Genomic DNA, 111,174 nt, shown 5'->3' on the forward strand with positions numbered 1-111,174 from the left:
CCTGTCGGACGACGAGCGCACCGCGATCCGGCGCAACGATATCGGCTTCGTCTACCAGTTCCACCATCTGCTGCCCGAGTTCTCGGCGCTCGAGAACATCATGATGCCGCAGTTGATCAAGGGGTTGTCGCCCAGGGAGGCTTCGGCGCGTGCAGCGCAGTTGCTCGACTACATGCAGATCGGCAAGCGCGCCCAGCATCGGCCTGCCGAGCTTTCCGGCGGCGAGCAGCAGCGCGTCGCCATCGCCCGCGCGGTGGCCAACGCGCCGCTGGTGCTCATGGCCGACGAGCCGACAGGCAACCTCGACCCGCACACTGCCTCCTACGTGTTCGATGCGCTTGAAGCGCTGGTGCGGCAGTCGGGGCTTGCGGCGCTGATCGCGACCCACAATCACGAACTCGCCGCGCGCATGGACCGCCGCGTGACCCTTTCCGAGGGAAAAGTCGTACCGCTCTGACGGGCATTCGCCCTGCGATGTGTTGCAGATGACGCTCGCACTCGATGTGGCCTACGGCGAAAAAAAGAAAGGAGCAGGGGAACTGCTCCTTTCTCGCTTGGATATCTCGATCTTTGCCGATCCGGGCGTAGGGCGATCAAAGCGAGTCTTTGATCTTTTCCTTCACGTCGCCGTAGGCTTTCTGGACCTTGCCAGCCACCTTGTCGGCCTTGCCTTCGGCCTGCGTCTTGCGGTCACCCGTCACCTTGCCGGCGGCGTCCTTGACGGAGCCTTTCACCTGCTTGGCAACGCCCGAAACCTGATCCTTGTTCACCATGTCGCATCTCCTGGTTGTGTGTCTGTTCGCGCATGAAAACGGACGGGCAGGATTTAGGCTCCGCCGGTTGGCCATCCTTTCTTCAAAGGCTGTTCCCGCTCTTCAACTCTGCCGGATCGAACCTACTTAGGGTCGGGGTGGCGCGAATTCCTGGAGCAAGATCATGACTTCTCATTCTTCCGGTCCCCTCGCGGGAAAAGTGGCGCTCGTGACTGGCGCATCGTCGGGCATCGGCGAGGCGACTGCGGCGGCGCTTGCTCAAGCCGGAGCGAAAGTGGCTGTTGCGGCGCGACGAACCGACAGGCTCAAGGCGCTCGCCGATCGCATCGGGGCGGCCGGCGGCGAGGTCCTCGTCATCGAGGCCGACGTCACGCACGATGCCGACATCAAGACGATGATCGACAGGACAGCCGCGCAATGGGGACAACTCGATATCCTCGTCAACAATGCCGGCCAGATGCTGCTGTCGCCTCTGGCCGAGGCGAGGGCGCAGGACCTTCGGCATATGGTCGATCTCAACCTGACGGCCCTCATGGAGATCACCCGCCAGGCCCTGCCGCACCTGAAAGCCGCCAAGGGGCACATCGTCAACGTCTCGTCGGTCGCCGGGCGGGTCGCCAATCCGGGTTCCAGCGGCTACGCGGCGACCAAGTTCGGCGTCGTCGGCTTTTCGGAAGCCGTGCGGCGCGAGGTCTATGCGGACAAGGTCAGGGTCACGCTGATCGAGCCGGGCCTGGTGTTGACGGAACTCGGCGATCACATTCCCAATGCCGGGATGAAGGCCGGACTGGAGAAGCGCAAGCAGGCGATGGAAGGTCTGGAATCCGAGGACATCGCCGCCGCCATCCTCTACGCCGTCAGCCAGCATCCGCGCGTCAACGTCAACGAGATCTTGATCAGGCCGACCGATCAGGAACGGTAGGAGGCACCGCTGATACCAATCTTAACGAAATCTTAACCATCGGGATTCAGGATCAAATCCAACTGTCGTATTGCCGTAACATTCTCTCGGTAGAAGGCAGGGTGTCGAACGAGAACCGACCGCGGATGAACCGGCGGTCTCGCGACAGACGAGGAAGCGGGGCCTTGGCTCCGCTTTTTTGTTGCCCTGGCCTCACTTCTTCCGCGCAAGAAAAAGCCCGCCGGCAGGAAAGCGGCGGGCTGGAAGGATACGGACTGTCCTGACCGTGTCACGCAGCGGCAAGCGCGGCCTTTGGCTCCGCCACCTCGTAACCGAGCGATTCAGCGACGGCACGGCTGGTGATCTTGCCTTTGTGGACGTTCAGGCCGTTGCGCAGGTGCTGGTCGTCGACGATCGCCTTGAGGCCTTTGTCCGCAAGCTGAAGGCCGTAGTGAAGCGTGGCGTTGTTGAGGGCGTGCGCCGAGGTCACCGGCACCGCGCCGGGCATGTTGGCGACGCAGTAATGGATGACGCCGTCGACCTCATAGGTCGGATCGGCATGGGTGGTGGCGTGCGAGGTTTCGAAACAGCCGCCCTGATCGATCGCGACGTCGACCAGAACGGATCTCTTCTTCATGCCCGACAGCATCTCGCGGGTAACCAGCTTCGGCGCCGCAGCGCCCGGGATGAGCACGGCGCCGACGACCACGTCCGCGGAAAAGCATTCGTCCTCGATCGCCTCGACCGTCGCATAACGGGTATGGACGCGACCGTTGAAGATGTCGTCGAGCTGCCGCAGGCGCGGGATCGAGCGATCGATGATGGTGACGTCGGCGCCGAGACCGGCTGCCATCTTGGCCGCTTGCAGGCCCACCACGCCGCCGCCCAGCACCGCGACCTTGCCGGGCAGGACGCCCGGCACGCCGCCCAGCAGCACGCCACGGCCGCCGTTGGCCTTTTGCAGAGCCGTCGCGCCAGCCTGGATGGCTAGACGGCCCGCCACCTCGGACATCGGCGCCAGCAGCGGCAGGCCGCCGCGGTCGTCGGTCACGGTCTCATAGGCCACCGCCGAGACTCCCGATGCGAGCAGGCCCTTGGTCTGCTCCGGATCGGGAGCGAGATGAAGATAGGTGTAGAGGATCTGGCCTTCGCGCAACTGCGCCCACTCGCCAGGTTGCGGCTCTTTGACCTTGACGATCATGTCCGACTTCGCGAACACGTCCGCCGCCGTCTTGGCGATCTGCGCACCCGCCGCGCGGTAGGCGTTGTCGTCGGCGCCGATGCCCGCGCCCGCGCCCGTCTCCACCAGGACCTCGTGGCCGTGCGCGACATATTCGCGGACTGAGCCGGGGGTCAGGCCGACCCGGTATTCATGGTTCTTGATTTCCCTGGGGCATCCGACGCGCATTTGGTGATCTCCTCTTCAGCCTTCGCGGCTTTCCCTGTGCCGATCATTGAACCATGAATCGGTGCGCAGGTCCTTGCGAATGCGCTTGCCTCTCGCGGGATTCATCGATAATTGTTGCGTAAAATTGCTCATTATTCGCAGGAAAGTCGAGAAATGGCCCTGGATAGGATCGATATCGCTATTCTGGAGGCATTGCAAAAAGACGGGCGCATGCCCAACGCGGCGCTAGCCGAAAAGGTCGGCCTTTCCCAATCGGCCTGTTCGCGGCGGCTGGACAATCTGGAGAAATCCGGCACGATCCGAGGCTATCATGCGCGGCTTTCCAGTGCAGCTCTCGGTCATCAGATGACTGCGATCGTGCACATCTCGCTGTCCGGTCAGTTCGAGAAGACGTTGTCGGATTTCGAAACGGCCATCAAGCGCTGTCCGAACGTGTTGTCGTGCCACCTGATGTCGGGGGAATACGATTATATCCTTCGTATAGCCGCCAGGGATCTTGCCGATTACGAGCGCATCCACAAGGAATGGCTGTCGGCCATGCCGCACGTCACCAAGATCAACTCGTCCTTCGCGCTGCGCGAGATCGTTGACCGCACGGCAATGGGGTTGAAGCCGGAGATGGTCTGAGGAGATGTCTTGATTTTCGCACCTGCGAAACCACCTTCGGCTTGAACGAGGTGAGTCATGAGCAGCCACCATCATATCGTCGTCGTCGGTGCGGGGTTTGGCGGTCTGGAATTCGTCCGGGCCATCGCCGGTTCCCCGGTCGAGGTGACGCTGATCGACCAGCGCAACCATCATCTCTTCCAGCCGTTGCTCTATCAGGTCGCGACCACCTCGCTGGCGACGTCCGAGATCGCATGGCCGATCCGCCATCTGGTGCGCCGCTACAGGAACGTCACGACCCTGCTGGGCACCGTCACGGGGGTTGATGCCGACGCCAGAAAAGTGCGGCTCGACGATGGCTGGGAGATCGGTTACGACACGCTCGTGCTGGCAACCGGCGCGCGCCACGCCTATTTCGGCCACGACGAATGGGAAGAGTTCGCTCCGGGGTTGAAGACGCTGGAGGACGCGACCGCCATTCGCCGCCGGTTGCTGCTCGCCTTCGAGCAGGCCGAGCGGGAGACCGATCCGGTGGCGCGCGCCGCGCTGCTGACCTTCGTCATCATCGGCGGCGGTCCGACCGGCGTCGAGCTTGCCGGAACCATCGCCGAGCTTGCCCATGTCACCTTGCGCGGCGAATTCCGCAACATTGACACCGCAAAGACGCGGGTGGTGCTGGTCGAGGCCGGCGAGCGGGTGCTGGCCGCCTTCAAGCCGGCCTTGTCAGACTACGCCAGATCGGCGCTGGAGCGTCTGGCCGTTACTGTCGAACTGGGCAATGCGGTTACCGCCTGCGACGCCGAGGGCGTGGTCTTCGGCGGCCGAAGGCTGCCGGCGCGCACGATCATCTGGGCGGCCGGCGTGGCGGCTTCGCCGGCGGCGCAATGGCTCGGGGCGGCGGCCGATCGGGCAGGGCGCCTCGTCGTCGAGCCCGATCTGACGGTGCCGGGGCACCCGGACATCTTCGTGATCGGCGACACTGCGCAGGTCGCGCGTCCAGAGGGCGGTTTCGTTCCCGGCATAGCGCCGGCCGCCAAGCAGGCCGGCAAATATGTCGCGGCGACGGTGAAGGCCAGGCTTGCCGGCGATAACCACTTGCGGCCTTTCCGCTACAAACATGCGGGCGACCTTGCCACCATCGGCAAGCGCGCCGCGGTCATCGATTTCGGACGCCTGCGCTTCACCGGATGGCTCGCCTGGTGGCTGTGGGGCATCAGCCACATCTTCTTCCTCATCGGCCTGCGTTACCGGCTGGCGGTGGCTCTGAGCTGGTTGTGGATCTACACGACAGGGCAGCGCAGCGCCCGATTGATCACCCAGGGCGACGCGGACCAGCCTCGGTGACCACCGCATCCATCGGGATATCGTGCGGCTGCGGGTAGATCGTCGCAATGCGCTGGAGCTCGTAGCCGATGCCGATGACCAGAGGCTTGCGCGGCATGGCCGCAATCGTGCGATCGAAGAAGCCGCCGCCATAGCCGAGCCGGTAACGATTCGGATCGATGCCCACGATCGGCGCGATGACCACGTCCGGAAACACCGGGTCGCCGGCGGCCGGGACAGGGATGTTCCAGACGCCTTTTTCCAGCGGTTCGCCCGCTTTCCAGGCCTTGAAAACCAAGGGATGGCCTTTTTCGATCACAATGGGGAGCGCGGTCTGGCCGCCACGGTCCACGACGGTCGCCATCCAGGGACGAAGGTCCGGTTCGCCGCGGAATGGCCAGTAGAGGCTGACCATCTTTCCGGCGACGTCGCCGATCAGTTCGTCGAGGCCGTCGGCGATGCGTGCTGCCATCGCGGTGCGGGCGTCGGCGGAGACCGCGAGCCTGGACTGGATCAGGCGCTCGCGCTCGGCCTTGCGCCAGCGGCGCACGTCACTCCAGTCGGCAACCGGCGCCTGGAAGGAAGGATCGAGCTCGTGCATGAAGCAGGGCGGTGACGCATACTGCGCCCCGCCTTCGTCGTCCGTATCAGTCATTGCTCATGTCTCGCTTGTCCACCTTTTCATCCTACGCCCGCCGAAGAACGAGGATTTCCCGCATGCGACCCCCGCGGTCGTTTGCCGGATCGTTCTCGCCCTGAAGGCGGGACGGCCGTCCGCCTGTCACTATATCGTTTGGAAAACGCATGATATGATCGGCCATGCGCTACGTCATCTTCTTCGCGGCATTGGGATTTTTCGCAGCGTGGGACATCATCTATAATCACGGGCAATATATCGACGAGGTTATGCGCTTCACGGCGCATCTCGTCCGCTCGGTCACCGGCTGACTGTCTCGGCAGCCTCGCGCCCGCGACAAGCTGCCGGTTGACGCGAGCATCCCGGGGAACCAAAACCACCCTCCGGAAAGGGGCAGGTCGCCGTCGGTGCGGCCGGATAGTCGATCCCGTTTCACAGGAGGCATCGTTGATCCGCCATATCGTATTCTTCAGCGCCCGCGACAAAAACGAAATGGAGCGCGTGCGCGTCGGATTGATGGAACTCGGCCGCATCCCTCATTCGACATTCTTCGAGGTGGCGTTGAACAGCAAGGTCGATCCCATGTCCGATGAGATCGATATCGTGGTCTATGCCGAGTTCACCGACCAGGCTGCGCTTTCCGCCTACAAGGCGCATCCGATCTATGCCGAGACCACCGCCAAGGTGCGGCCCATGCGCGAATTGCGGTACTCCGCCGATTTCCAATCGAAGAGCGCCGCAACCGTGTGACGGGGCGTCGTCCCTATCGAGGGGCGCGGCCGCAATGCCGTTCCATTCTTGAAATCATGCTGCCGCGACAGGAAGCCAAGTCAGGCGACCTCGCGTCCGGCGACATCTCTGCCTGCAACGTGTCCCGGTAGGTCCTCTCATTTTTCCCCGAAAGAAAAAGGGCGGTCGTTGCCGACCGCCCCTTTTTTGTGTGCCTGAAAGGCTGGATCAGAAGTCCATGCCACCCATTCCGCCCATGCCGCCGCCGGGCATGGCCGGGGCCGGAGCGTCCTTCTTCGGAGCTTCGGCGATCATGGCCTCGGTGGTGACCAGCAGGCCGGCGACCGAAGCGGCGTCCTGCAGCGCGGTGCGCACGACCTTGACCGGATCGACGATGCCGAGCGAGATCATGTCGCCATATTCGCCGGTCTGGGCGTTGTAGCCGAAGGTGGCCGACTTGTTCTCGAGGATCTTGCCGGCAACGATCGAGGCTTCAGCACCCGCGTTCGACGCGATCTGGCGGGCCGGAGCCTGCAGGGCGCGCTTGACGATGGCAATGCCGGCCGCCTGGTCGGCGTTGACGCCGGTCGCCTTGATGGCGGTCGACGCACGCAGCAGAGCAGTGCCGCCGCCGGAGACGATGCCTTCCTCTACCGCCGCGCGGGTGGCGTTCAGGGCGTCGTCGACGCGGTCCTTCTTCTCCTTGACCTCGATCTCGGTCGCACCGCCGACGCGGATGACGGCGACGCCACCGGCCAGCTTGGCGAGGCGCTCCTGCAGCTTCTCGCGATCGTAATCGGAGGTGGTCTCCTCGATCTGCTGCTTGATCTGGGCAACGCGGCCCTGGATCTCGGCCTTCTTGCCGGCGCCGTCGACGATCGTGGTGTTCTCCTTCTCGATGCGCACGCGCTTGGCGCGGCCGAGCATGTTGAGACCGACGTTCTCGAGCTTGATGCCGAGGTCTTCCGAGATCACCTGGCCGCCGGTCAGGATCGCGATGTCCTCAAGCATGGCCTTGCGGCGGTCGCCGAAGCCCGGAGCCTTGACGGCGGCGATCTTCAGGCCGCCACGCAGCTTGTTGACGACCAGCGTGGCAAGCGCCTCGCCTTCGACGTCCTCGGAGATGATGAGGAGCGGCTTGGAGGTCTGGACGACGGCTTCCAGAACCGGGAGCATCGCCTGCAGGTTGGAGAGCTTCTTCTCGTGCAGGAGGATGTAAGCGTCTTCCAACTCGGCGACCATCTTGTCGGGGTTGGTGACGAAGTAGGGCGACAGGTAGCCGCGGTCGAACTGCATGCCCTCGACCACTTCCAGCTCGGTCTCGGCGGTCTTGGCTTCCTCGACGGTGATGACGCCCTCGTTGCCGACCTTCTGCATCGCCTCGGCGATCATCTTGCCGACCGACTCATCGCCATTGGCCGAGATGGTGCCGACCTGAGCGACTTCGTCGGAGGTCTTGATCTTCTTGGCCGACTTGCCGAGAGCAGCGACCACTTCGCCGACGGCGAGATCGATGCCGCGCTTCAGGTCCATCGGGTTCATGCCGGCGGCAACCGCCTTGGCGCCTTCCTGAACGATCGACTGGGCGAGCACCGTGGCGGTCGTGGTGCCGTCGCCGGCGATGTCGTTGGTCTTGGAGGCCACTTCGCGCACCATCTGGGCGCCCATGTTCTCGAACTTGTCCTCCAGCTCGATCTCCTTGGCGACGGTGACGCCGTCCTTGGTGATGCGCGGAGCGCCGAACGACTTGTCGATGACGACGTTGCGGCCCTTGGGGCCGAGCGTGACCTTCACCGCATCGGCGAGGATGTTGACACCGCGCAGCATGCGCTCGCGGGCGTCACGGGAGAATTTTACTTCCTTGGCTGCCATTTCAATACTCCTGGATCTTCAGATCCGAAATTCAGTTTGGCTTGTGAAGAATGGGACGCCGGCCGATCAGCCGATGATGCCCATGATGTCGGATTCCTTCATGATCAGAAGGTCTTCGCCGTTGAGCTTGACTTCGGTGCCGGACCACTTGCCGAACAGCACACGGTCGCCGGCCTTGACGTCCAGCGGAACCAGCTTGCCGGCCTCGTCGCGGGCGCCGGAACCGACGGCGATGACTTCGCCTTCCTGCGGCTTTTCCTTCGCCGTGTCGGGGATGATGATGCCGCCAGCGGTCTTCTCTTCGGAATCAACACGCTTGACGACCACGCGGTCATGAAGCGGGCGGAACTTCGACTTTGCCATTTGCTTGCCTCAGTACGATGTGAGAAAGGATTCCTCCGTCCGGCTTGCGCCGAACACAATTAGCACTCCCCATTGGCGAGTGCTAACGTGCCGGTGAGATAGTTTTCCTCACTTCGTGAGTCAAGAAGCGCGAGCCCGCGCGACGTAAAAATAACGGAAGGCGCCGCTCTTTTGTCCGACCTGCCCCACGCAGGATCGCAAATATGGCATCGTTCGCGATAGATAGTTGACTCAGTCAAATAAAGTTCCGATGCTGCCGGTCGTTATCGGAGGTCGGCGGAAATGGAAATATCCGAGGAAGGCACGATCGCTGCGGTTCGACGGTTCAACCGCTTCTATACGCGGCAGATCGGTCTGCTCAGCGAGGGGTTGCTCGATAGCCGGTTTTCGCTGACCGAAGCGCGCGTGCTCTATGAACTCGCGCATCGCGAGGCATCCGTCGCCAGCGAACTCTGCCGCGGCCTGGGTCTCGACGCAGGTTATCTCAGCCGGATGCTCAAGCGCTTCGAGGAGAATGGATTGATCGCGCGCACGCCAAGCGATGCCGACGCGCGCCAGGCTTCGATAGTCCTGACCAAGACCGGCCGTGAGGCTTTCGGCCCGTTGGATGCTGCGTCGAGACACCAGGTGACGGCGTTGATCTCGCACCTGGATGAACCCAGCCGGGCGCGTCTGGTCGGCGCGATGGAAGATGTACGTGCATTGCTTGGCGCCGATGCTCCGCCGTCGTCTTATATCCTGAGACCGCTGCAGGTGGGCGACATCGGTTGGATCACACATCGGCAAGGGCTGCTCTATGCCCGTGAATACGGGTGGGACGAGACATACGAGGCGCTTGTGGCCGAAATCCTCGGTGCCTTCGTCAGGGATTTCGACCCTGAGCGCGAGGCATCGTGGGTCGCCGAACGGCGAGGCGAGGTGATCGGTTCGGTCTTTCTCGTGAAGAAATCCGATACGATCGCCAAGCTTCGGCTTCTCTATGTCGAGCCCTCGGCGCGCGGTCTCGGTCTCGGGTGCCGTCTGGTCGACGAATGTATCGCCTTCGCCCGCGCGAAGGGCTATCGCCGGCTGACCCTGTGGACGAACGATGTGCTGGTCTCGGCGCGCCGCATCTATCAGGCGGCGGGCTTCACGCTTGCCGACGAGGAGAAACACCACGCTTTCGGCAAGGATCTCGTCGGTCAGAACTGGAATCTGGACCTGTAGCGTTCCTGGCGCCGGTCGGTAACCGGTTCTTAGGGACGTCGTGATCCGGCATGGCTGCCATGCGTTTTTGTGCGATGCAGCGGATTGAATGATAAGCACGCTTATAATATATGCCGCTCATGGTTTCGAATGGCATAGAGAATTTGGGATTCCTGATCCACGACGTGCAGCGCCTTTTGCGCAAGCGTTTCGAGGCGCGCGCCAGTGAAACAGGACTTTCCGCCGCACAATGGCGATTGCTGGTACGTGTCGCCAAGGAAGAGGGCGTTGCGCAGGCACGGCTGGCCGAACTTCTCGAGATCGAGCCGATCAGCGTTTCGCGCCTGATCGACCGGATGGAGGAAGGCGGCTGGATCGAGCGGCGGCAGGATGTCAACGACCGTCGTGTCCGCACCATCCATCCGACGCCCAGGGCGCGTGAGGTTTATACGGAGGTCAAGGCGCTGGCTGCCGAAGTCTACGAGGAATCGCTCAGAGGCGTTTCCCTGGAGACCCGTCGCGGCCTGATTTCCACGCTCAAGGCGATGGCAGAAAACCTGTCCGATGGCGAACAGCCGCCCTGCGGCACGATCAAGACTTCAGAAGGCATGACAACAGCATGAACGCGGTGGCAAAAGTGGATGAGAACGTGACCAAGGTGGAGATGGAAGGTCCGGCACAACCGGCCCAACCGACTCCGGCTACGCCCGCGGACGAAGCGCTGAAGCAGGATGCGCCGAAGCAGGCGGAAGCCGCACATCCGGCGCCGGTGGCGCCGAGACGGAAAAGCCGCCGGACGGGCCGCTTTGCCCTGATGCTCGCCCTGCCGCTTCTGCTCCTGGTCGGTGGCGGCTACATATGGGTGACCGGCGGTCGCTACGAAGAGACGGAAAACGCGAATCTCCAGCAGGCGAGGGTTTCAATTGCCGCCGATGCCGCTGGTCGCATCGTGGACGTCGACGTCGCCGACAACAAGGCTGTCAAGAAAGGCGACGTGCTGTTCCGCATCGATCCGCAGCCATATGACATTGCACTGGCACAAGCCGATGCGGCCGTGGCCAATGCGCGCCTGAACGTCGAGCAGTTGCGCGCGGCCTATCATCAGGCGATTGCCCAGGAGAAGTCTGCGCAGAGCGAAGTCAACTACGCGCAGTCGCAGTACGATCGCTCGGCCGATCTCGCAAAGAAGGGCATCAGCGCGACGTCGTCGCTGGACGAGGCGCGCAACGATCTGGACAAGTCGAAGATGCAACTGGCCGTCGCGCAACAGGGCATCGAGAGCGCTAAAGCGGCTCTCGGCGGCGATCCCGATATCGAGACCGACAAGCATCCTGCGGTGCTGGCGGCCCTTGCGGCGCGCGCCAAGGCGGCCTACGACCTTGCCCAGACCACGGTGCATGCGCCGGCGGACGGCGTGGTTTACCAGGCCGCGTCTTTCCGGGTCGGTCAATATGTGACCACCGGCACGGCCCTGTTCACGCTGGTCGAAACGGGCGACACCTGGATCGACGCCAATTTCAAGGAAACGCAGCTGACGAACATGAAGCCCGGTCAGAAGGCCGAGGTCGTTCTCGACACCTATCCGGACAAGACGTTCGCGGCCACGGTCGAGGCCATCGGGGCCGGCACCGGCGCCGAGTTCTCGCTGCTTCCGGCGCAGAATGCCACCGGCAACTGGGTCAAGGTTACCCAGCGCATTCCGGTCCGGCTGAAACTCGACGACGCCGGCGGCAAGCTGGCGCTGCGCGCCGGCATGAGCGCCGACGTGTCCGTCGATACGGGCGTGGCGCGCGGCCTGCCGAGCTTCCTCGGCGGTCACGCCGTGGCCGCCCAGGACGAGTAAGGCGCCGGTCGCGGTTGAGTTCAGATCATGGCCCAGGCTGATCCGGTCAATCCCTATGACGTACCGCATCGCGGGCTGATCACGGTCGCCCTCATGTTGGCGACGATCATGCAGGCGCTCGACACCACGATCGCCAACGTGGCGCTGCCGACGATGATGGGCAATCTCGGCGCGTCGCCCGACAACATCAACTGGGTGCTGACCTCCTACATCGTCGCGGCCGCAATCATGACGCCGGTGACGGGCTGGCTGGCCGATCGGCTCGGCCGCAAGGAACTGTTTCTCACCTCGGTCGTCGGGTTCACCGTCTCCTCCATGCTGTGCGGCATCGCGTGGAGCCTGGAGACGATGGTGCTCTTCCGCCTCCTGCAAGGCGTCTTCGGAGCGGCCATCGTTCCGCTTTCCCAGACGTTCCTGCTCGACATCAACCCGAAGGAGCGCCACGGCCAGGCGATGGCGATATGGGGCGCCGGCATCATGCTCGGCCCGATCCTCGGGCCGATGCTGGGCGGCTGGATCACCGAGAACCTTACCTGGCGCTGGGTGTTCTTCATCAATCTGCCCATCGGCATCCTGGCTTTCGCGGGCATGTTGATTTTCCTGCCGAAGATTCCCCGGCGCGCGCGCGGCTTCGATTTCTTCGGCTTCGCCATGCTCTCGCTTGGCGTCGGCGCGCTGCAGATGCTGCTCGATCGCGGCGGCGAGGTGGACTGGTTTTCCTCGGTCGAGATATGGATCGAACTCGGCCTGTCGCTGTGCGGCTTCTGGGTCTTCATCATCCATATGATGAGCGCCGATCACCCCTTCATCGATCCACGCATATTTCTCGACCGCAATTTCGTCACCGGCCTCGCCTTCATCTTCGTCATGGGCGTGCTGATCCTGGCTTCCATGGCGCTACTGCCGCCGATGCTGTCGACCATCTTCGGCTACCCGAGCGTGACCACCGGTCTCGTGATGGGACCGCGCGGCGTCGGCACGATGATCTCCATGCTTGTCGTGGGGCGGCTCGTGGCAAAAGTCGATGCGCGGATTCTCGTCGTTATCGGCTTTCTGCTCACGGCCCAGTCGCTGTACACGATGGCGGGCTTCTCGCCGCAGATGGACGACAGGCTGATCCTGGTTTCCGGCGTCGTCCAGGGACTCGGCATGGGCATGGTGTTCGTGCCGCTGTCCACGATCACCTTCGCGACACTCGACGCGCGCTACCGCACCGACGCGACCGCCCTGTTCAGCCTCGTGCGAAATCTCGGCTCGTCGATCGGCGTGTCAGTGGTGTCGATGCTGCTGAGCCGTAATATCCAGGTGAACCACACCGAGCTGTCGGCCTTCGTCAATCCATACAATCCGAACCTGCAGGCGATGTCGCCTGCTGCCGTCAGCGGCGACCCGGTCGCGCTGTCCCAGATCGACGGACTGGTGAACATGCAGTCGCAGATGATTTCCTACAACAACGATTTCTGGCTGCTGATGCTGATGACGCTGGTGGCGGTGCCGTTCGTCATTCTGCTGCGCAAGCCCAAGGCGGCCCCGGCAGGAGCGCCTTCGGTGCATATGGACTGAGGCAATCGGCAGTCGACTCCCTGGAAACCTTTCCGATTGCGGATCTGCCGACTGCCGCTACTTTCCAAGCACCAGCGCCCAGTACCGCCAGTCGGCGTTCTTGCTGTCACGGACATAGGCCAGCCCGAAGCGCATGAAGCGGGCGTCGAGCATGTTGCGGCGGTGCGGCGGCGATTTCATCCACATGTCGAACAGCCGGGCGAGGTCCATGCGTCCTTCGGCGATGTTTTCCGCCGCCGCACCGGCAATGCCGTTGTCCTTGACGCGGGAAGCGAAATCCTTGCCCCAGCCGGTCGTGTGCTCCATGCGCCGGGCGCCGGCCATGTAGCCTGCCTGCTGCAGGGCCGCCTGTTCGAGCCGGCTGTCCGTTGCGAGAGCGGAGAGTCCGTTCGCGGTTCTGTAGCCGTTGATGATCGACGCGGCGGAGGCCGAGGCGCCGGCGCCCTGGCCGGTCGGCCGCAGCGTGCCGCAGGCGGCCAGCGCGGCGAGGGCGCCGAGACCGGTCAATCGGAGAAGCTGGCGCCGGTCGGGCATGAGAAGGGTCGGCTGCGCGACGGGGGAATGCGTTTTGGTCATGTCGTGCCGGGATAGCCGCAATCATGGCATTTGACAGGCAAACGCATGAAAAATCCGTCATCGGCGGGTTTCGCCTCCCGGACAACTGAACAGGACGGATACCAGGCAAGCGACAGCAGCGACAGAACCTGCTATGGTCTCCCCGTTCAATGTGGCAGCCACGGGCGGCCATCATGGCGGTGTCCGCCCGCGCAACGCACGGGAGGATGGTTATGGCCAATTTTCACGTCATGGCAGGCGCGAGCGGGAGTCTTGTCCAGCCCGCGATCAGGCAGATTTCCGTTGGTGACCTGATGGATGCGCTCAGGTCCGGTTTCGAGGATTTCTGGGCGAAACCCTCTCATTACGTGTTCCTGTGCTTGATCTATCCTATCGTCGGTCTGATCCTCACCCAGTGGTCGTCAGGTTCGAACGCTCTCCAGCTTGTCTATCCGCTGATGTCGGGCTTCGCGCTGGTCGGTCCCTTTGCAGCGATTGGATTGTACGAGATCAGCCGGCGGCGCGAACTGGGCGCGGATACCTCATGGCGCCACGCATTCGATGTCCGGCATTCGCCTGCGCTGCCCTCGATTGCGGCGGTCGGAATCATGCTTGTCGCCTTGTTCCTGCTTTGGCTGTATGTCGCGCAGTCGATCTATATCGGTATTTTCGGCGATCAGCCGCCGGCCTCGATCGGTAGCTTCCTCGACCAGATATTCGGGACCAGCCTGGGCTGGAAGCTCATTCTCCTCGGCAACGTCGCCGGCTTCCTGTTCGCGCTCGTTGCGCTTGCGACGACCGTCGTGGCGTTCCCGCTGCTGCTCGACCGCGACGCCGGCGCGGTAGCGGCGATCGAAACCTCGTTCCGGGCCTTGATCGCCAATCCGGTTCCAATGCTTTTATGGGGACTGATCGTCGCCGTACTGCTGGTGATCGGCTCGATCCCGCTGTTCGCCGGCCTGGCGGTTGTCGTGCCGGTGCTCGGTCATGCGACCTGGCATCTCTACCGCAAGGTGGTCGAGCCGAGCCGCCCCGCCGAGCGCCGTCCGATGTGACCGGCTTGCCGCTTCCGACCTCGCCGCGCTCCGGCCGCTGTCGTGAATGTCGACGCGGCCGGCGCTGGACAGTTCCCGGAGGACCGTCCATGCACACCCGGCCACGAAAGCTGGTGACAGGCCGGAGCGGTTCGGCTAATTGCGGGCATCCGGCGTTCCGCCGGCTTCATCCTCGCAATGTGCACGGGACACGGCATGGCCGATTTGCCGGAAACGATCGATTCGCTGGACATGCTCTTTCCCCGCTATGGCGCGCTGCTGTGCGACGTGTGGGGTGTAATCCACAACGGCGAGAAACATTTCCCCGCCGCCGCGGCGGCGCTCCAGCGGGCGCGCGAGTCGGGTCTTGCGGTGGTGCTCATCACCAATTCGCCGCGTCGTAGCAAGGACGTCGCTGATCAGCTTCGCATGATCGGCGTTCCGGAAGGTTCCTTCGATCGGATCGTCAGTTCGGGCGACGTCACGCGCGAGCTGATCGCCGAAGGGCCGCGCCGAATCTTCCATATCGGCCCGGACCGTGACTTCAATCTCTACGACGGGCTGGATGTCGAGCTTGTCGAGGAGTTCGAGGCCGATTCCGTCGTCTGCACCGGCCCGTATAATGACGATGTCGAGACGCCGGACGACTATCGCGACCTGCTGATGCGTCTTCGAGCCCGCAACCTGCCTTTCATATGCGCCAATCCCGACATCGTGGTGGAACGCGGCGAACGGCTGATCTGGTGCGCCGGTGCCATCGCCCGCGACTATGCCCAGCTTGGCGGGCGGACGCTGATCGCCGGCAAGCCACATGCTCCGATCTATCGCGCCGCGCTGAAGGCGGCCGGCGAAGTGGCGGGCCGCGACCTTTCTCTTTCCGACGCGCTGGCGGTCGGCGACGGCATGATGACCGACGTCAAGGGCGGGGCCGACAACGGTTTCGACGTGCTCTACGTCTCCGGCGGCATCCACGCGCGCGACTACGGCGAGCCGTTGGCGCCCGATCCGGCGCTTTTGGCCGCCTTCCTCGACAAGCATGGCTATCATCCGGTGGCGATGATGCCGAGGTTGCGCTAGGGCTCGCTCATGGCCGGGACGTTCGAGCGCCTTACCGGAGACAAGCCGCTGCCGCATCATCTGCGCGGCGGCGTGGTGGCGATCGGCAATTTCGACGGCGTGCATCGCGGCCATCAGGTCGTGCTCGGCCGCGCGCTTGCAGAGGCACGGCGGACCGGCGCGCCGGCGCTGGTGCTGACGTTCGAGCCGCACCCCCGCAAGGTTTTCCAGCTCGATGCGCCGCTCTTCATCCTGACGCCGCCGGCCATGAAGGCACGACTACTTTCATTTCTCGGCTTCGACGCCGTGGTGGAGCAGTGCTTCACCAGGGAGTTCGCGTCACAGTCGGCCGAAACTTTCGTCATCGACGTGCTCGAGAAGTGCCTCGGCATCAGCCATGCCGTGACCGGGTTCGACTTTCATTTCGGCAAGGATCGGCAAGGCGGTCCGGCCTTTCTGATGGACGCGGGCAAGCGCCACGGCTTCGGCGTGACGCCCGTCGACGCCTTTCGCGACGAGGGTGCCGAAGTCGTCTCCTCGAGCCGCATCCGCGCGCTGCTGGAGGAGGGCGACGTGGCACAGGCGGCCGGGCTGCTTGGCTATCGATTCACCGTGGAAGCCGAGATCGGCGGCGGACAGAAGCTCGGCCGCACGCTCGGCTTTCCGACCGCCAACATGACGCTTCCGCCAGATACGGCGCTGCGGCACGGCATCTATGCGGTGCGTTTTCGCCGCGCCGACGGATCGCTCCACGACGGCGTCGCATCCTTCGGCCGCCGGCCAACCGTCGACGACAATGGCGCGCCGCTGCTCGAAACCTTCCTGTTCGACTTTGACGGTGATCTCTATGGCGAGACCTGTGCGGTGTCGTTCTTCGGCTGGCTGCGCGGCGAGGAGAAATTCGACGGACTGGATGCGCTCGTCGCGCAGATGAAGCGCGACGAAGCGGAGGCGAGGGCGCTGCTTTCAGGCGTGCGGCCGCTTTCCGAACTGGACGGAAAAGTCGCGTTCTGACCCTATCGCTTCAGCGCGAGCCCGAACGCGATGAAGCTCCAGCCCTGGAAAACCAGGTCGATGGCAAGGAAAAGGCCCAGCACCCACAGGCTGTTGACCGGCCAGTGCATGGCGATGACGAGACCGGCGAGCGCGGTCACGATGCCGGCCGTGACGATCCAGCCCGAGCCTTTTTCCGACCAGTGCTGATAGGCGACCCACACCCTGAGCAACCCTGAGGCGATCAGGGCGATTGCCAGAAGGAAGGTCAGCACCGCCGAGGCGAGCAGGGGGTTGTAGAAGGCGAAGAAGCCGGCGAAGGCGTAAAGCAGGCCGGACAGCAGCCAGTAGAAGAAACGGCCCCATGTCTTGACGCCGAAGGCGTGGATGATCTCGACAGCGCCGGCCATCAGCATGAGCCAGCCGATCAGATAGACGGACGCCACCGTCGCGATGAAAAGATTGCCGAAGGCAATGCCGCCGAAGATCAGCAGCAGCACGCCGAGCGCGACGAACCAGCCCCATTTGTCGCGTGTTGCGCCGATTGCGTCTTTCAAGGTGTCGTTGTGCAGGGTCATGGCTTGGTCTCCACCGCCGCAGGTTGGACTCCGGCGGAGGTTAGCGCCGCACGGGTTTTGCGTCTACTGGCTCGTATGCTTGCTTCTGATGGCATTGCCGCAACGGATTTAAATCAAATTTTACCGGATTCCGGACAAGGGTTCCGATAAACCTCAAGTTGTGCGTAGGGTGTCCGAATGACTCGCTTTTCCAAGACAGCAATCGCGTCGATCTTGCTGGCGCTGGCGCTGGCGCCGGCGGCCGCGCAGGCGGGCGAGGGGCCGATGGGCTGGCTCTCCGGCGATTGGTATCTGACGGTCGGCGCGACCGGCCTGGTGGCGCCGGATTTCGAGGGAAGCAACAATTACCTGTTCAGCGCCCAGCCGCTGATCTCGCTCGGCAAGGCAGGCCCGCAGGCGCGATTCGTCTCCCGCAACGACAACATCTCCTTCAGCCTGTACGACAGCGGCGCCGTGCGCGCCGGCTTGACCGGCAAGATCATCTGGGGTCGCGACGGCGGCGATGCCGACGCCTTGAAGCACCTCGATCCCGTGCGCTTCGGCGGCGAGATAGGTGGCTTTGCCGAAATCTATCCGACAGACTGGCTGCGCGTGCGCGGCGAAGTCCGCCAAGGCATCCGCTCGCATCATGGCGTCGTCGCCGACGTCGCCGCGGATGCCTTCCAGGACGTGACGCCGGACATCCGCGTTTCCGGCGGCCCGCGCCTGTCCTTCGCCTCGTCGGACTATTTCGATGCCTATTATGGTGTCGACGCCGACGAGTCGGCGGCGTCGGGCCTGCGCGAATACCATCCCGGCGGCGGCCTGAAATCGGTCGGCGTCGGCGGCGCTGTGACGTGGAAGACCACGGACAGGGTCACCACCAGCCTGTTCGGCGAATATGCGCGGCTGATGGGGCCGGCCGCCGATTCCAGCCTTGTGAGGGAGCGCGGCGACCGCAACCAGTTCACGGTCGGCGTCTCGGCGAGCTATCGCTTCGATTTCACCATCCGCTGATCGAAGCGCTTTATTCGCGCTGCGCTTTCCGCTAGAAGCGCGCGCATGACGATGGTTGCGCCTCTTGTGGCGATACGAATTAGTGGCCCGGTGTTCCGGGCGGCCCGACGGTCGTAGACCGGAGGCCGCCGGAGCCGCCGGGATTTTTCGCGCGACGGACCCTCGCGCTTTTTCCGAAACATGATAGGTGAACGCCCGGGCTCTTTTGCAGCCGGGCAACGCATATGGCAGACCGATGACCGATACCCCCAGCACCGACAAAGAGACGATCGACTATTCCAAGACGCTCTACCTGCCGCGGACGGATTTTCCCATGCGCGCGGGCCTGCCTGAGAAGGAGCCGCTGCTGGTCAGGCGCTGGCAGGACATGGACCTCTACAGGCGCCTGCGCGAGACCTCCGCCGGTCGCCCGCTCTACGTCCTGCACGACGGCCCGCCCTACGCCAACGGTAACATCCACATCGGCCATGCGCTGAACAAGATCCTCAAGGACGTCATCACCCGCTCGTTCCAGATGCGCGGCTACAATTCCAACTACGTGCCGGGCTGGGACTGCCACGGCCTGCCGATCGAGTGGAAGATCGAGGAGGAAAACTACCGCTCGAAAGGCAAGTCGAAGCCGGACCTGTCGGACCCGGCGGCGATGATCGAGTTCCGCCGCGAGTGCCGCGCCTATGCCGAGCATTGGATCAAGGTGCAGGGCGCCGAGTTCCAGCGGCTTGGTGTCGTCGGCGACTTCAAGAACCCGTATCTGACGATGAGCTACCATGCCGAGGCGCGCATCGCCGGCGAGCTCTTGAAATTCGCGATGTCCGGCCAGCTCTATCGTGGCTCCAAGCCGGTGATGTGGTCGGTGGTGGAGCGCACCGCGCTCGCCGAGGCCGAGATCGAGTACCACGACTACGAGAGTGACACGATCTGGGTGAAGTTCCCGGTTTTGAATGTGAATACCGAACCAAGTTCAATCCTTGGCCATGACCTTGAACTGGCAGAACAATTGAAGAAGGCAGCAGTCGTTATCTGGACGACCACACCTTGGACTATCCCTGGCAACCGTGCTGTCGCTTACTCTCCGCGCATTCCCTATCGCCTTTATAAAGTCACGCAGGCCGAAAACGATTTCGGCCCGCAGCCGGGAGAGTTGCTCATTTTCGCGAAGGCATTGGCGGAAGAGGCATTTGCTAAGGCAAAGCTGCAATTCATAGAAGTAGACGAACTCGATGAGAATGAGCTTCGCCAACTTACGCTCTCACACCCCTTCAAGGGTCTCGGCGGCGGCTATGAATTCGCCGTTCCTATGCTCGCCGGCGACCACGTCACCGACGATGCCGGCACCGGCTTCGTCCACACCGCGCCCGGTCATGGCCGCGAGGACTTCGACGCCTGGATGGACGCCGCGCGCGACTTGCAGGGCAGGGGCATCGACACCGCGATCCCCTTTACCGTTGACGATGCCGGCTATTACACCAAGGACGCGCCGGGCTTCGGCCCGGATCGCGAGGGCGGGCCGGCGCGCGTCATCGACGACAACGGCAAGAAGGGCGACGCCAACAAGGCCGTCATCGACGAATTGATCGCGCGCAATGCGCTGTTCGCGCGCGGCCGGATGAAACACCAGTACCCGCATTCCTGGCGTTCCAAGAAGCCGATTATCTTCCGCAACACGCCGCAGTGGTTTGTCTATATGGACAAGGACCTCGGCGGGTATGGACTCTCCCCCCTTGAGGGGGAGATGGCCGGCAGGCCAGAGGGGGTGACTTCAGAAGGCACCGCCAATGAGGCGTCGATCAAGGCCGCGGCGACCCCCTCCGCCGCCTTCGGCGGCACCTCCCCCTCAAGGGGGGAGGATACGCTGCGCAACCGCGCCCTCGCCGCCATCGACGACACGCGCTTCGTGCCGGCGGCAGGCCAGACGCGGCTGCGCGCCATGATCGAGGAGCGGCCGGACTGGGTGCTGTCGCGCCAGCGCGCCTGGGGCGTGCCGATCTGCGTCTTCGTGGACGAGGACGGCACCGTGCTGAAGGACGAAGCGGTCAACCAGCGCATCACAGAGGCTTTCGAGGCCGAGGGCGCGGACGCCTGGTTCGCCGAAGGCGCGCGCGAGCGGTTCCTCGGGTCGAGAGCCAACGAACCCTGGGTCATGGTCAAGGATATCCTCGACGTCTGGTTCGATTCCGGCTCGACGCACACCTTCACGCTGGAGGACCGCCCGGACCTGAAATGGCCGGCGGACGTCTATCTGGAAGGGTCCGACCAGCATCGCGGCTGGTTCCATTCCTCGCTGCTGGAAAGCTGCGGCACACGCGGCCGCGCGCCCTACGACGCCGTCATCACCCACGGCTTCACCATGGACGAGGAGGGGCGCAAGATGTCGAAGTCCCTCGGCAACACGGTCGTGCCGCAGGACGTCATCAAGCAATCGGGCGCCGATATCCTGCGCCTGTGGGTCGTCACCACCGACTACTGGGAGGACCAGCGGCTCGGCAAGACGATCCTCCAGACCAATATCGACGCCTATCGCAAGTTCAGGAACACCGTCCGCTGGATGCTGGGCACGCTGGCGCACGACGAGGGCGAGACCGTTCCGCTCGCGGACATGCCTGAACTGGAACGGCTGATGCTCCACCGGCTGTCCGAGTTGGATGACCTTGTGCGCGCGGGCTACGACGCCTTCGAGTTCAAGCGTATCACCCGCGCTCTGCTCGACTTCATGGTGGTCGAACTGTCGGCCTTCTATTTCGACATCCGCAAGGACGCGCTCTACTGCGAAGGCCCGTCCAGCGTGAAACGCAAGGCGGCGCTGCAGGTGGTGCGCCATCTGTTCGACTGCCTGGTCAAATGGTGGGCGCCGATGCTGCCCTTCACCACCGAGGAGGCCTGGCTCGAGCGCAACCCGCAGGCTCAGTCGCTGCACCTTGAGCAGATGCCGGACGTGCCGGCCGAATGGCGCAATGATAGGCTGGCCGAAAAATGGAAGAAAGTCAGGCAGATGCGGCGCGTCGTTACCGGTGCGCTGGAGATCGCCCGCGCCAACAAGCTGATCGGCTCGTCGTTGGAGGCGGTGCCAACGGTCTATCTGGACGACCGCCAACTCGAGAAGGACATCGAGGGCGTCGACATGGCGGAGATCGTCATTACCAGCGGCCTTGCCTTCTCGTATGACCATGCTCCGGCCGATGCCTTCGCGCTGGATGACGTGAAGGGGATCGCCGTGATTGTCGGAAAGGCGGAAGACGAAGGCCTGCGCAAATGCGCGCGGTCATGGCGCTATACGGCCGATGTCGGGTCCGACCCGGCGTTTCCGGACGTGTCGGCGCGCGACGCCGCCGTGCTGCGGGAACTCAAGGCGCTCGGCCGGCTCTGAGCCGCGATGCACAAATGTCACGTCCGCCTTTCGTCGGCGGGCGTGCGTTGCCCTTGACGGGCCTTTCGGTTAGACAGGCCGAACTCGTTTCCCGGTCCGGCAGACAAACTATCGCCGGATTTGCGTTCAAGGAACGGTGACGGGCGGGCGCCGGGCTGGCCGGCAGCGGTTCAGAGGTTCGAGAGTGGGATTTTTCGGTATAGACGACAGGGTTTGCGCTCGTGCGCTCGTTCTGGTGCCGCTGGTTGCCGGCGTAGGCGTGCTGTCCGGCTGCGTCAGTTCCCCCACCTACGGCACCGACAAGACCGCCAACGAGCAGCTTTTGAGCGACCTGAACGGCGCGCTGACGCTGGCGCCGCCGAAGAAGCAGCATATCGACTATACGCCGCGTCCGGCGCTGGTGAAGCCGGCCCCCGGCGAAAAGGAAACGCTGCCGCCGCCGCAGGAAAGCATCACGGCCAGCGCCGAATGGCCGGAATCGCCCGAGCAGCGGCGGGACCGCATCAGGCAATACGCCACCGAGCATCGCGACGACCAGAACTTCGAGCCGCAGGTCATCAACGACGTTCCGGCCAGTCCAGCCGCCGATGAATCGCGCGACAAGCTGGCGTTGGATCACCCGCGGCCGACCGCTTTCTCGAACGGGATGAGCGCCAAGCAGCGCCGCGAAGAAATCAACCGCCGGCTGGTCGAGCGCAACCAGGGCGATCCGACGAGCCGCAAATACCTGAGCGAGCCGCCGATCGGCTATCGTCAGCCGGCCGCTACCGCGCCCCAGGACGATATCGGCGAGGACGAAGTCAAGAAGGAGCGGCGCCTCAAGAAGGAAGCCGCCGCCAGGAGCGGCAAGAAGAGCGGCATGTTCGACTGGTTGCCCTGGTAAGGCTGCCGGCGCTCTATCGCCGGTCCCGGAAGAACGATTTCAGCATTGCCGCCGCTTCGGTTTCGCGTATGCCGGCATAGACGTCCGGCGCATGATGGCATGTGGCCGACGCGAAGAACCGGGGGCCGCTGACGACGGCGCCGCCCTTGTCGTCCGCCGCGCCGAAATAGAGCCTGCGCAGCCGCGCGAACGAAATGGCCCCGGCGCACATGGCGCAGGGTTCCAGCGTCACATAGAGATCATGGTCGATGAGGCGCTCGCTGCCTGTGGCGCGGCAGGCCTCCCGGATCGCCAGCATTTCGGCGTGCGCGGTCGGGTCGGCCAGTTCCCGGGTACGGTTGCCTGCCGCGGCGACGATCGCGCCGTTCGCGGCGATCACGGCGCCGATCGGCACCTCGCCGCGCGTCGCAGCGGCCTGGGCCTGTTCCAGTGCGACAGCCATGAAGTCGGGTCGTGTCAAGCGATCCTGCCTTGTCGAAAACGCCTCGTCACCGGGGCATGATCCTGTTATCTAGCCGCGCAAAAGGGCAAAGGCCACATGAACGACGACAACAACAAGAAGCCGCCGCGCCGGAACGGTGGCAAACCGACGGGCGCACGCGGCGGTTTCGGCGCGGGCAAGGGCGGCAAGCCGGCGGGCGGCAAGGCGAAATTCGGCAAGCCGCGCGGCCCTGCGGCCGAGGGTGCGCGCCACGGCAAGCCGTTCGAGAAGCGTGGTTTCAAGCCGCGCGAGGAGACAGATGCCCGGCCGCGCCGCGACTTCCAGCGAAGCGACCGGCCGAGGGATAACCGTACCGGCGAACCGGGCGCGGACGGTGCCTCACGCGAAAAGCGGCCGTTCCGCAAGGAAGCCGCTGGCGACAGGCCCTTCCGCAAGAAGCCCGACAGCGGAACCTACCGGGCGCGGGACGACAGGCCGTCCGGCAAACGCGAATTCAAGCCGCGCGACAGGGGCGAATTCAAGCCGCGCGATCGCACCGAATTCAAGCCTCGTGACCAAGGCAACGGCAAGTCCTTCACTGAGGGTGAAGGCAAAGAGCGGACCTATCGTTCGGGCCGTGTCGAGCGATCTGCCAGCCACGATGGTGCCAGGACAACCGGCAGGCCGCGCTTCGAGAAGCATGATGGCGGGGCCCGGCCTGACCGCAAGCCTTTCGTCAAACGCGAACGGATGGACGCCGCGCCTTCGCAGGAGGGCAGGCGCTTCGACCGCCCAAAACGCGACTTTCCCGACCGCAAGCCGTTCGTCAGACGTGACCGCGAAGAGGCTTCCCCGGCAGGCACGAAGCGCTTCGATCGTCCCAAGAGCGATTTTTCCGACCGCAAGCCCTCGGGCGGTGGCTTCAAGCCGCGGCCACGCGCCGACGACGCGCCGCAGGAGGGCGAGCGCATCGCCAAGCGGCTCGCGCGCGCCGGCATCGCGTCGCGACGCGACGCCGAGGAACTGATCGCCGCCGGCCGCGTCAAGGTCAATGGCAAGGTTCTGGATACGCCCGCCTTCAACGTGTCGGCGTCGGACGTCATCCATCTCGACGACACCGAGATACCGGCGGCCGAGCGCACGCGGCTCTTCCTCTTCCACAAGCCGGCCGGAGTGGTGACCACCAACCGTGATCCGGAGGGACGCAAGACCGTCTTCGAGGTGCTTCCCGCCGAATTGCCGCGGCTGATGACGGTGGGGCGGCTGGATATCAATACCGAAGGCCTGCTGCTGTTGACCAATGACGGCGGCCTGTCGCGCGTGCTTGAACTGCCTTCGACTGGATGGCTGCGCCGCTACCGGGTGCGCGTCCACGGCAAGGTCGAGGAGAAAGCACTGGCGGACCTCGCCAACGGCATAGCGGTCGACGGCGTCTTCTACGGCGCGGTCGAAGCGAGCCTGGAGCGTACGCAGGGCACCAACGCCTGGCTGACCATCGGTCTGCGCGAAGGCAAGAACCGCGAAGTGAAGAACATCCTCGGCGCGCTCGGGCTGGAGGTGACGCGGTTGATCCGCATCTCCTACGGACCGTTCCAGCTCGGCGAACTGCCCGAGGGCCATGTGCTCGAGATCAAGGGCCGCACCTTGCGCGACCAGCTCGGCGAGCGGCTGATCGAGGAGGCGGGCGCCAATTTCGAGGCCGACATCGCCACGCCCTTCTCCAACAGGCCGGTCCGGCGCTTCGAACCGCGGACCGAGCAGGGCGACCGGCCGAAACCGCCCCGCAGGGAGCGCCAGCCGATCGGCGAAGGCGGGCTGATCAAGGCGCGCAAGCGCCGCGAGAACAGCCGCGACGAAGCGCTCGGCAAGCTTTCGACACGGCCGGACCGGGAGCGTTTTGGCGACAAGCCGGGTTTCGGCGGCAAATCCGGCTTTGGCGAAAAGCGTGAGGGCAGGGCTGGCCGGGAGTCGCGGCCGATCGATCCGCCCGGCCAGCGCCGGGCCAACGTCTGGATGGCGCCCGGCGCAAGGCCGCAAGGCGAAAAGGCGAAGGACAAGGAGAGCGGTTCAAACACCGATCGCTCGTCGCGGCCAAGGTCCGGCGGAGACAGGCCGCGTCCTCGGCCGGGCAAGCCGAAAAAGCCCTGATGCGGATCGTCGGAGGCGATTTGCGCGGCCGGCCGCTGGCCACACCACAGGACCAGTCGATCCGCCCGACGACGGATCGGGCGCGTGAAGCTGTTTTCAACGTGCTCGCGCATCGTTTCCCCGAGCATCTGCACGGCGCGCGCGTCCTCGACCTTTTCGCCGGTACCGGTGCACTCGGTCTGGAGGCGCTGTCGCGGGGAGCGAGCTATGCCGTCTTTATCGAGGAATCGGCGCAGGGCCGGGGTCTGATCCGAACCAATGTCGAGGCTTTCAGGCTGACCGGCAGGACCAAGATATTCCGCCGCGATGCGACGAAGCTCGGCGAGGCGGGCACGCTGGCGCCCTTCGATCTGGTCTTTGCCGACCCGCCTTATGGCAAGGGCCTCGGCGAGCGGGCGCTGCATTCGGCAAGGCAAGGCGGCTGGCTGACGCCCGGCGCGCTCTGCGTCATCGAAGAGGTTGCGTCCGCACCTTTCGATCCTGGCCCGGATTTCGTGGTCGCGGACGAGCGATCCTATGGCGAGACGGTCATCCGGTTTCTCGAAATCCGGTGAGATGCCCGACTTCGGCCGTCTTTGCCGGCCAATGACGAACAGTTCATTTTCCGCGTCCGGCGTGTCCCCCTATCGTCCGGCCGTCCATCACCGGAGATGCCGATGAGTCCCCTGGCCGGTCGCCCGCGACGCGTTCTTTTTGCGGTCCTGCTGGTTTCGGGTTTCGCGAATGGCGCGGCCGCTGCCGGCTCCTCGCCGGGAGACGACGGGAAAGTGACCGATTTCACCCTCGCCAACGGCATGGAAGTCGTGGTCATTCCCGACCATCGGGCGCCCATCGTCACGCATATGGTGTGGTACAAGGTCGGCAGCGCGGACGAGCCGCCCGGCAAGTCGGGCATCGCGCACTTCTTCGAGCACCTGATGTTCAAGGCCACGACCAACCACAAGGCCGGCGAATTCGACGCGGCGGTCTCGGCCATCGGTGGCAACAACAACGCCTTCACCTCCTACGACTACACCTGCTTCTACGAGACCGTGCCGGCGCAGGCGCTTCGGGAGATGATGGATTTCGAGGCCGACCGGATGCGCAATCTCGTGCTGGACGACAAGACGGTCGCCACCGAACGTGACGTCATCCTGGAGGAGCGACGCTCACGCATCGACAACAATCCCAATGCCGTGCTGGACGAGGAACTTGACGCGACGCTGTGGCAGAACCAGCCCTATCGCATCCCGGTGATCGGCTGGATGCAGGAAATGCAGCAATTGAACCGCACCGACGCTCGCGCCTTCTACGACCGCTACTATCGCCCCAACAACGCCGTCCTGGTGGTGGCCGGCGATGTCGAACCGGACGATGTGAAGGCATTGGCGCAAGACACGTTCGGTAAGCTGGCGCGCGGCCCGGACCTGCCGGCGCGTATCCGGCCGGTCGAGCCGGAGCAGAACACCAAGCGCACGGTGACGCTGTCGGACGCGCGTGTCGGGGTTCCGAGCTTCACCACGCAATGGGTGGTGCCGTCCTACCGCACGGCGAAGCCCGGCGAGGCCGAGGCGCTCGCGCTGCTGGCGGAGATCCTTGGCGGCGGATCGCGCAGCCGTCTCTACCAGGAACTGGTGGTGAAGAAGGGCATCGCCGCCAGCGCGGGCGCCAGCTACCAGGGCAACATGCTCGACGCCACCAATTTCGCCGTCTACGGCGCGCCGCGCGGCGCCGCGACGCTGGGCGAGGTGGAGACGGCCCTCGATGCCGAAGTGGCGCGCATCGGCCGCGACGGCGTTACCGCCGACGAACTGGAAAAGGCCAAGAACCGGCTGGTCCGTTCGATGATCTTCGCGCGCGACCAGCAGCAGGCGATGGGCAATATCTACGGCTCCACACTGGCCGTCGGCGGGACGGTGGCGGATGTCGAGGAATGGCCGGCGCGCATCCGCAAGGTGACGGCGGACGAGGTCAAGGCTGCTGCTGCGCGCTATCTGGTTTTCGACCGGTCCGCCACCGGCTATCTGATGCCCAAGACACAGGCTGGGAACTGAACATGGCCGGAAAGCCTATCCCGCAGCGTCTGGCCGGCCCCGCCGTTACGCTCGTCCTCTCCGTTCTTTTCCTGATATTGCCGGCGATCACGGCCCGCGCGGCCGTGGCCATCCAGGAGGTGAAATCCGAGTCTGGCGTCACCGCATGGCTGGTCGAGGACTACACGCTGCCGATCGTGGCGGTGCGCTTCGTGTTCGACGGCGGCTCCTCGCAGGATCCGGCCGGCAAGGAAGGGCTCGCCAACCTGATGACGGGCCTCTTCGATGAAGGCGCGGGCGACCTCGACAGCGATGCCTTCCAGACCCGCCTCGACGACGCCGGCGCCGAAATGAGCTTCAGCGAGACCCGCGACGGCATCTACGGGGCGATGCGGATGCTTTCGGAGCATGAGGATGAGGCATTCGACCTGCTCAGGCTGGCGGTGACCGCGCCGCGCTTCGATCAGGCGCCGATCGACCGCATCCGCTCGCAGATCGTGGCCGACATCATCTCCACCCGGAACGATCCCGATACGATCGCCGGCAACAAGTGGGCGGAGGCTCTCTATGGCAGCCACCCCTATGCCAGGCGCGACGAAGGCACGAAGGAAAGCCTGGCGACCGTCACGGCCGATGATCTGCGCGCCGCGCACCGCGCCATGTTCGCGCGCAGCGGTCTTCACGTCGCCGTCGTCGGCGCCATCGACGCCGAAACGCTGAAGCGCAAGCTGGATGCGGTTTTCGGCGGCCTGCCGGAAAGGCAGAAGCTGACGCCGGTGCCGGACGTCGCGCCGAAGTTCGGCAAGGAGTTGCAGGTCAATTACGACCGGCCGCAGACAAGCCTGCGACTGGCCTTTCCGGGCGTGCCGAGAGCCGCGCCGGATTTCTATGCGGCTGCCGTTATGAACGAGATACTCGGCGGCGGCACGTTCACTTCGCGCCTGTTCGAGGAAGTGCGGGAGAAGCGCGGACTGGCCTACAGCGTTGATTCCGGCCTCATGAACCGCCGCCATACGTCCGCGTTGCTGATTTCGACCGCCACGCGCTCCGACCGCGCCGCCGAAACGCTCCAGGTGATCCGCGACGTCGTCAAGCGCATGGCCGAACAGGGACCGACGGAGGCCGAGCTTGCGGCGGCCAAGGAATATCTGGTCGGCGCCTATGCCATCAACAACCTCAATTCGTCCGGCTCGATCGCGGCGACGCTGGTCGAACTCCAGCTCGATGATCTGGGCAGGGACTACATCGAGCGCCGCAGCGCCTATATAAATGGCGTGACGCTCGATGAGGTGAAGGCCGTGGCCAGGAAACTTCTGTCCGTTGATCCGGCGACCCTGATCGTCGGGCCGCCTTTGGCGACGGAGGAGGGCAAGGGGTGACCCCGCGTTTCGGCATTGCCTTCGGCGGCGGCGGCGCGCGAGGGCTGGCGCATATCCATGTGATCGAGGCGCTGGACGAACTCGGCGTCAGGCCGGTTGCGATCGCTGGCTCCTCCATCGGGGCGATCATGGGCGCCGGCATGGCGGCAGGCATGAGCGGCCGTGACATCCACGATCACGCCCGTTCAATCCTCGGTACCCGCGCGCAGGTAGCGACCCGCATGTGGCGGGCGCGACCCGGCACCTTCGCCGAGGCGATGGAAGGCGGATTGCGGGTGTCGCAGTTCAACGTCGAGCGCATCCTCAAGGCGTTCCTGCCCGAGGCGGTGCCGGAAACCTTCGAGGAACTCGAGATTCCGCTGAAGGTGACGGCGACGGATTTCTTCGGTCACAAGCTCGCGGTCTTCAGCGAAGGTGAGCTGCATTCCGCCTTGGCGGCTTCAGCCGCCATTCCTGCCGTCTTTCGGCCCGTCGCGCGCGGCGGGCGGATGCTGATCGACGGCGGCATCTACAATCCCGTGCCCTTCGACCTGATCGAGCACGACGCCGACATCACCATCGCCATCGACGTGGTCGGCGCGCCGACCGAGGAGGAACGCAAGCGGCCGACCTCGGTCGATCTCATGTTCGGTGCCACGCAGCTGATGATGCAGTCCATCATCGCCAACAAGCTCCAGCAATGCCGGCCCGACATCCTCATCCGCCCGCCGGTGTCGCGTTTCCGGGTCCTCGATTTCCTCAAGATCGACGCGGTGATGGCCGAGACCGCGGCGGTCAAGGACGAGGTGAAACGGGCCGTCGAGGCCGCGCTCGAAAGCCACTACCAGCCGAAGCGGCACTGACCCGCGACGCCTTCGGCATTGCACAACAACCGATGCGGCAATAGATGGAGCCGCAGGAGCGGCTCGCTCCACAAAAATGACAGGACTCCCTCATGAACGACAGTCTGGACGCCGCCAAGCTCACCGACCGCGTCGCGGCGCTGGTGGAGGCGGCCATGCGCGCCGGCGCCGATGCCGCCGACGCCGTCGTGGTGCGCGGCCGCTCGATCGGCGTTTCAGTGCGGCTCGGCAAAGTCGAGGACACCGGTGCCTCCGAGTCGGAGGACATGGCGCTGCGCGTCTTCGTCGGCAAGAAGGTGGCCAGTGTCTCGGCGACCGCCGCGTCCGAAGCCTCCATGCTGGCGGAACGGGCGGTGGCGATGGCCAAAGTGTCGCCGGAAGATCCTTTCCAGGGCCTCGCTGACCCGGCTCTTCTGGTGAAGACCGTCCGCGATCTCGATCTTCATGACTCGACCGAGATATCGGCTGAACGCCTGAAGGAGGACGCGTTCGCCGCGGAAGAGGCAGCACTTGCGGTCAAGGGGGTCACCAATTCCTCCGGCAGCAGCGCCGGCGCCGGCATGGGCGGCCTCGTGCTCGCGACGTCGGGCGGCTTTCTCGGCGAGTACGCGGCGACGCGGTTTTCCCGGTCCGTCAGCGTCATCGCCGGCGAGGGCACCGGCATGGAGCGCGATTACGAGTATTCGTCACGTCTCTATTTCTCCGATCTCGATACGCCGGAGCGGATCGGCAAGTCGGCGGCGGAGCGGGCGGTCCGGCGCATCGGCGCGCGCAAAGCGAAGACCGGCACCGTCTCCGTCATCTTCGATCCGCGCGTCGCCCGCGGCATCGCCGGTCATCTGGCCGGCGCCATCAACGGCGCCTCGGTGGCACGCAAGACGAGCTTCCTGCGCGACATGATGGGCAAGCCGGTCGCCTCGTCTGCCGTTACGGTGACGGATGATCCGTTGCGGATGCGTGGCCAGGCCTCACGGCCGTTCGACGGTGAAGGCGTCGAGGGCGAGCGGCTGGTGATGGTCGACAGGGGCGTTCTGAACCACTGGTTCCTCTCCACCTCGGCGGGGCGCGAACTTGGCCTGTCGACGAACGGCCGCGGTGCTCGCGGCGGCTCGCAGGTATCGCCGTCCTCCACCAACCTCGCCATCGAGCCGGGGCAGGTCGGCCCTGAAGACATGATCAAATCGCTGAAGTCGGGTTTCTATGTCACGGAAGTCTTCGGCCAGGGCGTCAACATGGTGACGGGCGAATACAGCCGCGGCGCTTCCGGTTTCTGGATCGAGAACGGCGAACTTGCCTATCCGGTGTCAGAAGTGACCATCGCCTCCAACCTGAAGACGATGTTCCTTGCCATGCAGCCGGCCAGCGATCTCGATCGCAATTTCGGCACCGCTGCGCCGACCTTGCTGATAGAGGGGATGACCCTTGCCGGAAGCTGATACGGCAGCGGCCGTCGCGTCGGCGGCGCAAGATCTCGACCTGCTGCTGACCTCTGCGCGCGAGGCGGGTCGCATCGCCATGCGCTATTTCGGCGGCAAGCCGGAAGTCTGGATGAAGGGCGGTACGTCGCCGGTCAGCGAGGCAGATTACGCCGCGGACAATTACCTGCGCGAAACCCTGACGGCCGCGCGGCCGGATCACGGCTGGCTGTCTGAAGAAACGGCCGACAGTCCGGATCGCCTCCGGGCGCGCCGCACCTTCGTCGTCGACCCGATCGACGGTACCCGTGCTTTTCTCGACGGACGCAAGACATGGTGCGTGAGCGTGGCGATCGTGGAAGCCGGGGAATCGATCGCTGGCGTGCTCGAATGTCCCGCCCTTGGCGAGACATACTGGGCGTTGCCGGGGCAGGGCGCCTTCCGCAACGGCGAGCGCATCCATGTGCGTGCGCCAAGCGCCGAATCGGAGGTGGCCGGTCCGAAAGCGCTGCTCGACCGGATACCCGATGCGTGGCAGCCGCGCATCAGGCGAGCGGCCTACGTTCCCTCGCTTGCCTACCGGCTGGCGATGATTGCCGGCGGTGTGCTCGACGGAACCTTCGTCAAACCGGACGCCCATGACTGGGATATTGCCGCAGCCGCGCTGATCCTGCGTGAGGCAGGTGGCACGCTGGTCGACGATCGCGGCCGGACGCCGCGTTTCGCCGGGGCCGAGGTCCGGCACGGCGCGCTCGCGGCCGGCAGCGGCGACCTGATCGACATGATGTCGGCCGTGCTCGCGTCGGGCAGGGCATGACGTCTCCAGGACGGTTTCCAATTCTCTCGCTTTGGTCTAGACCAAGCGCCGAACGCACAGGACATCGAGAACGGACATGACCGCAGAAGAGGATAAGAAGCAGCTCCTGCATCTGGTTTTCGGCGGCGAGCTCAAGAAACTCGGCGGCACGGAGTTCCGTGATCTCGACGCGCTCGACATCGTCGGCATCTATCCCGACTACCAGTCTGCGCAGACGGCGTGGAAGGCAAAGGCGCAGGCCAGCGTCGACAACGCGCATATGCGCTATTTCGTGGTCCACCTGCACAGGCTGCTCGACCCGGAAGCCAAGGCCGGCGCCTGAGGATGGAGCAAAGGGTGGCCACCCCGCCGCGCGAAGAGGGTGCGCGCAAGCGCCGCGCTGATCGACCCATGAGGGCGTTCTGGAAGCGCATTCGCAAACCCCTGGCCGAATCGCAATTCGCCAAGGGGCTGCTGGTGAACCTGCTTGTGCAGGCGATGTGGTTCATCCGCCTGACCAATCGGCAGGTCGCCGATTCGGTGCGTTTCGAAGGCAGCCGCTACGAGGCGCTGGAGCCGGGCATTATCGCGCTGTGGCATGGACAGCATATCCTCATGCCCGCCTTCTACCCGAGTTCCCGGCCCCTCGTGGCCATGGTATCGCGCAGCGCCGATGCAGAGATCAACGCCATGATGATCGAGAAGTTCGGCATCGAGGCTGTTCGCGGCTCGGGCGGACGCGATAGTGCGCGGCATCTCGACAAGGGCGGTGCGAAGGCGCTGATTGCCCTCAAGAAAGCCTTGGGCGCAGGCAAGAACGTCTGCATGATCGCCGATATTCCCCACGGCACGCCGCGGGACGCCGGCATGGGCGTCGTGCTTCTGGCCAAGCTCTCGGGACGACCGATCTTCCCGGCAGCGTTGGCGACGAGCCGTCGCAAGGTCCTGGAAAAAAGCTGGGACAAGACGACCATCAACCTACCGTTCGGCAGGGCCGCCATCGCCGCGGGCGAGCCGATCTTCGTGAATGCCGACGCGGACGATGCGGAGATGGAGCGTAAGCGCCGGGAACTGACCGTGCAGTTGAATGCAGCGACCGAGGAAGCCTATCGGCTCGTGGATGAAAAGCCATGAGCGGGCGCTGGGCGCGTGTGATGCTTTCCGCATACAGCTATGCAGGTGCTGCGGCCTATCCGCTGGCTCGGCCTTACGTCGCCTGGCGCGCCTCGAAGGGCAAGGAAGACAGCAAGCGCAGCCGTGAACGCTACGGCATCGCCGGCCATGCACGGCCCGACGGCCCGCTGATCTGGGTCCATGCGGCCAGCGTCGGCGAAACGATCGCGGTAGCCTCGCTCATCGACCGAATCCTGGGGCTCGGCGTGAGTATCGTGCTGACGACCGGCACCGTGACCTCCGCCAAGGTCGCGAAGGATCGCTTTGCCGACCGCGTCATCCACCAATATGTTCCGCTCGATCTGAAACCGGCCGTCAGCCGGTTCCTCGACCATTGGCGACCCGACTTGGCCGTCATCGCCGAATCCGAAATATGGCCGATGACCATCCTGGAACTCGGTGCGCGAGGCGTGCCGCAGGTCCTGGTGAACGGCCGCATGTCCGACCGTTCCTTTGCGTCATGGAAGAAGCGGTCTTCGCTCGCCGAGGCGCTGTTCGAGAATCTGGCCCATGTGGTCGCGCAGTCCGAGATCGACGGCGAACGCTTCCGCACGCTCGGTGCCCGTCCCGTCACGGTTTCGGGCAACCTCAAGGTCGATACGCCGCCGCCGCCTGCGAACGAGAAGGCACTTGCATCGTTGCAGAGGCAGATCGGCGAACGGCCGACCTGGGCTGCCGTTTCCACGCATGACGGTGAAGAGAAGATCGCCGCGGAAGTCCATGTCGCCCTGCGCCGACGTCATGCGGGATTGCTCACCATCATCGTGCCGCGTCATCCCGAACGGGCCGAGGCGCTTGCCGCCGAGATGACGGCGATGGGGCTGGCCGTGGCGAGGCGCAGCCAGGACGGCAGGATCACGGCCGACACCGACATCCTGCTTGGCGACACGATCGGCGAGATGGGGCTTTATCTCCGCCTCACCGAGATTGCGTTCGTCGGCCGCTCGCTGACGTCCGAAGGCGGTCAGAACCCGCTGGAACCGGCCATGCTGGACACGGCCGTCCTGTCCGGCCAGAACGTGCAGAATTTTCGCGAATCCTATCAGAAACTGCTCGGCGCCGGCGGCGCCAAGCTGGTGCGCGACCGCAACATGCTGGCGGGAGCGGTGAATTTCCTGCTGTCCAACGAGACCGCGCGCCATGAGATGATCGCGGCCGGCTCCGCGACCGTCGAGGAGATGCGTGGCGCGCTCGCCCGCACCCTCAAGGCGCTGGAGCCCTATGTCCAGCCGCTCGTCGTCAAGGCGCGGCTGGCGCGCTCGAACGGCAGGTAGGCGTGGCCAGCGAAGCGCCGCCCTTCTGGTGGGGAAAGCCGGACTGGCGCGCTTATGCGCTGTCGCCGCTGTCGCTCGCCTACGGAGCGGTCGCGAGGCGGCAGATGAAGCGGGCGAAACGCCGCAAGGTGGATGCACCGGTTCTGTGCATCGGCAACTTCACGGTCGGAGGCAGCGGCAAGACGCCGGTGGCGATAGCGCTGGCCGCGCGGGCGCGAGCAATGGGGCTGAAGCCCGGCATCCTGTCGCGCGGCCACGGTGGGAGTTTTTCGGCAGAGCCGCATCTCGTCGATGCCCGGCACGACGCCGCAAAACATGTCGGCGATGAGCCGCTTCTGCTGGCCGAACATGCGCCGGTCGCCGTGTCGCCGGACCGGGCCGCGGGGGCCGCGCTGCTCATGGAACGGCAGGGCTGCGATTTCCTCATCATGGACGACGGTTTCCAGAGCGCGCGCCTCCATATGGATTTCGCTCTGCTGGTGGTCGATGCGCGCTTCGGCCTCGGCAACGGCCACGTCATCCCCGGCGGACCCTTGAGGGCGTGCCTGCGCGACCAGTTGCTCTATACCGATGCGCTTCTGAAGATGGGCGAGGGAACCGCCGCCGATGCGCTGGTGCGCCGTGCCGCGCGGGCCGGCAAGCCGATCTTCGACGCGCGCGTGCGGCCGCGCGATGCCGAGATGTTCGCCGGCCGGCAATTCCTCGCCTTCGCCGGCATCGGCCATCCCGAAAAATTCTTCGACAGCGTGACGCAGGCAGGCGGCACGGTGGCCGTCAGTCGCCCGTTTCCCGATCATCACCTCTACGCGCAGGACGAGTTGGCCGACCTTCTGGCGCTGGCGCGCAAGTCTGGTCTTGATCTCGTCACCACGGCCAAGGATGCGGCAAGACTACGCCACGGGCCGCTGCCGCCGGGTTTTCAGGAAAGCTTGAAGGTGCTCGGGATCGAAACGGTCTTCGATCCGCCGCATGTCCCGGAACGGATCATCGAGGAAACGCTGGCGGCCTGGCGGCGGCGCCGGCTGGAGCGTTGAGAAACCTTACCCCCGGCTGCGCAGGCCGGGATTTTCCTCGATCTCGCGCCGCAGCGACGCTTCAGCGTTGAGATAGGGCTCCTGACGGGCAACGCTCCAGTATTTCAGCTCGTCGAGCGGAATGGATTCGTGAGTCACCGCGCAACGCACGAACGAGCCGGGACTGACGACCTGGAAATCGCCGTCGAGATAGCGGATGCGGGCCTCGCGGCTGCCGGGGCCTTCGAAACGGTTCATCATGCAGGCACAGTCTCGCTCATCGGCTTCATCCGCCATAAATGTCGCGACGGGTCAAGCTTTGCAAGCGCGGTATAAGGCGGCTTCCTTCACCTGTCTTCGCTGAGGAAGGTCTCGATGCGTTCCGGCGTGACACCGGCCAGCGCGCCGATGCGGCGCGCCAGTTCGGCAGCGGCGGCGCGCGGACGCGCCATCGGACGGTCCAGCCAATAGGAGACGGGATTGAGGGCTGTGCGCCGGTCCACCGCGACGATGCGGCCCGATGCGATCTGCCGTTCGGTCAGCGGCGGCCGGGCCAGCGCCACGCCCAGCCCGTAGGCGGCGGCGTCGAGCACCAGATTGTAGTCTTCGAAGCGCCGATCCTGCGGACGCGGTCGATAATCCATTCCCTGCGCCGCGAACCATGCGCGCCAGCCGGATGCGTCCGAATCGTGGATGAGCGGATATTTCAGGAGCCGCGCCGGATCGCCGGAGGCGATGGAAGCGGCCAGTTCCGCGGAGGCGATAGGGAAGACGTGTTCCTCGAACAGTTGCAGCGACACGCGGCCGGGCACGCCGCCGCGCCCGCAGCGGACCGACAGGTCCATGCCCTCGTCGGCGAGGTCCGCCTGCTTGATGTCGACGTCGAGGATGACGCGCAGCTTCGGATCTCCGCCTTCCAGGGACGACAGGCGCGGCATCAGCCACAGGCCGCTGATGGAGGGGATCGTCGTCAGGCGCACGACCGCCGTGCCGCGCGGTTCGACCCAGCGGTCGGAATGGCTGGCGATCAGCGCAAAGGCTTCGGACGTGCGCAGATGCAGGCGGTTGCCCTCCAACGTCAATTCGACACCGCGCGCGCCTCTGTCGAACAGCTTCAGCCCGAGCCAGCCCTCCAGCTTGGCGATCTGGCGGCTGACGGCGCCGTGGGTGAGGTTGAGTTGGCCGGCCGCTGCCGAGAAGCTGCCGGTGCGCGCTGCGGCGTCGAAGGCGCGCAGCGTTTCCAGCGGCAGCATCGGGTCCAAGCTGTGATCCATATTCACAGGTGATGCTCGATCCCTTCGTTTGTCAACCGCAAGGAACGGGTGTCTGGTTGCCCGACAGGGCGGTATAACGCCTCTCGGTTTCAGGAGGACGGCCCATGAGCGGGGCGACGACGACGATGGACGCCAGCCAGCGGCTGGACGCGCAGGCGGGGTTGGCGATCGCGGTCACGGTGGTCGGATGGGCGTCCGCCTTTCCGGCGATCCGCGCCGGGCTGCACGCCTTCAGCCCGCTCGAACTCGGCGCGCTCCGCTTCGCCATCGCGGCGATCCCGGCGGCGATCTATCTTGCTCTCAAGCGTCCCGCGCTGCCGAACCTCGGTGAATCCTGGCGGTTCGCTTTCGGCGGCGCCGTCTTCGTCGCCCTCTACACGGCCATGCTCAATTTCGGCGAGCAGACGGTGTCGGCGGGCGCGGCCGGCTTCATCATCAATGTCAGCCCGATCTTCACCGCGCTCATGGCGATGGTGCTGCTCGGCGAACGGTTCTCGCTGACGGCGTGGGCCGGCACGTTTATTTCCTTCGCCGGCATCGGCCTGATCGCGCTTGGCGAAGGCGGCGGCCTGCGCGTCGAGACCGGCGCGCTGCTGGTGCTCGGCTCGGCGCTGTGCAGCGCGGTCAACACCATCGTGCAGAAGCCGCTGTTCGCACGCCATCATCCGCTGACCGTGGCGGCGTCGAATATGTTGCTCGGCGCGCTCTGCCTGTCGCCGTTCCTGGCATCTGGGCTTGCCGAGGCGCGTGTCGCCGACATGGCCGGCATCGGCGCCGTCGTCTATCTGGGTATCGTGCCGAGCGCGATCGCCTACAGCGCCTGGGCCACCGCCCTGTCGCGCCTGCCGGCGGCGCGCGCCTCGAACTTCCTCTATCTGGTCTCGCCCGTCGCGACGCTGATCGGCTTCTTCTGGCTCGGCGAAGTGCCGACGCTGCTCGGCATCTTCGGCGGCGCGCTGGCGCTCGGCGGCGTGATGGTGGTGAATTTGAAGCGGTAGCAGAGGGTTATGCGAGAAAGTTGCAGCGGGGGAGGGTCGGTGAACGCCGGCCCCTTACTTCATCGCCGTCCGAACAATCTCTCGATGTCCGCGAGCTTGAGCTCGATATAGGTCGGCCGCCCGTGATTGCAGGTGCCGGAGCCCGGCGTCGCTTCCATCTGGCGCAGCAGCGCGTTCATTTCGTCGGCTTTCAGGATCCGCCCCGAACGCACCGAGCCGTGGCAGGCCATCGTCGCCGCGATATGATGGAGCCGCTCGACCAGCGTATCGACCGTGTCGTTGTCGGCGATCTCGTCGGCCAGGTCGCGCACGAGCTGCTGCACGTTGGTCTCGCCGAGCATCGCCGGCGTCTCGCGCACCGCAACCGCGCCCGGTCCGAACCGCTCCAGGGTGAGGCCGAAACGCGCCAGTGTTTCGGCATGCAGGGCAAGCCGCCCGGCGTCCTCTTCCGGCAGGTCGACGATCTCCGGCATCAGCAGCATCTGCGCCGACAGCGGGCGCGCGTGCAGCGCCGTCTTCAAGGCCTCGTAGACCAGTCGTTCATGCGCGGCGTGCTGGTCCACGATGACCAGGGAATCGCGCGTCTGGGCGACGATGTAGTTCTCGTGCACCTGCGCGCGGGCGGCGCCCAGTTCCCGGCTCATCAGCGCCTCGCTCGGCCTGTCCGAGCCGGCACGCGTATCGGCGCTGGCAAGCGGACCGGCGTCGAAAGCCGTCTGGCCCGGTTCGGCGAAACCGTCGAGTCCGTCCAACCCTCGGTTCCGCGGTTCGCCGTCGAGCGGCCTGTATGGCGAGCCGCCGGGATCGAACCCTGCCGCGCCGGACGCGCGAAAGCCGCTGCCGTGAGGATACGGGCTGGCCGCCCCTGCATGGGGTGCGGCTCCCTTCGACCGGAAAGCCGCCATCATCCCGGCCGTGCCGGTGGTGGCCGGGCGGATGCCCGCGCCGGCCAGCGCCTGCCGGATGGCGCCGACGATCAATCCGCGTACCAGCCCCGGATCGCGAAAACGCACGTCGGCCTTCGCCGGATGGACGTTGACGTCGACCAGTGCGGGGTCGAGCGAGAAGAACAGCACCGTGACGGGATGGCGGTCGCGCGGCAAAACGTCGGCATAGGCGCCCCGGATCGCGCCGGCGATCAGCTTGTCGCGCACCGGGCGGCCGTTGACATAGGCATATTGCTGCAGGCTGTTGGCGCGGGTGAAGGAGGGGATCGAGACGTGGCCGGAGAGATGTATGCCTTCGCGCTGGGCGTCGATCTCCAGCGCGTTCTCCGGAAACTCCCGGCCCATCACCTGCGCGATGCGCTCGAGCCTGCCCTGTGGATCGTCACCGGCGGCGGGAAGCTCCAGCACGGTTCGGTCGGTGCCGGCCAGCGTGAAGCGCACCGCGGGGAAGGCGATTGCCGTACGCTTGACGATGTCGCTGGTGGCCGAACTTTCCGCGCGCTCGCCTTTCATGAATTTCAGGCGGGCAGGCGTGGCGAAGAACAGGTCGCGCACTTCCACCGTCGTGCCGCGGTTGGCGGCGGCCGGTTTTGCAGGGAAGACGCGGCCGCCTTCGACGGCGATCTCGGCGGCGCTGTCGCCGCTTCCGGTGCGCGAGCGCAAGGTGAGCCGCGCGACCGAGCCGATCGACGGCAAAGCCTCGCCGCGGAAGCCGAGTGAATTAATGGCGTTGATGTCGTCGGACAGTTTCGAAGTGCAGTGCCGTGACACGGCCAGCGCCAGTTCGGGCTCGGCGATGCCGGCGCCGTCGTCGGTCACCCGGATCAGGTTCAGGCCGCCGCCCGAAGTGACGATCTCGATGCGCGACGCGCCTGCGTCCAGCGCGTTCTCGACCAGTTCCTTGACCACGCTGGCCGGACGCTCGATGACCTCGCCGGCGGCGATCTGGTTGATCATCGTTTCGGAAAGCTGGCGGATGGGCATGGCCGCTTATATCGGGATTCTGGCCGGGGAGGCCAGACCAGGGAGGGATAGTGCCGACTTATGCACTGTCGGCGCAGTATGCCGACAGGCTTTCGACCAGATGGTCGAAGGTCGCGCGGATGCGCGGCACCCGCATCAGGTCTTCATGCATGACCACCCATGTCGGCAAGTCCATCTCGAACTCTGCACCGAGCACTCGTTTCAGCTTCGGCTCGCGCCTGGCCAGCGGCGTCTGGCAAACCCCGACGCCGTAGCCGGCACGAATGGCCGCCAGTTGTCCGAGATGGCTGTCGGTGCGCAAGGCCAGCAACTGCGACGGCGGCAGCCTGAAGATATCCGTATAGGCGCGCAGTTCGTCACCCTTCCGGTCCGGGCCGATCAGCGCGAGGTCCGCGAGGGCGTCCAGCGTCTGTGGTTCGCCGTGAGCGGCGAGGTAGGCGGGGTGGGCGAACAGGCCGAGCTTCACCGCGCCGACATGCTTCATGACGAGCGCCGCCTGCGAGGGCCGCACCATGCGCACGGCGATGTCGGCTTCCTGCCGCAGCAGGTCCTGCGTCCGGTTGCTCAGATGAACCTCGAAGCGCAGCGCCGGATGCTTTTCCCGCAGGCCGGCCAGCATTGTCGGCAGCACCTCCGCGCCGACGATTTCGCTGGCCGTGATGCGCACCGTGCCGCCGATGACCGTGGGCGTGGCCGAGGCCGCGCGCTCGAAGGCTTCGGCGGCGGCGGCCATGACTTCGGCATGCACGCCGAGTTCCCTGGCTGCGTCCGTAGGCGACAGGCCCGAGGGAGATCGCGTGAACAGCGCACTGCCCATCGCCTTTTCCAGCGCTTCCAGCCGCCGGCGCACGGTCGGCTGGGCAATGCCGAGTTCGCGCGCGGCTGCCGAAAGGCTGCCGCCGCGCAATACGGCCAGGAAGGCACGCTGGTTTTCCCAGTCTCCGATCGACGGGCTCATACATTTTATACTACCCGATGGAACGGCTTTGACAATTCCATTCGAACGATCGGCAGTCCATCTTCTCCTCACAAGACAGGAGACGAACATGACTTCGACCGGCAAGACAGCTCTCATCCTCGGCGCCAATGGCGGCGTCGGCGGCGAAATCGCCTCGGCGCTTCTCAAGCGCGGCTGGACCGTGCGCGCCCTGGTGCGCGACGTGGAAAGCGCCGCAAGGCGTTGGCGCGACAAGGAAAACACGCCGCTATTCGTCAAAGGCGACGCCATGCGGCGCGACGAAGTGGCCGCGGCCACCGACGGCGTCGCCGTCATCGTCCATGCCGTCAATCCGCCCGGCTATCGCGACTGGGACAAGCTTGTCTTGCCGATGCTGGACAACACCATCGCTGTGGCGACGGCCATCGGCGCGCGCGTCGTGCTGCCGGGCACGGTCTACAATTTCGGACCGGACGCTTTCGCCAACCCGACGGAGGATACGCCGCAGACTCCGAGGACCCGCAAGGGCGCCATTCGGGTGAAGATGGAGAAACGGCTGCGCGATGCCGCGAAGGCCGGCGCGCCGGCGCTGATCCTGCGCTGCGGCGATTTTTTCGGCCCGCATGCCGCCAACAACTGGTTTTCGCAAGGACTGGTGAAGCCGGGCAGGCCCGTGACCTCGATCAGCTATCCGGGGCGCAGGGGCGTCGGCCATCAATGGGCCTATCTGCCCGACGTCGGCGAGACGGTGGCGCAGTTGCTCGAGCGCCGCGAGGCGCTGGAACCCTTCGCCGTCTTCCATATGGAAGGGCATTGGGACGCGGACGGCACGCGCATGATCGAGGCGATCCGCGGCGCTATAGGAAATCCAGGCCTGCCGGCGCGCGCCTTTCCGTGGTGGCTGGTCACGGCGGCGTCGCCCTTTTTCACGCTGTTTCGCGAGATGCAGGAAATGCGCTATTTGTGGCGGGTGCCTTTGCACATGACCAACCCCAAACTCGTCGCCTTTCTCGGCCGCGAGCCGCATACAGGCTGGCAGGAGGCCGTACGGGAAACGCTGAAAGGCATCGGTAGCCTGCCGGCCTGAGGCGCTTCAGCCCTGCGCCGCCAACCAGTCGCGCACTCTCTTGGCGGCATCGGGCAGTTCGCGGTTCTTGGGCCAAGCCACGTGAAAGCTGGCGTCGGGCAGCATGACATGGTCGGTGATACGCATCAGCAGGCCGCTGGCGACCAGCCGCTCGGTCAGATGCCGCCAGCCGAGCGCGATGCCTTGCCCTTCCATCACGGCCTGAATGACCAGCACATAGTCGTTGATGGTCAGGCCGCGCCGGGCCACCGCGCCGTTGATGCCGGCCGACCGGAACCAGTCCTTCCAGGTCGCCGCCGGCCGGTAAGGCTCCTCCAGGTGGATCAGGTGGTGGTTGGTGATCTCGGCCGGCGTTTTCGGCAGCCCGGCGCGCTGGACATAGCCGGGGCCGGCGACCGCATAGATTTCCTCCGGCGCGATGGGCAGCAATTCGTAGTCCGGCCAGTCCGCCGCCGTGCCGCCGCGGATGCCGAGAGGAATGTTCTCCGCCAGAAGGTCCACGTCCCGGTCCGCTGTCTGGATGCGCAGGTCGATCCCCGGCAGTTCGTCGCGGAACCGTTGCAGGCGCGACATCATCCAGAACGAGGCGAAGGCGGTGGAGGCCGAAAGCGTGACATGCGTTCCATAGGCGCGTCCGCGCAATTCCTCGGCCGACTTGCGGATATGGGACAGGCCGAGCGTGACGTCCGCCAGAAAGCGCTGGCCGGCGTCCGTCAGAAGAACCTGCTTGTGGCGGCGCTGGAAAAGCTGGACGCCGAGTTGGTCCTCCAGCCCGCGTATGGCGTAGGAGACCGCCGCCTGCGTAATTCCGAGTTCACGGCCGGCCGAGGTGAAGCTCGATAGCCGGCCGGCCGCCTCGAAGACGATCAGATTGCCGGCCGACGGCAGAAGGTGGCGAAGGTTCTGCATAAGCATAGCTTATACAGGCAATCAGGATTTTCCAGCATCACATCCAAATTTCGCTTCGCTAAGCTTGCCCGATACAGGGATGGAGAGTTGCATGGAAGCGCCAACCATCGAAACTGCCGAACACACGCATCGCCGCGGCGGTGGTCGCGTTGGCAGAAGGGCCATGCGGGCCGCCCCGATCGCCTCTTTCCCGACCCTGGTCAGGAATATTCCTGTCTACGAGATCGTGCCCGATGAAGCAGTCGAGCTGATCCATCAGGAATCGCTCGCGATCCTCGAGGAGGTCGGCTGCGAGTTTCGCGACGACGAGGCGATTTCGCTCTGGAAGGCGGCGGGCGCCGATGTTTCCGAAACGCGGGTGCGCATCGATCGGGCCTTGCTGATGGAGCTTGTCTCCAAGGTTCCGCCGGAGTTCACCCTTCACGCGCGCAACCCCGAGCGCACCGTCAAGGTCGGCGGCCAGAACTCCATCTTCGTGCCCATGTACGGCGCGCCCTATATCCGCGACCTCGACAACAACCGGCGTTACGGCACGCTGGAGGATCTGCAGAACTTCCACAAGCTCGCCTACATGTCACCGGCGCTGCATTCCTCCAGCTCCATCGTCTGCGAGCCGATGGAAATTCCGGTGCCGAAGCGCCACCTCCATATCGTCCATTCTGCGCTGAAGCATTCCGACAAGCCGTTCATGGGCATCGTCACCTCGAAGGAGCGGGCGGAAGACACGATGGCGATGGCCGGCATCGTCTTCGGCGAGGATTTCGTGAAGGACAATTCCGTCCTCGTCTCCGTCACCAACTGCAACTCGCCGCTGGTTTGGGACGCCACCATGCTGGACGCGATGAAGGTCTATGCGCGCCACAACCAGCCGCTGATCCTGGCGCCGTTCGCGCTTTGCGGCGCCTCGACGTCCGCCTCGGCTGTCGGCGCGGTCGCGCAGGTCAATGCGGAGGCGCTTGCCGGCGTGGCGTTCACCCAGCTTCTGCGCCCGGGCTCGCCGCAACTCTACGGTCAGTTCATGGTGACGGTAGACATGAAGACCGGCGCCCCGATGGGCGGCACGCCGGAGGCCGCGCAGATGATGTATCTGATGGGCGCGCTGGCAAGAAAATACAGGCTGCCGTGGCGCACCTCCGGCTTCCATGTCGGCTCCAAGCTGAACGATGCCCAGGCCGGCTACGAGGCGAACATGCTCATGCACGCCGCCATCCTGTCCGGCGCCAACTACATCTGGCACGCCGCCGGCTGGCTGGAGGCCGGCCTGACCTGCGGCTACTCGAAATTCGCCACCGACTGCGAGCAACTCGTCGGCTGGTACAAATATGCCGGCGGCCTGCCGTTCGACGACTTCAAGGAAGCGCTCGTCGCGATCCGCGAAGTCGGGCCACAAGGCCATTTCCTCGGAACCCAGCACACGCTCGACCATTTCGAATCTGCGTTCTTCATGCCGACCCTGATGGACTTCAACTCGTATGAACAGTGGAATGCCGAGGGCGCGAAGGATCACGATACCCGCGGCCGCGAGAAGGCGCGCAACATGCTCGCCGACTATCAGGAGCCGAAATTGGAGGATAGCGTAGCGGAAGGTCTCAAGGATTTCATCGCGCGCCGGGAGGAGAAACTTCCCGAAACCGTCAACTGAAACTGCGACCGCTTTTCGGGCGATCGTCTCAAAAGAACAGGAGGGAGAACGATATGGCATTTTTCAGGAACAATGGCGGCAAGGTGCCGCCGGCCGTGACGCAGATGGCGAAGGAGACCCGCGAAGGCCGGATGGACCGGCGCGAATTCCTGGCCATCGCCAGCGCGCTCGGGGCATCCACGGCGCTCGCTTACAGCCTGGCGGGACTGGCCGCGCCGACGCATGCGCTGGCCGAGGAGCCCAAGAAGGGCGGCACGCTGCGGGTGGCCATGCCGGTCAAGGCCCAGAAAGACCCGCGCACATACGACTGGGTCGAACTCGCCAACATCTCGCGCACCTGGCTGGAGCCGCTGGTCCGCTACACCCGCGACTTCACCTTCGAGCCGGTGCTGCTGGAAAGCTGGGACGTCAACGACGACGCCACCGAATACGTGCTGCATGTGCGCAAGGGCGCGACCTGGAACAATGGCGACGCTTTCAACGCCGATGATGTCGTCTACAATCTCACCCGCTGGTGCGAGAAGGAAACGGCCGGCAATTCGATGGCCGCGCGCGTCGGCGGATTGATCGACACCAAGACGGGCAAGGCGCGCGACGGTGCGATCACCAAGGTCGACGACAATACCGTCAAGCTGAAGCTGGCCGAGCCCGACATCGCACTCATTCCCAATTTCACCGACTACCCGGCGCTGATCGTGCACCGCAATTTCGATGCCGACGGAGCCGACCCGATCAAGAAGCCGATAGGTACGGGGCCGTTCGAACTGGTGTCCTATGCCGTGGGCTCGCGCGCGGTCGTCAAGCGGCGCGAGAACGGCAAATGGTGGGGTGGCGAGGCGCCGCTCGACGGCGTCGAGTTCACCGACTACGGCACCGACTTCTCGGCCACGGTCAACGCTTTTGACTCCGGGGAAATCGACCTCAACCTGGAGACGCCGGCCGACTTCATCGACATCCTGGACAATATGGATCTGGTGAAATCGGAGGTGGCGACCGCCACGACACTGGTCGCCCGCACCAATGTCACCAACAAGCCTTATGACGACCAGCGCGTGCGCAACGCGCTGCAGATGGCGGTGGACAACAATGTCGTCCTGAAGCTCGGCTACGAGGGCAGGGGAACGGTGGGCGAAAACCACCATGTCAGCCCGATCCAGCCCGAATACTATCCGTTGCCCAAGAAGACGCGGGACATGGAAGGCGCCAAGAAACTGATGGCCGAGGCTGGCCAGGCCGACTTCGAGCACGAGTTGATCACGATCGAGGACGACTGGCAGAAGAACACCGGCGATGCTATCGCCGCCCAGTTGCGCGAGGCCGGAATCAAGGTCAAGCGCACGGTGCTGCCGGGCTCGACCTTCTGGAACGACTGGACGAAGTATCCCTACTCGATGACGATCTGGTACATGCGGCCACTGGCCGTCCAGACGTTGGCGTTGGGCTACCGGACCGGAGAGGCATGGAATGAATCGGGCTATTCGAACCCCGAGTTCGACGCCAAGCTCAAGGAGGCGCTGTCGATCAACGATGTCGACAAGCGCAAGGAGGTGATGAAGGACCTCGAGCAGATCCTGCAGGACTCCGGCGTCATCATCCAGCCTTACTGGCAGAAACTATTCAGCCACATGAGCAGCAAGGTGAAGAACTACGGCGTCCATCAAACCTTCGAGATGGACCTCTACAACGTCTGGCTCGACGCTTGATCCCATCGGGAGCGGTGATAAGGCTGTGACGACTTCATCGGCCGCAAAAAAGCCGGGTTGGCGGGGGCGACTGACCAGTCGCGCCCGTCGATTCTCGAGAGGACCCTATGAGGCTGTCGCTTGCTTTCACCGTCCTGGCTTTCGCAACGCCGGCCTTCGCAGGACCGGCGTCGAACGCTGTGAAGTTCTTCTACACGCCGCAGGTGAAATTCGAGGCGGACGCGAAATACCGCGACCGCTTCACCGAGCCGGTGACGAAACTGTTCGAACTGAACGACCAGGCGCAGGCGAAGAACCCCGACATGGTCGCCTGCATCGATTTCGATCCCGGTCTGGACGCCCAGGATTTCGACCAGAAGACGCTCGACAGGACGCTCAGGCTGGTCGAGACCCTGAACGGCGGCGAGGGAACGGTGACCGCTACTTTCAGCCTTTTTCCGGATGCAGCCGAGGGCGCACAGCGCGAGATGGTTTGGTCTGTGCGCAAAGTGGACGGCAAGTGGAAGATCGCCGATATCGCCTCGAAGACCAACGGGTGGACGCTCAGCCTGTTGCAGTGCATGGCCGGGCAAAGCCTGGAATAGACCGACTTGGAAGGGCGGCGGTTCCTCGTTTGTTTGGTGACCGCTTCGGTCCTCCTTGCGGGCGCCGGTGCTCTGCGCGCGGACGGGCTTCTGGGGGCGCCGTCGCCGCAGCCCAGCCAGCCGGCGCCGACAGCCGGCGGCATCACGTCCCGCCCGGCGCCCGGCTCGCCCACGGCGCTGGTCCTGCCGTTCTACGAGAAACCGGGATCGGAACTCGCCCCCACCCGGCGGGGCGATTTCATCGATCCGGCGCGGAAGGTGCTGGACGACAACGAGGCGCTGCAGAAATCGGGGCAGGGGGATTGCCTCGATCCCGATATGGCGCTCGACAACGCGGCTTCCGACGAAGCGCAGATCGCGGCCAGCCTGAAGACGCTGGAGGCGGTGAACGGCGAGGCTGCCAAGGTGATCGTGGCCTTCGTCGAGGACGGGAAGCCGCATCGGCTGGAATGGAAACTCCGGAAGGTGGACGGCGTCTGGAAGATTTTCGACCTGTTGTCCGTGACCGGCGAGTGGGAACTCAGCCAGTACCAGTGCGAATAGGCTCAGCCGCGTCCCCTGTATGGTGGCACGCCGGTCTCCGGCAGCCAGGCGCCTTCGGGCGGCGCGCCGGTCTGCCAGAACACGTCTATCGGGATGCCGCCGCGCGGATACCAGTAGCCGGCGATGCGCAGCCACAGCGGTTCCGTCGCCTCCACAACGCGGCGGCCGATCATGACCGTGCAGTCCTCGTGGAAGGCGCCGTGGTTGCGGAACGCGGTCAGGAACAGCTTCAGCGACTTCGATTCCACCAGCGCGGAATCCGGCGCATAGTCGATGACGATGTGCGCGAAATCCGGCTGGCCGGTCACCGGGCAGAGCGACGTGAATTCCGGACAGGTGAAGCGCACGATCGCCGGCGCCCCGTCGCCGCGCGTGAACGGCACTATCTCCAGCACCGCCTCTTCGGGGCTTCGTGGAGTCTCGACGCGTGCGCCGAGTTGAGTCAGTTTTTCGGTCGTGGTCATCGGGTGGGCTCCTTTTCGGACGGCTCCTAGCATGTAATCGGAATGCCAGCATATGAACGCCAGCAACGATCCGCTTCTTCAGCCCTTTCAGCTAAAGCACCTGACGCTCAAGAACCGCGTCATGTCGACCAGCCATGAACCGGCCTATTCCGAGGACGGCATGCCGAAGCAGCGCTACCGGCTCTATCATGCCGAGAAGGCGAAAGGCGGCATGGCGCTGACCATGACAGCCGGCTCGGCGGTCGTATCGCGCGACAGTCCGGCAGCCTTCGGCAATCTGCACGTCTATGACGATGCCATCGTGCCGTGGCTGAAGGAACTGGCGGACGATTGTCACCAGTACGACTGCAAGGTGATGATCCAGATCACCCATCTTGGCCGCCGCACCGGCTGGAACAAGGCCGACTGGCTGCCGGTGCTCAGCGCTTCGCCGGCGCGCGAGCCGGCGCACCGTTCTTTCCCGAAGACGGCCGAGGACTGGGACATCGAGCGCATCGTCGCCGACTATGCAAGCGCCGCCCAGCGCTGCCAGGCCGCGGGCCTCGACGGCATCGAGTTCGAATCCTACGGCCATCTGATGGACGGTTTCTGGTCGCCTGCGACTAACCACCGCGACGACGACTTCAACGGCTCGCTCGACAACCGGCTGCGCTTTACCGACATGGTGCTCGACGCCGTGCGCAAGGCGGTAGGCGAAAAGTTCGTTGTCGGCATCCGCATGGTCGCCGACGAGGACTTTTCCGCCGGCCTCTCGAAGGAAGAAGGGGTGGAAATCGCCCGCCGGCTGGCGAATTCCGGCAAGGTCGATTTTCTCAACATCATTCGCGGGCATATCGAGACGGACGCGGCGCTGACCGATGTCATCCCGGTCACCGGCATGCGGTCGTCACCGCATCTCGACTTCGCCGGCGAGGTGAGGGCGGCGACGAAATTTCCGACCTTCCATGCCGCGCGCATTTCCGACGTCGCGACGGCGCGCCATGCCATCGCAACGGGCAAGCTCGACATGGTCGGTATGACGCGCGCCCACATCGCCGACCCGCATATCGTCAGGAAGGTGATGGAGGGCAGGGAACACGAGATCCGGCCCTGCGTCGGGGCCACCTACTGCCTCGACCGCATCTACGAGGGCGGCGAGGCGCTGTGCGTCCACAACGCAGCGACCGGCCGTGAGGCCTGGATTCCGCATGTCATCCGCAAGGCCGATGGGCCGGCCAAGAAGATCGTGGTCGTCGGCGCCGGTCCGGCCGGTCTGGAAGCCGCGCGCGTGGCCGCCGAGCGTGGTCATCGCGTAACGGTGCTCGAAGCATCTTCGCAGGCCGGCGGACAGGTGCGCCTCGCCACCCACAATCCGCGCCGCAAGGAGTTGATCGGCATCGTCGACTGGCGGTTGGCGGAACTGGAACGGCTCGGCGTCGAGATCCGCTACGACACCTGGGCGGAAAAGGACGACGTGCTGTCGCTGACACCCGACGTCGTGGTGATCGCCACCGGCGGCCTGCCACAGAACCCGCCGCTGGAGGCCGGCGACGATCTCGTCACCTCGAGCTGGGACATCATGGCCGGCACAGTGAAGTCGGCCGAGACGGTGCTGCTCTATGACGACAATGGCGGCCATCAGGGCATGGGCGCGGCGGAAGTGATCGCCAATGCCGGCTCGAAGCTGGAACTGGTCTCGCCCGAGCGCTTCTTCGCGCCGGAAATGGGCGGCATGAACCACGTTCCCTACATGCGCGCCTTCCATGAAAAGGGCGTCACGATCACCATCAACACGCGGCTGAAAGCGGTACGGCGCGAGGGAAATCAACTGGTTGCGACGCTTTCCTCGGATTTCGCCGAAGGCTGGTCGGCGGAGCGCCGCGTCGACCAGATCGTTGTCGAGCACGGCACGCTGCCGCTTGACGATCTCTATCTGGTGCTGAAGCCGTCGTCGCGAAATCTCGGTGCGGTGGACTACGAGCGGCTGGTGAAAGGCGGCGAGATATTCCCCGAAAAGAACCCGGACGGCAGCTTCATGGTCTTCCGCATCGGCGACGCCGTCGCCTCGCGCAACATCCACGCCGCCATCTATGACGGCATCAGGTACGGCATCAGGATTTAGTATCGATCGGCATCCGCGGCCCTGGCTAGAGGTCGAGACTGCGGTAGTTTGCAATGTCGGCGCGGATGCCGAGGCAGTCGATGGTCTCGCGGGGGTTGAAGCCGATCCTCTCGTGCATGCTGGCGACCTCCGCAGTAACGTGGTCGAGGACGTCCGGATCGGACCATTCGACCAGTGTGACGAAGTTGAATTCGCCCGGTCCTGACTGTTGCTCCAGGATAACGTCGCGGACGAAACCGTCCTGGGCTCTCAGGACGGCATGGGTCTGCGCAACGCGGCTGAGAAATTCCTCCCTTCCCGAAGCTGGAACGACGAACTTATCGACCCGGAAAAGGTGCCCTGTTTGGTCATCGATGCTTATATCGCTCATGGCGAGTTCCTTGATTTCGTCAGGATTGAGTTTGGGAAGGGGTGGTCAGAACATGCGGGCGATTGCCATGCAGAGCACGGTCAGCGCCAGGAGCCGCGCCGCGATGCGCTCGCCTCTGGCCATCCGTGCGCGCAGCAGGGTTTCCTTCTCCGGCGCAGCGCCGGCCAGTTGCGCGCGGGCCGGGCCAACCAGCGCACCAAGTACGCCGGCTGCCGCAAGGGCGGAGACAATGCCGAGCGCCAGCACCATTTCCATGTTACCGAAGAGGCCATTGTGGAAGAAATACCAGAGCAGGGCGCCGGTGATGACCGCAAGCGTTGCCGACCCCATCTGCGGGCCAAAGAAGCGTTCGGCCTTGATTTCGGGATCGCGGGCGATCGTAAATGTCGTGCCGGCCCAGAAGACGCCAGCCATGACATGAAGACCGAGAGCGACGATATAGACGTAGTACATCCTGACCCTTCTCCTCGTCACTGGGTATCTATGCGATAGTTAGATATCAAACTGTTTGATGTCAATGTGTAATGTGAGATGATCCTCCCGGAGCCTGTTGAATGAAGACGCCGATTAGACCGCCGATCGGAATGGAGCTGTTCCGTACGACCAAACTGGTGTCGCAGGCCTTCGACGCCGCGCTCGAGGAGGCGGGTGGCACGTTGCCGGTGTGGCTGACGCTGCTGTCGATCAAGTCGCGGGCCGCCGCCAACCAGCGCGAACTGGCGACGATGATTGGCATCCAGGGCGCGACGCTGACGCATCATCTCAACGGCATGGAGAAGCAGGGCCTGTTAACCCGGCGCCGCGACCCATCCAACCGGCGCGTGCATCAGGTCACGTTGACCGAAGCCGGGGAGGCGCTTTTCCTGCGGCTCAAAGATGCCGCGATGGCCTTCGACGAAAGGCTGCGGAACGGCATCGACGACGAGCGCATAGCCGGGCTTTCGGCCGACTTGGCAGCGCTGCGCGTCAATGTAGAGTGATGAAGGTGACGCTGCGGCCCTACATCCGCACCCGCTCGGACTTTGGGTCGTACAGCGGCCTGAGCGAAGCCTCGGCGGCAAAGCGCTCGCCGGCGATTTCGATCTCATAGGTCGAGCCGAGAACCTCGGCTTCGCTTTCGCCTGCGCAGGGCACGTAGCCCATGCCGATCGCACCGCCGAGGAAATGGCCGTAATTGCCGGAGGTGACGGTGCCGACGACCTCGCCGTCGCGCAGGATCGCCTCGTTATGAAGGACCAGGGGCTCCGGGTCCTTCAGCCGGAACTGCACCATGCGGCGTTCCAGCCCGGATTCCTTTTTGCGCAGCACCGCGTCGCGGCCAATGAAGTCGCCCTTGGCCGTCTTCACCGCAAAGCCGAGGCCGGCCTCAAGTACATGGTCCTCGTCGGTGATGTCGTGGCCGAAATGGCGGAAGGCCTTTTCGATGCGGCAGGAATCCAGCGTGTGCAGGCCGCACAGCTTCAGGCCGACATCCGCGCCGGCCGCTTCCAGCGTCTCGAAAACATGCGCGGTCTGGTCGGTCGGTATGTAAAGCTCCCAGCCGAGCTCGCCGACATAGGTGACGCGGTGGGCGCGGGCGAGGCCCATGCCGACCTCGACCTCCTGCGCGGTGCCGAACGGGAAAGCCTCGTTGGAGAAATCGTTCGGGCTGATCTTCTTCATCAAGTCGCGCGCCCGCGGCCCCATCACCGGCAGCACGCTTTCGGAGGCGGTGACATCGGTGATGACGGCGAATTCGTCGCCGAGATGCCGGCGCAGCCAGGCGAGGTCGCGCTGCAGGGTGGCGCCCGGCACGACGAGGAAGAAGGCCGTCTCGGAAAGCCGCGTGACGGTGAGGTCGCTTTCGATGCCGCCGCCCGCGTTCAGCATCTGTGTATAGACGATCTTGCCCGGCGCCACGTCCATGTCGTTGGCGCACAGCCTTTGCAGGAAGGCCAGCGCGTCGCGCCCCTCGACCCTGATCTTGCCGAAGGAGGTCATGTCGAACACGCCGACGTCGGTGCGCACGGCCATGTGCTCGTCGCGGGCATTGTCGAACCAGTTCTGCCGCTTCCAGCTATAGCGGTACTCGCGCTCCTGGCCTTCGCGGGCGAACCAGTTGGCGCGTTCCCAGCCGGCCGTCTCACCGAAGACGGCGCCGCGCGCCTTGAGATGCTCGTGCAGCGGCGAGCGCCGCACGCCGCGCGCCGTCGCCGGCTGGCGATAGGGGAAATGGTCGGCGTAGAGCAGGCCGAGCGTCTCGACCGAGCGGTTGTAGAGGTAGGTCCTGTTGCCCTGGAAGGGCTGGACGCGGCGAATGTCGACGTCCCAAAGGTCGAAAGGCGCCTCGCCGTCCTCCATCCATTGCGCCAGCGCCATGCCGGCGCCGCCGGAGGACTGGATGCCGATGGAGTTGAAGCCGCAGCAGACCCAGAAGTTTTTCAGGTTCTGCGCCTCGCCGAGGTAGTAGCGGTCGTCCGGAGTGAAGCTCTCCGGACCATTGAAGAAGGTGTGGATGCCGGCGGTGGCGAGCAGCGGCATGCGCTTCACCGCTTTCTCAAGAATCGGCTCGAAATGGTCGAAATCCTCCGGCAACTGGTCGAAGCAGAAATCCTCCGGGATGCCCGCCATGCCCCACGGCTTCGCCACCGGCTCGAAGGCGCCGAGCAGGATTTTCCCCGCGTCCTCCTTGTAGTAGGCGCACTCGTCCGGCACGCGCAGCACCGGCAGGCGGCCGAGGTCTGGAATGGCTTCCGTGACGATGTAGAAATGCTCGCAGGCATGCAGCGGCACCGTTACGCCGGCCATGCGGCCCACGCCATGCGCCCACATGCCGGCGCAATTGACGACGTGGTCACAGGCGATGCGGGTCGTCTCGCCTTCATGCTCGACGGTAACGCCGGTGACGCGACCGTTGTCCTTGTGGATCTCCAGCACCTTGGCCTGCTCGACGATGCGCGCCCCGTTCATGCGCGCGCCCTTGGCCAGCGCCTGGGTGATATTGGCCGGGTCGCCCTGGCCGTCCTTGGGGATGAACACGGCGCCGACCACGTCGGAGATTTCCAGGTGCGGGTATTTTTCCTTGGACTCGGCGGGCGAGATTTCCTCCACCTCGACGCCACGGGCACGGCCCATCGAGGCTTGCCGTAGAAGCTCTTCCTTGCGCTCCTCGGTCAGCGCGACCGAGATTGAACCGCACTGGCGCATGCCGGTGGCGACGCCGGTTTCTTCCTCCAGCCGGACATAGAGATCGGCCGTGTATTTGGCGAGCCGGGTCATGTTTGAGGAGGCGCGCAGCTGCCCGATCAGCCCCGCCGCATGCCAGGTCGTGCCGCTGGTGAGTTGCTTGCGCTCAAGCAGCAGGATGTCCGTCCAGCCGAGTTTGGCGAGATGATAGGCGACCGAGCAGCCGGCGACGCCGCCACCTATGATGACGACACGGGCTTTGGAGGGGAGCGAGGTCATGGTTGTGTGATCCGTATCGACGCACAGCGTTTGAGCGAGGCACCCCCACCCCTAACCCCTCCCCTCAAGGGGGAGGGGGATTCAGGGCGCGGCAGCTTCCCCTCCCCCTTGAGGGGAGGGGTTAGGGGTGGGGGTGAGATGAGAGGTGGAATCAAGCCGCCTTGCTCCGGTAGGTCGAAGCAAAACGGCGAAGCCGGTTGGCGGCCTCGCGCAGCACGTCTTCCGGCTGGCACAGGCTGATGCGGATGTGCCCCGCCGCCGCCTCGCCGAAGGAGGAGCCGGGCATGACCGCCACCTTTTCGGTATCGAGGAAGGCCCAGGCGAATTTCTCGTCGTCCGGCTCGACCGCCGAGATGTCGAGCATCACGTACATGCCGCCGTCCGAGCCGCGCACCGTCACATCGTTCATCCCGCGTACCGCGTCGAGGAAAACTGCACGGCGCGCCGCATAGAGCCCGGCGATTTCCTTCACGCCGAAGTCCCCGTTCAACGCCTCGATCGCCGCGCGGCTGATGAAGTCGTTCAGGCCGTAGGTGTTGACGAGGTTGAGGCTGACGAGGAGCGCGATGAATTCCGCCGGCCCGGTCAGCCAACCGAGGCGCCAGCCGGTCATGCCGTGGCTCTTCGACATGGAGTTGATGACCAGCGTGCGCTCGGCCATGCCGGGCAGGGAGCGCGGCGAGACATGCTCGCCGCCGCCCAGCGTCCAGTAGACCTCGTCGGACAGCAACCACAGGTCATGGCGCCGGCAGACGTCGGCGATACCCTCCAGCGACTGCCGCGTATAGACCGCGCCGGTCGGGTTGTTCGGCGTGTTGAGGAGAATGGCGCGTGTGTTCGGCTGCACGGCCTTTTCGATGGCGGCGGCATCCGGTTGGAAACCATCCTCTGGCCGCGCCTCGACCACGGTGAAACCGGCTTCCGCCGCGCGGAAGGTACCGGGATAGGTCGCGTAATAGGGCGCCACGACGATGGCGTGGTCGCCGCTGTCGATCACGCCCTGCACGGCTGCGTAGAGCGCCGACTGGCCACCCGGCGTGGCGATGACCTCATCGGGCCTCGTCGGGACTCCGGTGCAAAGCGTCGAGATGCGTGCCATCGCCTCACGCAGCGCCGGCAGGCCCGCCAGTTGCGTGTAGTGATGGTGACCGGCGCGCAGCGCCGTCACGCAGGCCTCGACTGTTTCGGTGGGCGTATCGAAGTCGTGATCGCCGACGGACAGCATGACGATGTCCTCACCCGCCTGGCTGCGGGTCATGGCGGCGAAATGCACCTCCCAGCCGTCCTTGCCGGAGGGGATGATGCCGGAAATCCGCTTCGATGGCTTCGGCATGTCAGGCCTCCGCCTTTTCGAGGAGCCGCACCTGCCGCGAAACCGTCAGCCATCCGTTTTGGTCAGGGAGACCACGCACATCGTCGTAGCCGGTCAACGTCGGGTGGCGGATTTCGGTGGGATGACGGTGTGTGGCCGTGATCACCGCCAGCGCGGTTCCGGCCGCTTCGGCGGCGGCGATGCCGGCGGGCGCGTCCTCGAAGACGAGGCAGTCGGCCGGATCGAGGCCGAGCCTGCTGGCCGCGAGCAGAAAGCAGTCTGGGGCCGGCTTTCCGTTTTCGACCTCCTCTCCGGTCACCATCATGGCCGGCACCGGCAGGCCGGCCGCTTCCAGCCGGCGCAGGGCCAGCTTGCGCGGTGCGGACGTGACGATCGCCCAGCGGTCACCCGGCAGGCCATTCAGGAATGAAGCAGCGCCTGAAATTGCGGTGATGCCCTCGACGTCGTCCATCTCGGCCTGCGTGAGCCACGCGGCCTCGGCCGCCAGATCGATGCCGGCGAGGTTCTGGCGGCGCATCGTCTCTGTCGCGCGCATTCCGTGGATGGTCGGCAGGAAGCTGGCGGCGTCGATGCCGTGCCTTGTCGCCCAGACGGACCAGACGCGCTCGGCGGCGGCGATGGAATCGAGGATCGTCCCGTCCATGTCGAACAGGAATGCGCCGAAGGAGCGGTCGAAAAGGGGCTCGGTCATGCACGCAGCCTTTCGTTCTTCGGGTCCCACAGGGGCTCGTCCTTCTGCACGACGGCCTTGAAGCGGTCGCCGAAGATCTCGACCTCGACGGTGGAACCGGGCTCGGCGAGGTCGGCCCGGATCATGCCGAGCGCGATCGACTTGTCCACCCTGTGGCCCCAGCCTCCTGACAGCGTTTCGCCAACAATCTTGCCGCCGCTCCACAGCGTCGACATGTAGGGTGCGTCGCATTCGCCGGGATTCTCCATCACCAATGTGACGAAGCGTTTGGCGACGCCCCGCTGCTTTTCATTGGCAAGCGCCGTTTTGCCCCGGAAATCTGGCTTCTCCCATTTGACGAAGCGCTCCAGTCCACCTTGCAGGACCGTGTAGTCGGTCGACAGGTCCTGCTTCCAGGCGCGGTAGCCTTTTTCGAGCCGGAGCGAATCCAGTGCGAACATGCCGAACGGCTTCAGCCCGTGCTTCTGCCCGGTATTCCAGACGGCGTCGAACACGGCGGCGGTGTCTTCCACCTTGGTATGCAGTTCCCAGCCGAGTTCGCCGGCGAAGGAAACGCGCACCAGTTGCAGCCAGCGCCCGCCGATCCGGCAGGACTGGTGCGTGAGCCAGGGGAGAGACAGGTCGGCGTCGCACGCTTCGGACAGGATTTTCCGCGCGTTCGGCCCGGTGAGGATATGGCAGGAGAACCGCTCGGTGACGTTTTCCAGCGTCATTGACGTGCCTTGCGGCAAATGACTTCGCAGCCATTCGAAGTCGTGCTGTTCCGCGACGGCGGCGGTGATGAGGAAGAACAGGTTCTCCTCGATCGCCATGATCGACATTTCGGTGACGATCCGGCCCTTGTCGTCGGCGAAGTAGCCGAGGCCGATGCGTCCCGGCTTGGGCACGATGCCGGTGATCTGGCTGGACAGCCAGTCGCGTGCGCCGTCGCCGGCAAGCCGGAAGCGTGCGAAGCCGGGCAGATCGAGGATGCCGGCGGCGTCGCGGACGGCCAGACATTCTTCGCGGATGCGCTTCTGCCAGGGGCCGTCGCGGCGGAAAGTCTGGGTCGATTCCTCGGACGTGTCGTCGCCGGGATGCGCATACCAGTTGGCGCGCTCCCAGCCGTTGGCGACGCCGAACTGCGCCCCCAACGCGGCGATGCGGTCGTGGATGGCCGAGAGCTTGCGACCGCGCGCGGCCGGCCAGGCATGGCGCGGGAAATGGATGGCGTATTCGTGGCCGTAGACCTCCATGCCCTTGGCCACGGCGTAGTCCGGTTCGGAAGCGAAGGCGGTGAAGCGGCGCGGATCGCAGGACCACATATCCCATTCGGTCGCGCCTTCGGTGATCCATTCGGCCAGAACCTTGCCGGCCCCGCCGGCCTGGGCGATGCCGAAGGTGAAGACGCAGGCCTCGAAGGCGTTCGGCACGCCCGGCATCGGCCCGATCAGCGGATTGCCGTCCGGCGCGTAGGGGATCGGACCGTTGATGACCTTCGACAGGCCGGCGGTGCCGAGGATCGGCACACGCCCGACGGCGTCGTTCAGATACCATTCCAGTCGTTCGAGATCGTCCGGAAAGAGCTGGAACGAAAAATCCGCCGGCATGGGATCGTCCGACGACGCCCAATGGGCACGGCAGTTGCGCTCGTAGGGGCCGAGGTTCATGCCGTTCTTTTCCTGGCGCAGATACCAGGACGTATCGACGTCACGCAGCAGCGGCAGCTTGTGCCCGGCTTCCTTCGACCATGCGGCCAGTTCGGGAATTTCCTCGAACAATATGTATTGATGGCTCATCACCATCATGGGGATATCGCGGCCGAACATCTTTCCTACTTCCGCCGCACGGTAGCCGGCCGCGTTGACGACGATCTCGCAGCGGATATCGCCCTTCTCGGTCCCGATCACCCATTCGTCGTTTTCGCGCCGTACGCCGGTGACCGGGCAGAAGCGCACGATCTTCGCGCCGAGGTCGCGAGCGCCCTTGGCGAGTGCCTGTGTCAATTGCGCGGGATCGATGTCGCCGTCGTTCGGATCGTACAGCGCACCCTTCAGCTCATGCGTGTCGATGAATGGGTAGCGCTTGACGATCTCGTCCGCGCCGATGACGTCGATGTCCATGCCCTGGTAGCGGCCCATGCCCTTGGCGCGCTGGAATTCGCGCATGCGCTCGTCCGTATGGGCGAGGCGCAGCGAGCCGGTGACGTGGTAGTTCATCGGATAGTCGACCGCCTGCGCCAGCCCGCGATAAAGCTCGGTCGAATAGCGCTGCATGTTCATCAGCGACCAGGAGGTCGAGAAGGTCGGCACGTTGCCGGCGGCGTGCCACGTCGAGCCGGAGGTCAGCTCGTTCTTTTCCAGCAGAACACAGTCGGTCCAGCCGGCCTTGGCGAGGTGATAGAGCGCAGAACAACCGACGGCGCCGCCGCCGATGATGACCACGCGCGCCCGTGCCGGTAGTTCCGCCATGTCGAACCTCCCAATTTCCTCAATACACCGGTGGCGAAACCACCCAGATGACGACCGCCGGTTCGGTGCCGGGATTGCGCCAGCGGTGGGTCTTCTTCTCGAAGCGGAAACTGTCGCCGGGCCCAAGCCTGTGCCAGACGCCGTCGATCTCGATCTCGAAGACGCCGGAAACGATATAGCCTGCTTCCTCGGTCTGCCTGAGTGACCGCGTCGGCAGTTCGGCGCCGGGCGCGAATTCCGAGCGCACCATCTCGAAGCTGCCGCCAAGGTCCGGCGACAGAAGTTCCTCGACCAGGCCGGTCTCGCGCGTGCCGAGGGTGCGGCGCCGGCCGGCGCGGACCACGGCGCCCCGCTCGCTCTCCTCGGGAACGTCGTGGCCGAAGAACAGGCTGATGGGGACGTCGAACAGGGTCGCGAAGGCTCGCATGTCCGCCAGCGAAGGCATCGACAGACCGCGTTCCACCTGGCTCACCCAGCCGACGGAACGGCCGAGCTCGAGCGCGATCTCCGTAAGCGTCAGGCCGCGTGCCTTGCGCAGCGCGCGAATGTCGCCCGCCAGAAGATGCTCATGGCCGGCGGCTTCAGGCTTCTGCGATTCCGATTTTGCGGCCGGTTGCGCCACGTTGGAACTTTCATGAAAATTTCCGTATGAATTTCATGAGAGCCTCGTGCTCTGAAAAAATCAAGCGGAATTTCACACCTGCCAAGATTTGCTTGCGGACAACCGGCGCTTGGGGCAAGGCAGGCCGGCGAATGCGAGAGGGGCTGCAGGCGCGATTCCTGGCGAGAGGGTGAGCATGCTGGCCCCTGACAAGACCATTGCCGACACGGATACCGTAGCGAGCGTTGACGCGGCGATCGTGTCGAGACGCTCGGTACGGGCATTTCTTCCCCGCCCGGTCGATGAGGCGACGATCCGCGACATACTCGAAGTGGCCGCCCGCGCGCCGTCCGGCACCAATATGCAGCCCTGGCGGGTGTATGTCGCCACGGGTGCAGTCAAGCAGCGCATCGGCGACGCGATCCTGAATTGCGGCATCCGCGCCGAAAAGGCCGAGTGGGACGAATACAAATACTATCCCGACCAGTTCTTCGAGCCGTATCTGACGCGCCGCCGCGCCAACGGCTTCGGCCTCTATAGCGTGCTGGGCATAGGCCGGCGCGAGGTCGACCGCATGCGCGCGCAGCACGACCGCAACTTTGTGTTCTTCGACGCACCGGTGGGCATGATCTTCACCATCGACCGGCGGCTCAACCAGGGCTCGTGGATCGATTACGGCATGTTCCTTCAGAACATCATGATCGCGGCACGGGCGCGGGGGCTGGACACCTGTCCGCAGGCGGCCTTCGCGCCCTATCACCGGCAGATCCGTCCGGTGCTCGGCATTACCGACGAAGAGGTCGTGGTCTGCGGCATGGCGCTCGGCTACGAGGACACGTCGAAGCCCGAAGCCACCTTCCGCACCGACCGCGCGCCGCTGGACGAGTGGGTGACGTTTGCGGAGTAAAGGCAGCCGGCAATCGGCAGTCGCCAATCGGGAATAGACAGCGAACGCAATCTTCCGACTGCCGATTGCCTACTCACTACCCACCACCACATTCCCGCTCACATGCGCACCGTCTTGCGGCGTGAGTTTCAGATAGGCGAACAGCGCGCTCAGCGTGACGAGCGCTTCGGCGATGAACAGAATGCGGAAATCGCCCGTCGCGGCATGGCCCTTCGCGGACGACAGCAGGGACAGCGCCGCCGCGGCGGTGCCGATACTGACGGCGACGGCGAGCTGCCACAGGATGTAATAGAGCGCGCTGAAGCGGGCGAGTTGTTCCGGCGCGATGTCCGAATAGGAAAGGTTGCCGGACGAGGCCCATTGCGCCGAGCGGAAGACGCCGAAGACGAAGATGTAGGCCAGAACGATCCATACCGGCGTCGTCGCCTGGAACAGCGCGAAGCCGGCGACCAGCGCCGCGCAGATCGGCGTGTTGATGACCAGCAGACGGCGAAAGCCCAGCCGGCGCAGCACCATCGGCATCACGAAGCGCGTCAGCAGCGAGCCGACCGCCGCTACGAAAGTCAGCGACCCGGCGCGCACCGCGCTCATGCCGAAGCCGAGCTGGAACATCAGCGGCAGCAGGAACATCACCGCGCTCATGCCGATCGTGTCCAGCCCGCCACCGGTCGCGAACGAAATCCGGAACGTGCGGATGCGCAGGAGTTTCAGGTCGAGGATGGGGTTCGGGCTGCGCAGGCAGTGGAACGACGCGACGGCCAGAACCGCCGTCGCCAGGGTGATCTGGAAAAGGATGGGACCGATGGCCAAATCCTTCTCCGCCATCGAATCCATGCCGAGCACCAGAAGCACCATGCCGACCCCGACCAGGCCGAATCCGGTCAGGTCGAGCGGCGTGCGGACCGACTTGCGCGCAGAGGGGAACAGGACGGCGCCGAACAGCGCCACCACCAGCGCGATCGGAATATTGATGAAGAAGATCCAGCGCCAGGAAACGTAGGTGGTGAGCGCGCCGCCGACCAGCGGTCCGACCAGCGGTCCGGTCTGTCCCGCCAGCGATATGTACATGTTGATCTTGAGCGTGCGGCTGCGCGGAAAGCTTTGCAGTACCGTCACCTGCCCCAGCGTGCCCATCAGCGCGCCGCCGAAGCCTTGCAGGGCGCGCGCGCCGACCAGCGTCCACAGGCCGCCGGCCATGCCACATAGGGCCGACGCCGCGCCGAAGATCAGCACGGCGACGCAATAGGCGTTCCTCAGGCCGAAGCGGTCCGCGGCCCAACTGCCGATGGGCATGGAGACGATCAGACTGGCGACATAGACGGTCACCAGCAGCCCGAGTTCGCTGGGCGGCCGGGCGAGGCTTTCGCCGATGCCGGGCAGGGCGGTGACGATCACGTTCTGGTCGAGGCTCGTCATGAAGACGCCGAAGGCGACGGTGACGGGAACCAGCAGCGACACCCCGCCCGACTGGTCGAGGCGGGCCGATTCTGTCGCCGTGATGTCTGCGCTCATGAAGGCGAACCGGATTGCCGTGCGGCGCGCGGATATGCGCTGAGTCCGGCGCCATTATCGGACAGGCGAACAGCCCCTCAAGCGACAGTGGCGCCGGCCGATGATGCCAGAAGAACAAACGCCGTCGAGCAGCCGGGTGTCAGGCGACCTCGTATCCGACTTCCGCCGCGCCGTGGCACAGCGCTTTCCAGAACGAGCGCGCGAAAGAGCGGAAGACGTAGATGTCGAACTGCTCGGGCGCGCTGCGCTGGATTTGCGCGAACACGTCGTGATGCATGGTCGAGCGCCCGGCTCCGACCGGGAAAACGGAAAGCGCGAAGTCGATCGCGAAGAACTTCGCCATGATCCATTCGGCTTCCGGCCCCTCGACGCGGATGACGGTGCGGCCGTGAGAGAGGTCGGTGACCGTGCCGATTGCCGGCGTGACGGCCTTGGCGAACGCGGCCGCCAAGTCGTTGTCGCTACTGGCGAGGAATTTTCCCGGTGCGATGCCGAAAGCCGCCTTCGCGCCGTCGGCGCTGCCGCTGCCCGGCTGTTCGGCGATCGTCAGCCCCATCACTGAGCCGATGATGTCGCGGAGCTTTCCCTCCTGGCCTGGCCATGCCGCAAGCTGAACGATCGAGGCCGGCGCGGTCTCGCTCAGCGCGACGCCGATGCCGCTTTCGAAATCGCCATGCGAACCGGGGCGGTAGACCGGGGCCAGCGGCGATTCACGCTCGACGAGGCTACGCGCCGCCGCGCCGGCCGGGACTAGTGCGCTTTTCCTAGCCATGCATGCGGCTCCCTTCGGGGTCGAAGAAATGATGGCTGACGATCTCGACCGGGCCGTAGCGGCCACGCAGCGGGTCCGAAGTGAAGGCGCGCGTGCCATGCAGCGCCTTGCCGCCCTCCACGAGAGCCAGTCCGATGTATTTGCTGAGCGAAGGCGAATAGCAGACGGCGGTGATATGGCCGATCGAGCCGTGCGGGTTCTCCTTGTCGATCTGCCGCACGACATGCGCGCCGCCGTTGAGCGGGCGGTTGTCGAGCGAGACGAGGCCGACCAGTTGCAGCCGGTCCCTCGCGACCAGTCCCTCGCGGTCCATCATGGCCGAGCCGATGAACGGCTTCTTCTTCGACAGCATCCAGTCGAGGTGAAGGTCTCGCGCCGTGGTGCGGCCATCGATCTCTGCGCCGGTGACGTGACCCTTTTCGATGCGCATCGTGCCCAGCGCTTCCATCCCGTAAGGAACGAGGCCGAACGGTTTGCCGGCCTCCATCAGCGCTTCCCATACATGCGTGCCCCAGCCGGCGCCGCAATAGACCTCGAAGGCCATTTCACCGGAAAAGGAAAGCCGGCAGATCATCACCGGGACCCCGGCGATCTCGCCATGCACCAGGCCCATGAAGGGCAGCGCCGCGTTATCGACGGCCGTACCCTTCACACATGCCGCCAGAATGGCGCGGGCGTTCGGGCCGCCGATCGCCGCGCCCGCCCATTCGTCGGTGACGGAGGTGACGGTGACCTTGAGGTCCGGCCAGATCACGTCGAGGAAATATTCCAGATGCTGCATGACCTTGCCGGCATTGGCGGTCGTCGTGGTCATGAGGAAGTCCTGCTCGCCCAGCCGCCAGGTGGTGCCATCGTCGAAGGCCAGTCCGTCCTCGCGCAGCATCAGGCCGTAGCGCGCCTTGCCGACTGCGAGCGTGGAGAACATGTTGGTATAGACGCGGTCGAGGAACTCGGCCGCATCCGGCCCCTGCACGGCGATCTTGCCAAGCGTCGACACGTCCACGATTCCGGCCGAACCGCGCGTGGATCTGGTCTCGCGGACATAGGCCTGCTCGACGGTTTCGCCGGCATGGCCGTAGATCTGCGGTCGCCACCACAGGCCGGCGGGCTGCATGGTCGCGCCGTTGGCGACGTGCCAGTCGTGCATCGGCGTCAGCCGCTCGGCCTTCAGGTCGCCATAGCGTTCGCCCGCCAGCGAACCGATCGAAACCGCCGCATAAGGCGGGCGGAAGCGGGTCGTGCCGACCTCCGGGATCGGCTTGCCGAGCGCCGCCGCCATGATGGCGAGGCCGGGCACGTTGGAGGTCTTGCCCTGGTCGGTCGCCATGCCGAGCGTGGTGTAGCGCTTCAGGTGCTCGACGGAGACGAAGCCCTCGCGATGGGCGAGGCGAACGTCGGCGGCGGTCACGTCGTGCTGGAAATCGACGAAGCTTTTTCCCGGTGCCTTGATTTCGAAAACCGGCGCGGGCTCGGCGTTGCCGGGCAGTGCATCGACCGCCGGCGGATCGAAACCCGCCGCCTTGCCGCCTGAAGCCGCCACGCCTGCCGCATGACCCTCGGCGATCGCGGCTGCGGTCTCCATCGTGCCGTTGAACGCGCCGGCGCCGGTCCATTTCTGCGTCGGCTGCGGCGGCAGGAAGGCCTGCAAGGCCTCGTTCCATTCGGCCTTGGCGCCGGCCTGGCTGGCGAGATGGATCGCCGGCGACCAGCCTCCCGAGACGATCAGGCAATCCGCGTGGAGGCTGCGCGCCTCGCCGGACAACGCGCCGGTCACCTGGTCGAACCGCTGGACCTTGATGCCCGACAGCGCCTTGCCGCCTTCGGTCGCGACCACGGCATGGCCGGCCAGCAGGTCGGTTTCCGCTTGCGTGGCCAAATCGCGCATTGCGGCCGATACGTCGGAACGGACATCCACGATCGTCACGATCGAAGCGCCGGCGTTCTTCAGAGCCAAGGCCGCGCCATAGGCGCTGTCGTTGTTGGTGAAGACGGCGACCTTCTCACCGACGAGCACGCCGAACGCGTTGGCGTAGCGCTTCGCCGCGTCCGCCAGCATCACGCCCGGCCGGTCGTTGCCGGGAAACACCAGCGGTCGTTCGAGCGCGCCGGTGGCGAGCACGACCTGGCCGGTGCGGATCGTCCATTGCCGGTGACGCGGCTCGCCCTTGGCGGGATGCTCCTTGTGGTCGCTGACCCGCTCGACGGCGGCCATCGTGTTGCCGTCGTAATAGCCCCAGACCGTCGTGCGCGGCTGCAGCCGCACGTTCGGCAAAGCCTTGAGCTCCTTGACGAGCGAGGCGGCCCAATCGGCGGCGGGCTGGCCGTCTATGGTCTCGCCCGACCAGTTCGCGGACCCGCCGAAATTCGCATCGATGTCCGCCAGGATCACGCGCTTGCCTTCGGCGGCCGCAGTCCTTGCCGCGGTCAGCCCCGCTGGGCCGGCGCCCGCCACCAGCACGTCGCAGAAGGCGTTCATGCGTTCGTAGCGCGCCGTATCGGCCTCGCGGCCGGCGCGACCCAGGCCGGCGGCACGGCGGATGAAGTGCTCGCAGAACATCCAGAACCGGGTGCCCTTGAGCGGCCCGATCACCGGCCCCATGAAGGTCTTGTAGTAAAAGCCGGCCGCCAACAGCTTGCCGCCGAGCTGGTTCACCGCGCCGACATCCCATGCGAGCGAAGGAGAGCAGTTCTGGCTCTCCGCGCGCAACCCGTCGTGGATTTCGATCATGGTGGCGGGAATGTTGGGGTCGCGCACCTGCTGCCCCGCCTGTTGTCCCACGGGGCCGCGCAACACCGTGACCAATGCGTTCGGCTCGTCGACGCCGGCGGTCATGACCCCGCGCGGGCGGTGGTACTTGAACGAGCGGCCGAACAGCGAGACGCCGTTGGCGAGCAGGGCGGACGCCAGCGTGTCGCCGGCATGGCCGGTGTAGGAAACGCCGTCGAAGGTGAAGCGGACGGTCTTCAGGCGATCGACGCGCCCGCCGCTGTCCGACCGGCGCGGGCTCACGAGCGCGCTCCCTTGCGTGCGGCGGCGCCGGCGGGTTCGCGCACCGGGACGGGGGACGACATCTCATGTGTCAGCGTATTGCGCACCACACGCAGATGGATGCGGCAGCCGCCGGAATGCTGCCAGATCTCGTTGTGGTCGCCTGCCGGGTTGAGCCGGCCGTAGACATAGTCGTTCCAGGCGTCGAGATCCTGCGACGCCGCTTCGGGGCGCCGGCGGTTGCCGTCTCCCTGATAGGTGAATTCGGACACGTCGCGCGGGCCGCAATAGGGACAGGTGATCAGCATGAGGCTTCTCTAATGCAGCCTGGGCGTGGCGCCCTGGCCCTTTTCGTCGATCAGGATGCCGCGATTGAAGCGGTCGAGCGTGAAGGCGGCGTTGAATTCGTGCGGTTCGTCGCGGGCGATGGTGTGGGCGAAGCAGAAGCCGGAGGCTGGAGTCGCCTTGAAGCCGCCGTAGCACCAGCCGCAATTCAGATACATGCCGGGCAGGGGGCCTTTGGTGATGACCGGAGAGCCGTCCATCGACATGTCGCACACGCCGCCCCAGGAGCGCAGCAGCCGCACCCCGCCGAGCGAGGGGAACATCGCCAGCATCTCGCTCATCACGTCCTCGACGATCGGCAGGTTGCCGCGCTGGGCGTAGGAATTGTAGCCGTCGATGTCGCCGCCGTAGACGAGCCCGCCCTTGTCGGACTGGTTGATGTAGCAATGGCCCATGCCGAAGGTCACGACCGTATCCAGGAACGGCTTGATCGATTCGGTGACGAAGGCTTGCAGGACGTGGCTCTCGATCGGCAGGCGATCGATGCCGGCCAGTTGCATCACGCGGCCGGTCGAGCCGGCCACGGCCACGCCCACCTTCTTCGCCCGGATCTCGCCGCGCGAGGTGGTGACGCCGACGATCCGGTCGCCGTCCCTGAGGAAGCCAGTGACCTCGCAGTTCTCGATGATGTCGACGCCGCGCCGATCCGCGCCGCGCGCATACCCCCAGGCGACCGCGTCATGACGGGCCGTGCCGGCGCGCGGCTGCATCAAGCCGCCGTGAATGGGAAAGCGGGCACTTGCCGAAATGTCCATGGCCGGGATCAGTTTCTTGATCTCGGCCGGCGTCATCAGTTCGGCGTCGACGCCCTGGTGGCGCATGGCATTGCCGCGTCGGGCGAAGTCGTCCAGTTGCGCCGGTGTATGGGCGAGGTTGAGAACGCCGCGCTGCGAGAACATGACGTTGTAGTTGAGGTCGTGGGAGAGGTTCTCCCACAGCTTCATCGAATGTTCGTAGAAGCGCGTGTTGGGCGGCAGCATGTAGTTGGAGCGTATCGTCACCGTGTTGCGGCCGACATTACCGGAGCCGAGATAGCCCTTCTCGAGCACCGCCACATTGGTGACGCCGTGTTCCTTGGCGAGGTAATAGGCGGTTGACAGGCCGTGGCCGCCGCCGCCGATGATGATGACGTCGTAGGAAGCCTTCGGCTGCGGCTTGCGCCACGCCGGCTTCCAGTCCTTGTTGCCGTTGAGGGCATTTTTCAGCAGCGCGAAGGCCGAATATTCCGCCATTGAGTCAGTTTTCCAGTTCGGGCGTCGGCAGACTATAGAGCAGGCGACACGGCCAAGGCCAATATTACGCCATCGCTTTTCGACAGGCCGACGTGCCTTGTTGCGGCCGCGCTTGCCGTATACGTCGCCGGCCACTATCAATTGCCGGCATTTCGAGAAGCCGAATCCGCCGAAGGTCACTGCCCTTGATTCGCCTTTCGCTCTCCCGATGGTTCCTCCGGCTGCTGATTGCGCTCATCGTGTGCGCTGGCGCCGTGCCGGCGCCGTTTGCCGCCGCTGTCGCGCAGGACATTGGCCAGACCACCCCGGCCAATCTCGTCGCCGACCAGCAGAAGGCGCTGAAGGATATCGCCGCGAAGGTCGACGATCTCGAAAAACAGATCGAACAGAACGGGCAGGATGACGACAAGCTCGTCGAGATCAAGCTGCAGCTCGAGGGCTTGGCGCCGCAGGTGCTGCAAAGCGCCGTCGCGTTCAGGCCGCGCCTGAACGACATCAACAAGCGGCTGGAGCAACTGGGGCCGGCGCCCGCCGAAGGCCAGCCGGCGGAGCCGGACATCGTCGCCACCGAACGCCAGGCGCTGGTGGCGGAGAAGGCCGATATCAATGCCGTCGTCGCCTCGGCCGAGGCATTGTCGGTCGGCATCGGTGGTCTCGTCAACGAGGTCGCGACGGCTCGCAGCGATCTGTTCCGCAGTTTTCTGACGAGGCGCTACGAACTGACCGACGCCTTCACCAGCAAGGTGGCCGCGGACGCCAAGGCGGAATTCGGAAATTTCGGCAGGACCATATCGTCCTGGCTCAACTTCGCTTTCAGGTTCAAGTTCCAGTCGGTGGTGGCGGCGACGTTCATGGCGCTCGCCGCCGCCTTCATTCTGCTGTTCGGTGGCCGCCGCCTTTTCAGCAGGCTCATAGACCCGACGATCCATGCCGACGGTCCGTCCTATCTCAGCCGGCTGTCGCGCGCCTTCTGGTCGACGCTGCTGCCGACGCTGGCCCTGGCCGTGTTTTTCACGGCCACCTATTTCTTCTACGACTATTACGGCGTTCTGCGCGGCGACATCGGCATATTCCTGCGCGCGGCCATGACGGTTATCGGCCTCGTCTTTTGCGTCAACCGGCTCACCAATGCCGCTCTGTCTCCGTCGCAGCCGCAATGGCGTCTGATCCCCGTCGAACCCCGCGCAGGGCGCTGGCTGGCGGCGCTGGCGACGGTGATGGCCGCCGTCCTCGGGTTCAACACCTTCCTGTCCATCGTCAATGACCAGATGGGCTCGCCGCTGTCGCTGACGGTCGCGCGCAGCTTCCTGGCCACGATCGTCGTCGGCATCCTGCTGATCCTGATGGGGTCGCTGAAGCCGTTCCGCTCGCAGTCCGGCGAGTGGCGGCGCTGGCCGATGTGGCTGCGATGCACGACCTTCTTGCTCGGCATCTTCACGATCGGGGCGGCCCTGCTCGGCTATATCGGCCTTGCGATCTTCGTGTCGCTTCAGGTCGTGGTTACGGGCACGATCCTGATCACCGCCTATATCGGGCTTCTGTCCGCGCGCGCCCTCGGCGCCGAGGGTGGGTTCGGAAATTCCTCGCTCGGACAATGGCTCGGCAGGAACTCGTCGCTCGAGGAAGGCACGCTCGATCAACTCGGGCTGGTCGTGAGCGTCGCGCTCAACATCCTCATCGTCGTCGTCTTCCTGCCGCTCATCCTTTTGATGTGGGGCTTCCGGTTCGGCGACATCGAAGCGTGGATCTACAGGCTGGCGACCGGCGTCACCATCGGATCGGTGACGATTTCGCTTGCCGACATTCTTTCGGGCATCGTCGTCTTCGTCATAGGCTACTTCCTGACACGGTGGTTCCAGGGCTGGCTCGACGGCTCGGTCATGGCGCGCGGCAAGGTCGACGCCGGCGTGCGCAATTCCATCAGACTGGTTGTCGGCTACGCCGGCATCGCGATCGCCGCGCTTGTCGGCATTTCCGCGGCGGGTATCGATCTTTCCAGCCTGGCGCTCGTCGCGGGCGGGCTCTCGCTCGGCATCGGTTTCGGCCTCCAGAACATCGTCCAGAATTTCGTATCCGGCCTGATCCTTCTGGCCGAGCGACCTTTCAAGGTGGGCGACTGGATTGTGGCCGGGACCACCAGCGGCACGGTGAAGAAGATCAGTGTCCGCGCGACCGAGATCGAGACGTTCCAGCGACAGTCTGTGATTATGCCGAACTCGGAGCTGATCAACGGGGCGGTCGGCAATTGGACCCATCGCAACAAGCTCGGACGGGTCGAGGTTCCGGTCGCGGTCGGATATGATTCGGATGCAAGGAAGGTTCATCAGATACTTCTCGACATCGCCACGTCCCATCCGATGGTGCTGAAGAACCCGGAACCGTTCGTGCTGTTCGCCGGCTTTGGCGACTCCGTGCTGAATTTCGAGATCCGCGTGTTTCTGGCCGATGTCGGCAACGGGTCGACCGTGCAGAACGATATTCGTTTCGCCGTACTGGAGGCCTTCCGCAACGAGGGTATCGGACTTCCGTTCCTGCAAAGGGACGTTCATATCAAGCGCGAGACGGCTGACGGAAAGCCGTGGCCGTCCGACGACGACAAGTCCGAGGTCGAATTGGCCGAACGCCATGCCAGACGCGCGGCAGCGCGGGCCACCAAACCCGCAGGGCGCCGAAGAAAACCCGATCCGGGCTGAGTTTCCATGCCGGCGTCGGTCCAATTGCGGCATGAACAAGGCATTCAGTTGCGGTTCAGCTTCAATCGCCTATAGATTGGCCTACAAGCGGAAGCAGGGGCGGTGGCGACACCGGGATTGATATGTTGAAATCGGCTATTGCCGTTCTGGTGGTTCTGGCCTCGGGTCAGGCCGCATTCGCGGCCACCGCCGTCAACAATGACAAGCAGCCCAGGACGCTGGTGGTGACGGAAGGCAGCAGCAAGTCCGAACTCTCGCTGGCTGCCGGCGAGACCGCGGAGTTCTGTCCCAACGGTTGCTTCGTCACCTTGCCGAACGGCGATCTCGAAGCCCTGAGCGGTTCCGAAACGGTGACCATCACCAACGGCGTCGGCACGGTCAAATAGCGGGGTCGTGACCAGCAGCGAAGGCCGGGCACTGCCCGGCCTTTTTGTTTGCGGCCGTCGTCGCGCCGCTGGCCTGCCGTGTCGCAAACAGGCGCTGGCGCCGGCGCCGCCCTCTGCATAGTGTGCGCCGAACGGGACGGTGGACGATGCCCTCCCGAAGGCATGAGAGCACTCGGAGCAGGCGCGATGGCAGAGTTTCCAAACAAGGCGAAGGTTGTCATCGTCGGCATGGGCGGCATCGTCGGCGCCTCCGTCGCCCATCATCTGATCGAGCGCGGCTGGGACGACATCGTCGGCATCGACAAGTCCGGCATCCCAACCGATATCGGCTCGACCGCGCACGCCTCGGACTTCTGCTACACGACCAGCCACGATTACATGTCGGTCTGGACGACCCAGTATTCGATCGATTTCTACGAGAAGATGGGCCATTACGCCCGTGTCGGCGGGCTCGAAATCGCCCGCGCCGGCGACGCGACCTGGATGGAGGAGATCAAGCGCAAGGTCAGCTCGGCCAAAGCCTTCGGCACGCGTGCCCGTCTCGTCACACCGGCTGAGATCAAGGCGCTCTTCCCGCTGATCGAGGAAGACAAGGTCATGGGCGGCATGTTCGATCCCGACGCCGGCCTCGTCGTTCCGCGTTCGCAGACGGTTGCCGGCAAGCTGGTCGACGCGGCCGAGAAGGCCGGCAAGCTCAGGGCCTTCGCCAACACGCCCGCGACCTCGCTGATCGTCGAGGACGGCCACATCAAGGGCGTCGTCACCCATCGCGGCACCATCATGGCTGACTATGTCGTCGTCTGCGCCGGCATCTGGGGCCGGCTGATCGCCGAAATGGTCGGCGAGGATCTGCCGGTAATGCCGGTCGACCATGCGCTGACTTTCTTCGGCCCGTTCGATGAATTCGCCGGCACCGGCAAGGAGATCGGCTATCCGCTGCTGCGCGACCAGGGCAACTCCGCCTATATGCGCGACACCGGCGACCCGAAGACCACCGAGGGCGGCCAGATCGAGTGGGGCTATTACGAGACCGACAAGCCGCGTCTCTGCCATCCGCGCGACATTCTCGAGAAGAACGAGGCACGGCTGTCGCCTTCGCAGCGCGACCTCGACATGGAACAGATCATGGAGCCGCTGGAGCGGGCCATGGAACTGACGCCGATCCTCGGTGAACTCGGCTACAACGAGAGCCATTCCTTCAACGGCCTGCTGCAGGTCTCCGCCGCCGGCGGTCCGTCCTGCGGCGAGAGCCAGAAGGTGAGGGGCCTGTGGTACTGCGTCGCCATCTGGGTCAAGGACGGCCCCGGCTACGGCAAGCTGATCGCCGACTGGATGACGGACGGGCGCACCGAGATCGACCACAACGGAATCGACTATTCGCGCTTCTACCCGCACCAGCTTGAAGAAAAATTCATCGAGGGGCGCACCTACGAGGCGGCGCAGAAGATCTATTTCCCCGCCATCCACCCGCGCGAACCCTACGCCACCGGTCGCAACGTCAAGCGCTCGCCCTTTTACGAGCGCGAGAAGGAACTCGGCGGCTATTTCATGGAACTCGGCGGCTGGGAGCGTGCGCATGGCTACAAGGCCAACGAGCACCTGCTGGAAAAATACGGCAACCGCGTCCCAGTGCGCGAGAACGAATGGGATAACCGCCATTTCTGGCGCGTCTCCAATGCCGAGCATCTGGCGATGAGCGAGGATTGCGGCATCGTCAACCTGTCGCACTTCCACATGGTGGACATCGCCGGACCGGACCATGTTGAACTGCTCGAATGGCTGTGCGCGGCCAAGATCGGCGGCGACAACAACATCGGCAAGGGCATCTACACCCACTTCCTCGACGACGAGGGCATGGTGCGCGCCGACTTCACCGTCTTCCGCATGGCCGACCGCTGCCGCCTCGTCAACGGCGCCGATGCCGGCCCTCGCGACTTCCACTACATGAAGCGCGTCGCCGAGGATCGTGGCCTCGACGTCACCGTCACCGATGTCTCGGAAAAATTCATCACCATCGGTGTCTGGGGACCGAACGCTCGCGCCACGCTGAAAAAGGTGGTGGCGGATCCGGCCGGGCTCGACCCCGAGAACTTTCCCTTCGCCGCTATCAAGCCGATCGAGATCGCCGGAAAGCCTGTCACCGCTTTCCGCATCTCCTACGTCGGCGAGCAGGGCTGGGAACTGCACATGAAATACGAGGACGGCCTCGCTGTCTGGGACGCGCTGCGCGCCACAGGCGTGATGGCCTTCGGCGTCGAGACCTACGCCAATTCACGCCGCATGGAAAAATCGCTGCGTCTCCAGAACGCCGATCTTCTGACGCAATACAACCTCATCGAGGCCGATCTCGCCCGCCCGAAGGTCAAGGAGGCCGATTTCCGCGGCAAGGCCAAGCACCTCGAATACAAGGCGCGTGACCACCAGCCGGCAATGCTGTGCACGCTGGTGATGACGGACAACCGCGACGCCGGCGGCGTGCCGCGTTATCCGGTCGGCTCCATGCCGGTCATCGATCCCGTGACGGGAGAGACGTTGGTCGACGAACTCGGCCGCCGCTCCTACACCACCTCGGTCGCCTACGGTCCGACCATCGGCAAGAACATCGCGCTGGCCTACCTGCCGTGGGCTTACTGCCAGGAGGGCAGGAAACTCCAGGTCGAGTATTTTGCCGAGACTTATCCGGTCGAGGTCGTCGCCGTGGGTTACAGGCCGCTCTACGATCCGGAGAACCTCAAGCCGCGAAGCTGAGGATAGTCGCAGCCAGGGACCTGAAAGGCTTTGGTGCCCTCCGGATCGTGACCGTGACGGCGGCCGTCGGCACCGTTTCCTATGACGGCGGTTTGCCGTATCCTTGGCCATGTCCCGTCGGGTTCCTTCATGGTGGATCGCCTTGGGCGGCGCGCTGCTCGCCCTGTCGCCGTCGAGCGCCCAAGCGGTCGAGCCTGTTGATGTCGAACTTGTCCTTGCGGTCGACGTTTCCCTTTCCATGTCGCTCGCCGAGCTGGAAATCCAGCGCCGCGGCTATGCCGCCGCGCTGACCCATGACACGGTTCTCCAGGCGATCGCCGACGGCGCTTACGGCAGGATCGCGGTCACCTATGTCGAGTGGGCCGGAACGACCACGCAGCGCGTCGTCGTGCCCTGGACGGCGATTTCCGATCGCGCCGACGCCGAGCGCGTGGTGGCGGGAATGTCGGCGCGGCCGCCCGGCAGCGCGCGCCGCACCTCGATTTCGGCTGCGCTGGAGTTCGCCGGCGACCTGTTCGCCGAAAGCGGCTTCAAGGGGATGAAGCGGGTGGTCGACATCTCGGGCGACGGATCGAACAACCAGGGCGGCCCCGTCGCGGCGGTACGCGACCGGCTGGTCGGCGAAGGCATCACCATCAACGGCCTGCCCCTGATGACAACCGGCGGCTATGCCTCGATCTTCGACGTTCCCGATCTCGACCGCTACTACAGCGATTGCGTCATCGGCGGGCCGGGCGCGTTCATGGTGCCGGTCAACGACTGGCCGCAGTTTCCCGAGGCCGTCCGGCGCAAGCTGGTGATGGAACTGGCCGGTCCCGGCTCGCCGCGCCGCTCGGCCGAGGTGGCTGCACAGCCTCCGGTGCTGCTGGCGGCGGACGGGCCGGCGGTCGATTGCCTCGTCGGCGAGAAGATGTGGCGCAACCGTACCTGGATGTATGACGACGGCAACCGCTGACAGTTGCGAAACCGTCTGCTTCCCGCTGCCGTGGCATCACCTTTCCCTTCTGGCGCAACATCACCTTTCATTGACAACGCAAATCGCGTCTGTGACAGAATTGGGAAAACACAGCCTACAGGGGAACCACCATGAAAATTCGCACTCTTCTCGCCGCGGCCGCCATGCTGGTCGCAGGGGCGGCGATGCCGGCCGCCGCCGCCACCCAGGTCACCATCGGCATCAGCGGCTGGACTGGCTTCGCGCCACTTACGCTGGCCAAGGAGAGCGGTATCTTCGAGAAGCACGGTCTGGACGTGACCTTGAAGAAGGTGCCGCAGGCCAGCCGCCCGTTGGCGATTGCCAGCGGTGACCTGCAATGCGCCGCGACCACCGTTGAAACCTGGATCGTGTGGAACGCCAGCGGCGTCACTACCAAGCAGATCTTCCAGCTCGACAAGTCCTATGGCGCCGACGGCATCGTGGCGCGGCCCGACATCAAGACCGTGGCCGACCTCAAGGGCAAGACCGTGGCGTCCTCGGCGCCGGGAACCTCGCCCTACTTCCTGCTCGCCTGGGTGCTGAACAAGAACGGCATGTCGACCAAGGACGTGAACGTGGTCAATCTCGAGCCGGACGCGGCCGCGCAGGCTTTCCTCGCCGGTCAGAACGACGCGGCCGTGACCTACGAGCCGTTCATCTCCGCCGTCCGCGACAAGCCAGACCAGGGCCACATCATCGCGACCACCCTGGACTATCCGATGGTGCTCGATACGGTCGGCTGCACACCGGACTTCCTCAAGGCCAATCCGGATGCCGCCAAGGCGCTCGCCGACAGCTACTTCGAGGCGTTGGACGCGATCAAGAACGATCCTCAGAAATCCTACGAGATCATGGGCGCGGACGTGAAGCAGTCGGCGAAGGAATTCGAGGAGTCGGCCAAATACCTGAAATGGGCCGACAAGGCGGAGAACAAGCAGTTCTTCACCAAGGATTTCATCGATTTCTCGAATACCGCATCTGACCTGTTGCTCGGCATGGGCCTGATCAAGGAAAAGCCGGACGTCTCGACGCTGGTGGATACCAGCGCCGTTTCCGACTAAGAAACGCACGGCAATCTTGCGCGGCGGCGTCTCGGGCGCCGTCGCTTCCTTTTCAACGACAGGGTTTTTGCAAATGATGCGCCCCCTGCATCCGGTTTCCCCGGGCCTTCGCGCCTTGTTGGGAATCTCGTTTTTCGTGATCTTCGTGGCTTTCTGGGCGTGGTTGACGTTCGGTGGGCACGTCAACCGCATCTTCCTCGCCGATCCGCTGTCGATGTTGCGCGACGGCTGGCGGCTGCTGGTCGAGGACCGCTTCTGGCTCGATATCCTGATTACCATCTGGCGCGTCTTCGGCGGCTTCCTGATGGCGACCGTCGTCGCGGTGCCGCTCGGCATCGCCATGGGCGCGTGGAAGCCGGTGGAGGCGTTCCTGGAGCCGTTCGTGTCGTTCGCCCGCTACCTGCCGGCGTCGGCGTTCATTCCGCTGCTGATCCTGTGGGCCGGCGTCGGTGAGTTCGAGAAGCTGCTCGTGATCTTCGTAGGCTCGGTCTTCCAGGTCATCCTCATCATCGCCGTCCATGTCGGCAATACGCGGCGCGATCTCGTGGAGGCTGCCTACACGCTCGGGGCTTCGGATGGCGGCATCGTGCGACGCGTCATCATGCCGGCCAGCGCGCCGGCGATTGCCGAGACGCTCAGGCTGGTACTCGGCTGGGCCTGGACCTACGTGATCGTGGCCGAACTGATCGGCGCGTCATCGGGCATCGGCTACATGATCATCAACAGCCAGTCGCGTCTGGCGACGGGTCAGATCATCTTCGGCATCATCGTCATCGGCCTGATCGGTCTTCTTTCCGACTTCGCCTTCAAGGCGCTCAACCGCCGGCTCTTTCCGTGGAGCCTGGCATGAGCAAGCTCAGGATCGAGAATGTCAGCCGTACCTTCGCCGGCGTGCATGGGGGCGACGCGGTGAAGGCGCTGCAGCCGACCGATCTGGAGGTTTCGGCCAACGATTTCATCACCATCCTCGGCCCGTCAGGCTGCGGCAAGTCGACCCTGCTGCGGATCGTGGCGGGGCTGGACCAGCCGACCACCGGACGCGTGCTGCTGGACGGACGCCCCGTCACGCGGCCGGGGCCGGATCGCGGCATGGTATTCCAGTCCTACACACTGTTTCCGTGGCTGTCGGTAGGCGAGAACATCGCCTTCGGCCTGCGCCAGAAGGGTGTGCCCACCAAGCAGCAGCGCGAGATCGTCGCCAATTATATCGACCTCGTGGGGCTGCGCGGCTTCGAGAACCATTGGCCGAAGCAACTGTCCGGCGGCATGCAGCAGCGCACGGCGATCGCCCGCGCGCTCGCCAACGATCCCGAAATCCTGTTGCTGGACGAACCCTTCGGCGCGCTCGACAACCAGACGCGCGGCCTGATGCAGGAACTGCTGCTCGGCATATGGGAGCGGGAGAAGAAGACGGTGCTGTTCGTCACCCACGACATCGAGGAGGCGATCTTCATGGCCTCGCGGGTGGTGGTGATGACGGCGCGGCCAGGGCGCATTAAGTCCGACGTGCCGGTCGACCTGCCGCATCCGCGTCATTATACGGTGAAGACCAGCCCGGAATTCTCCGCCCTAAAGGCGCGGCTGACGGAAGACATCCGCGTCGAAACCATGCGGACGGTGGAAGCGGCGTAGCCTTTCCCTCACCCCGTAAACGGGGAAAAGAAATTACGCCGCCAGCAACTGCTTCCTGTCCACCCGCTCCTGCTGCGGTGAGCGGGCGTATAGCTCGCGGTAGCATTTCGAGAAATGCGACGCGGAAACGAAGCCGCACGCGACGGCTACCTCGACGACCGGCATGGACGACTGGATCAAAAGGTGCCGTGCCCGGTCGAGCCGGATTTCCAGATAATAGCGGGCAGGGGAGCGGCCCATCTCGGTGCGGAACAGGCGTTCGATCTGCCGGCGCGACAGATCGACATGATCCGCGATCTCGATCAGCGACAGCGGCTCGGCCAGATTCGCCTCCATCAATTCGATGATGGCCAGGACCTTGGAATTCTGCACCCCGAGACGGGCGCGCAACGGCAGGCGCTGCCGGTCGGTCGGGCTGCGCACCCGGTCGGTCAGCACCTGCTCGCACACCCGGTTGACCAGGCTCTCGTCGAAATCGTCGCCGATCAGCTTGAGGATCATGTCCAGCGCGGCGGTGCCGCCGGCGCAGGTGTAGATGTTCTGGTCCACCTCGAACAGGTCGGCGAAGACATTGGCCTTCGGGAAAGCCTCCTGGAAGCCCGGCAGGTTCTCCCAGTGGATGGCGCAGCGCTTGTTGGACAGAAGACCGGCGGCGGCCAGCACATAGGCGCCCGTGCACAGGCCGCCGATGGCGACGCCGCGGTTGTATTCCTCGCGCAGCCAGGCGAACACCGATTTGTTATGATAGCGGTCGACATTGATGCCGCTGCAGACGATCGCCATCGACGGCCGGTCGGGGCCAGCCATCTTGCGGCGCTCGTCATCGAGCGAGGAATGGACGGCGCATTCCACGCCGTTGGAAGCCCGCACGGGCTTGCCGTCTATGCTGGCGAGTCTCCACTTGTAGGCCTCGTAGCCCAGCATCCTGTTGGCCAGCCGCAAGGGGTCCAGCGCGGTCGCAAACGCGACCATCGTGAAGTCGGGAACGAGGAAGAAGACGAACGACCGTTTGACCGGATCCTTGATAGCGTTCACGAGTGACCCTCACCAGCCAATGACGCGAATTGAACGTCGCTATCAGCATAGCGTCATCAGGAAAAACCTTAGCTGTCAATCGGGTAGGCGGCTCACGACAGATTAAATTTGCGACATGGTTCATTGAGGGGTCGCAAATCGGCAACCGTCGCGCACGTCGATCCCGGCCGGCGGAAAAATGCCGCGGACGCACAAAGGCCGCCCCGATCTGTCATCGAGGCGGCCATGTCATGATCGGGGCCGCAACGAAGCGTACGGCACCAGATTCGGCTTAGGCGACGAAGCCCAAACGGGCAGCGGCGACGGCGCCGGTCTGGCCGGGCATCGTGCGGGAAAGGCGCTGGCGTTCCATGACGGTGGTCATGTTGCTTTCGCGGCGGGCGAAGAAGCGGCTGAACAGCTTCATATCAATCTCCATTCGGTTGCTCAGACGGGTCGCCTTCGCGTTATGGAGTGGGGCCGGCTCGTTGATTGGCCTGCATATAGGCCTGCGCGGTTCGCCGTGAAATCGCAAATGCGAAGCGCTTGATATGAAAAGCGACATGCGACATGTCGCTCATGGTCGATTTGGGTGAATCACCTGTGTTTACAGGCAGGTAGCCAGGTTGCGGCAAGCCATGCGGCCGGTTCACATGCGCCATGCAGGCAAGGCGGGTCTCGATGGAGGCAATAAAAAAGCCCGCCGGACGGCGGGCTTCTCAACACACACTGTCACAGGTCATTTCGCGCCGGCCCAATCATGAACGCGGTTGAAGAGGGTAGTGTTTGCACCGCGCGCTTCCGGCCAGCCGATATCCTTCTGCAACTCGATCGGAAGGGCATAGATGGCGCGTTCCGTCCGGTAGCGCGTCCTCGCGGCGTTGAATTCGCTGGCAATCCGACCGATGGTCGACAGGATCGTTGACATGGTCTTCCTCCTTGGTTGGCGGCGGCTTGCCGCTACGGCGGGTCGCGTTCGCTGTCGTCTATTGACAGGAACCATATGAGCTCGGATTGACGTTCAATCAAACGAAATGGTATGATGTTTTCTATCAGAAAAATTGAAAGGTGAAGCGTGAACGCTCCTCTCAATCATCCCCTTCCGCTGCTCGATCTGGATGTTCTGCGCACGTTCGTGGCCATCGCCGAGACCGGCAGCTTCACCACCGCGGCGACGGCGGTCTACCGCACGCCGTCGGCCGTCTCCATGCAGATCAAGAAACTGGAGGATATCCTCGGTCGTTCGGTGTTCGCCCGCGATGCGCGCTCCGTGTCGTTGACGACCGACGGCGAGATGCTGCTCGGCTATGCGCGCCGGCTGCTGGCGATCAATCGCGAGGCGGTCTCCAAGTTCATCGTGCCCGACATCGTCGGCGTCGTGCGACTGGGCTCGCCGGATGACTATGGCGAGCGGGTTCTGCCGCATGTCCTCAAGCGTTTCGCCCAGTCGCATCCGGCGATCGCGGTGGACGTGACCATCGACCAGTCGATCAATCTCAGGCGGCGCATGGACGACCGGGCGCTCGACATCACGCTCTTGACCAATTCCTATAAGGCCAGCGCCATCGGTGCCGAAGTGCTGCTGACGGAGCCGATCGTGTGGGCGGGCGCCAAGGGCGGCTGCGCCCATCTGCGTGACCCCATGCCGATATCGGTCTGGGAGGAAGGCTGCGCATGGCGGGCAGGCGCGCTGGAGGCCCTGGGCCGCGAGGGTCGCAACTATCGCGTCGCCTATATGAGCGCGCATACGGCCGGCCAGCGCGCCGCGATCATGTCCGACCTGGCGATCGCGCCCCTGCCGCGCTCGTTCCTCGGAAGCGACATGGTTGCGCTCGGTGCCAAGGACGGCTTGCCCGAGATCGGCAACTACAGTCTGGCGATGGTCGTATCACCGGAAGCCAGCGCGCCGGTCAAGTCGGTCGCCGACCATATTCGCACGACATTCGAAGTGTTCAGGGAAACCGGAAAGTTCTGAAGCAACGCCTGCGCCGTCAGGCTCGGGCTTATCTCGGGTATTCGCTCGACGATTGACCTGTCGACAACCGAATTCACCGGTGTGCGGAGGTTTTCGGTCTCCGGCGGCCCAAAGCCGCGTCCAGAAGGCGTCGGTGAAAACCGCTCAGCTCGTATGAGCGATTAGCTTGTCGACCGTTTCGGGGAAGAACTCGGCCGCGCCGCGACGCTTGCCGAACATCATGTCGTACTGGAGATAGCGGAAATCGCGGACCATCGGGTCGATCTTCTTCTGACGCGCCCAGTCCATCACCGCTTGCCCGTCCGTTTCCAGCAGCATGTTGCGGTCGACCACCGCATAGTGCTTCTGCAGGTCGCCGAGGAAGCCGGTGTAGTAGGGGTGGGTGATACCTGCCGTCTTGAGGATATGATAGGGCAGGAAGGCCGGGCTGACCGGTCCGAGATCCTTGACCGGTCCCGTCTTGTTCGACCAGATCACCAGCGGCGTCTCGTGGTGCGGCTTCATCTGCTCGGCCGGCTCGCGGCGCGGCGCGACATTGTCTTTCAGGAAGCCGGTTTCAACATAGACGGGACCGAGCGGCGGCAGGTGGTCGCCGAAGAAAGCAATGACCGTCGGGCGCTTGCGCGCCTTGGCCCATTCCACCAGTCTCTCGAGACCCTTGTCGGCGTCCGACGCGCCCTCGGCGTAGCTAAGCAGCGAGGCGCATGCCCAATCGCTGATCGGTGCCTCGACGGTGTGCGTTGTGTCCGAATAGCGGTGCGGCTCGTAAGGGCCGTGATTCTGGAGGCTGACGGCGAAGAAGAAGAACGGCTTCTCGGTGGCGTCGGCTTCCTTGATGATCTCGTCCGTCATCGCGGCGTCCGAGGCGAGCGGCCCACGCTTCTGCATCGGCGGCAGCGTCTCTTCGGACTTGAAGTCGTCGAAGCCGAAGTCGGCGTAGACGTTGGTCCGGTTCCAGAACCAGTTGGTGCCGGGGTGGATGGCACGCGCCTCGTAGCCTTCGCTCTTCAGGAAGTTGGCAACAGATGGGATCGGCGCGCGCACATATTGCTGGTAGGGAATGCTGCCGGTGGGCAGGAATGCGTTCGAAAAACCTGTCAGCGTCTCGAATTCGATATTTGCGGTCATGCCGCCGAACTCGGGCGAAAACATCGAGCCCGAGCGCAGCGACCTGACGTGCGGAATGGGATCGGGCGTGATCGACACGCCCGGCAGTTGCGTCGGATCCCAGAAGGATTCGCTCATCACGATGATGATGTCGGGCTTTTCCGCCGGCATCGACGGTGCGACCCTCGGTTTGGCGATTGCGTCAATGGCCTTGGCGGAATAGCCGGAGGGCGCGCCGACATGCGCCATAGGCACGTTGAGCGCAAAGGCGAGTGCGAAACCGTTGGAAGCGTAGTTTTCCTTCTGGTCCCACATCATGGGGATGATCTGGAGGCGGTCGCGCGTCCACGAAAACGTCGCGTAGTCCATGATCGAGACGAAGAAGGCCAGCATCGGCAGGCAAAGCGCAAGGCGCGCCAGTCTGCCCTTATAGGTCAGGCGCGGCATGCGTCGGCGCCATTCACGCCATGTGTAGACGAGAAGCGCAAGCCCGGCGACGATGCCGACAGCCATGGCGACGGCGGTCCATGGACGTTCACGCACAAGCAACGGCATGAGATCGACGATCTGGCGCGCATAGAGGAAATCGGTTGGATAGAGCGGGTCGCCAAGATAGTGCGACTTCTGGTGGCCGACGAAAGCCAGCGACAAGGTCAGCGGCGCGACGACCATCAGTCCCTGATACCTGCGGCCAAGGATGGCATCCAGCGCCACCAGAATAAGCGTGAAAAGGATGACGGTCGTCCATCCTGGTTTGAAGGGTTGCAGGAAGAAACCGACCGTAGCAGCGAAATCGCCACGGAAAATCAGCTCGATCAGGAAGACGAGAACGGCCGCGGCAAGGAGCGAGACAAGGGCGTAGCCCAGTCCGGCCCTGAATGATGCCCACGTGCCGGAGGCTGAAAATTCAGCGTCGGCGACTGGCGGATGCGCCCGATGGCGGGTGTCTTTTTTCCGTTCCAATTCCAAGCCCTCAGCCGTGAAAAGCGTCACGGAACCGTCATCTCAATGTCATATCAGCCTAAAGGTTGCGGCAAAATTGGGAAGAGCCGGCAAAAGATTCGTGTTCGGTTTTAATCATGAGTGATCGAAAAAGCTCTTTTGAAACAGGTGGGTTAGCCTTTCAGCTCTTCGAGGCCGCCGGGGACGGGGCTTGACTTGCAAGGCCGCCTTGGTCACACGCAGGGCGATCGAAAACGGGGCGTAACATGGCCATCGCATTTACATTTCCCGGACAGGGCAGCCAGGCGGTCGGCATGGGCAAGGACCTTGCCGAGTCATACCCGGAAGCGCGCAGGGTCTTCGAAGAGGTCGATGAAGCGCTCGGCGAGAAGCTGTCGAAGCTCATCTGGGAGGGGCCGGAGGAAACCCTGATGCTGACCGCCAATGCGCAGCCGGCACTGATGGCGGTTTCGCTGGCGGCCATGAGGGCCTTGGAATCCAGGGGGTTCTCCCTGAAGGACAAGGTCGGCTACGTCGCCGGTCATTCGCTGGGCGAATATTCCGCGCTCGCTGCCGCGGGATTCGTCTCCATCGCCGACGCGGCCCGGCTCCTGCGCATCCGCGGCAACGCGATGCAGTCGGCCGTCCCGGTGGGCGAGGGGGCGATGGCCGCCATCATCGGGCTGGAGCAGGCCGACGTGGAGACGGCCTGCGCCGAGGCCGCGCAAGGGGCGGTGTGCCAGGTCGCCAATGACAATGGCGGCGGGCAACTCGTCATTTCCGGCGCCAGGGCCGCCGTCGAGCGGGCAGCCGCGCTGTGCAGCGAAAAGGGTGCCAAGCGCGCCCTGATGCTGCAGGTCTCCGCGCCCTTCCACTCGGCGTTGATGCAGCCCGCCGCCGACGCCATGCGCGAGGCGCTGGCGGGCGTGGCGAAGAATCCGCCGGTCGTGCCTGTGGTGTCCAATGTGTCCGTGACCCCCACCAGCGATCCGGAAACAATCGCCGCGCGTCTGGTCGAGCAGGTCACCGGACGGGTGCGCTGGCGCGAGACGGTGGAATGGTTCGGCGCCGAGGGCGTCACCACGCTCTACGAAATCGGAGCCGGCAAGGTGCTTTCGGGATTGGCGCGGCGTATCAATCGCGATATCGCGGTAGCCAATGTCGGCGCGCCCGCCGATGTCGATGCAGCTCTGGCGTCGCTCGGCTAGGCATCTGGATTGACTTCTCCCTTATGAGGGAGCGATCGAGGAGAAAAAAATGTTCGACCTGACCGGCCGCAAGGCGCTCGTCACAGGCGCATCCGGGGGCATCGGCGAGGCGATCGCGCGCATCCTGCATGCGCAGGGCGCCATCGTCGGGCTGCATGGCACTCGGGTCGAGAGACTGGAAGCGCTGGCAGGCGATCTCGGTGAGCGGGTCAAGCTGTTTCCGGCCGACCTCTCTGACCGGGATCAGGTCAAGGCGCTCGGCCAGAAGGCGGAGGCCGAACTGGAAGGCGTCGACATTCTGGTCAACAACGCCGGCATCACTCGCGACGGACTGTTCGTCAGGATGTCCGACGAGGACTGGGACGCCGTGCTCGACGTCAATCTCGGCGCCGTCTTCCGGCTGACGCGGGAACTGACGCATCCGATGATGCGCCGCCGTCACGGCCGCATCATCAACATCACCTCCGTGGTCGGCGTCACCGGCAACCCGGGCCAGGCCAACTACTGCGCCTCCAAGGCCGGCATGATCGGCTTTTCCAAGTCGCTGGCGCAGGAGATCGCCACCCGTAACATCACGGTCAATTGCGTGGCGCCGGGTTTTATCGAATCGGCCATGACCGGCAAGCTGAACGACAAGCAGAAAGAAGCCATCATGGCCGCCATCCCCATGAAGCGGATGGGAACAGGCGCCGAAGTGGCTTCGGCCGTCGCCTGGCTGGCCTCGGACGAGGCGGGCTACGTGACGGGGCAGACCGTTCACGTCAACGGCGGAATGGCCATGATCTGAGCGTCGCGCGAGGGCTTGGGAAAGGCCATTTCGCCTTGGACAGTGCCGCCTTTTCGTGTATTGCGACCCGCAACCTGGCGACCCGGCACCAGACTTCGGCGTTCGCCCGGCGATTTCAGCAGGACTATCTTTGCCCTTGATTAGCGGCATTGTGGCCGCTAACGAAGACAGACATAACATCAGACGAGGATGCCCACATGAGTGACACCGCAGAGCGCGTCAAGAAGATCGTTATCGAGCATCTTGGTGTGGATGCCGACAAGGTAACCGAACAGGCGAGCTTCATCGACGACCTTGGCGCGGACAGCCTCGACACGGTCGAACTCGTCATGGCGTTCGAGGAAGAATTCGGCGTCGAGATTCCGGACGATGCGGCGGAGACGATCCTCACCGTCGGCGATGCCGTGAAGTACATCGACAAGGCTTCGGCCTGACGCCTGCGAATCGCATCCGCGGGATAGGCATGTGATGCGGCGCGTCGTCGTAACGGGCCTTGGGCTCCTTTCGCCGTTCGGCATGGGCTTCGAGCACAGCTGGCAACAGCTGCTCACGGGGCGCAGCGCCGCGCGGCGCGTGACGGAGTTCGAGGTCGACGACCTGCCGTGCAAGATCGCCAATGTCATCCCGCGTGGCGATGGCGCCGGGGGCACCTTCAACCCCGAGACGGTCCTGGAGCCGAAAGAGCTTCGCAAGATCGGCGACTTCATCCTCTACGGCATCGCGGCCGCGGACGAGGCGTTGCGGGATTCCGGCTGGGTTCCGCAGACCGAGGCGGATCGTTGCGCGACCGGCGTGATGATCGGCTCCGGCATCGGCGGCATCGAGGGGATCGCCGAGAACGCTCTGCTCATGCAGGAACGCGGCCCGCGCCGCATCAGCCCGTTCTTCATTCCCGGCAACATCATCAATCTGGTGTCCGGCCAGGTGTCGATCAAGCACGGGCTGAAAGGCCCGAATCATGCCGTGGTCACCGCCTGTTCGACGGGCGCGCACGCCATCGGCGACGCGGCGCGGCTGATCCAGTTCGGCGACGCCGACGTCATGGTGGCCGGCGGTGCCGAAGCCGCCGTCACACGTCTGTCGCTGGCCGGCTTTGCCGCCTGCCGCGCGCTCTCTACGGACTACAACGACACGCCGGAGAAGGCGTCGCGACCGTATGACCGTGACCGCGACGGCTTCGTCATGGGCGAGGGCGCCGGCGTGGTGGTGCTGGAGGAACTCGAGCACGCCAAGGCGCGCGGCGCGAAAATCTACGGCGAGGTCGTGGGGTACGGGCTGACGGGCGACGCCTACCATATCACCGCACCTGCAGAGGACGGCGACGGTGCTTTCCGCTGCATGACTGCGGCGCTGAAGCGTGCCGGCCTGACGCCGGGCGATGTCGACTATATCAACGCCCACGGCACGTCGACCATGGCCGATACGATCGAACTCGGCGCCGTCGAGCGCCTCGTCGGGGACGCTGCCTCGAAGATATCGATGTCGTCGACCAAGTCCTCTATCGGCCATCTGCTTGGCGCGGCCGGTGCCGCAGAAGCCATTTTCTGTATCCTGGCGATGCGCGACAACATCGCGCCGGCGACCATCAATCTCGACAACCCCGAGCGGGAAACGGCCATCGATCTCGTTCCGAACAAGCCGAGGCAGCGGCGGATCGATGTCGCTCTGTCGAACTCCTTCGGTTTCGGCGGAACGAACGCGTCGCTGGTTTTCAAGCGTTACGATGGGTGAGGCCGGGCGGTTTCCTGCCGGTCCGGCTGTCAATTTCGCCATATTCGCTTCTACTGTTCCGGAGGGGATTCGTGGAACAATCGAACGGTAGCGCGTCATGAACAGCAATCCACCGAATGATGGTGAATTCGGACAGCGTCCGGTCCCGCCCACCACCATCGTGCCGAAATCGGCCAGCGAGGCGTTGCGCCCGGAGGCCGGCACGCCGCCGCCCGGCAAGCGCTCGCGCGCGTCGCGCAGCCAGATCATCGTGTTCATGAACTTTGTCGTCTCCTGCGTCATGCTTCTGGTGCTGGCGGCTGGTGTGGCGCTTTATTTCGGCAAGCAGGAATTCGTCGGGCCAGGCCCCTCGCAGAGCGGCGACACCTTCGTGGTCAAGCAGAACAGCGGCGTGGCGGAGATCGCCACGCAATTGGAGAGCCGCGGGCTGATCAGCAATTCGAGGATTTTCCGGCTTGGTGTCCGCGCCTACGGCAACGACCAGGCGCTGAAGGCCGGTGAATACCGGATCAAGCCGCACGCCTCGATGCGCGACATCATGGACCTTTTGAAGAGCGGCAAGTCGGTGATGTATTCGCTGACGATACCGGAAGGCCTGACCGTCGAGCAGGCGTTCGAGAAGATCGCGTCGCAGCCGGAACTCGACGGCGACATGCCGGCCAGCCTCCCGGCGGAAGGAAGCCTCGCCACCGATACGCTGCGCTTCACGCGCGGCGCCACTCGCCAGGAGATGGTGGACAAACTGCTCGCCGATCAGAAGAAGCTGGTCGCCGATATCTGGGCCCGCCGCTCGCCGGACCTGCCGCTGGCGAATGTCGACGAGTTCGTGACCCTTGCGTCCATCGTGGAAAAGGAAACCGGCAAAAGCGACGAGCGCTCGCGCGTCGCCGCCGTCTTCCTCAACAGGCTGGCGAAGGGAATGCGGCTGCAATCGGACCCGACGATCATCTACGGTCTGTTCGGCGGCAAGGGAAAGCCCGCCGACAGGCCGATCTACCAGTCCGACATCGACAAGCAGACACCCTACAACACCTATCAGATCAACGGGTTGCCGCCCACGCCCATAGCCAACCCCGGTAAGGCCGCGCTGGAAGCCGTCGCCAATCCGTCGAAGACGGACGATCTCTACTTCGTCGCCGACGGCAACGGCGGCCATGTGTTCGCCGCCACGCTGGAGGAGCATAACCAGAACGTCGCCCGCTACCGTGCCTTGCAGAAGAAGCAGGCAGAGGAGGCGAAGCAAAATGGAGCGCAGGCACCGGCCGAAGAGGGCGCCGGGACCGGGGTGCTGCCTGTCCAGTGACGGCGGGCGGAAAATAAGAGGGGCACATGAACCTGCAAAGCATGACGGGCTTCGCCCGTGCGGTGTCCGATCATGACGGCGCGGCGATCGCCTGGGAGGTAAAATCGGTCAACGGCAAGGGGGCGGAAGTTCGCCCCAGGCTGCCACCCGGCTGTGAGCGCCTCGAGCCGCAGGTGCGGCAGGCCATCCAGAAACGTTTCGCCCGCGGCAATTTCCAGGCTGCGCTGACGCTCGGCCGCGGAGCGGGCGCGCAGGCTGTCCCGATCGTCAACGAGGCTTTTCTCAAGGATCTCGCAGGCCTCGCACAGCGCTTGCAGGAGCAATTCAATACCGCGCCGGCCACGGCGGACGGCCTTCTGGCGCTGCGGGGCGTGCTGGAGGTTCCCGACGCAATCGAGACAGAGGAAGCGCGCGCAAGCCTCGACCGGGCGATCGAGGCCACGCTCGACAAGGCGCTGGAAGGACTGGAACAGGCGCGTCTGGCCGAGGGAAAGGCGCTGGGCTCCCTGCTTTCCGGTCATCTGGATGCCATCGAGGCGCTGACGCTGCGCGCCGAGGCCGATCCGTCGCGCGAACCGTCGGCGATCCGCGAGCGCATCGCCGAGCAGGTCCGGTTGCTGATGGATGCAAGCGCCGGCCTCGACGAGGCGCGGCTCAATCAGGAAGCCGCCTTCCTCGCCACCAAGGCCGACATCCGCGAGGAAATCGACAGGCTCAAGACCCATGTCGCCTCTGCCAGGACGCTGCTGTCAGGAGGCGGCGCGATCGGCCGCAAGCTCGATTTTCTGGCACAGGAATTCAACCGCGAATCGAATACCTTGTGCTCCAAGTCGAACGCCGCGACGGTGACCGCCATCGGCCTGGAGCTGAAGGCGGTGGTCGACCAGTTCCGTGAGCAGGTCCAGAATCTGGAGTGACTGATCTTGGCCAAGGACGCCGGTTCCCGCATTCGCAGGCGGGGTTTGATGCTGGTCTTGTCGTCGCCGTCGGGCGCGGGCAAATCGACCATTGCCCGTAACCTGATCGAGAGCGATCAGGCTTTCGAACTGTCGGTCTCCGTGACGACGCGGGCGCGGCGCGGCAGCGAGATCGACGGCATCCACTACCATTTCCGCTCGCGGCGTGAGTTCGACATCCTGCGCGACAACGACGAACTGCTCGAATGGGCCGAAGTTCACGGCAATTTCTACGCCACGCCGCGCGAGGCGGCGGAAACGGCGATGGCCGAGGGGCGCGACATGCTCTTCGACATCGACTGGCAGGGCGCCAAGCAGCTCAAGGAAAAGATGCGCGGCGACATCGTCTCGATCTTCATCCTGCCGCCGTCGATGGCCGAACTGAAAGCACGGCTCAAGCGCCGGGCCGAAGATCAGGAACAGGTCATCGAGACGCGGCTGAAGAATGCGCGCGACGAGATCGAGCATTGGACGGAATACGACTTCGTCGTGATCAATGACGATCTCGACCGGGCTTTCGGCGAGGTGAAAGCGATCGTGACGGCGGAACGGCTACGCCGCGACCGCAGGCCGGGCCTTTTCGACTTCGTTTCAGGGCTGCTGGACGAGAAGACGGAATAGTTTTTCCTTCTCCCCGCAAACGGAGAGAGGAGAACTATACCGCATTCGCCAGCCGGACGAATTCCTCGACACTCAGCGTTTCGGCCCGCCGTGTCGGATCGATCCCGACCCGCCCCAGCAGCGCCTCGCCGCCGAGGCCCTTCACGCTTTGGCGCAGCATCTTGCGGCGCTGGCCGAAGGCCGATTCCGTGACGCGGCCGAGCGTTTTCACATCCGCCGGCAGCGGTGCTTGCCGGGGGACGATATGCACCACGGACGACGTGACCTTCGGCGGCGGCGTAAAAGCCTGGGGAGGGACGTCAAAGGCGATCTTCGCCTCCGTCCGCCATCCGGCGAGCACGCCGAGCCGGCCATACGCATTGCTGCCGGGTTGCGCCACGATCCGTTGCGCGACCTCGCGCTGGAACATCAGCGTCATCGACCGGTAGAAGGGCGGCCATCGCTCCACGGTCAGCCATCGCACCAGCAACTCGGTTCCGATGTTGTAGGGCAGGTTCGCGACGATCTTTTTGTCCTCGCCGGGCGCGAGCGCGGAGAAGTCGGTCTTCAGGGCATCGCCTGAAATCACGTCGAGCCGGCCAGGATAGTGCGCCGCGATTTCAGCCAATGCCTCGAGGCAGCGCTCGTCGCGCTCGATGGCGACGACCTTGCGCGCACCATTGAAAAGAAGCGCGCGGGTCAGCCCTCCGGGCCCGGGGCCGACCTCGATGACCGTGCAGCCGGCGAGGTCGCCTGCGGCCCGCGCCACCTTGCCGGTCAGGTTGAGGTCGAGCAGAAAATTCTGGCCGAGCGATTTTTTCGCCTGCAGCCCGTGTTTGTCTATCACATCCCGCAGCGGCGGCAGTCCGTCGACCGTCACGGCTGTCCCGCCATGTCGGTGCGGTCTGCCAGGAAGCGCGCCAGCTTGAGCGCGGCGATCAGGCTGTTTGGACGGGCGATGCCCTTGCCGGCGATGCCGAACGCCGTTCCGTGGTCGGGCGAGGTGCGCACGAAGGGCAGGCCGAGCGTTACGTTGACCGCCTCGTCGAACGCCAGCGTCTTGGCCGGGATCAGCGCCTGGTCGTGATACATGCACAGCGCGGCATCGTAGCCCGCGCGCGCCTGCGGATGGAACATGGTATCGGCGGGCAGGGGGCCGACAGCGTCTATCCCTTCGCTGCGGAGCCCGGCGACGGCGGGCGCCACGATCTCTCCGTCTTCCCTGCCCATCGATCCGTCTTCGCCGGCGTGCGGGTTGAGGCCCGCGACCGCCAGGCGTGGCTTGCCGATGCCGAAACGCTCCCGCAGATCCCTGGCCGTTATCCGCCCCGTCTCGATAATCAGCGACGTGGTCAGTTGAGCGGGAACGTCGGAAAGCGGGATATGGATGGTGACGGGGACGGTGCGCAGGTCCGGTCCGGCCAGCATCATGACGGGTCTCGCTTCCTTGCCGGTATGGCGCTCGGCCAGAAAGGCGAGATACTCGGTATGGCCCGGAAAGCCGAACCCGGCATCGTAAAGGGTCTTTTTCGCGATAGGGCAGGTAACGACCGCGGACGCTTCGCCCGAGAGCGAACAGGCGACGGCGCGGTCGATCGCCTCGATTATGCCTGCCGCATTCGCCCGATCGGGTACGCCGGGTGTATCCGCCAGCCTCGCCTCCAGCGGCACGATTGGAAGCGCCCGGCCGAACGCCGATCCAGCCTCGCCCGGCGTAACCTCGCCTATTGCAATGTCCAGTCCGGCCGCGCTTGCGCGAGCGCGCATCAGGTCCGGATCGGCCAGCAGGAAGAAAGGCGGCACGGCCATCGCTTCGCGCCGCTGCCAGGCCATGGCCGCAATCTCGGGTCCGACGCCTGACGGGTCGCCGACGCTCAGCGCCAGCGCGGTATTGGCGCGCACGGCGGGGTCAGCGCTTGACGATGCGGGCTCGCTGCCGGAGCTCCGCGACATATTTCTTTTCCAGCGCTTCGGTATCGCTGTTCTTTTCCGCCCCGTCGCCTCCGAGCATCAGCTCGGCAACCCTGTCGTCGGAAACCTCACGGGCCGAGCAGATACCGATGAACTCCACCCCGCGGCTGGTCTCCTTGACGGGCGTGGCGGCGCCCACCTTGGTCTTCTTGATCTGGTCGGCCCAATCGCTGGGCAGCGACGGCGCCAGCACGCGGCCGAGATCGCGAACAGTGACGTCGAGAAGGCCTTTGGCGAATTCGCGCGTGGTGTTGCAGCCGTTGAACCGCGCGCGCATCGACTCGGCCTCGCGCTTGCGCTTTGCGAGAATGGACTTTCGCTCGGCCGTCGGAACGACGAAGATCACCTGCTGCAGCATGTATTCCGTCGCCGTGGGCTTCTCGCCACCATTGTCCAGCATCTTGCGGACCGCTTCCTGTTCGCTCGACAGACCGCTTTCCGAGCGCGAGCGCGCGCTGACGGCCTGACCCCAGGCCATCTGCGTGCGGATATATTCCTTGAAATGCTCGGCCGTCACACCTGCGCGCGCCATGATTTGCGTAAGCTGGGCTGGCTGCATCTTGTTGTTCTTGGCGAAGCGGTCGAAAGCATCGTTCACCTGGGCGTCGCTGATGCGGATGCCGAGCCGCTTGGCCTCGGCCAGCTTGAGCGTCTGTTCGATCATTTCGTTGGCGGCGTCTCCCTTCCTGTGCTGCAGGCGCAGAAAGGCTGCCCGATGCTGAATGTCGCCGGTGGTGATGGGAACGTCGTTGACGATGTACTTGATCGTGCTGGCATAGGCGGGCGGCGAAACAAGAACGGACCCCGGCACGGTCGCGGTCGCGATTAACGCCGCCATGCCCACGTAGAAGAGCCGTTTCCTCATCAATATTCCAATCGGCTGTGCTGTCATTCCGGATGATGAACTCTTGCCGGCCTATGCGGCGAAACCATGTCGCGGAAACGCCGCGCCGGTCAATCCTGCACCGCCGCCGCTGGTTTCTGCGTCAATTCTCCGCGAAGGCGCTGGTCGCCGAGCCGAAATCGCCAAGCGTGCGGAAGGAGATGTTGAAACCGATGTTCGTGCTGGTCTTCACTTCGTCGTTATACAGATTCCGGCTTTTCGTCTCGGAGAATGTCATCAGATAGGTGAAGCACTCGTCGCTGTAGGAGAAACCGAATCCCTTGCTGGTCATCAGGGAGTGCTCAATGTCATAAGTTCCAGAGCCGAACAGACGCCAATATTTGTCGAGGCGGGCGGAGCCGGCCAGGCTCACCTCGCGACGATCGTCATCGAAGCCGTAGAGAGGCTGGTTTTCGATGAAGGCGTATCTGGCTGTCAGCGACAATGGTCCGGCCGAGAAGCCGGTCTTGGCTTCCATGCGGCGAACGTCGAAGCTCTGCTCGTCGAACCGCCCGCTCAGCGATGCCGAGAAACCGTTGGGGCTGCTCAGGCCGACAAGACCGACATAGTCGGACGTATCGGTTTCGAGCCCGGAATTGGCGCCGGCATTGACGAGGTCGGCCGAGGCGAAGGAGTTGCGCCCGCCAAGCTGGTAGGACTGACCGAAGATGGCGTTGGTGGCCCAGCCATTGTCGTAGCTGCCGGAATAGCGGAAGCCGAGATTGGCGCGGGTGCCGCCCTCGATGCGGTCGTAACCGGAAAACTTGTCACGCTCGAACAGCGTCGCAGCATCGAAGACGAAGCTTTGCGCATCCTCGTTCGGGATTTCCAGCCCTCCGACATACTGCTCGTTGGGACGGACGAAAAGCTGTGCCATCGGCTCGATGACGTGCGACGACCCGATCGCGGAGAACAGGATCGGATAGCGCAGTTCGAGGCCCGCGGTGGCCATATAGCGCGCGAAGGATGAGCGGAAATCGGAGGCGTCGGTGGCGGGCTTGCCGGCCATTAAATTGATGGCGGTGAGCGAGTCCGAACTCGCATTCGCGTAGTCGACGTCGGCCTGAAAGGCGAGCAGCGGCGTGATGACGAGGCCCCCGTCCGTGACGACCGTCTTCTTCCACTCGGCTTCGCCAGTCAGTCGCCCAGAATCACCCTCAATGCCACGGACGCGCTCGACATCGCCTGCATTAACCGCCTCATCGAGCTTGTTTCGTATGTTCAGGCGCGAATTGAGATTGAATGTCAGTTGCCCGCCAGCCACCGAAGTCTCGGGGATATACGCGTAATCGAGCGAGGGCAGAACCCAAGGTTGCTTGTCTGCTCTTGCGCCTGGGTTCTCTTTACCCGGCGCATACTCGTTCAGAATATTCTCCTGCACCTCGAAATGCTGCGCGCGCAGGTCGAAGTAATTCCGGTCGTTGAGCCCGGTCAGGTAGACCTCCGAGCGATGGACGGAATCATCGAAACCGTCGATGCCGTAGGCGTTCGAGAAATTCTTGTCCGTCTGCAAAAGGACGTCCCAGCCGAAGTTCCAGCGCTCGTTGATGGCGAACTGGCCCTTCGTGCCCATCATGCCGCGGAACTTTGTCGGATCGTCGGTCGGTCCGTGGTTAACTGTATTCTTGTCGAACGCCTCGGGGTCGTTCTGGCTGATGCCTGCAGCCCTTATCGTGTAGCCGCCATTGTCGAAGCGCTGGCGCCACTCCGCCTCGCCGAGGAAACCCTGTTTGGAATAATACGTGCCCTGAACCGTTAGGTCGTAGGTCGGCGACAGCGCGAAATAGTACGGCACCGATACGCCGACACCGAGATCGGTCTTGTACTTGATGCCGGGCATCAGGAAGCCGCTCTTGCGCTTGACCGTGGGGTCAGCGATCTCGAACGCCGGCAGATAGGCGAGCGGGAAGCCGAAGAACTCGAACTTCGAGTCCTCGAAACGCACCGTGTGCGTCTGTCCGTTCCAGACGATCTTCTTGGCCTTGACTCGCCAGATGGGCGCGCTGTTCGGCTTGTCCTCGCAGGGCTCGCAGGCAGTGTAGACGCCGTTGTGGAACGTGGTCAGCACGCCGCCCATGCGCTCGGCGCTTTCGGCGCCGAAATAGGTCTTGTCGGGGGTCTCGACGCGCAGCGCATTGACGAAGCCGTCGGCAAAGTCGTCGGTGACGTCGATATGCTGCGAATTGATCTTCGTCCCGTCGCTGTCGATGATCTGCACGTCGCCGGTGGCGACCATGCGCCGCGTGTTGCGGTTATACTCAACCCGCTGGGCGACCAGCTTGTTGCCGCCGTAATCGATCTGGACGCCGCCGACGGCGACGACGGTCTGGTTGTCGTTGTCATAGACGAGGGTGTCGGCTTCCAGAAGCATCTGGGCACCGGACGGCGTCTTGGCTTCGAAATCCGAGACGTTCTGTGCACTGGCTGGCTGGAGCGCGAAGCCGCCCACGAGGAACGCAAGGGCGCTCACGCCGCACAGCAGCGCTGCCCGGACCGGCCTACGGTTTTGTGAAACCGCCCCCCTCACTAGCCGTCTTCCTTGTACAGCAGGAACGTCACCCCGAAGAACATTGCCACGACCACCGGAAACCATGCCGCCACTACGGTCGGCACGAAACCGGCCACTCCGAACGCCTTGACAAGGACCGAGACCACATAAAGCAGAAAGCCGGCCAAGATACCACCCAAAATCATCGTCGCCGACTGCCCCATTCTGGCGAACCGCATCGAAACCGTCGCCGCGATGAGTGTCATCGCAATCAGCAGGACCGGCAGCGCCACCAGCGAATCGAGCTGCATGGCGAACGCATTTGCCTTCAGGCCGAATGAGCGGGCAACCTCAATCTTCTGGGGAAGTTCGTAAAAGGGAATTGTTTCCGGCCTTGCGAGCCGTTCCTGCACGAATTCGGGCTTCAAATCGGTCGGTATCCGGTCGCTGGCCTTGGTGGTCAGCGTGCCGTCCGCATTCAGCACGCGAACGTCCTTCAGCTCCCAATAACCATCCCTGAGAAAAGCTTGCCTTGCGTCTCGGCGCTCGATGATGTTGCCCTGCGGATCGAGGCTGAAGAAGCTGGCGTCGGCCATCGCCAATCCCTTGTTCAGGATCGCGCGCGCGCCGATGATGGTGTCGCCGGACTTCGTCTTCTGCCTGAGCCAGGGCGTGACGTCGGCCGATGTTTCGTTGGATTTGCCTGAGCGCAACTCGCTTTCTATGCGCTCCGACTGGGACAGTCCGTAGGCAGAGATCGGGTTGAGCACGGCCACCGCCAGAATGCCGAAGAGCAGGGCGCCCAGGCAAGGCGGAACCAGGAACTGCCAGGCCGATATGCCTGCCGAGCGCGCAATGACGAGCTCGTATTTCCTGTTGAGCGACACCAGGGTCGCCATCGCCGCGAAGAGCCCCACGAAGGGCACGGTCTGCAGAACGATCATCGGCACGCGCAAGCCCGAGATCGCGATCGCGGTAGCATAGCTGAACCCGTCGATCCGCGCGATCCGCCCTGTCAGTTCCGTGAAATCGACCAGGAATACCAGGGCGAAGATGCCGAGGAAGAACCACAGCGTGATCGTGGCGTAACGGAAGAAGAAGTAGCGGCCGAGTGTCCAGCCCATTACGCCGACCCTCCGCGGGACGCCGCTCCGGCGAGGCGGAGCCATCCTCTGGTCACCGCGTTGCGCAGGCGCGCCAGCAGCGACAGGCCCGCTTCGGCCCAGCCGATGGGAAGCTCCATCGCCCTTTGCGTGCGGATGAACCAGGCGGAAATCAGCGACATAACGATCGGAATGGCAACCATGACATAGACGAAGGAAGTGTCGCTCTTGGCCTTGCCTTCGGCGAAGAACGCGAACCAGCGCACGATCAGTGCGATCGATATGGCGGTGATCAAAGGATGGATCCTCGCCTCACGATGCGACCGGGCGTCGCCCGCCACGGCCAGCGCTATCAGGGCGAAGGCGATCGGGAACATCCATTCGGTGAACCGCTTCGTCAGTTCGACGGTATAGTTGTTGGGGGAGCGTTTGAAATAAGCGTCATTGGGATCCGGGTGCATCAGATACGCGGTCGTCTGGTCCTTGGGCAGGCGGATCGGGTCGTCGGAATCGGTCGCGAAGGCCGACAGGTCGAAAGCATACGAGGTGAAGTGGATGACGGAGATGTCTCCGTTCGGCGTCCTGCGGTGAACGACGCCGTCGTTCATCAGGAGAACCTTGTCGTCGGCCTTGTCCACCACCGCACCGGTCTTGGCATAATAGACCAGGTCGGTGCCCTCCTGTCGCGAATCGGCGACGAATATCTGGCCGAGCCGACCGTCGGGCAGCCGTTCGCCGATCTGCACGAACAGACCGTCCTCGACCTTGCGGAACGTGCCTTCCTGGATGAGCAGGGTAAGGAAATCGGCGCGGGCGCTCGCCACCAATTCGCGGTTGCGCTGGCGCGCATAGGGGTCGATCCCGTTCTGCACCACGAAGCATAATACGCCGGCCGCCACCGCGAGCAGGATGACCGGCTTGATCACCGTCAGCCGCGACGAGCCGGCGGCATTGATCACCACCAGCTCCGAATCGGCGTTCATCACGCTGAGCGTCTGCGCGACCGCCACGACCAGAGCGAAAGGCACGACGATCGGAATGATAGAAGGGATGATCAGCGAGGCGACCTGGAAGAAGGTGAGGGCGGACTGGCCGCTGTCGGTGACCAGATCGATACGCGCCAGCACTTGCGTCGTCCACACGATCGCCAGTGTCCATGCGAGCGCCGCGATGAAGAGCACGAAAGCGCGTCGCAGGATGTAGCGTTCTACGACCTTCATTGAGCTCTCTTCTCGGGTTGCGTCTTTGTTTGCGCCTGAGCGGTGCACGATATCGGCCCGGGAAATTCCACACAACCGGGGCAGGCTTTTGTTCTTCTCGTGTTGCCGCTGGGACTCTCGACGCCAATGGATAAAAAAGGGCGAAACGAAATGGTTAGCGACGAGTTAAGGCGGCATTTCGACGGTGAATGAACAGACTTCGACATTTGAATCAAGCTGGCTCATTGTGCGGGCGTTGCCGGACCGGCTAGAAAAGTGCGGGATGCCCGCGCGTCGACACGCCGTCCGCGTGTCGGAAAACAGGATTTCGCATGAGCCAGAAACCGTCGATCACATTCACGAAACTCGCCGCGCCGCGCAAGGGAAGCGTCGTCGTGTTATGGGCGGAAGGAGCAGGCCTGAGCAAATCGGGCGCGGCCTGTGATCCTGCGAACATCCTTGAGCGCGCAAGCGAGGTCGCGGATTTTTCCGGCAAATCGGGCAGCGTGCTGGACGTGCTGGCGCCGGAGGGGCCGGGGCTGGATCGCCTGGTCGCTATCGGCGCCGGCAAGGCGTCGGAGCTTGACGATTATGGCTGGATGAAGCTGGGCGGTGTCATTGCCGCGACGCTTCGCAGGACGCCCGATGCGACGGTCGTGGCGGATTTGCCGGATGCCGCTGCCGATGCCGGGGGTGCGGCGGCCCTGGCCGCCGGTATCGTGTTGCGCAGCTACTCCTTCGACCGTTACAAGACGCGCAAGGGCGAGACGCCGGACGACGAGGCCCAAAAGCCGGGTAAGATCACGATCCAGACCAGCGATCCGGCAGGGGCAAAAAAGGCGTTCGCGGCTATGTCGGCTGTGGCCGATGGCGTGCTGTTGGCGCGCGATCTCGTCAACGAACCCGCGAATGTGCTGGGGCCGCTCGAATTCGTCGAGCGCATCCGCAAGCTGGCGCAACTCGGCGTCGAGGTCGAGATTCTGGCCGAGAAGGAGATGAAGAAGCTCGGCATGGGAGCGCTGCTGGGCGTCGCGCAGGGATCGCCGAGAGGCGCTCGGCTGGCCGTCATGCGCTGGAACGGCGGCAAGGCGAAGGACAGGCCGGTCGCCTTCGTCGGCAAGGGCGTGACCTTCGACACCGGCGGCAACTCGATGAAGTCTCCCTCCGGCATGGAAGACATGAAGGGCGACATGGGTGGCGCGGCCGCGGTCACCGGCCTCATGCACGCGCTGGCGGCACGCAAGGCGAAGGCGAATGTCGTCGGCATCGTCGGCCTGGTCGAGAATGCGGTCGACGGCAACGCGCAGCGGCCAGGCGATATCGTCACCTCGATGTCGGGGCAGACGATCGAGGTGCTCAACACCGACGCCGAGGGCCGCCTGGTCCTGGCCGATGCGCTCTGGTATTGCGCGGACCGGTTCAAGCCCGCAGCGATGATCGATCTCGCCACGCTCACCGGCGCGATCATGGTGGCGCTGGGACAGCATCACGCCGGCCTGTTCTGCAACGACGACGAACTGGCCGGCTGGCTCGCGCAGGCGGGCAGCGAGACGCATGAGCGGCTGTGGCGCATGCCGCTCGGGCCGGAATACGACAAGCTGATCGATTCCAAGAACGCGGACATGAAGAATGTCGGCGGCCGCTATGGCGGCGCGATCACCGCCGCGCAGTTCCTGCAGCGCTTCGTCAAGGACACGCCCTGGGCGCATCTGGATATCGCCGGCACCGCGATGGGCGCGCCGTCCAGCGAGATCAGCCAGTCATGGGGGACAGGATTCGGTGTCCGGCTGCTCGACCGGCTGGTGCGCGACCACTACGAGAAATGAGACCCGGCATCGCATGACCGAGGTGCTGTTCTACCACCTGACCGAATCGACACTGGAGGATGCCCTTCCGGGCCTGCTCGAGCGCAGCGTGGAGCGCAGTTGGCGCGCCGTCGTGCAGACCGGCACGGAAGACAGGCGCGACGCGCTGGACGGCCACCTTTGGACCTATCGCGACGATTCCTTCCTGGCCCATGCCACCGACCGCGAGCCGCATCCGGCCGAGCAACCGATCCTGCTGACGACCGGCGAGGGCAATCCGAACGGATCGAAAATCCGCTTCCTGGTCGACGGAGCTTCGCCGCCGGCCTTGGCGGACTACGACCGAGCCGTCTTCCTTTTCGACGGCCATGATGCGGCGCAGGTCGAGTCGGCACGCGCACACTGGAAATCGATGAAGGAAGCCGGCCACGCCGTGACTTACTGGCAGCAGAACGCCGATCGGCGTTGGGAGCGCAAGGCTTGAGGCGGACCATGTCTAACGGCGGCACAAGGTAAGACCTGTCGATGCGTTTTATATTCGGGCTGATTCTCGTCGCCGGCCTGGTCATGATCGGCTACCCGCGACTGGCGCCCGGCGGCGGCCGCGAACCTGTCGGCACATGGCGCGTGTTCCAACAATCGACGGGCTTCACGCCGGTTGAAACGCAGCTCACGCCGGACAATTCGCCCCTCGACGTTTCGGTGGAAATGACCACGACCGGGTTGCAAAGCCTGCCGAAGGGCGCGGCGCTGCTGACCGTCACGGCAGCGGCGAACGGTCAAACCGTTCTCGCCCAGGCGCTGGATTTCGCGAACGCCACGAGCCGCGACACCAATCCCCAGACGCAGGAGAAGGCTTTTCACGCTGATGTCGGGGTGATCGATGCCGTCAAGGCTGGTTCCTATACTTTCACCGTCGACAGGGGCGATGCGGACGGCGTGCCGATCCGCGCCGTCGATCTTGTTCTGAGCCGTGGCACAACCGCGTTCGACAAGCGCCTGCAGCCGATCGGTTTCTCGCTCACGGCCATCGGCTTCATCGGGCTGGTCCTGGCTTTCAGGCACCGCTTCGGCGCTCCGCCGCCGAACCCGAATTCGCAGCCGCCACGCCCGCGCTGGGGCAGGGGCGCATGAATTACCGCCATGCCTATCATGCAGGCAATTTCGCCGACGTCGTCAAACATGCCGTGCTTGTCCGGCTGGTCGAATATCTGAAGGGCAAGGATAAGGCGTTCCGGGTCATCGACACCCATGCCGGGATCGGCCTCTACGATCTCGCCTCGCCGGAAGCGCAGAAGACCGGCGAATGGCGTGACGGCATCGGCCGGCTGCTCGAAACGTCCCTCGTACCGCCGGCTGCGGATTTGCTGGCGCCCTATCTCGAAATCGTGCGCGACGTGAATGGCGGGGACGGCCTGCGCCGCTATCCCGGCTCGCCGCTTCTGGCGCGCCGCCTGCTGCGGCGGCAGGACCGGCTCTCTGCCATCGAGCTTCATCCGCAGGACGCCGTGGCGCTGAAAGGCCTCTTCGACGGCGATTTTCAGGTTCGCGTTATGGAACTGGACGGCTGGTTGGCGCTCGGCGCCCATCTGCCGCCCAAGGAGAAGCGTGGCCTGGTGCTGGTCGATCCACCCTTCGAGCAGGCAGGCGAGTTCGACCGGCTTGTCGATGGCCTGCGCAGGGCGCACCGCCGCTGGCCGGGCGGCATCTATGCGCTGTGGTATCCGGTCAAGGACCACGCGGCGGTCGCCGCGTTCCGCCGCTCCCTTGCCGAATCGGGCATCCCGAAAATCCTCGACGCCGGTTTCGAGATCAGGCCGCCCTCCGCGGAGCCGCGTCTCGATGGTTGCGGCATGGTGGTGGTTAATCCGCCGTTCACGCTCGAGGCGGAACTGCGAGCGCTATTTCCGGCGTTTATGAAAGCGTTCGGTGGGACGGGGCGCTGGTCGCTTGATCGGCTCACTGGAGAAAACCATACCGCTTGACGGTGCGCGAGCGGCATTTCACAGTGCGCCAATCTGGAGGCCGACCATGAATCGCTTTGCCGTCACCGCCCTTTCCGCCCTCGTCGGCCTCGCCGCGCCCCTGACCGGTATGTCGACGGCGCGCGCCGCAGATCTTCCCGGCTATGTCGATTATGGAGATGACGGCAGCGTTTGTGGCGACGCCTGGGTCCTGAACAAGATCACCAGTCGCTTCAATTATCAGGTTCACCACGTTCCGAACCTTCCCTACGTCGAGATCATGGATTTTCGCGGCATTCATCAGGCCCGCTATCTGCCGGCCGGCGAGAAGTGGCCGATCGAGCGTCACTATTGCCGGGCCAATGTGGCGCTGTCGGACGGGCGCGATCGGGCGATCTGGTACCTGATCGAGCGCGGGCAGGGGTTTGCGTCGATGGGCGACAACGTCGAGTTCTGCGTGTCGGGATTCGACCGCTGGATGGTCTATAACGGCCGCTGCCGCGTCCTTTGGTAGGATATTGTCCACCTGATACGCCATGAGCGGATGGCTGCGCCGGATATTGCTCCTGCTGGCGGTCGGCGTGCTGTTGGCTTTGCGCGCATGGCTGCCTTCGTCCGGCAATCATCCAAGCACCAGGCATCCAGACCCCGGGCAACCAAGACCCCAGGCTTCGCAAAAACCCGCCACCGGAACCGGCGAAGCCGTCAGGCCCGCCTCCAACCGTTCAAATAGTGAAATTGCTTCCGGCGACGGTTTCGATTTCTACGTGCTCTCGCTGTCTTGGTCGCCGAGCTATTGCGCGGCGGAAGGCGGCAAGGCGGACAGGCAGCAATGCGCGGCTGCGCGGCCCTACGCCTTCATCGTGCACGGGCTCTGGCCGCAGAACGAGCGGAGCTATCCCCGCGACTGCCCCGCGAACCACCAGCAGGTGGATTTCAAGATCGCGCGCGGCCTTTCCGACATCATGCCGTCGGTCGGCCTGATCCGCCACGAATGGAAGACGCATGGCGCCTGTACGGGCCTCGACCAGGCCGACTATTTCCGCATATTGCGCGCCGCGCGCGACAAGGTTTCGGTCCCGGCCCAGTACCGCCAGACCGATCGCTACCGACAGGTCGCGCCCGGCGAGGTGGAGGCCGCGTTCCTGCGCGCCAATCGCCGGCTTCCGGCAAACGGGGTCTCGGTCACCTGCGACCGGCGGTTTCTGCGCGAGGTTCGCATCTGCCTGACCAAGGATCTCGACTTCAGGAGTTGCCCGCAGGTCGACAAGCAGTCCTGCCGAAGGTCGAAGGTGGTGATGCCGCCTGTGCGTGGTGGATAGGTTTCGCTGCACTGGCAATTGCGCCGGAGCGCAAGGAGGGGCAAACAAGGCCCGGTTTTTCAACAAGGATTACGCCATGCCGAAACTTCTCTATGCCTCTGCCTCGCCCTACAGCGCCAAGGTGCGCATGGCGGCGCTCTACGCAGGCGTCGATATCGAAGCCGTGCCGACCAAGACGGATGAAGAGCCGACGGTGCTCATCTCGGCCAATCCGCTGGGCAAGATCCCGGTCCTCGTCCTCGACGACGATCGCGCCGTCTACGACAGCGCGGCGATCGTGCAATATCTCAACCGTGTGTCGAAGGTCGCGCTGCTGCCGCGCAACGCCGACAAGCGCACCGACGCCGAAATCCTGGAAGCGCTTGCCGACGGCGTCTGCGATTCGGCCCTCGCGATGGTCTACGAGCGCCGCCACCGGCCCGAGGAAAAGGTTCATCAGCCCTGGCTCGACAAGCAGTGGTCGAAGATCGCGCGGGCGCTCGATCATCTGAACGCCAACCCGCCGAAGCTGCCGAAAAAGATCACCGCCGGTCATATCGCGCTGCGCGCCGCGCTCGGCTATCTCGCGCTGCGCTTTGCCGGCAAGTGGGAGAAGGGGCGCGGCAAACTGGTGCGCTGGGTCAAGCGCTTCGACGAGAAATTTCCGGATTTGGCCGCCGTCGTTCCGGCCTGAGCGGTATTCCCATAGCGAAAAGCCGGGCGCGAGGCCCGGCTTTCCTGACTTGAACGACGCGTACTGAACTGGAACGCGTACTCAGAACTTCATGCCGACGCCGAAGGTGACGCGGTTTTCGTTCGCCTTGACGCGACCGACATTGTCGAAGTCCTCGTGACCGAAGTCGGTGTAGCGATATTCGACGCGGCCGAAGATGTTGTCGGTGAGCTTGATGTCGGTGCCGACGCCCGCGGTCCAGCCGAGCATGGTCTGCTTGTCGCTGGAGACGCCGTCATCGATCTTCAGGCTCTTGGCGGCGCCGCCGGCGGTGCCGTAGACCAGAATGTCGGGCGACACCGAGTAGCCGAGACGGGCGCGCAACGAGCCTTCGAGGCCGCCCTTGGTCTCGATGCCGTTCTTGTCGCCCTTGACGCCGTTGTAGCCGAGATCGGCTTCAGCACCGTAGACGAAGTTGTCCGACTGCCAGTTGTAGCCGCCGAACGCGCCGCCGACGAAACCGTCGGTGCCGACATTGGTGCCGACGTCCGGCGCCTTGGTGTGGCCGCTGAAGCCGTAGCCGAGGCTCAGACCGGCATAGGGGCCGGCCCAAGAAGCGACGGGCAGTTCGGCGATGGGGGCCGGAGCCGGGGGCTCTTCCGTGGTGATCGCATCGGCGGCGTAGGCGGGAATCGCGCCTGCAAAGGCAAAAAGCCCAGCCGCAGCGGCGAGTTTGAGATTGGATTTCATAGTTCTAACTCCTTAAGCCACAGACACAGGCTTGTTCGTGAGCGCCCCGGTCCGTTCGGGGGGAGAAACGGGCCTCGCGCTCATCGGTTCCGGAATTTGGTGACGAAATGCGGCTGAAGCGAACCTGAAAGTGGGTCATTCCCCGGCGCCAATGAGGCGGAACCTTGACGTTGCCTTCATGCAACAGGGATGTCAGGAGGATGACGGTCTGGTCTCTCCAGCCCGCTTGGTGCAAGGGTTTGCGGCACCTATATTGAGTCCCGGGAAGCCGCTTCGCGCTGATTTCCACGGTTCGTCAGCGCCCGTCGTCACAATATCGCCAAAGGCCATAACGCAATAACGGCACAAAGCCTTCCCCAAAAGGGTTTGTTAACGCCGTTTCGCGGCGAAAGGGTTGACCATGCAAGAGGCCGTTGGAACGGCTTTGATTACGGGCGGCGCCAGACGGATCGGCCGGGCGATCGTCGAAGACCTGGCCGCGCACGGCTTTTCCGTCGCCATCCATGCCAACCGGTCTATCGCCGAAGCGGAGGCGCTCGCGTCGCGGATCGTCGCGGACGGCGGCCGGGCGACGGCGCTTCACGCCGATCTTGCCGATCCCGAAGCGGCCGGCGGCCTGATCGAAGCGGCGGCTCAGGTGACGCTGGGGCCGATCTCGCTGCTGGTCAATTCGGCTTCCGTGTTCGAAGACGACACCGCGCTCGACCCGGACTGGCGCGCCTGGGACCGGCATTTCGCCATTCACGTCAAGGCGCCGGTGCTGCTGTCGCAGCAGCTTGCCCGCGCCCTGCCTGAAGGGCAGGAGGGCCTTGTCGTCAATATCGTCGATCAGCGCGTCTGGCGGCTTACGCCACGCTATTTCTCCTATACGCTGTCGAAGTCCGCGCTGTGGACGGCAACCCAAACGATGGCGCAGGCGCTGGCGCCGCGTGTGCGGGTCAATGCGATCGGGCCCGGGCCGACCCTGCCGAATGTTCGCCAGACCGATGCGGATTTCGCCGCGCAGGTGAACGGGCTGATCTTGGGGCGCGGCCCCGAACTGGCAGAGTTCGGGGCGACGATCCGTTATCTTTGGCAGGCGCGCTCGGTGACGGGCCAGATGATTGCGCTCGACGGCGGTCAGCACCTTGCCTGGCGCACGCCCGATGTGACAGGCATGGCCGAATGACGAACGTTTCTTCAAGAGTCGCGCGAGGCCTGACCGCCGCCGCCGATCTGCCCGACACGGATTTCGACGACGAGGCCGAGGAGATCGCCGCCGTCGGTCCCGATGTCGCCTTCACCACGATCGACTGGACCGCCCATGCCGGTGACGCCGACGGCAAGGTCGGCGCCGAAGTCATCCAGACGCTGGTCAAGCGGCTGCCCAATGCGCCGGGCGTCTATCGCATGATGAACGCGGCCGGCGACGTGCTCTATGTCGGCAAGGCACGTTCGCTGAAGAAACGCGTGACGCAATACGCGCAGGGGCGCTTCCACACCAACCGCATCGGCCGCATGGTGCGCGAGACGGCGACGATGGAGTTCGTCGTCACCCGCACCGAGATTGAAGCGCTGCTTCTGGAAGCGAACCTTATCAAGCGCTTGCGGCCGCGCTTTAACGTCCTGATGCGGGATGACAAGTCGTTCCCCTATATCCTCATCACCGGTGATCATCACGCACCCGGAATCTACAAGCATCGCGGGGCGCGCTCGCGCAAGGGCGACTATTTCGGCCCTTTCGCCTCGGCGCAGGCGGTGGGGCGCACCATCAATTCGCTGCAGCGGGCCTTTCTGCTCAGAAGCTGTACGGACTCCTTCTTCGAGAACCGCACGCGGCCCTGCCTGCTCTACCAGATCAAGCGCTGCGCCGGCCCTTGCACCGGCGAGATATCGCACGGCGCCTATGCCGAATTGGTAGAGGAGGCGAAAGGCTTCCTGTCCGGGCGCAGCCAGAAGGTGAAGACCGAAATGTCGTCCGCCATGCAGGAGGCGGCCGAGGCGTTGGATTTCGAGCGTGCCGCGATCTTCCGTGACCGGCTGGCGGCGCTGTCACATGTGCAGAGCCATCAGGGAATCAATACCCAGGTCGTCGAGGAGGCGGACGTCTTCGCCATCCATCAGGAAGGCGGGCAGGTCTGCATCCAGGTGTTTTTCTTCCGTACGGGCCAGAACTGGGGCAACCGCGCCTATTTCCCCAAGGCTGATCCTGCATTGGAAGCCTCTGCGGTGCTGGGGTCGTTCCTGGCGCAGTTCTACGACGACAAGCCGACGCCGCGCATGATCCTGCTCTCGCACGCCGTCGACGAGCAGGACCTGCTGGCAGAGGCGCTGTCGGCGCGCGCCGGCCGTAAGGTCGCGGTTTCCGTTCCGCAGCGCGGCGAGAAGAGAGATCTTGCCGACCATGCCCTGCAGAACGCGCGCGAGGCGCTCGGCCGCCGGCTCGCCGAAACCTCCACGCAGGCGCGGCTTCTGGCTGGGTTCGCCGAAACGTTCGGGCTGGACAAGCCGCCCGTGCGCATCGAGGTCTACGACAACTCCCACATCATGGGCACGAATGCGGTCGGCGCGATGATCGTCGCTGGACCGGAAGGCTTCGTGAAGAATCAGTACAGAAAATTCAACATCCGCTCGACCGACATCACGCCCGGTGACGATTTCGGCATGATGCGGGAGGTGATGGAGCGCCGTTTTTCCCGTTTGCTCAAGGAGCACGGCGACGACGCGCCGGGCGAGGCCGAGGACGACGATACGCCGGGCTCCGGCTTCCCCGCCTGGCCGGACGTCATCCTGATCGACGGCGGGCAGGGGCAGATGTCGGCGGTGCGCAAGATCCTTTCCGATCTCGACGTCGAGGATCGCGTCGTGGCCATCGGCGTCGCCAAGGGCCAGGACCGCGAAGCGGGCAGGGAGCGCTTCTTCGCACAGGGAAAGCCGTCCTTCACGCTGCCGGTGCGCGATCCGGTGCTCTATTTCGTCCAGCGCCTGCGCGATGAGGCGCACCGCTTCGCCATCGGGTCGCACCGGGCGCGGCGCAAGAAGGAAATGATCAAGAGCCCGCTGGACGAGATCGCCGGCGTCGGCCCCGGCCGCAAGCGCGCGCTGCTCCTGCATTTCGGCACCGCCAAGGCGGTAAGCCGGGCCGCGATCGAGGATCTGATGACCGTGGACGGAATTTCGGAATCGGTTGCGCGCACCGTCTACAACCACTTCCACGAACGATAAGTGCGAAGGAGGCGAGGGCGCGGACCGGCTTTTTGTGAAGACGCATCGCTATTCGCCAGTTGCTCCGCGCCTGCGCTTCTGGTTTGACTAGCACGCGATAGAAGTGGCGACCCATGGCAAGACGCGCGTTCAACCTTCCCAACCTGCTTACCTACGCCCGCATCGTCGCGGTCCCGCTGGTCGTGCTGTGCTTTTTTCTCGAAGGACATTTGAAATCCAGCGATTTCGCCCGCTGGTCGGCGCTGGTCATCTTCATCGCCGCGTCCGTAACCGATTATCTCGACGGCTATCTGGCACGCGCCTGGCAGCAGACCTCCAATATCGGCAAGATGCTGGATCCGATCGCCGACAAGCTGCTGGTCGCGACCTGCCTGCTGCTGCTCGCGGCCGATACGGACCGCCACGCGGGAATCGCCGGCTGGTCGCTCTGGGCCGCCATCATCATCCTGTGCCGCGAGATCCTGGTTTCGGGCCTGCGCGAATATCTCGCTGCCCTGAAAGTCTCGGTGCCGGTGACGCAGCTCGCCAAGTGGAAGACGACGATCCAGATGGTGGCGATCGCTTTCCTGCTCGTGGGGCCGGCCGGCGACAAGATCTTTCCGCTGACCACCCAGATCGGCATGGTGCTGCTGTGGATCGCCGCGGTCGTCACGCTCTATACCGGCTACGACTATTTCCGTGCCGGGCTGAAGCATATCGTCGACGAGTGAAACCATGAGATTGATCTATTTCGCCTGGGTGCGCGAGCGCATCGGCAAGCCGCAGGAAGATTTGGATCTGCCGGCCGGCATCGAGACCGTGAACGACCTGCTGGCTTGGTTGAGATCACGCGGCGAGGAATACGAGCAGGCGCTGAAACATCCGGACGTGATCCGCGTGGCCATCGACCAGGAGCATGTCGACCACGACGAAAAGATCGCGGGCGCGCATGAGATCGCGCTGTTTCCGCCGATGACGGGGGGATGACGGAATGACGTTCCGGAACTTCGGTCCTGTCGTTCCGGTCGTGCGCGTCCAGGTCGAGGATTTCGATGTCGCGTCCGAGATCGCCGCGCTGACCGCGAACCGGCCGGATATCGGCGCCGTCGTCACCTTCTCCGGCCTCTGCCGGGACGAGAATGGACAATTGTCCGCGCTGGAACTGGAGCATTACCCCGGCATGGCCGAAGGCGAGATCGGCCGCATCGCCGGCGAGGCGGCGGCGCGCTGGCCCTTGCAGGGGCTGACGGTCATCCATCGTTACGGCCGCATTCCGGCAGGCGAAAACATCGTGCTGGTCGCCGCCGCCTCGCCGCACCGACAGGCGGCGTTCGAGGCCGCGAGCTTCCTGATGGACTACCTGAAATCGCGGGCGCCTTTCTGGAAGAAGGAACATCGCGTCGACGGCTCGGAGGGCGAATGGGTCGAGGCGAAGGAGACCGACGACGCAGCCGCGGCGCGCTGGCGCAGCCGAGACAGGCCTCAGTAAGGAACGCTTGAGCCCACTGGCTCGCCGGAAGGATTTCATGAATTGGTCCGCGCCGGGCCACGGAATGTCCGCAATCGTCAGGCGTTGTGCGCTCTTGAGGAGAGCGCCATGCTGGATCGGATCGCCGAGTTCCTTATTTTCGGATTCACGCCCCTGCTGGTGGTCACGTTGATCGCACCGGATCATTCACAGGCGGCGGAGCGCACGATGAGAGGCGAGGTCGTCTATCGGGAACGCATGGCCCTGCCTCCGGACGCGGTGGTGACGGTCCAACTCGCCGATGTCTCGCTGACCGACGCGCCAGCCGCTGTGGTTGCGACGCAGACGATCAAGCCGACAGGCCAGGTGCCGATTCCCTTCGAGCTGAAATTCGATTCTTCGGCCATCCGCAAGAACGCATCCTATGCACTGCAGGCGCGCATCACTGTGGGCCACAGGCTGATGTTCATCAACGACGTGCGTCACACGGTCGATCCGCTCGACGACAAGGCGCAGGCGGTTTTGGTCAGGAGAACGGCCGCCAGCGAGACCGACAGAGAGTCATCGATCGTCGGCCAGATGTGGTCGCTTCAGTTCATCGAGGGCGTCGGCGCGGTCGAGTCCAAGGCGACGCTCCATATCGACGAACAGGGCAAGGTGACCGGGCAGGCGCCGTGCAACCGCTATTTCGCAACAGCCGCCCTCAAGGGTACGGACATCGCCATCGGCAAGGCGGGCGCCACCATGATGGCCTGCGAGCAAAAACTGATGACCCAGGAGAGAGCTTTCTTCGACGCAATGGAGAAGGTGGTTTCATTCGAGGTCGAGAACGGACGGCTGATCCTCAGGGATGCCGCCGGACACGATCTGCTCCGCTTCGGCGCCTCGGCTTAAGACGCGACAACCAAACCTTTCAATGGCGGGACGGGTGGACCGACCCCACGCCCACGTCGAAGATGATCGAGCCCGAAATGCGGACATCGACATCGCCGACCTTGAAATGGTTGTCTGTCCCCGCTTGCGCCGGCTCGTCATCCGGTTCCGGTAGCGGCTTGACGATGCTGTAGCCGTCGGTCACGCCGGGCAGGGTCTTTGACGGCGCCTTGGCGGCATCCTTGGCCGCAGCCGTTGCGCAACCGAAAGCTGCCATGACCGTCAGAACGAAGCCTGTCCGAAAAGCGCGCATCGATACCCTATACCGTCTTCCAGGTTTGAGGGCCATATCCCCGATCCTTGACAGGATAGGCATGAGGGCATAGAACATATAGAGAACAAAAATAAAAACACCGGGGAAAAGACCCGTAAGGGTGGGCGCGCCGGGGCCATTGCCTATATGGTGCGCCCTCAAATTGTTTCGGACGAGCGTGGAGAAGGTTCATGGCTGGCAGCGTCAACAAGGTCATTCTGGTGGGCAATCTCGGCGCCGACCCGGAAATCCGCCGGCTGAATTCCGGCGATCCGGTCGTCAACCTGCGCATCGCCACGTCGGAGAGCTGGCGCGACAAGAATTCCGGCGAGCGCAAGGAAAAGACCGAGTGGCATAGCGTCGTCATCTTCAACGACCAGCTCGCCAAGGTCGCCGAGCAATATCTGAAGAAGGGCATGAAGGTCTATCTGGAGGGCCAGCTCCAGACCCGCAAATGGCAGGACCAGCAAGGCCAGGACCGCTACACGACCGAAGTGGTGCTGCAGAAATTCCGCGGCGAGTTGCAGATGCTGGATTCGCGTGGCCAGGGCGAGGGCGGTCAGGTCGGCTATTCCGGCGGCGGCCGAGATAGCTTCGGCCAGTCCGACAGCTTCGGCAACCGTGGCAGCAGCGGTAGCAATGCCGGTCGCGGCGGCGGTGGCGGCGCATCGCGCGAACTGGACGACGAAATCCCGTTCTGAGCGGTAGCCCGCGGCGAGACGCAGCATGCGCTTGATGAATATGGAGCGGCCTGGCTTTATGAAAGCCCGGCCGCTTTTGCGTGAGGGAGTTTTTCGATGAAGGCGCGGATCAAATGGGTCGAGGACAGGACCTTTATCGGCGAATCCGGCTCCGGCCACGAATTGGTGCTGGGCGCGGCTTCGCAGCCTGGCGACGCAACGCCCGGACCGAGCCCCATGGAATTGGTGCTCATCGGCACCGGCGGCTGTTCGGCCTACGACGTGGTGCATATCCTTGAGAAGGGCCGCGAAGCGGTCGAGGACTGCGTCGTCGAACTCGACGCCGACCGCGCCGAGACCGACCCGAAGGTCTTTACCCGCATCCACATGCATTTCATCGTCAAGGGGCGCGGCCTTTCCGAGGCCAAGGTCAAGCGCGCCATCGATCTCTCGATCGAGAAATACTGCTCGGCCTCGGCGATGATGGCAAAGACCGCGACGGTGACGCATGATTTCGAGGTGGTCGAAACGGCCGGCTGAGGCGACAGTCCGCGTCAGCCGGCCGCCAGCGCCTTGATGCCGTCGGCGACGAACTGCACGGCCAGCGCCGCCAGTATGACGCCCAGCAGGCGGGTGAGGATGGAGCGGCCGGTCTGGCCGAGCGCCTTGTCGATCCATTCCGACAGCACGAACACCAGATAGGTGATCAGCAGGCAGGCGAAGATGATCGCGATCAGGGCGAGCCGCGATCCGACGCCCTGAAATGTGCCGGAAAGCAGCACCGTCGCCGATATGGCGCCCGGCCCGGCGATCAGTGGGATCGCCAGCGGGAAAGCGGCGATGTTGTGGATGTGGTCGCGAGTGATCGCCACATCGGAGATCTTCTCCTTGCGGTCCTGCCGGCGCTCGAACACCATTTCGAAGGCGATGAAGAACAGCAGGAAGCCACCGGCCACGCGGAACGCCGGCAGGGTGATGCCGAACACAGAAAGTATCCCCGCGCCGGCGATGGCGAACAGCGCCAGCACGCCGAAGCCGATCACCGAGGCACGGACCGAGACCTGGCCGCGCTGCTCGCGGCTCATGCCTGCGGTCACCGCGAGAAACAGCGGCGCCAGCCCCGGCGGGTCTATCGTCACCAGGATGGTCACGAAGGCATTGAAAAGACTGTCGAAATTCGGCATTGACATGTCCCCGGCACCGTCAGGCTAACGTGATCGGCGCGGGCGCGCCAGCCCTCTCATGCGCACCGGAAGGCCATGCCGGACAGGAACGATCGAGCAAGCCCGTTGGCCGCCAACGGATATTTTTACAAAACTCGGTCTATCCATTTGAAATATCGTTGGAAATCAATTCTGGAAAACGCCCCGCGCCATTGGAGAATTGGCGCGCGATCCTATATAAAAGTGGAACATGATTCCCAGATTGCGTGATCCGATTTGACCGACCAGAACACACCGAGCGGGCCGGACGGCCCATCCGGCATCGAGCCGATCTCGATCATCGAGGAAATGCAGCGCAGCTATCTCGATTACGCCATGAGCGTCATCGTGTCCCGCGCGCTGCCGGACGTGCGCGACGGGCTGAAGCCCGTCCACCGCCGCATCCTCTATGCGTCCCATGAGAGCGGCTATCACTGGAACCGCAAGCATGTGAAGTCGGCCCGTCCCGTCTCCGACGTGATGGGCAAGTACCATCCGCACGGCGACGCCTCGATCTACGACGCCCTGGTGCGCATGGCGCAGGACTGGTCGATGCGGGTGCCGCTGATCGACGGGCAGGGCAATTTCGGTTCCATCGACGGCGACCCGCCTGCGGCCATGCGTTACACCGAGGCGCGGCTGACCAAGGTGGCGCACGAGATCCTCGAGGACATCGACAAGGATACCGTCGATTTCCAGGCGAACTACGACGGATCGGATAGCGAGCCACGCGTATTGCCGGCGCGCTTCCCCAACCTTCTGGTCAACGGCTCGGGCGGCATCGCGGTGGGCATGGCCACCAACATCCCGCCACACAATCTCGTCGAGGTCTGCAACGCCGCCATCGCCGTCATCGACAATCCTGCGATCGACCTGCCGGACCTGATGGAGATCATTCCGGGTCCGGACTTCCCCACCGGCGGCCTCATCCTAGGCCGCTCCGGCATCTATTCCGCCTATTCGACCGGCCGCGGCTCCATCGTCATGCGCGGCAAGGTGCATGTGGAGGAGAGCCGCGGCGACCGCGAGGCCATCGTCATCACCGAGGTTCCCTATCAGGTGAACAAGGCGACGATGATCGAGAAGATGGCCGAACTGGTGCGCGACAAGCGCATCGAGGGCATCTCCGACATCCGCGACGAGAGCGACCGGCAAGGCTACCGCGTCGTGGTCGAGCTGAAGCGCGACGCCAACGCCGAGGTCATCCTCAACCAGCTCTACCGCTTCACGCCGCTGCAGACCTCCTTCGGCGCCAACGTCGTGGCGCTGAACGGCGGCAAGCCGGAAGTGATGACACTCGTCGACATGCTGAAGGCCTTCGTCGCCTTCCGCGAGGAGGTGGTGAGCCGCAGGACCAAGTTCCTGCTGCGCAAGGCACGCGACCGCGCTCATGTGCTGGTCGGCCTTGCCATCGCCGTCGCCAACATCGACGAGGTGATCAAGCTGATCCGCAGCGCGCCGGACCCGCAGACGGCGCGCGACCAGTTGATGACGCGGCGCTGGCCGGCGGCCGACGTCGAGGCGCTGATCCGGCTGATCGACGATCCGCGCCACCGCATCAACGAGGACGGCACCTACAATCTTTCCGAGGAACAGGCGCGCGCCATCCTCGACCTTCGCCTGCAGCGCCTGACTGCGCTGGGGCGCGACGAGATCGCCGACGAGTTGAACAAGATCGGCGCTGAAATATCCGATTTCCTAGACATTCTTTCTTCTCGCGCGCGCATCCAGCAGATCATCAAGGACGAGCTGGCTGCCGTGCGCGACGAGTTCGGCACGCCGCGCCGCACCGAGATTTCGGACGCCGGCTCCGACATGGAGGACGAGGACCTCATCCAGCGCGAGGACATGGTCGTCACCGTCACCCATGAGGGCTATATCAAGCGCGTGCCGCTGTCGCTTTACCGGGCGCAGAATCGCGGCGGCAAGGGCCGCTCGGGCATGTCCACCAAGGACGCGGATTTCCTGACGAGGCTGTTCGTCGCCAACACGCACACGCCGATCCTGTTCTTCTCTTCACGCGGCATCGTCTACAAGGAAAAGGTCTGGCGTCTGCCGATCGGCAGCCCGCAATCGCGCGGCAAGGCGCTCATCAACCTTCTGCCGATCGACAACGGCGATCGCATCACCGCGATCCTGCCGCTGCCCGACGAATCCGAGTGGGACAGGCTGGACGTGATGTTCGCGACGACGCGGGGCACCGTTCGCCGCAACAAGCTGTCCGATTTCGCCGACGTCAAGCGCA

General features: G+C 64.5%; 106 protein-coding genes (2 of these 106 running past the window's edge). 67 read left to right on the forward strand and 39 right to left on the reverse strand.

Annotated features, from left to right (window positions below; translation table 11 throughout):
• Window positions 1-457, forward strand: partial view of an ABC transporter ATP-binding protein gene (locus tag ABMA46_RS12915; RefSeq protein ID WP_348999878.1) — the 3' portion only. The gene continues 227 nt to the left of window position 1, outside the view; only the last 457 of its 684 coding nucleotides appear in the window; its start codon lies off the left edge, out of view; it ends in the stop codon at window positions 455-457.
• 136 nt (window positions 458-593) lie between these two features.
• Here ABMA46_RS12915 and ABMA46_RS12920 read toward each other — a convergent pair whose 3' ends face one another.
• Entirely contained in the window at window positions 594-773 is a 180-nt protein-coding gene (locus ABMA46_RS12920; RefSeq protein ID WP_348999880.1) for a CsbD family protein, read from the reverse strand.
• A gap of 163 nt (window positions 774-936) precedes the next feature.
• On the opposite strand from ABMA46_RS12920, the gene ABMA46_RS12925 reads away from it, so the two are divergent.
• Window positions 937-1,695 carry an SDR family NAD(P)-dependent oxidoreductase gene (locus ABMA46_RS12925; RefSeq protein WP_348999882.1) on the forward strand — a complete coding sequence of 253 codons (759 nt, stop codon included), beginning with the start codon at window positions 937-939 and terminating at the stop codon, window positions 1,693-1,695.
• Window positions 1,696-1,963: 268 nt separating this feature from the next.
• On the opposite strand, the gene ald is transcribed toward ABMA46_RS12925, so the two are convergent.
• A complete protein-coding gene (gene ald, locus ABMA46_RS12930; RefSeq protein ID WP_348999884.1) occupies window positions 1,964-3,082 on the reverse strand; it encodes an alanine dehydrogenase in 1,119 nt (372 codons plus the stop codon).
• 153 nt (window positions 3,083-3,235) lie between these two features.
• Here ald and ABMA46_RS12935 point away from each other — a divergent pair, with 153 nt between their 5' ends.
• Window positions 3,236-3,709, forward strand: a complete 474-nt coding sequence (locus ABMA46_RS12935) for an Lrp/AsnC family transcriptional regulator (protein ID WP_348999885.1) — start codon at window positions 3,236-3,238, stop codon at window positions 3,707-3,709.
• Between the two features lie 57 nt (window positions 3,710-3,766).
• The gene (locus ABMA46_RS12940) at window positions 3,767-5,032 is read left to right on the forward strand and encodes an NAD(P)/FAD-dependent oxidoreductase (protein WP_348999887.1); all 1,266 of its coding nucleotides are present in this window, start codon (window positions 3,767-3,769) and stop codon (window positions 5,030-5,032) included.
• Here the strand turns inward: ABMA46_RS12940 and ABMA46_RS12945 are convergent.
• The gene (locus tag ABMA46_RS12945) at window positions 5,001-5,666 is read right to left on the reverse strand and encodes a 5-formyltetrahydrofolate cyclo-ligase (protein ID WP_348999889.1); all 666 of its coding nucleotides are present in this window, start codon (window positions 5,664-5,666) and stop codon (window positions 5,001-5,003) included. The two genes, ABMA46_RS12940 and ABMA46_RS12945, sit on opposite strands and share 32 nt — an antisense overlap.
• 164 nt (window positions 5,667-5,830) lie before the next feature.
• Here ABMA46_RS12945 and ABMA46_RS12950 point away from each other — a divergent pair, with 164 nt between their 5' ends.
• The gene (locus ABMA46_RS12950) at window positions 5,831-5,959 is read left to right on the forward strand and encodes a hypothetical protein (protein WP_348999890.1); all 129 of its coding nucleotides are present in this window, start codon (window positions 5,831-5,833) and stop codon (window positions 5,957-5,959) included.
• A gap of 136 nt (window positions 5,960-6,095) precedes the next feature.
• On the forward strand, window positions 6,096-6,398 hold the full coding sequence (locus ABMA46_RS12955; RefSeq protein ID WP_348999892.1) for a Dabb family protein: 303 nt from the start codon (window positions 6,096-6,098) through the stop codon (window positions 6,396-6,398).
• A 207-nt stretch (window positions 6,399-6,605) separates the two neighbouring features.
• On the opposite strand, the gene groL is transcribed toward ABMA46_RS12955, so the two are convergent.
• Both groL and groES read right to left on the reverse strand, forming a co-directional pair.
• Window positions 6,606-8,249, reverse strand: a complete 1,644-nt coding sequence (groL, locus tag ABMA46_RS12960; protein ID WP_348999894.1) for a chaperonin GroEL — start codon at window positions 8,247-8,249, stop codon at window positions 6,606-6,608.
• Between the two features lie 66 nt (window positions 8,250-8,315).
• Entirely contained in the window at window positions 8,316-8,612 is a 297-nt protein-coding gene (gene groES, locus ABMA46_RS12965; RefSeq protein ID WP_348999896.1) for a co-chaperone GroES, read from the reverse strand.
• 282 nt (window positions 8,613-8,894) lie between these two features.
• On the opposite strand from groES, the gene ABMA46_RS12970 reads away from it, so the two are divergent.
• The 4 genes from ABMA46_RS12970 (at window position 8,895) to ABMA46_RS12985 (ending at window position 13,203) form a co-directional block, all read left to right on the forward strand.
• The gene (locus tag ABMA46_RS12970; protein ID WP_348999898.1) at window positions 8,895-9,818 is read left to right on the forward strand and encodes a bifunctional helix-turn-helix transcriptional regulator/GNAT family N-acetyltransferase; all 924 of its coding nucleotides are present in this window, start codon (window positions 8,895-8,897) and stop codon (window positions 9,816-9,818) included.
• Window positions 9,819-9,937: 119 nt separating this feature from the next.
• On the forward strand, window positions 9,938-10,420 hold the full coding sequence (locus ABMA46_RS12975) for a MarR family winged helix-turn-helix transcriptional regulator (RefSeq protein ID WP_349000146.1): 483 nt from the start codon (window positions 9,938-9,940) through the stop codon (window positions 10,418-10,420).
• Window positions 10,417-11,640, forward strand: a complete 1,224-nt coding sequence (locus ABMA46_RS12980; RefSeq protein WP_348999900.1) for an HlyD family secretion protein — start codon at window positions 10,417-10,419, stop codon at window positions 11,638-11,640. Before ABMA46_RS12975 ends, ABMA46_RS12980 begins: the two co-directional genes overlap by 4 nt.
• A gap of 27 nt (window positions 11,641-11,667) precedes the next feature.
• Window positions 11,668-13,203 (forward strand): DHA2 family efflux MFS transporter permease subunit, encoded by a 1,536-nt coding sequence (locus ABMA46_RS12985; protein ID WP_348999902.1) that lies wholly within the window; start codon window positions 11,668-11,670, stop codon window positions 13,201-13,203.
• Between the two features lie 57 nt (window positions 13,204-13,260).
• Here the strand turns inward: ABMA46_RS12985 and ABMA46_RS12990 are convergent, their stop codons facing one another.
• Window positions 13,261-13,779, reverse strand: a complete 519-nt coding sequence (locus tag ABMA46_RS12990) for a CAP domain-containing protein (protein WP_348999904.1) — start codon at window positions 13,777-13,779, stop codon at window positions 13,261-13,263.
• Between the two features lie 212 nt (window positions 13,780-13,991).
• Between ABMA46_RS12990 and ABMA46_RS12995 the strand changes: the two genes are divergently transcribed.
• From ABMA46_RS12995 to ABMA46_RS13005, 3 genes are all read left to right on the forward strand, one after another.
• Window positions 13,992-14,813, forward strand: coding sequence for a DUF2189 domain-containing protein (locus tag ABMA46_RS12995; RefSeq protein ID WP_348999906.1), 822 nt, complete (start codon window positions 13,992-13,994; stop codon window positions 14,811-14,813).
• A gap of 195 nt (window positions 14,814-15,008) precedes the next feature.
• A complete protein-coding gene (locus tag ABMA46_RS13000; RefSeq protein WP_348999908.1) occupies window positions 15,009-15,869 on the forward strand; it encodes a TIGR01459 family HAD-type hydrolase in 861 nt (286 codons plus the stop codon).
• A 9-nt stretch (window positions 15,870-15,878) separates the two neighbouring features.
• The gene (locus ABMA46_RS13005; RefSeq protein WP_348999909.1) at window positions 15,879-16,862 is read left to right on the forward strand and encodes a bifunctional riboflavin kinase/FAD synthetase; all 984 of its coding nucleotides are present in this window, start codon (window positions 15,879-15,881) and stop codon (window positions 16,860-16,862) included.
• Window positions 16,863-16,864: 2 nt separating this feature from the next.
• Here ABMA46_RS13005 and ABMA46_RS13010 read toward each other — a convergent pair whose 3' ends face one another.
• Window positions 16,865-17,419 carry an HdeD family acid-resistance protein gene (locus ABMA46_RS13010; RefSeq protein ID WP_348999911.1) on the reverse strand — a complete coding sequence of 185 codons (555 nt, stop codon included), beginning with the start codon at window positions 17,417-17,419 and terminating at the stop codon, window positions 16,865-16,867.
• 177 nt (window positions 17,420-17,596) lie between these two features.
• Between ABMA46_RS13010 and ABMA46_RS13015 the strand changes: the two genes are divergently transcribed.
• The 3 genes from ABMA46_RS13015 to ABMA46_RS13025 all read left to right on the forward strand — a co-directional run bounded on the left by ABMA46_RS13015 (window position 17,597) and on the right by ABMA46_RS13025 (window position 22,662).
• Complete coding sequence (locus ABMA46_RS13015) at window positions 17,597-18,415, forward strand: MipA/OmpV family protein (RefSeq protein ID WP_348999912.1); 819 nt, start codon at window positions 17,597-17,599, stop codon at window positions 18,413-18,415.
• Window positions 18,416-18,650: 235 nt separating this feature from the next.
• Window positions 18,651-21,779 carry an isoleucine--tRNA ligase gene (gene ileS / locus ABMA46_RS13020; RefSeq protein WP_348999913.1) on the forward strand — a complete coding sequence of 1,043 codons (3,129 nt, stop codon included), beginning with the start codon at window positions 18,651-18,653 and terminating at the stop codon, window positions 21,777-21,779.
• Window positions 21,780-21,963: 184 nt separating this feature from the next.
• Window positions 21,964-22,662: a hypothetical protein gene (locus tag ABMA46_RS13025; protein ID WP_348999914.1), complete on the forward strand. Its 699-nt coding sequence runs from the start codon at window positions 21,964-21,966 to the stop codon at window positions 22,660-22,662.
• 13 nt (window positions 22,663-22,675) lie between these two features.
• Here the strand turns inward: ABMA46_RS13025 and ABMA46_RS13030 are convergent, their stop codons facing one another.
• The gene (locus tag ABMA46_RS13030) at window positions 22,676-23,122 is read right to left on the reverse strand and encodes a nucleoside deaminase (RefSeq protein ID WP_348999915.1); all 447 of its coding nucleotides are present in this window, start codon (window positions 23,120-23,122) and stop codon (window positions 22,676-22,678) included.
• Between the two features lie 78 nt (window positions 23,123-23,200).
• Here ABMA46_RS13030 and ABMA46_RS13035 point away from each other — a divergent pair, with 78 nt between their 5' ends.
• From ABMA46_RS13035 to lpxK, 11 genes are all read left to right on the forward strand, one after another.
• Window positions 23,201-25,231, forward strand: coding sequence for a pseudouridine synthase (locus ABMA46_RS13035; protein WP_348999917.1), 2,031 nt, complete (start codon window positions 23,201-23,203; stop codon window positions 25,229-25,231).
• Entirely contained in the window at window positions 25,231-25,785 is a 555-nt protein-coding gene (rsmD, locus tag ABMA46_RS13040) for a 16S rRNA (guanine(966)-N(2))-methyltransferase RsmD (RefSeq protein WP_348999918.1), read from the forward strand. The genes ABMA46_RS13035 and rsmD overlap by 1 nt, the downstream gene beginning before the upstream one ends.
• A gap of 102 nt (window positions 25,786-25,887) precedes the next feature.
• The gene (locus ABMA46_RS13045) at window positions 25,888-27,264 is read left to right on the forward strand and encodes a M16 family metallopeptidase (RefSeq protein WP_348999919.1); all 1,377 of its coding nucleotides are present in this window, start codon (window positions 25,888-25,890) and stop codon (window positions 27,262-27,264) included.
• A 2-nt stretch (window positions 27,265-27,266) separates the two neighbouring features.
• Entirely contained in the window at window positions 27,267-28,622 is a 1,356-nt protein-coding gene (locus ABMA46_RS13050) for a M16 family metallopeptidase (RefSeq protein ID WP_348999920.1), read from the forward strand.
• A complete protein-coding gene (locus ABMA46_RS13055) occupies window positions 28,619-29,464 on the forward strand; it encodes a patatin-like phospholipase family protein (protein WP_348999922.1) in 846 nt (281 codons plus the stop codon). Before ABMA46_RS13050 ends, ABMA46_RS13055 begins: the two co-directional genes overlap by 4 nt.
• A gap of 92 nt (window positions 29,465-29,556) precedes the next feature.
• Window positions 29,557-30,900: a TldD/PmbA family protein gene (locus ABMA46_RS13060; protein WP_348999923.1), complete on the forward strand. Its 1,344-nt coding sequence runs from the start codon at window positions 29,557-29,559 to the stop codon at window positions 30,898-30,900.
• On the forward strand, window positions 30,887-31,696 hold the full coding sequence (locus ABMA46_RS13065; protein WP_348999924.1) for a 3'(2'),5'-bisphosphate nucleotidase CysQ: 810 nt from the start codon (window positions 30,887-30,889) through the stop codon (window positions 31,694-31,696). The genes ABMA46_RS13060 and ABMA46_RS13065 overlap by 14 nt, the downstream gene beginning before the upstream one ends.
• Window positions 31,697-31,772: 76 nt before the next feature.
• Window positions 31,773-32,018: a DUF4170 domain-containing protein gene (locus ABMA46_RS13070; RefSeq protein WP_348999925.1), complete on the forward strand. Its 246-nt coding sequence runs from the start codon at window positions 31,773-31,775 to the stop codon at window positions 32,016-32,018.
• A gap of 2 nt (window positions 32,019-32,020) precedes the next feature.
• Window positions 32,021-32,809 carry a lysophospholipid acyltransferase family protein gene (locus ABMA46_RS13075; protein WP_425475742.1) on the forward strand — a complete coding sequence of 263 codons (789 nt, stop codon included), beginning with the start codon at window positions 32,021-32,023 and terminating at the stop codon, window positions 32,807-32,809.
• On the forward strand, window positions 32,806-34,122 hold the full coding sequence (waaA, locus tag ABMA46_RS13080; RefSeq protein ID WP_348999926.1) for a lipid IV(A) 3-deoxy-D-manno-octulosonic acid transferase: 1,317 nt from the start codon (window positions 32,806-32,808) through the stop codon (window positions 34,120-34,122). The genes ABMA46_RS13075 and waaA overlap by 4 nt, the downstream gene beginning before the upstream one ends.
• Window positions 34,123-34,124: 2 nt before the next feature.
• Window positions 34,125-35,156 carry a tetraacyldisaccharide 4'-kinase gene (gene lpxK / locus ABMA46_RS13085; protein WP_348999928.1) on the forward strand — a complete coding sequence of 344 codons (1,032 nt, stop codon included), beginning with the start codon at window positions 34,125-34,127 and terminating at the stop codon, window positions 35,154-35,156.
• Window positions 35,157-35,162: 6 nt separating this feature from the next.
• On the opposite strand, the gene ABMA46_RS13090 is transcribed toward lpxK, so the two are convergent.
• Window positions 35,163-35,396 carry a DUF2093 domain-containing protein gene (locus ABMA46_RS13090; RefSeq protein WP_348999929.1) on the reverse strand — a complete coding sequence of 78 codons (234 nt, stop codon included), beginning with the start codon at window positions 35,394-35,396 and terminating at the stop codon, window positions 35,163-35,165.
• 86 nt (window positions 35,397-35,482) lie between these two features.
• The gene (locus tag ABMA46_RS13095) at window positions 35,483-36,388 is read right to left on the reverse strand and encodes a LysR family transcriptional regulator (protein ID WP_349000149.1); all 906 of its coding nucleotides are present in this window, start codon (window positions 36,386-36,388) and stop codon (window positions 35,483-35,485) included.
• A 125-nt stretch (window positions 36,389-36,513) separates the two neighbouring features.
• Here ABMA46_RS13095 and ABMA46_RS13100 point away from each other — a divergent pair, with 125 nt between their 5' ends.
• The gene (locus ABMA46_RS13100; RefSeq protein WP_348999931.1) at window positions 36,514-37,407 is read left to right on the forward strand and encodes a DMT family transporter; all 894 of its coding nucleotides are present in this window, start codon (window positions 36,514-36,516) and stop codon (window positions 37,405-37,407) included.
• 59 nt (window positions 37,408-37,466) lie between these two features.
• Here the strand turns inward: ABMA46_RS13100 and mutL are convergent, their stop codons facing one another.
• Together mutL and ABMA46_RS13110 are read right to left on the reverse strand one after the other, a co-directional pair.
• The gene (mutL, locus tag ABMA46_RS13105) at window positions 37,467-39,338 is read right to left on the reverse strand and encodes a DNA mismatch repair endonuclease MutL (RefSeq protein WP_348999933.1); all 1,872 of its coding nucleotides are present in this window, start codon (window positions 39,336-39,338) and stop codon (window positions 37,467-37,469) included.
• 58 nt (window positions 39,339-39,396) lie between these two features.
• Entirely contained in the window at window positions 39,397-40,296 is a 900-nt protein-coding gene (locus ABMA46_RS13110; protein ID WP_348999934.1) for a LysR family transcriptional regulator, read from the reverse strand.
• A gap of 88 nt (window positions 40,297-40,384) precedes the next feature.
• Between ABMA46_RS13110 and ABMA46_RS13115 the strand changes: the two genes are divergently transcribed.
• A complete protein-coding gene (locus ABMA46_RS13115; RefSeq protein ID WP_348999935.1) occupies window positions 40,385-41,362 on the forward strand; it encodes an SDR family NAD(P)-dependent oxidoreductase in 978 nt (325 codons plus the stop codon).
• 6 nt (window positions 41,363-41,368) lie between these two features.
• Here ABMA46_RS13115 and ABMA46_RS13120 read toward each other — a convergent pair whose 3' ends face one another.
• Window positions 41,369-42,271 (reverse strand): LysR substrate-binding domain-containing protein, encoded by a 903-nt coding sequence (locus ABMA46_RS13120; protein WP_348999937.1) that lies wholly within the window; start codon window positions 42,269-42,271, stop codon window positions 41,369-41,371.
• A 91-nt stretch (window positions 42,272-42,362) separates the two neighbouring features.
• On the opposite strand from ABMA46_RS13120, the gene ABMA46_RS13125 reads away from it, so the two are divergent.
• The 4 genes from ABMA46_RS13125 (at window position 42,363) to ABMA46_RS13140 (ending at window position 46,743) form a co-directional block, all read left to right on the forward strand.
• A complete protein-coding gene (locus tag ABMA46_RS13125; protein WP_348999939.1) occupies window positions 42,363-43,913 on the forward strand; it encodes a trimethylamine methyltransferase family protein in 1,551 nt (516 codons plus the stop codon).
• A 53-nt stretch (window positions 43,914-43,966) separates the two neighbouring features.
• Window positions 43,967-45,616 carry an ABC transporter substrate-binding protein gene (locus ABMA46_RS13130; protein WP_348999941.1) on the forward strand — a complete coding sequence of 550 codons (1,650 nt, stop codon included), beginning with the start codon at window positions 43,967-43,969 and terminating at the stop codon, window positions 45,614-45,616.
• Window positions 45,617-45,723: 107 nt separating this feature from the next.
• The gene (locus ABMA46_RS13135) at window positions 45,724-46,200 is read left to right on the forward strand and encodes a DUF3828 domain-containing protein (protein ID WP_348999942.1); all 477 of its coding nucleotides are present in this window, start codon (window positions 45,724-45,726) and stop codon (window positions 46,198-46,200) included.
• A gap of 36 nt (window positions 46,201-46,236) precedes the next feature.
• Window positions 46,237-46,743, forward strand: coding sequence for a hypothetical protein (locus tag ABMA46_RS13140; RefSeq protein WP_348999944.1), 507 nt, complete (start codon window positions 46,237-46,239; stop codon window positions 46,741-46,743).
• Between the two features lie 2 nt (window positions 46,744-46,745).
• Here ABMA46_RS13140 and queF read toward each other — a convergent pair whose 3' ends face one another.
• Window positions 46,746-47,207, reverse strand: a complete 462-nt coding sequence (gene queF / locus ABMA46_RS13145; RefSeq protein ID WP_348999945.1) for a preQ(1) synthase — start codon at window positions 47,205-47,207, stop codon at window positions 46,746-46,748.
• A 52-nt stretch (window positions 47,208-47,259) separates the two neighbouring features.
• Between queF and ABMA46_RS13150 the strand changes: the two genes are divergently transcribed.
• On the forward strand, window positions 47,260-49,308 hold the full coding sequence (locus ABMA46_RS13150) for an oxidoreductase (RefSeq protein ID WP_348999946.1): 2,049 nt from the start codon (window positions 47,260-47,262) through the stop codon (window positions 49,306-49,308).
• Window positions 49,309-49,333: 25 nt separating this feature from the next.
• Here the strand turns inward: ABMA46_RS13150 and ABMA46_RS13155 are convergent, their stop codons facing one another.
• Both ABMA46_RS13155 and ABMA46_RS13160 read right to left on the reverse strand, forming a co-directional pair.
• Window positions 49,334-49,678 (reverse strand): antibiotic biosynthesis monooxygenase family protein, encoded by a 345-nt coding sequence (locus ABMA46_RS13155; RefSeq protein WP_348999947.1) that lies wholly within the window; start codon window positions 49,676-49,678, stop codon window positions 49,334-49,336.
• A 45-nt stretch (window positions 49,679-49,723) separates the two neighbouring features.
• Window positions 49,724-50,131: a hypothetical protein gene (locus tag ABMA46_RS13160; RefSeq protein WP_348999948.1), complete on the reverse strand. Its 408-nt coding sequence runs from the start codon at window positions 50,129-50,131 to the stop codon at window positions 49,724-49,726.
• A gap of 101 nt (window positions 50,132-50,232) precedes the next feature.
• Between ABMA46_RS13160 and ABMA46_RS13165 the strand changes: the two genes are divergently transcribed.
• Window positions 50,233-50,658, forward strand: a complete 426-nt coding sequence (locus ABMA46_RS13165; protein WP_348999950.1) for a MarR family winged helix-turn-helix transcriptional regulator — start codon at window positions 50,233-50,235, stop codon at window positions 50,656-50,658.
• Between the two features lie 19 nt (window positions 50,659-50,677).
• Here the strand turns inward: ABMA46_RS13165 and ABMA46_RS13170 are convergent, their stop codons facing one another.
• From ABMA46_RS13170 to ABMA46_RS13190, 5 genes are all read right to left on the reverse strand, one after another.
• The gene (locus ABMA46_RS13170; RefSeq protein WP_348999951.1) at window positions 50,678-53,122 is read right to left on the reverse strand and encodes a GcvT family protein; all 2,445 of its coding nucleotides are present in this window, start codon (window positions 53,120-53,122) and stop codon (window positions 50,678-50,680) included.
• A 151-nt stretch (window positions 53,123-53,273) separates the two neighbouring features.
• Window positions 53,274-54,455, reverse strand: coding sequence for a pyridoxal phosphate-dependent aminotransferase (locus ABMA46_RS13175; RefSeq protein ID WP_348999952.1), 1,182 nt, complete (start codon window positions 54,453-54,455; stop codon window positions 53,274-53,276).
• A gap of 1 nt (window position 54,456) precedes the next feature.
• Window positions 54,457-55,146 (reverse strand): HAD-IA family hydrolase, encoded by a 690-nt coding sequence (locus ABMA46_RS13180; RefSeq protein ID WP_348999954.1) that lies wholly within the window; start codon window positions 55,144-55,146, stop codon window positions 54,457-54,459.
• Window positions 55,143-57,596, reverse strand: coding sequence for a GcvT family protein (locus ABMA46_RS13185; protein WP_348999955.1), 2,454 nt, complete (start codon window positions 57,594-57,596; stop codon window positions 55,143-55,145). Before ABMA46_RS13185 ends, ABMA46_RS13180 begins: the two co-directional genes overlap by 4 nt.
• 19 nt (window positions 57,597-57,615) lie before the next feature.
• Window positions 57,616-58,218, reverse strand: a complete 603-nt coding sequence (locus ABMA46_RS13190; protein WP_348999957.1) for a helix-turn-helix domain-containing protein — start codon at window positions 58,216-58,218, stop codon at window positions 57,616-57,618.
• Window positions 58,219-58,393: 175 nt separating this feature from the next.
• On the opposite strand from ABMA46_RS13190, the gene ABMA46_RS13195 reads away from it, so the two are divergent.
• The gene (locus ABMA46_RS13195) at window positions 58,394-59,104 is read left to right on the forward strand and encodes a nitroreductase (protein ID WP_348999958.1); all 711 of its coding nucleotides are present in this window, start codon (window positions 58,394-58,396) and stop codon (window positions 59,102-59,104) included.
• Window positions 59,105-59,173: 69 nt separating this feature from the next.
• Here the strand turns inward: ABMA46_RS13195 and ABMA46_RS13200 are convergent, their stop codons facing one another.
• From ABMA46_RS13200 to ABMA46_RS13220, 5 genes are all read right to left on the reverse strand, one after another.
• The gene (locus tag ABMA46_RS13200; RefSeq protein WP_348999960.1) at window positions 59,174-60,616 is read right to left on the reverse strand and encodes an MFS transporter; all 1,443 of its coding nucleotides are present in this window, start codon (window positions 60,614-60,616) and stop codon (window positions 59,174-59,176) included.
• 139 nt (window positions 60,617-60,755) lie between these two features.
• Window positions 60,756-61,388 carry a sarcosine oxidase subunit gamma family protein gene (gene soxG / locus ABMA46_RS13205; protein ID WP_348999962.1) on the reverse strand — a complete coding sequence of 211 codons (633 nt, stop codon included), beginning with the start codon at window positions 61,386-61,388 and terminating at the stop codon, window positions 60,756-60,758.
• On the reverse strand, window positions 61,381-64,398 hold the full coding sequence (locus tag ABMA46_RS13210; protein ID WP_348999964.1) for a sarcosine oxidase subunit alpha family protein: 3,018 nt from the start codon (window positions 64,396-64,398) through the stop codon (window positions 61,381-61,383). The genes soxG and ABMA46_RS13210 overlap by 8 nt, the downstream gene beginning before the upstream one ends.
• Window positions 64,395-64,685, reverse strand: coding sequence for a sarcosine oxidase subunit delta family protein (locus ABMA46_RS13215; RefSeq protein ID WP_348999966.1), 291 nt, complete (start codon window positions 64,683-64,685; stop codon window positions 64,395-64,397). The genes ABMA46_RS13210 and ABMA46_RS13215 overlap by 4 nt, the downstream gene beginning before the upstream one ends.
• Before the next feature lie 9 nt (window positions 64,686-64,694).
• Window positions 64,695-65,954, reverse strand: a complete 1,260-nt coding sequence (locus tag ABMA46_RS13220) for a sarcosine oxidase subunit beta family protein (protein ID WP_348999967.1) — start codon at window positions 65,952-65,954, stop codon at window positions 64,695-64,697.
• 179 nt (window positions 65,955-66,133) lie between these two features.
• Here ABMA46_RS13220 and ABMA46_RS13225 point away from each other — a divergent pair, with 179 nt between their 5' ends.
• From ABMA46_RS13225 to ABMA46_RS13255, 7 genes are all read left to right on the forward strand, one after another.
• Window positions 66,134-68,647 carry a mechanosensitive ion channel family protein gene (locus ABMA46_RS13225; RefSeq protein WP_425475743.1) on the forward strand — a complete coding sequence of 838 codons (2,514 nt, stop codon included), beginning with the start codon at window positions 66,134-66,136 and terminating at the stop codon, window positions 68,645-68,647.
• A 122-nt stretch (window positions 68,648-68,769) separates the two neighbouring features.
• Window positions 68,770-69,033 carry a hypothetical protein gene (locus ABMA46_RS13230; protein ID WP_348999970.1) on the forward strand — a complete coding sequence of 88 codons (264 nt, stop codon included), beginning with the start codon at window positions 68,770-68,772 and terminating at the stop codon, window positions 69,031-69,033.
• Window positions 69,034-69,219: 186 nt separating this feature from the next.
• A complete protein-coding gene (locus tag ABMA46_RS13235) occupies window positions 69,220-71,781 on the forward strand; it encodes a GcvT family protein (RefSeq protein ID WP_348999972.1) in 2,562 nt (853 codons plus the stop codon).
• Between the two features lie 109 nt (window positions 71,782-71,890).
• Complete coding sequence (locus ABMA46_RS13240) at window positions 71,891-72,736, forward strand: DUF1194 domain-containing protein (protein WP_348999974.1); 846 nt, start codon at window positions 71,891-71,893, stop codon at window positions 72,734-72,736.
• A gap of 131 nt (window positions 72,737-72,867) precedes the next feature.
• Window positions 72,868-73,818: an ABC transporter substrate-binding protein gene (locus ABMA46_RS13245; protein ID WP_348999975.1), complete on the forward strand. Its 951-nt coding sequence runs from the start codon at window positions 72,868-72,870 to the stop codon at window positions 73,816-73,818.
• Window positions 73,819-73,894: 76 nt separating this feature from the next.
• Window positions 73,895-74,668, forward strand: coding sequence for an ABC transporter permease (locus tag ABMA46_RS13250; protein WP_349000150.1), 774 nt, complete (start codon window positions 73,895-73,897; stop codon window positions 74,666-74,668).
• The gene (locus ABMA46_RS13255) at window positions 74,665-75,450 is read left to right on the forward strand and encodes an ABC transporter ATP-binding protein (protein WP_348999976.1); all 786 of its coding nucleotides are present in this window, start codon (window positions 74,665-74,667) and stop codon (window positions 75,448-75,450) included. Before ABMA46_RS13250 ends, ABMA46_RS13255 begins: the two co-directional genes overlap by 4 nt.
• Before the next feature lie 33 nt (window positions 75,451-75,483).
• Here ABMA46_RS13255 and ABMA46_RS13260 read toward each other — a convergent pair whose 3' ends face one another.
• From ABMA46_RS13260 to ABMA46_RS13270, 3 genes are all read right to left on the reverse strand, one after another.
• Window positions 75,484-76,422: a GlxA family transcriptional regulator gene (locus ABMA46_RS13260; protein ID WP_349000151.1), complete on the reverse strand. Its 939-nt coding sequence runs from the start codon at window positions 76,420-76,422 to the stop codon at window positions 75,484-75,486.
• 334 nt (window positions 76,423-76,756) lie between these two features.
• Complete coding sequence (locus ABMA46_RS13265; protein WP_348999977.1) at window positions 76,757-76,891, reverse strand: hypothetical protein; 135 nt, start codon at window positions 76,889-76,891, stop codon at window positions 76,757-76,759.
• A gap of 312 nt (window positions 76,892-77,203) precedes the next feature.
• A complete protein-coding gene (locus tag ABMA46_RS13270) occupies window positions 77,204-77,392 on the reverse strand; it encodes a hypothetical protein (protein ID WP_348999979.1) in 189 nt (62 codons plus the stop codon).
• A 147-nt stretch (window positions 77,393-77,539) separates the two neighbouring features.
• Here ABMA46_RS13270 and ABMA46_RS13275 point away from each other — a divergent pair, with 147 nt between their 5' ends.
• Window positions 77,540-78,439 (forward strand): LysR substrate-binding domain-containing protein, encoded by a 900-nt coding sequence (locus ABMA46_RS13275; RefSeq protein ID WP_348999981.1) that lies wholly within the window; start codon window positions 77,540-77,542, stop codon window positions 78,437-78,439.
• Between the two features lie 144 nt (window positions 78,440-78,583).
• On the opposite strand, the gene ABMA46_RS13280 is transcribed toward ABMA46_RS13275, so the two are convergent.
• Window positions 78,584-80,413, reverse strand: coding sequence for an LTA synthase family protein (locus tag ABMA46_RS13280; protein ID WP_349000153.1), 1,830 nt, complete (start codon window positions 80,411-80,413; stop codon window positions 78,584-78,586).
• Between the two features lie 341 nt (window positions 80,414-80,754).
• Here ABMA46_RS13280 and fabD point away from each other — a divergent pair, with 341 nt between their 5' ends.
• From fabD to gmk, 7 genes are all read left to right on the forward strand, one after another.
• Entirely contained in the window at window positions 80,755-81,696 is a 942-nt protein-coding gene (fabD, locus tag ABMA46_RS13285) for an ACP S-malonyltransferase (RefSeq protein ID WP_348999982.1), read from the forward strand.
• A gap of 49 nt (window positions 81,697-81,745) precedes the next feature.
• On the forward strand, window positions 81,746-82,483 hold the full coding sequence (gene fabG / locus ABMA46_RS13290) for a 3-oxoacyl-[acyl-carrier-protein] reductase (protein WP_348999983.1): 738 nt from the start codon (window positions 81,746-81,748) through the stop codon (window positions 82,481-82,483).
• 197 nt (window positions 82,484-82,680) lie between these two features.
• Window positions 82,681-82,917, forward strand: coding sequence for an acyl carrier protein (locus ABMA46_RS13295; protein WP_006203723.1), 237 nt, complete (start codon window positions 82,681-82,683; stop codon window positions 82,915-82,917).
• Window positions 82,918-82,951: 34 nt separating this feature from the next.
• The gene (gene fabF / locus ABMA46_RS13300; RefSeq protein ID WP_348999985.1) at window positions 82,952-84,214 is read left to right on the forward strand and encodes a beta-ketoacyl-ACP synthase II; all 1,263 of its coding nucleotides are present in this window, start codon (window positions 82,952-82,954) and stop codon (window positions 84,212-84,214) included.
• A gap of 97 nt (window positions 84,215-84,311) precedes the next feature.
• On the forward strand, window positions 84,312-85,517 hold the full coding sequence (gene mltG, locus ABMA46_RS13305) for an endolytic transglycosylase MltG (RefSeq protein ID WP_348999987.1): 1,206 nt from the start codon (window positions 84,312-84,314) through the stop codon (window positions 85,515-85,517).
• 26 nt (window positions 85,518-85,543) lie between these two features.
• Window positions 85,544-86,434: a YicC/YloC family endoribonuclease gene (locus tag ABMA46_RS13310; protein WP_348999989.1), complete on the forward strand. Its 891-nt coding sequence runs from the start codon at window positions 85,544-85,546 to the stop codon at window positions 86,432-86,434.
• Window positions 86,435-86,482: 48 nt separating this feature from the next.
• Window positions 86,483-87,094: a guanylate kinase gene (gmk, locus tag ABMA46_RS13315; RefSeq protein ID WP_348999990.1), complete on the forward strand. Its 612-nt coding sequence runs from the start codon at window positions 86,483-86,485 to the stop codon at window positions 87,092-87,094.
• Between the two features lie 34 nt (window positions 87,095-87,128).
• Here gmk and rsmA read toward each other — a convergent pair whose 3' ends face one another.
• The 6 genes from rsmA to lptF all read right to left on the reverse strand — a co-directional run bounded on the left by rsmA (window position 87,129) and on the right by lptF (window position 94,738).
• Entirely contained in the window at window positions 87,129-87,953 is an 825-nt protein-coding gene (gene rsmA / locus ABMA46_RS13320) for a 16S rRNA (adenine(1518)-N(6)/adenine(1519)-N(6))-dimethyltransferase RsmA (RefSeq protein ID WP_348999992.1), read from the reverse strand.
• The gene (pdxA, locus tag ABMA46_RS13325) at window positions 87,950-89,026 is read right to left on the reverse strand and encodes a 4-hydroxythreonine-4-phosphate dehydrogenase PdxA (protein WP_348999994.1); all 1,077 of its coding nucleotides are present in this window, start codon (window positions 89,024-89,026) and stop codon (window positions 87,950-87,952) included. The genes rsmA and pdxA overlap by 4 nt, the downstream gene beginning before the upstream one ends.
• Window positions 88,983-89,909, reverse strand: coding sequence for a SurA N-terminal domain-containing protein (locus ABMA46_RS13330; protein ID WP_348999996.1), 927 nt, complete (start codon window positions 89,907-89,909; stop codon window positions 88,983-88,985). Before ABMA46_RS13330 ends, pdxA begins: the two co-directional genes overlap by 44 nt.
• Before the next feature lie 121 nt (window positions 89,910-90,030).
• Entirely contained in the window at window positions 90,031-92,454 is a 2,424-nt protein-coding gene (locus ABMA46_RS13335) for an LPS-assembly protein LptD (protein WP_425475737.1), read from the reverse strand.
• On the reverse strand, window positions 92,454-93,539 hold the full coding sequence (lptG, locus tag ABMA46_RS13340; protein ID WP_348999997.1) for an LPS export ABC transporter permease LptG: 1,086 nt from the start codon (window positions 93,537-93,539) through the stop codon (window positions 92,454-92,456). Before lptG ends, ABMA46_RS13335 begins: the two co-directional genes overlap by 1 nt.
• Entirely contained in the window at window positions 93,539-94,738 is a 1,200-nt protein-coding gene (gene lptF / locus ABMA46_RS13345; protein WP_348999998.1) for an LPS export ABC transporter permease LptF, read from the reverse strand. The genes lptG and lptF overlap by 1 nt, the downstream gene beginning before the upstream one ends.
• A gap of 311 nt (window positions 94,739-95,049) precedes the next feature.
• Here lptF and ABMA46_RS13350 point away from each other — a divergent pair, with 311 nt between their 5' ends.
• The 7 genes from ABMA46_RS13350 to ABMA46_RS13380 all read left to right on the forward strand — a co-directional run bounded on the left by ABMA46_RS13350 (window position 95,050) and on the right by ABMA46_RS13380 (window position 100,481).
• Window positions 95,050-96,543: a leucyl aminopeptidase gene (locus ABMA46_RS13350; protein ID WP_348999999.1), complete on the forward strand. Its 1,494-nt coding sequence runs from the start codon at window positions 95,050-95,052 to the stop codon at window positions 96,541-96,543.
• A gap of 13 nt (window positions 96,544-96,556) precedes the next feature.
• The gene (locus tag ABMA46_RS13355) at window positions 96,557-97,006 is read left to right on the forward strand and encodes a DNA polymerase III subunit chi (protein ID WP_349000000.1); all 450 of its coding nucleotides are present in this window, start codon (window positions 96,557-96,559) and stop codon (window positions 97,004-97,006) included.
• Between the two features lie 41 nt (window positions 97,007-97,047).
• Window positions 97,048-97,656 carry a hypothetical protein gene (locus ABMA46_RS13360; RefSeq protein WP_349000001.1) on the forward strand — a complete coding sequence of 203 codons (609 nt, stop codon included), beginning with the start codon at window positions 97,048-97,050 and terminating at the stop codon, window positions 97,654-97,656.
• Window positions 97,653-98,507, forward strand: a complete 855-nt coding sequence (locus ABMA46_RS13365) for a 23S rRNA (adenine(2030)-N(6))-methyltransferase RlmJ (RefSeq protein ID WP_349000002.1) — start codon at window positions 97,653-97,655, stop codon at window positions 98,505-98,507. Before ABMA46_RS13360 ends, ABMA46_RS13365 begins: the two co-directional genes overlap by 4 nt.
• A 46-nt stretch (window positions 98,508-98,553) precedes the next feature.
• Window positions 98,554-99,000 carry a hypothetical protein gene (locus ABMA46_RS13370; RefSeq protein WP_349000004.1) on the forward strand — a complete coding sequence of 149 codons (447 nt, stop codon included), beginning with the start codon at window positions 98,554-98,556 and terminating at the stop codon, window positions 98,998-99,000.
• Window positions 99,001-99,022: 22 nt separating this feature from the next.
• Window positions 99,023-99,808, forward strand: coding sequence for a ribonuclease T2 family protein (locus ABMA46_RS13375; protein WP_349000006.1), 786 nt, complete (start codon window positions 99,023-99,025; stop codon window positions 99,806-99,808).
• Between the two features lie 76 nt (window positions 99,809-99,884).
• Window positions 99,885-100,481 (forward strand): glutathione S-transferase family protein, encoded by a 597-nt coding sequence (locus ABMA46_RS13380; protein ID WP_349000008.1) that lies wholly within the window; start codon window positions 99,885-99,887, stop codon window positions 100,479-100,481.
• Window positions 100,482-100,562: 81 nt separating this feature from the next.
• Here ABMA46_RS13380 and ABMA46_RS13385 read toward each other — a convergent pair whose 3' ends face one another.
• Entirely contained in the window at window positions 100,563-101,210 is a 648-nt protein-coding gene (locus ABMA46_RS13385; protein ID WP_349000010.1) for an outer membrane protein, read from the reverse strand.
• Window positions 101,211-101,610: 400 nt separating this feature from the next.
• On the opposite strand from ABMA46_RS13385, the gene ABMA46_RS13390 reads away from it, so the two are divergent.
• The 6 genes from ABMA46_RS13390 (at window position 101,611) to ABMA46_RS13415 (ending at window position 106,755) form a co-directional block, all read left to right on the forward strand.
• On the forward strand, window positions 101,611-102,378 hold the full coding sequence (locus ABMA46_RS13390; protein ID WP_349000011.1) for an SDR family oxidoreductase: 768 nt from the start codon (window positions 101,611-101,613) through the stop codon (window positions 102,376-102,378).
• A complete protein-coding gene (uvrC, locus tag ABMA46_RS13395; protein WP_349000013.1) occupies window positions 102,375-104,414 on the forward strand; it encodes an excinuclease ABC subunit UvrC in 2,040 nt (679 codons plus the stop codon). Before ABMA46_RS13390 ends, uvrC begins: the two co-directional genes overlap by 4 nt.
• 113 nt (window positions 104,415-104,527) lie before the next feature.
• On the forward strand, window positions 104,528-105,124 hold the full coding sequence (pgsA, locus tag ABMA46_RS13400; RefSeq protein ID WP_349000015.1) for a CDP-diacylglycerol--glycerol-3-phosphate 3-phosphatidyltransferase: 597 nt from the start codon (window positions 104,528-104,530) through the stop codon (window positions 105,122-105,124).
• Window positions 105,125-105,128: 4 nt separating this feature from the next.
• Window positions 105,129-105,380 carry a molybdopterin converting factor subunit 1 gene (gene moaD / locus ABMA46_RS13405; protein WP_349000016.1) on the forward strand — a complete coding sequence of 84 codons (252 nt, stop codon included), beginning with the start codon at window positions 105,129-105,131 and terminating at the stop codon, window positions 105,378-105,380.
• Between the two features lie 4 nt (window positions 105,381-105,384).
• Window positions 105,385-105,882 (forward strand): molybdenum cofactor biosynthesis protein MoaE, encoded by a 498-nt coding sequence (locus ABMA46_RS13410; RefSeq protein WP_349000018.1) that lies wholly within the window; start codon window positions 105,385-105,387, stop codon window positions 105,880-105,882.
• A gap of 108 nt (window positions 105,883-105,990) precedes the next feature.
• Window positions 105,991-106,755, forward strand: a complete 765-nt coding sequence (locus ABMA46_RS13415) for a YbaY family lipoprotein (RefSeq protein ID WP_349000019.1) — start codon at window positions 105,991-105,993, stop codon at window positions 106,753-106,755.
• Window positions 106,756-106,774: 19 nt separating this feature from the next.
• Here ABMA46_RS13415 and ABMA46_RS13420 read toward each other — a convergent pair whose 3' ends face one another.
• Complete coding sequence (locus ABMA46_RS13420) at window positions 106,775-107,047, reverse strand: hypothetical protein (protein WP_349000020.1); 273 nt, start codon at window positions 107,045-107,047, stop codon at window positions 106,775-106,777.
• A gap of 191 nt (window positions 107,048-107,238) precedes the next feature.
• Here ABMA46_RS13420 and ssb point away from each other — a divergent pair, with 191 nt between their 5' ends.
• Both ssb and ABMA46_RS13430 read left to right on the forward strand, forming a co-directional pair.
• Window positions 107,239-107,748 carry a single-stranded DNA-binding protein gene (gene ssb, locus ABMA46_RS13425; protein ID WP_349000021.1) on the forward strand — a complete coding sequence of 170 codons (510 nt, stop codon included), beginning with the start codon at window positions 107,239-107,241 and terminating at the stop codon, window positions 107,746-107,748.
• A 96-nt stretch (window positions 107,749-107,844) separates the two neighbouring features.
• Window positions 107,845-108,267, forward strand: a complete 423-nt coding sequence (locus ABMA46_RS13430) for an OsmC family protein (protein WP_349000023.1) — start codon at window positions 107,845-107,847, stop codon at window positions 108,265-108,267.
• Window positions 108,268-108,281: 14 nt separating this feature from the next.
• On the opposite strand, the gene ABMA46_RS13435 is transcribed toward ABMA46_RS13430, so the two are convergent.
• Complete coding sequence (locus ABMA46_RS13435) at window positions 108,282-108,911, reverse strand: MarC family protein (RefSeq protein WP_349000025.1); 630 nt, start codon at window positions 108,909-108,911, stop codon at window positions 108,282-108,284.
• Between the two features lie 255 nt (window positions 108,912-109,166).
• On the opposite strand from ABMA46_RS13435, the gene gyrA reads away from it, so the two are divergent.
• Window positions 109,167-111,174: the 5' portion of a DNA gyrase subunit A gene (gene gyrA / locus ABMA46_RS13440; protein WP_349000027.1), read on the forward strand. 800 nt of this gene lie beyond the right edge of the window; the window shows 2,008 of its 2,808 coding nt (coding positions 1-2,008); the start codon lies at window positions 109,167-109,169; its stop codon lies beyond the right edge, outside the window.

Source organism: Mesorhizobium hunchu (assembly GCF_040081975.1).
GTDB classification, from domain to species: Bacteria; Pseudomonadota; Alphaproteobacteria; order Rhizobiales; family Rhizobiaceae; genus Mesorhizobium; species Mesorhizobium hunchu.

What these genes read in the sequence shown, in the direction of transcription:
- ABMA46_RS13180 (WP_348999954.1), bottom strand. Translation starts at nt 55,146, where the DNA reads ATGACCGAGCCCCTTTTCGACCGCTCCTTCGGCGCATTCCTGTTCGAC.
- ABMA46_RS12970 (WP_348999898.1), top strand. Translation starts at nt 8,895, where the DNA reads ATGGAAATATCCGAGGAAGGCACGATCGCTGCGGTTCGACGGTTCAAC.
- ABMA46_RS13005 (WP_348999909.1), top strand. Translation starts at nt 15,879, where the DNA reads ATGGCCGGGACGTTCGAGCGCCTTACCGGAGACAAGCCGCTGCCGCAT.
- ABMA46_RS13360 (WP_349000001.1), top strand. Translation starts at nt 97,048, where the DNA reads ATGCGTTTTATATTCGGGCTGATTCTCGTCGCCGGCCTGGTCATGATC.
- ABMA46_RS13355 (WP_349000000.1), top strand. Translation starts at nt 96,557, where the DNA reads ATGACCGAGGTGCTGTTCTACCACCTGACCGAATCGACACTGGAGGAT.
- ABMA46_RS12980 (WP_348999900.1), top strand. Translation starts at nt 10,417, where the DNA reads ATGAACGCGGTGGCAAAAGTGGATGAGAACGTGACCAAGGTGGAGATG.
- ABMA46_RS13415 (WP_349000019.1), top strand. Translation starts at nt 105,991, where the DNA reads ATGCTGGATCGGATCGCCGAGTTCCTTATTTTCGGATTCACGCCCCTG.
- gmk (WP_348999990.1), top strand. Translation starts at nt 86,483, where the DNA reads ATGCTGGTCTTGTCGTCGCCGTCGGGCGCGGGCAAATCGACCATTGCC.
- ABMA46_RS13125 (WP_348999939.1), top strand. Translation starts at nt 42,363, where the DNA reads ATGGAAGCGCCAACCATCGAAACTGCCGAACACACGCATCGCCGCGGC.
- ABMA46_RS13000 (WP_348999908.1), top strand. Translation starts at nt 15,009, where the DNA reads ATGGCCGATTTGCCGGAAACGATCGATTCGCTGGACATGCTCTTTCCC.
- ABMA46_RS13035 (WP_348999917.1), top strand. Translation starts at nt 23,201, where the DNA reads ATGAACGACGACAACAACAAGAAGCCGCCGCGCCGGAACGGTGGCAAA.
- ABMA46_RS13015 (WP_348999912.1), top strand. Translation starts at nt 17,597, where the DNA reads ATGACTCGCTTTTCCAAGACAGCAATCGCGTCGATCTTGCTGGCGCTG.
- fabF (WP_348999985.1), top strand. Translation starts at nt 82,952, where the DNA reads ATGCGGCGCGTCGTCGTAACGGGCCTTGGGCTCCTTTCGCCGTTCGGC.
- ABMA46_RS13075 (WP_425475742.1), top strand. Translation starts at nt 32,021, where the DNA reads ATGGAGCAAAGGGTGGCCACCCCGCCGCGCGAAGAGGGTGCGCGCAAG.
- queF (WP_348999945.1), bottom strand. Translation starts at nt 47,207, where the DNA reads ATGACCACGACCGAAAAACTGACTCAACTCGGCGCACGCGTCGAGACT.
- ABMA46_RS13410 (WP_349000018.1), top strand. Translation starts at nt 105,385, where the DNA reads ATGACGTTCCGGAACTTCGGTCCTGTCGTTCCGGTCGTGCGCGTCCAG.
- lptF (WP_348999998.1), bottom strand. Translation starts at nt 94,738, where the DNA reads ATGAAGGTCGTAGAACGCTACATCCTGCGACGCGCTTTCGTGCTCTTC.
- rsmD (WP_348999918.1), top strand. Translation starts at nt 25,231, where the DNA reads ATGCGGATCGTCGGAGGCGATTTGCGCGGCCGGCCGCTGGCCACACCA.
- ABMA46_RS13370 (WP_349000004.1), top strand. Translation starts at nt 98,554, where the DNA reads ATGAATCGCTTTGCCGTCACCGCCCTTTCCGCCCTCGTCGGCCTCGCC.
- ABMA46_RS13390 (WP_349000011.1), top strand. Translation starts at nt 101,611, where the DNA reads ATGCAAGAGGCCGTTGGAACGGCTTTGATTACGGGCGGCGCCAGACGG.
- ABMA46_RS13250 (WP_349000150.1), top strand. Translation starts at nt 73,895, where the DNA reads ATGCGCCCCCTGCATCCGGTTTCCCCGGGCCTTCGCGCCTTGTTGGGA.
- ABMA46_RS13375 (WP_349000006.1), top strand. Translation starts at nt 99,023, where the DNA reads ATGAGCGGATGGCTGCGCCGGATATTGCTCCTGCTGGCGGTCGGCGTG.
- ABMA46_RS13060 (WP_348999923.1), top strand. Translation starts at nt 29,557, where the DNA reads ATGAACGACAGTCTGGACGCCGCCAAGCTCACCGACCGCGTCGCGGCG.
- ABMA46_RS13165 (WP_348999950.1), top strand. Translation starts at nt 50,233, where the DNA reads ATGAAGACGCCGATTAGACCGCCGATCGGAATGGAGCTGTTCCGTACG.
- waaA (WP_348999926.1), top strand. Translation starts at nt 32,806, where the DNA reads ATGAGCGGGCGCTGGGCGCGTGTGATGCTTTCCGCATACAGCTATGCA.
- ABMA46_RS13220 (WP_348999967.1), bottom strand. Translation starts at nt 65,954, where the DNA reads ATGGCGGAATATTCGGCCTTCGCGCTGCTGAAAAATGCCCTCAACGGC.
- ABMA46_RS13135 (WP_348999942.1), top strand. Translation starts at nt 45,724, where the DNA reads ATGAGGCTGTCGCTTGCTTTCACCGTCCTGGCTTTCGCAACGCCGGCC.
- uvrC (WP_349000013.1), top strand. Translation starts at nt 102,375, where the DNA reads ATGACGAACGTTTCTTCAAGAGTCGCGCGAGGCCTGACCGCCGCCGCC.
- ABMA46_RS12925 (WP_348999882.1), top strand. Translation starts at nt 937, where the DNA reads ATGACTTCTCATTCTTCCGGTCCCCTCGCGGGAAAAGTGGCGCTCGTG.
- ABMA46_RS13270 (WP_348999979.1), bottom strand. Translation starts at nt 77,392, where the DNA reads ATGTCAACGATCCTGTCGACCATCGGTCGGATTGCCAGCGAATTCAAC.
- groL (WP_348999894.1), bottom strand. Translation starts at nt 8,249, where the DNA reads ATGGCAGCCAAGGAAGTAAAATTCTCCCGTGACGCCCGCGAGCGCATG.
- groES (WP_348999896.1), bottom strand. Translation starts at nt 8,612, where the DNA reads ATGGCAAAGTCGAAGTTCCGCCCGCTTCATGACCGCGTGGTCGTCAAG.
- ABMA46_RS13310 (WP_348999989.1), top strand. Translation starts at nt 85,544, where the DNA reads ATGAACCTGCAAAGCATGACGGGCTTCGCCCGTGCGGTGTCCGATCAT.
- ABMA46_RS13260 (WP_349000151.1), bottom strand. Translation starts at nt 76,422, where the DNA reads ATGGTCGCGTTTGCGACCGCGCTGGACCCCTTGCGGCTGGCCAACAGG.
- ABMA46_RS12950 (WP_348999890.1), top strand. Translation starts at nt 5,831, where the DNA reads ATGCGCTACGTCATCTTCTTCGCGGCATTGGGATTTTTCGCAGCGTGG.
- ABMA46_RS13380 (WP_349000008.1), top strand. Translation starts at nt 99,885, where the DNA reads ATGCCGAAACTTCTCTATGCCTCTGCCTCGCCCTACAGCGCCAAGGTG.
- ssb (WP_349000021.1), top strand. Translation starts at nt 107,239, where the DNA reads ATGGCTGGCAGCGTCAACAAGGTCATTCTGGTGGGCAATCTCGGCGCC.
- ABMA46_RS13350 (WP_348999999.1), top strand. Translation starts at nt 95,050, where the DNA reads ATGAGCCAGAAACCGTCGATCACATTCACGAAACTCGCCGCGCCGCGC.
- ABMA46_RS13240 (WP_348999974.1), top strand. Translation starts at nt 71,891, where the DNA reads ATGTCCCGTCGGGTTCCTTCATGGTGGATCGCCTTGGGCGGCGCGCTG.
- ABMA46_RS12940 (WP_348999887.1), top strand. Translation starts at nt 3,767, where the DNA reads ATGAGCAGCCACCATCATATCGTCGTCGTCGGTGCGGGGTTTGGCGGT.
- fabG (WP_348999983.1), top strand. Translation starts at nt 81,746, where the DNA reads ATGTTCGACCTGACCGGCCGCAAGGCGCTCGTCACAGGCGCATCCGGG.
- ABMA46_RS13330 (WP_348999996.1), bottom strand. Translation starts at nt 89,909, where the DNA reads ATGAGGAAACGGCTCTTCTACGTGGGCATGGCGGCGTTAATCGCGACC.
- ABMA46_RS13365 (WP_349000002.1), top strand. Translation starts at nt 97,653, where the DNA reads ATGAATTACCGCCATGCCTATCATGCAGGCAATTTCGCCGACGTCGTC.
- ABMA46_RS12985 (WP_348999902.1), top strand. Translation starts at nt 11,668, where the DNA reads ATGGCCCAGGCTGATCCGGTCAATCCCTATGACGTACCGCATCGCGGG.
- ABMA46_RS13255 (WP_348999976.1), top strand. Translation starts at nt 74,665, where the DNA reads ATGAGCAAGCTCAGGATCGAGAATGTCAGCCGTACCTTCGCCGGCGTG.
- pdxA (WP_348999994.1), bottom strand. Translation starts at nt 89,026, where the DNA reads ATGTCGCGGAGCTCCGGCAGCGAGCCCGCATCGTCAAGCGCTGACCCC.
- ABMA46_RS13215 (WP_348999966.1), bottom strand. Translation starts at nt 64,685, where the DNA reads ATGCTGATCACCTGTCCCTATTGCGGCCCGCGCGACGTGTCCGAATTC.
- ABMA46_RS13245 (WP_348999975.1), top strand. Translation starts at nt 72,868, where the DNA reads ATGAAAATTCGCACTCTTCTCGCCGCGGCCGCCATGCTGGTCGCAGGG.
- ABMA46_RS13385 (WP_349000010.1), bottom strand. Translation starts at nt 101,210, where the DNA reads ATGAAATCCAATCTCAAACTCGCCGCTGCGGCTGGGCTTTTTGCCTTT.
- mltG (WP_348999987.1), top strand. Translation starts at nt 84,312, where the DNA reads ATGAACAGCAATCCACCGAATGATGGTGAATTCGGACAGCGTCCGGTC.
- fabD (WP_348999982.1), top strand. Translation starts at nt 80,755, where the DNA reads ATGGCCATCGCATTTACATTTCCCGGACAGGGCAGCCAGGCGGTCGGC.
- ABMA46_RS13090 (WP_348999929.1), bottom strand. Translation starts at nt 35,396, where the DNA reads ATGATGAACCGTTTCGAAGGCCCCGGCAGCCGCGAGGCCCGCATCCGC.
- ABMA46_RS13185 (WP_348999955.1), bottom strand. Translation starts at nt 57,596, where the DNA reads ATGGCGGAACTACCGGCACGGGCGCGCGTGGTCATCATCGGCGGCGGC.
- ABMA46_RS12995 (WP_348999906.1), top strand. Translation starts at nt 13,992, where the DNA reads ATGGCCAATTTTCACGTCATGGCAGGCGCGAGCGGGAGTCTTGTCCAG.
- ABMA46_RS13130 (WP_348999941.1), top strand. Translation starts at nt 43,967, where the DNA reads ATGGCATTTTTCAGGAACAATGGCGGCAAGGTGCCGCCGGCCGTGACG.
- ABMA46_RS13150 (WP_348999946.1), top strand. Translation starts at nt 47,260, where the DNA reads ATGAACGCCAGCAACGATCCGCTTCTTCAGCCCTTTCAGCTAAAGCAC.
- ABMA46_RS12975 (WP_349000146.1), top strand. Translation starts at nt 9,938, where the DNA reads ATGGTTTCGAATGGCATAGAGAATTTGGGATTCCTGATCCACGACGTG.
- ABMA46_RS13100 (WP_348999931.1), top strand. Translation starts at nt 36,514, where the DNA reads ATGAGCGGGGCGACGACGACGATGGACGCCAGCCAGCGGCTGGACGCG.
- moaD (WP_349000016.1), top strand. Translation starts at nt 105,129, where the DNA reads ATGAGATTGATCTATTTCGCCTGGGTGCGCGAGCGCATCGGCAAGCCG.
- ABMA46_RS13295 (WP_006203723.1), top strand. Translation starts at nt 82,681, where the DNA reads ATGAGTGACACCGCAGAGCGCGTCAAGAAGATCGTTATCGAGCATCTT.
- ABMA46_RS13195 (WP_348999958.1), top strand. Translation starts at nt 58,394, where the DNA reads ATGCTGGCCCCTGACAAGACCATTGCCGACACGGATACCGTAGCGAGC.
- ileS (WP_348999913.1), top strand. Translation starts at nt 18,651, where the DNA reads ATGACCGATACCCCCAGCACCGACAAAGAGACGATCGACTATTCCAAG.
- ABMA46_RS13175 (WP_348999952.1), bottom strand. Translation starts at nt 54,455, where the DNA reads ATGCCGAAGCCATCGAAGCGGATTTCCGGCATCATCCCCTCCGGCAAG.
- ABMA46_RS13170 (WP_348999951.1), bottom strand. Translation starts at nt 53,122, where the DNA reads ATGACCTCGCTCCCCTCCAAAGCCCGTGTCGTCATCATAGGTGGCGGC.
- ABMA46_RS13110 (WP_348999934.1), bottom strand. Translation starts at nt 40,296, where the DNA reads ATGAGCCCGTCGATCGGAGACTGGGAAAACCAGCGTGCCTTCCTGGCC.
- ABMA46_RS13235 (WP_348999972.1), top strand. Translation starts at nt 69,220, where the DNA reads ATGGCAGAGTTTCCAAACAAGGCGAAGGTTGTCATCGTCGGCATGGGC.
- ABMA46_RS13045 (WP_348999919.1), top strand. Translation starts at nt 25,888, where the DNA reads ATGAGTCCCCTGGCCGGTCGCCCGCGACGCGTTCTTTTTGCGGTCCTG.
- ABMA46_RS13430 (WP_349000023.1), top strand. Translation starts at nt 107,845, where the DNA reads ATGAAGGCGCGGATCAAATGGGTCGAGGACAGGACCTTTATCGGCGAA.
- soxG (WP_348999962.1), bottom strand. Translation starts at nt 61,388, where the DNA reads ATGGCTAGGAAAAGCGCACTAGTCCCGGCCGGCGCGGCGGCGCGTAGC.
- ABMA46_RS12990 (WP_348999904.1), bottom strand. Translation starts at nt 13,779, where the DNA reads ATGACCAAAACGCATTCCCCCGTCGCGCAGCCGACCCTTCTCATGCCC.
- lptG (WP_348999997.1), bottom strand. Translation starts at nt 93,539, where the DNA reads ATGGGCTGGACACTCGGCCGCTACTTCTTCTTCCGTTACGCCACGATC.
- ABMA46_RS12935 (WP_348999885.1), top strand. Translation starts at nt 3,236, where the DNA reads ATGGCCCTGGATAGGATCGATATCGCTATTCTGGAGGCATTGCAAAAA.
- ABMA46_RS13115 (WP_348999935.1), top strand. Translation starts at nt 40,385, where the DNA reads ATGACTTCGACCGGCAAGACAGCTCTCATCCTCGGCGCCAATGGCGGC.
- ABMA46_RS12945 (WP_348999889.1), bottom strand. Translation starts at nt 5,666, where the DNA reads ATGACTGATACGGACGACGAAGGCGGGGCGCAGTATGCGTCACCGCCC.
- ABMA46_RS13155 (WP_348999947.1), bottom strand. Translation starts at nt 49,678, where the DNA reads ATGAGCGATATAAGCATCGATGACCAAACAGGGCACCTTTTCCGGGTC.
- mutL (WP_348999933.1), bottom strand. Translation starts at nt 39,338, where the DNA reads ATGCCCATCCGCCAGCTTTCCGAAACGATGATCAACCAGATCGCCGCC.
- ABMA46_RS13200 (WP_348999960.1), bottom strand. Translation starts at nt 60,616, where the DNA reads ATGAGCGCAGACATCACGGCGACAGAATCGGCCCGCCTCGACCAGTCG.
- ABMA46_RS13265 (WP_348999977.1), bottom strand. Translation starts at nt 76,891, where the DNA reads ATGAAGCTGTTCAGCCGCTTCTTCGCCCGCCGCGAAAGCAACATGACC.
- ald (WP_348999884.1), bottom strand. Translation starts at nt 3,082, where the DNA reads ATGCGCGTCGGATGCCCCAGGGAAATCAAGAACCATGAATACCGGGTC.
- ABMA46_RS13070 (WP_348999925.1), top strand. Translation starts at nt 31,773, where the DNA reads ATGACCGCAGAAGAGGATAAGAAGCAGCTCCTGCATCTGGTTTTCGGC.
- ABMA46_RS13120 (WP_348999937.1), bottom strand. Translation starts at nt 42,271, where the DNA reads ATGCAGAACCTTCGCCACCTTCTGCCGTCGGCCGGCAATCTGATCGTC.
- ABMA46_RS13095 (WP_349000149.1), bottom strand. Translation starts at nt 36,388, where the DNA reads ATGCTGCCGCTGGAAACGCTGCGCGCCTTCGACGCCGCAGCGCGCACC.
- ABMA46_RS13230 (WP_348999970.1), top strand. Translation starts at nt 68,770, where the DNA reads ATGTTGAAATCGGCTATTGCCGTTCTGGTGGTTCTGGCCTCGGGTCAG.
- ABMA46_RS13420 (WP_349000020.1), bottom strand. Translation starts at nt 107,047, where the DNA reads ATGCGCGCTTTTCGGACAGGCTTCGTTCTGACGGTCATGGCAGCTTTC.
- ABMA46_RS13435 (WP_349000025.1), bottom strand. Translation starts at nt 108,911, where the DNA reads ATGCCGAATTTCGACAGTCTTTTCAATGCCTTCGTGACCATCCTGGTG.
- ABMA46_RS12920 (WP_348999880.1), bottom strand. Translation starts at nt 773, where the DNA reads ATGGTGAACAAGGATCAGGTTTCGGGCGTTGCCAAGCAGGTGAAAGGC.
- ABMA46_RS13010 (WP_348999911.1), bottom strand. Translation starts at nt 17,419, where the DNA reads ATGACCCTGCACAACGACACCTTGAAAGACGCAATCGGCGCAACACGC.
- ABMA46_RS13050 (WP_348999920.1), top strand. Translation starts at nt 27,267, where the DNA reads ATGGCCGGAAAGCCTATCCCGCAGCGTCTGGCCGGCCCCGCCGTTACG.
- pgsA (WP_349000015.1), top strand. Translation starts at nt 104,528, where the DNA reads ATGGCAAGACGCGCGTTCAACCTTCCCAACCTGCTTACCTACGCCCGC.
- ABMA46_RS13160 (WP_348999948.1), bottom strand. Translation starts at nt 50,131, where the DNA reads ATGTACTACGTCTATATCGTCGCTCTCGGTCTTCATGTCATGGCTGGC.